This window comes from Sphingomonas sp. PP-CE-3G-477 (assembly GCF_003050745.1).
Lineage (GTDB): Bacteria > Pseudomonadota > Alphaproteobacteria > Sphingomonadales > Sphingomonadaceae > Sphingomonas.
Window position 1 is genome coordinate 112,501 of record NZ_QAOF01000006.1, and the last position, 110,714, is coordinate 223,214.

At 65.2% G+C, this 110,714-nt stretch carries 96 protein-coding genes and 2 tRNA genes (1 of these 98 running past the window's edge); 57 read left to right on the forward strand and 41 right to left on the reverse strand.

Annotation, left to right across the window (positions count from 1 at the left end; all coding sequences use genetic code 11):
• Window positions 1-431: the 5' portion of a sulfur carrier protein ThiS gene (gene thiS, locus C8J45_RS13240; protein WP_107963625.1), read on the reverse strand. 562 nt of this gene lie to the left of the window's left edge; the window shows 431 of its 993 coding nt (coding positions 1-431); it begins with the start codon at window positions 429-431; its stop codon lies off the left edge, out of view.
• Window positions 432-563: 132 nt separating this feature from the next.
• On the opposite strand from thiS, the gene aroQ reads away from it, so the two are divergent.
• The 7 genes from aroQ to C8J45_RS13275 all read left to right on the forward strand — a co-directional run bounded on the left by aroQ (window position 564) and on the right by C8J45_RS13275 (window position 7,243).
• Window positions 564-998, forward strand: coding sequence for a type II 3-dehydroquinate dehydratase (gene aroQ, locus C8J45_RS13245; protein ID WP_093399197.1), 435 nt, complete (start codon window positions 564-566; stop codon window positions 996-998).
• A 14-nt stretch (window positions 999-1,012) separates the two neighbouring features.
• On the forward strand, window positions 1,013-1,501 hold the full coding sequence (accB, locus tag C8J45_RS13250; protein WP_107955192.1) for an acetyl-CoA carboxylase biotin carboxyl carrier protein: 489 nt from the start codon (window positions 1,013-1,015) through the stop codon (window positions 1,499-1,501).
• A complete protein-coding gene (gene accC / locus C8J45_RS13255) occupies window positions 1,501-2,853 on the forward strand; it encodes an acetyl-CoA carboxylase biotin carboxylase subunit (RefSeq protein ID WP_107963626.1) in 1,353 nt (450 codons plus the stop codon). The genes accB and accC overlap by 1 nt, the downstream gene beginning before the upstream one ends.
• A gap of 130 nt (window positions 2,854-2,983) precedes the next feature.
• A complete protein-coding gene (locus C8J45_RS13260; protein WP_107963627.1) occupies window positions 2,984-3,319 on the forward strand; it encodes an arsenate reductase family protein in 336 nt (111 codons plus the stop codon).
• A gap of 184 nt (window positions 3,320-3,503) precedes the next feature.
• Window positions 3,504-3,842, forward strand: a complete 339-nt coding sequence (locus C8J45_RS13265) for a P-II family nitrogen regulator (RefSeq protein WP_055875939.1) — start codon at window positions 3,504-3,506, stop codon at window positions 3,840-3,842.
• 143 nt (window positions 3,843-3,985) lie between these two features.
• The gene (gene glnA / locus C8J45_RS13270) at window positions 3,986-5,398 is read left to right on the forward strand and encodes a type I glutamate--ammonia ligase (RefSeq protein WP_056062965.1); all 1,413 of its coding nucleotides are present in this window, start codon (window positions 3,986-3,988) and stop codon (window positions 5,396-5,398) included.
• Window positions 5,399-5,905: 507 nt separating this feature from the next.
• Window positions 5,906-7,243 (forward strand): AarF/ABC1/UbiB kinase family protein, encoded by a 1,338-nt coding sequence (locus C8J45_RS13275; RefSeq protein ID WP_107963628.1) that lies wholly within the window; start codon window positions 5,906-5,908, stop codon window positions 7,241-7,243.
• 3 nt (window positions 7,244-7,246) lie between these two features.
• Here C8J45_RS13275 and C8J45_RS13280 read toward each other — a convergent pair whose 3' ends face one another.
• Together C8J45_RS13280 and C8J45_RS13285 are read right to left on the reverse strand one after the other, a co-directional pair.
• Window positions 7,247-8,269 carry a phytase gene (locus C8J45_RS13280; protein ID WP_107963629.1) on the reverse strand — a complete coding sequence of 341 codons (1,023 nt, stop codon included), beginning with the start codon at window positions 8,267-8,269 and terminating at the stop codon, window positions 7,247-7,249.
• Window positions 8,269-11,331 (reverse strand): TonB-dependent receptor, encoded by a 3,063-nt coding sequence (locus tag C8J45_RS13285; RefSeq protein ID WP_181321217.1) that lies wholly within the window; start codon window positions 11,329-11,331, stop codon window positions 8,269-8,271. Before C8J45_RS13285 ends, C8J45_RS13280 begins: the two co-directional genes overlap by 1 nt.
• Before the next feature lie 264 nt (window positions 11,332-11,595).
• Between C8J45_RS13285 and C8J45_RS13290 the strand changes: the two genes are divergently transcribed.
• The gene (locus tag C8J45_RS13290; protein ID WP_107963725.1) at window positions 11,596-14,178 is read left to right on the forward strand and encodes a TonB-dependent receptor; all 2,583 of its coding nucleotides are present in this window, start codon (window positions 11,596-11,598) and stop codon (window positions 14,176-14,178) included.
• A gap of 63 nt (window positions 14,179-14,241) precedes the next feature.
• On the opposite strand, the gene C8J45_RS13295 is transcribed toward C8J45_RS13290, so the two are convergent.
• From C8J45_RS13295 to C8J45_RS13310, 4 genes are all read right to left on the reverse strand, one after another.
• Window positions 14,242-15,579 (reverse strand): ATP-binding protein, encoded by a 1,338-nt coding sequence (locus C8J45_RS13295; RefSeq protein ID WP_107963631.1) that lies wholly within the window; start codon window positions 15,577-15,579, stop codon window positions 14,242-14,244.
• Window positions 15,579-16,259 (reverse strand): response regulator transcription factor, encoded by a 681-nt coding sequence (locus C8J45_RS13300; RefSeq protein WP_107963632.1) that lies wholly within the window; start codon window positions 16,257-16,259, stop codon window positions 15,579-15,581. Before C8J45_RS13300 ends, C8J45_RS13295 begins: the two co-directional genes overlap by 1 nt.
• Window positions 16,259-17,284 (reverse strand): LacI family DNA-binding transcriptional regulator, encoded by a 1,026-nt coding sequence (locus C8J45_RS13305; protein WP_107963633.1) that lies wholly within the window; start codon window positions 17,282-17,284, stop codon window positions 16,259-16,261. The genes C8J45_RS13300 and C8J45_RS13305 overlap by 1 nt, the downstream gene beginning before the upstream one ends.
• Window positions 17,285-17,345: 61 nt before the next feature.
• On the reverse strand, window positions 17,346-18,320 hold the full coding sequence (locus tag C8J45_RS13310) for a quinone oxidoreductase (RefSeq protein ID WP_107963634.1): 975 nt from the start codon (window positions 18,318-18,320) through the stop codon (window positions 17,346-17,348).
• 106 nt (window positions 18,321-18,426) lie between these two features.
• Here C8J45_RS13310 and C8J45_RS13315 point away from each other — a divergent pair, with 106 nt between their 5' ends.
• On the forward strand, window positions 18,427-19,851 hold the full coding sequence (locus tag C8J45_RS13315) for an aldehyde dehydrogenase family protein (RefSeq protein WP_107963635.1): 1,425 nt from the start codon (window positions 18,427-18,429) through the stop codon (window positions 19,849-19,851).
• Between the two features lie 63 nt (window positions 19,852-19,914).
• Here the strand turns inward: C8J45_RS13315 and C8J45_RS13320 are convergent, their stop codons facing one another.
• The 5 genes from C8J45_RS13320 to C8J45_RS13340 all read right to left on the reverse strand — a co-directional run bounded on the left by C8J45_RS13320 (window position 19,915) and on the right by C8J45_RS13340 (window position 26,186).
• Window positions 19,915-20,199, reverse strand: coding sequence for a CsbD family protein (locus C8J45_RS13320; RefSeq protein ID WP_107963636.1), 285 nt, complete (start codon window positions 20,197-20,199; stop codon window positions 19,915-19,917).
• A gap of 83 nt (window positions 20,200-20,282) precedes the next feature.
• Complete coding sequence (gene metH, locus C8J45_RS13325; RefSeq protein WP_107963637.1) at window positions 20,283-22,991, reverse strand: methionine synthase; 2,709 nt, start codon at window positions 22,989-22,991, stop codon at window positions 20,283-20,285.
• Window positions 22,992-23,118: 127 nt separating this feature from the next.
• The gene (locus tag C8J45_RS13330) at window positions 23,119-24,177 is read right to left on the reverse strand and encodes a homocysteine S-methyltransferase family protein (protein WP_107955208.1); all 1,059 of its coding nucleotides are present in this window, start codon (window positions 24,175-24,177) and stop codon (window positions 23,119-23,121) included.
• Window positions 24,178-24,291: 114 nt separating this feature from the next.
• On the reverse strand, window positions 24,292-25,236 hold the full coding sequence (gene metF / locus C8J45_RS13335; RefSeq protein ID WP_107963638.1) for a methylenetetrahydrofolate reductase: 945 nt from the start codon (window positions 25,234-25,236) through the stop codon (window positions 24,292-24,294).
• Window positions 25,233-26,186, reverse strand: a complete 954-nt coding sequence (locus C8J45_RS13340) for a metalloregulator ArsR/SmtB family transcription factor (protein WP_107963639.1) — start codon at window positions 26,184-26,186, stop codon at window positions 25,233-25,235. The genes metF and C8J45_RS13340 overlap by 4 nt, the downstream gene beginning before the upstream one ends.
• Before the next feature lie 193 nt (window positions 26,187-26,379).
• Here C8J45_RS13340 and C8J45_RS13345 point away from each other — a divergent pair, with 193 nt between their 5' ends.
• The 3 genes from C8J45_RS13345 (at window position 26,380) to C8J45_RS13355 (ending at window position 28,010) form a co-directional block, all read left to right on the forward strand.
• Complete coding sequence (locus C8J45_RS13345; protein ID WP_107963640.1) at window positions 26,380-26,751, forward strand: hypothetical protein; 372 nt, start codon at window positions 26,380-26,382, stop codon at window positions 26,749-26,751.
• Between the two features lie 75 nt (window positions 26,752-26,826).
• Window positions 26,827-27,066, forward strand: coding sequence for a hypothetical protein (locus C8J45_RS13350; protein WP_258191447.1), 240 nt, complete (start codon window positions 26,827-26,829; stop codon window positions 27,064-27,066).
• Entirely contained in the window at window positions 27,063-28,010 is a 948-nt protein-coding gene (locus C8J45_RS13355; RefSeq protein ID WP_107963642.1) for an aldo/keto reductase, read from the forward strand. The genes C8J45_RS13350 and C8J45_RS13355 overlap by 4 nt, the downstream gene beginning before the upstream one ends.
• 150 nt (window positions 28,011-28,160) lie before the next feature.
• Here C8J45_RS13355 and C8J45_RS13360 read toward each other — a convergent pair whose 3' ends face one another.
• Complete coding sequence (locus tag C8J45_RS13360; protein WP_107963643.1) at window positions 28,161-29,543, reverse strand: short-chain fatty acyl-CoA regulator family protein; 1,383 nt, start codon at window positions 29,541-29,543, stop codon at window positions 28,161-28,163.
• A gap of 191 nt (window positions 29,544-29,734) precedes the next feature.
• Here C8J45_RS13360 and C8J45_RS19275 point away from each other — a divergent pair, with 191 nt between their 5' ends.
• The 3 genes from C8J45_RS19275 to C8J45_RS13370 all read left to right on the forward strand — a co-directional run bounded on the left by C8J45_RS19275 (window position 29,735) and on the right by C8J45_RS13370 (window position 31,892).
• Window positions 29,735-29,899, forward strand: coding sequence for a hypothetical protein (locus tag C8J45_RS19275; protein ID WP_164913371.1), 165 nt, complete (start codon window positions 29,735-29,737; stop codon window positions 29,897-29,899).
• A 302-nt stretch (window positions 29,900-30,201) separates the two neighbouring features.
• On the forward strand, window positions 30,202-31,188 hold the full coding sequence (locus C8J45_RS13365; RefSeq protein WP_107963644.1) for a cation diffusion facilitator family transporter: 987 nt from the start codon (window positions 30,202-30,204) through the stop codon (window positions 31,186-31,188).
• A 56-nt stretch (window positions 31,189-31,244) separates the two neighbouring features.
• The gene (locus C8J45_RS13370; protein ID WP_107963645.1) at window positions 31,245-31,892 is read left to right on the forward strand and encodes a hypothetical protein; all 648 of its coding nucleotides are present in this window, start codon (window positions 31,245-31,247) and stop codon (window positions 31,890-31,892) included.
• On the opposite strand, the gene C8J45_RS13375 is transcribed toward C8J45_RS13370, so the two are convergent.
• Both C8J45_RS13375 and C8J45_RS13380 read right to left on the reverse strand, forming a co-directional pair.
• A complete protein-coding gene (locus C8J45_RS13375) occupies window positions 31,889-32,533 on the reverse strand; it encodes a DUF4893 domain-containing protein (RefSeq protein ID WP_258191448.1) in 645 nt (214 codons plus the stop codon). The genes C8J45_RS13370 and C8J45_RS13375 overlap by 4 nt on opposite strands.
• Window positions 32,534-32,600: 67 nt before the next feature.
• The gene (locus C8J45_RS13380; protein ID WP_107963647.1) at window positions 32,601-33,386 is read right to left on the reverse strand and encodes a 3-hydroxybutyrate dehydrogenase; all 786 of its coding nucleotides are present in this window, start codon (window positions 33,384-33,386) and stop codon (window positions 32,601-32,603) included.
• A gap of 100 nt (window positions 33,387-33,486) precedes the next feature.
• Between C8J45_RS13380 and C8J45_RS13385 the strand changes: the two genes are divergently transcribed.
• Window positions 33,487-34,404: a neutral zinc metallopeptidase gene (locus tag C8J45_RS13385; RefSeq protein WP_107963648.1), complete on the forward strand. Its 918-nt coding sequence runs from the start codon at window positions 33,487-33,489 to the stop codon at window positions 34,402-34,404.
• A 164-nt stretch (window positions 34,405-34,568) separates the two neighbouring features.
• Here the strand turns inward: C8J45_RS13385 and C8J45_RS13390 are convergent, their stop codons facing one another.
• Genes C8J45_RS13390 through C8J45_RS13400 form a run of 3 tightly spaced genes read right to left on the reverse strand, consistent with a single transcriptional unit; the run spans window position 34,569 to window position 35,550 of the window.
• A complete protein-coding gene (locus C8J45_RS13390; protein WP_107963649.1) occupies window positions 34,569-34,850 on the reverse strand; it encodes a DUF427 domain-containing protein in 282 nt (93 codons plus the stop codon).
• Window positions 34,851-34,861: 11 nt separating this feature from the next.
• A complete protein-coding gene (locus C8J45_RS13395) occupies window positions 34,862-35,218 on the reverse strand; it encodes an ArsC family reductase (protein WP_107963650.1) in 357 nt (118 codons plus the stop codon).
• A gap of 47 nt (window positions 35,219-35,265) precedes the next feature.
• Window positions 35,266-35,550 (reverse strand): hypothetical protein, encoded by a 285-nt coding sequence (locus C8J45_RS13400; RefSeq protein ID WP_107963651.1) that lies wholly within the window; start codon window positions 35,548-35,550, stop codon window positions 35,266-35,268.
• A 188-nt stretch (window positions 35,551-35,738) separates the two neighbouring features.
• Here C8J45_RS13400 and C8J45_RS13405 point away from each other — a divergent pair, with 188 nt between their 5' ends.
• From C8J45_RS13405 to C8J45_RS13420, 4 genes are read left to right on the forward strand one after another with little or no spacing between them, the layout of a single operon-like run.
• The gene (locus C8J45_RS13405; RefSeq protein WP_107963652.1) at window positions 35,739-37,784 is read left to right on the forward strand and encodes an NAD(+) synthase; all 2,046 of its coding nucleotides are present in this window, start codon (window positions 35,739-35,741) and stop codon (window positions 37,782-37,784) included.
• 54 nt (window positions 37,785-37,838) lie between these two features.
• On the forward strand, window positions 37,839-38,696 hold the full coding sequence (locus C8J45_RS13410; protein ID WP_107963653.1) for a CDP-alcohol phosphatidyltransferase family protein: 858 nt from the start codon (window positions 37,839-37,841) through the stop codon (window positions 38,694-38,696).
• Window positions 38,697-38,711: 15 nt separating this feature from the next.
• Window positions 38,712-39,803: an inositol-3-phosphate synthase gene (locus C8J45_RS13415; RefSeq protein WP_056050788.1), complete on the forward strand. Its 1,092-nt coding sequence runs from the start codon at window positions 38,712-38,714 to the stop codon at window positions 39,801-39,803.
• Window position 39,804: 1 nt separating this feature from the next.
• A complete protein-coding gene (locus C8J45_RS13420; RefSeq protein ID WP_107963654.1) occupies window positions 39,805-40,521 on the forward strand; it encodes an NTP transferase domain-containing protein in 717 nt (238 codons plus the stop codon).
• Window positions 40,522-40,609: 88 nt separating this feature from the next.
• On the opposite strand, the gene C8J45_RS13425 is transcribed toward C8J45_RS13420, so the two are convergent.
• Genes C8J45_RS13425 through ettA form a run of 3 tightly spaced genes read right to left on the reverse strand, consistent with a single transcriptional unit; the run spans window position 40,610 to window position 44,032 of the window.
• Window positions 40,610-41,803: a sensor histidine kinase gene (locus C8J45_RS13425; protein ID WP_107963655.1), complete on the reverse strand. Its 1,194-nt coding sequence runs from the start codon at window positions 41,801-41,803 to the stop codon at window positions 40,610-40,612.
• 2 nt (window positions 41,804-41,805) lie between these two features.
• The gene (locus C8J45_RS13430) at window positions 41,806-42,348 is read right to left on the reverse strand and encodes a hypothetical protein (RefSeq protein ID WP_107963656.1); all 543 of its coding nucleotides are present in this window, start codon (window positions 42,346-42,348) and stop codon (window positions 41,806-41,808) included.
• 4 nt (window positions 42,349-42,352) lie between these two features.
• Window positions 42,353-44,032, reverse strand: coding sequence for an energy-dependent translational throttle protein EttA (gene ettA, locus C8J45_RS13435; RefSeq protein ID WP_107963657.1), 1,680 nt, complete (start codon window positions 44,030-44,032; stop codon window positions 42,353-42,355).
• Between the two features lie 121 nt (window positions 44,033-44,153).
• Here ettA and C8J45_RS13440 point away from each other — a divergent pair, with 121 nt between their 5' ends.
• The 3 genes from C8J45_RS13440 (at window position 44,154) to C8J45_RS13450 (ending at window position 46,175) form a co-directional block, all read left to right on the forward strand.
• Complete coding sequence (locus C8J45_RS13440) at window positions 44,154-45,557, forward strand: M20/M25/M40 family metallo-hydrolase (protein WP_107963658.1); 1,404 nt, start codon at window positions 44,154-44,156, stop codon at window positions 45,555-45,557.
• A 154-nt stretch (window positions 45,558-45,711) separates the two neighbouring features.
• Window positions 45,712-45,978, forward strand: coding sequence for a hypothetical protein (locus tag C8J45_RS13445; protein ID WP_107963659.1), 267 nt, complete (start codon window positions 45,712-45,714; stop codon window positions 45,976-45,978).
• 121 nt (window positions 45,979-46,099) lie between these two features.
• A tRNA-Ile gene (locus C8J45_RS13450) sits at window positions 46,100-46,175 on the forward strand.
• Window positions 46,176-46,378: 203 nt separating this feature from the next.
• On the opposite strand, the gene mutL is transcribed toward C8J45_RS13450, so the two are convergent.
• Entirely contained in the window at window positions 46,379-48,184 is a 1,806-nt protein-coding gene (mutL, locus tag C8J45_RS13455) for a DNA mismatch repair endonuclease MutL (RefSeq protein WP_107963660.1), read from the reverse strand.
• Between the two features lie 141 nt (window positions 48,185-48,325).
• Here mutL and C8J45_RS13460 point away from each other — a divergent pair, with 141 nt between their 5' ends.
• The 8 genes from C8J45_RS13460 to C8J45_RS13495 all read left to right on the forward strand — a co-directional run bounded on the left by C8J45_RS13460 (window position 48,326) and on the right by C8J45_RS13495 (window position 56,487).
• Complete coding sequence (locus C8J45_RS13460; RefSeq protein ID WP_055878614.1) at window positions 48,326-49,369, forward strand: rod shape-determining protein; 1,044 nt, start codon at window positions 48,326-48,328, stop codon at window positions 49,367-49,369.
• Window positions 49,370-49,475: 106 nt separating this feature from the next.
• A complete protein-coding gene (gene mreC / locus C8J45_RS13465) occupies window positions 49,476-50,348 on the forward strand; it encodes a rod shape-determining protein MreC (RefSeq protein ID WP_107963661.1) in 873 nt (290 codons plus the stop codon).
• Window positions 50,345-50,875: a rod shape-determining protein MreD gene (gene mreD, locus C8J45_RS13470; protein WP_308811351.1), complete on the forward strand. Its 531-nt coding sequence runs from the start codon at window positions 50,345-50,347 to the stop codon at window positions 50,873-50,875. The genes mreC and mreD overlap by 4 nt, the downstream gene beginning before the upstream one ends.
• A 26-nt stretch (window positions 50,876-50,901) precedes the next feature.
• Entirely contained in the window at window positions 50,902-52,944 is a 2,043-nt protein-coding gene (mrdA, locus tag C8J45_RS13475; protein WP_181321225.1) for a penicillin-binding protein 2, read from the forward strand.
• 19 nt (window positions 52,945-52,963) lie between these two features.
• Window positions 52,964-54,070, forward strand: a complete 1,107-nt coding sequence (gene rodA, locus C8J45_RS13480) for a rod shape-determining protein RodA (RefSeq protein ID WP_107963663.1) — start codon at window positions 52,964-52,966, stop codon at window positions 54,068-54,070.
• Window positions 54,071-54,227: 157 nt separating this feature from the next.
• Window positions 54,228-54,303, forward strand: a tRNA-Lys gene (locus C8J45_RS13485).
• A gap of 322 nt (window positions 54,304-54,625) precedes the next feature.
• Window positions 54,626-55,504, forward strand: coding sequence for a nucleoid-associated protein (locus C8J45_RS13490; RefSeq protein WP_219907374.1), 879 nt, complete (start codon window positions 54,626-54,628; stop codon window positions 55,502-55,504).
• On the forward strand, window positions 55,459-56,487 hold the full coding sequence (locus tag C8J45_RS13495; RefSeq protein ID WP_219907375.1) for a GTP pyrophosphokinase family protein: 1,029 nt from the start codon (window positions 55,459-55,461) through the stop codon (window positions 56,485-56,487). Before C8J45_RS13490 ends, C8J45_RS13495 begins: the two co-directional genes overlap by 46 nt.
• Before the next feature lie 15 nt (window positions 56,488-56,502).
• On the opposite strand, the gene C8J45_RS13500 is transcribed toward C8J45_RS13495, so the two are convergent.
• The gene (locus C8J45_RS13500) at window positions 56,503-57,249 is read right to left on the reverse strand and encodes a tyrosine-type recombinase/integrase (RefSeq protein WP_258191449.1); all 747 of its coding nucleotides are present in this window, start codon (window positions 57,247-57,249) and stop codon (window positions 56,503-56,505) included.
• Between the two features lie 94 nt (window positions 57,250-57,343).
• On the opposite strand from C8J45_RS13500, the gene C8J45_RS13505 reads away from it, so the two are divergent.
• The 13 genes from C8J45_RS13505 (at window position 57,344) to C8J45_RS13560 (ending at window position 73,762) form a co-directional block, all read left to right on the forward strand.
• Window positions 57,344-57,616 (forward strand): hypothetical protein, encoded by a 273-nt coding sequence (locus C8J45_RS13505; RefSeq protein WP_107963666.1) that lies wholly within the window; start codon window positions 57,344-57,346, stop codon window positions 57,614-57,616.
• On the forward strand, window positions 57,603-57,986 hold the full coding sequence (locus tag C8J45_RS13510; RefSeq protein WP_107963667.1) for a glycoside hydrolase family protein: 384 nt from the start codon (window positions 57,603-57,605) through the stop codon (window positions 57,984-57,986). Before C8J45_RS13505 ends, C8J45_RS13510 begins: the two co-directional genes overlap by 14 nt.
• 11 nt (window positions 57,987-57,997) lie before the next feature.
• Complete coding sequence (locus C8J45_RS13515) at window positions 57,998-59,587, forward strand: tannase/feruloyl esterase family alpha/beta hydrolase (protein ID WP_107963668.1); 1,590 nt, start codon at window positions 57,998-58,000, stop codon at window positions 59,585-59,587.
• Window positions 59,588-59,826: 239 nt separating this feature from the next.
• The gene (locus tag C8J45_RS13520) at window positions 59,827-60,072 is read left to right on the forward strand and encodes a hypothetical protein (RefSeq protein WP_107963669.1); all 246 of its coding nucleotides are present in this window, start codon (window positions 59,827-59,829) and stop codon (window positions 60,070-60,072) included.
• A gap of 141 nt (window positions 60,073-60,213) precedes the next feature.
• The gene (locus C8J45_RS19280; RefSeq protein ID WP_181321227.1) at window positions 60,214-60,360 is read left to right on the forward strand and encodes a hypothetical protein; all 147 of its coding nucleotides are present in this window, start codon (window positions 60,214-60,216) and stop codon (window positions 60,358-60,360) included.
• A 484-nt stretch (window positions 60,361-60,844) separates the two neighbouring features.
• The gene (gene katG / locus C8J45_RS13530; RefSeq protein ID WP_107963670.1) at window positions 60,845-63,070 is read left to right on the forward strand and encodes a catalase/peroxidase HPI; all 2,226 of its coding nucleotides are present in this window, start codon (window positions 60,845-60,847) and stop codon (window positions 63,068-63,070) included.
• Window positions 63,071-63,430: 360 nt separating this feature from the next.
• The gene (locus tag C8J45_RS13535; protein ID WP_107963671.1) at window positions 63,431-64,591 is read left to right on the forward strand and encodes a glycosyltransferase; all 1,161 of its coding nucleotides are present in this window, start codon (window positions 63,431-63,433) and stop codon (window positions 64,589-64,591) included.
• Window positions 64,592-64,789: 198 nt separating this feature from the next.
• The gene (gene glf / locus C8J45_RS13540) at window positions 64,790-66,988 is read left to right on the forward strand and encodes a UDP-galactopyranose mutase (protein ID WP_107963728.1); all 2,199 of its coding nucleotides are present in this window, start codon (window positions 64,790-64,792) and stop codon (window positions 66,986-66,988) included.
• Entirely contained in the window at window positions 66,985-69,048 is a 2,064-nt protein-coding gene (locus tag C8J45_RS13545) for a glycosyltransferase (protein ID WP_219907376.1), read from the forward strand. Before glf ends, C8J45_RS13545 begins: the two co-directional genes overlap by 4 nt.
• Window positions 69,041-70,141, forward strand: a complete 1,101-nt coding sequence (locus tag C8J45_RS19410; RefSeq protein WP_219907377.1) for a zinc-binding alcohol dehydrogenase — start codon at window positions 69,041-69,043, stop codon at window positions 70,139-70,141. The genes C8J45_RS13545 and C8J45_RS19410 overlap by 8 nt, the downstream gene beginning before the upstream one ends.
• The gene (locus C8J45_RS13550; RefSeq protein ID WP_107963672.1) at window positions 70,138-72,387 is read left to right on the forward strand and encodes a glycosyltransferase family 4 protein; all 2,250 of its coding nucleotides are present in this window, start codon (window positions 70,138-70,140) and stop codon (window positions 72,385-72,387) included. Before C8J45_RS19410 ends, C8J45_RS13550 begins: the two co-directional genes overlap by 4 nt.
• Window positions 72,388-72,640: 253 nt before the next feature.
• On the forward strand, window positions 72,641-72,841 hold the full coding sequence (gene rpsU, locus C8J45_RS13555; protein WP_031393196.1) for a 30S ribosomal protein S21: 201 nt from the start codon (window positions 72,641-72,643) through the stop codon (window positions 72,839-72,841).
• Between the two features lie 282 nt (window positions 72,842-73,123).
• A complete protein-coding gene (locus tag C8J45_RS13560; protein ID WP_107963673.1) occupies window positions 73,124-73,762 on the forward strand; it encodes a DsbA family protein in 639 nt (212 codons plus the stop codon).
• A 102-nt stretch (window positions 73,763-73,864) separates the two neighbouring features.
• Here the strand turns inward: C8J45_RS13560 and C8J45_RS13565 are convergent, their stop codons facing one another.
• A complete protein-coding gene (locus tag C8J45_RS13565; protein ID WP_107963674.1) occupies window positions 73,865-74,239 on the reverse strand; it encodes a helix-turn-helix domain-containing protein in 375 nt (124 codons plus the stop codon).
• 88 nt (window positions 74,240-74,327) lie between these two features.
• On the opposite strand from C8J45_RS13565, the gene C8J45_RS13570 reads away from it, so the two are divergent.
• A complete protein-coding gene (locus tag C8J45_RS13570; RefSeq protein ID WP_107963675.1) occupies window positions 74,328-74,888 on the forward strand; it encodes an FMN-dependent NADH-azoreductase in 561 nt (186 codons plus the stop codon).
• A gap of 162 nt (window positions 74,889-75,050) precedes the next feature.
• Here C8J45_RS13570 and C8J45_RS13575 read toward each other — a convergent pair whose 3' ends face one another.
• The 7 genes from C8J45_RS13575 to C8J45_RS13605 form a co-directional block, all read right to left on the reverse strand.
• Window positions 75,051-76,460 carry a PepSY-associated TM helix domain-containing protein gene (locus tag C8J45_RS13575; protein ID WP_107963676.1) on the reverse strand — a complete coding sequence of 470 codons (1,410 nt, stop codon included), beginning with the start codon at window positions 76,458-76,460 and terminating at the stop codon, window positions 75,051-75,053.
• Window positions 76,461-76,503: 43 nt separating this feature from the next.
• On the reverse strand, window positions 76,504-78,711 hold the full coding sequence (locus C8J45_RS13580; RefSeq protein ID WP_107963677.1) for a TonB-dependent siderophore receptor: 2,208 nt from the start codon (window positions 78,709-78,711) through the stop codon (window positions 76,504-76,506).
• Between the two features lie 62 nt (window positions 78,712-78,773).
• A complete protein-coding gene (locus tag C8J45_RS13585; RefSeq protein WP_107963678.1) occupies window positions 78,774-79,919 on the reverse strand; it encodes a GTP-binding protein in 1,146 nt (381 codons plus the stop codon).
• On the reverse strand, window positions 79,916-80,755 hold the full coding sequence (locus C8J45_RS13590; protein ID WP_107963679.1) for a nickel permease: 840 nt from the start codon (window positions 80,753-80,755) through the stop codon (window positions 79,916-79,918). The genes C8J45_RS13585 and C8J45_RS13590 overlap by 4 nt, the downstream gene beginning before the upstream one ends.
• Window positions 80,752-80,961 carry a DUF1289 domain-containing protein gene (locus C8J45_RS13595; protein ID WP_107963680.1) on the reverse strand — a complete coding sequence of 70 codons (210 nt, stop codon included), beginning with the start codon at window positions 80,959-80,961 and terminating at the stop codon, window positions 80,752-80,754. Before C8J45_RS13595 ends, C8J45_RS13590 begins: the two co-directional genes overlap by 4 nt.
• A complete protein-coding gene (locus C8J45_RS13600) occupies window positions 80,958-81,986 on the reverse strand; it encodes a WD40 repeat domain-containing protein (RefSeq protein WP_107963681.1) in 1,029 nt (342 codons plus the stop codon). Before C8J45_RS13600 ends, C8J45_RS13595 begins: the two co-directional genes overlap by 4 nt.
• The gene (locus tag C8J45_RS13605; protein WP_258191451.1) at window positions 81,983-82,957 is read right to left on the reverse strand and encodes a GTP-binding protein; all 975 of its coding nucleotides are present in this window, start codon (window positions 82,955-82,957) and stop codon (window positions 81,983-81,985) included. Before C8J45_RS13605 ends, C8J45_RS13600 begins: the two co-directional genes overlap by 4 nt.
• Window positions 82,958-83,654: 697 nt before the next feature.
• On the opposite strand from C8J45_RS13605, the gene C8J45_RS13610 reads away from it, so the two are divergent.
• Window positions 83,655-86,429 carry a TonB-dependent receptor gene (locus C8J45_RS13610; RefSeq protein WP_181321218.1) on the forward strand — a complete coding sequence of 925 codons (2,775 nt, stop codon included), beginning with the start codon at window positions 83,655-83,657 and terminating at the stop codon, window positions 86,427-86,429.
• A 289-nt stretch (window positions 86,430-86,718) separates the two neighbouring features.
• Here the strand turns inward: C8J45_RS13610 and C8J45_RS13615 are convergent, their stop codons facing one another.
• From C8J45_RS13615 to C8J45_RS13625, 3 genes are all read right to left on the reverse strand, one after another.
• A complete protein-coding gene (locus C8J45_RS13615) occupies window positions 86,719-88,125 on the reverse strand; it encodes an MFS transporter (protein ID WP_219907378.1) in 1,407 nt (468 codons plus the stop codon).
• A 65-nt stretch (window positions 88,126-88,190) separates the two neighbouring features.
• Window positions 88,191-88,682: a hypothetical protein gene (locus tag C8J45_RS13620; RefSeq protein WP_107963685.1), complete on the reverse strand. Its 492-nt coding sequence runs from the start codon at window positions 88,680-88,682 to the stop codon at window positions 88,191-88,193.
• A gap of 448 nt (window positions 88,683-89,130) precedes the next feature.
• Window positions 89,131-90,000, reverse strand: a complete 870-nt coding sequence (locus tag C8J45_RS13625; protein WP_107963686.1) for an SDR family oxidoreductase — start codon at window positions 89,998-90,000, stop codon at window positions 89,131-89,133.
• Window positions 90,001-90,100: 100 nt separating this feature from the next.
• Here C8J45_RS13625 and C8J45_RS13630 point away from each other — a divergent pair, with 100 nt between their 5' ends.
• On the forward strand, window positions 90,101-90,994 hold the full coding sequence (locus tag C8J45_RS13630; RefSeq protein ID WP_107963687.1) for a LysR family transcriptional regulator: 894 nt from the start codon (window positions 90,101-90,103) through the stop codon (window positions 90,992-90,994).
• A gap of 85 nt (window positions 90,995-91,079) precedes the next feature.
• Here C8J45_RS13630 and C8J45_RS13635 read toward each other — a convergent pair whose 3' ends face one another.
• The 3 genes from C8J45_RS13635 to C8J45_RS13645 all read right to left on the reverse strand — a co-directional run bounded on the left by C8J45_RS13635 (window position 91,080) and on the right by C8J45_RS13645 (window position 94,247).
• A complete protein-coding gene (locus C8J45_RS13635) occupies window positions 91,080-92,486 on the reverse strand; it encodes a hypothetical protein (protein WP_146168624.1) in 1,407 nt (468 codons plus the stop codon).
• Between the two features lie 8 nt (window positions 92,487-92,494).
• Complete coding sequence (locus C8J45_RS13640; RefSeq protein WP_107963689.1) at window positions 92,495-93,112, reverse strand: hypothetical protein; 618 nt, start codon at window positions 93,110-93,112, stop codon at window positions 92,495-92,497.
• A 247-nt stretch (window positions 93,113-93,359) separates the two neighbouring features.
• Complete coding sequence (locus C8J45_RS13645) at window positions 93,360-94,247, reverse strand: LysR family transcriptional regulator (protein WP_181321219.1); 888 nt, start codon at window positions 94,245-94,247, stop codon at window positions 93,360-93,362.
• A gap of 95 nt (window positions 94,248-94,342) precedes the next feature.
• Here C8J45_RS13645 and C8J45_RS13650 point away from each other — a divergent pair, with 95 nt between their 5' ends.
• Together C8J45_RS13650 and C8J45_RS13655 are read left to right on the forward strand one after the other, a co-directional pair.
• On the forward strand, window positions 94,343-95,446 hold the full coding sequence (locus tag C8J45_RS13650) for an aldo/keto reductase (RefSeq protein WP_107963691.1): 1,104 nt from the start codon (window positions 94,343-94,345) through the stop codon (window positions 95,444-95,446).
• A gap of 128 nt (window positions 95,447-95,574) precedes the next feature.
• Window positions 95,575-96,519, forward strand: a complete 945-nt coding sequence (locus tag C8J45_RS13655) for an NAD(P)/FAD-dependent oxidoreductase (RefSeq protein ID WP_107963692.1) — start codon at window positions 95,575-95,577, stop codon at window positions 96,517-96,519.
• A gap of 140 nt (window positions 96,520-96,659) precedes the next feature.
• Here the strand turns inward: C8J45_RS13655 and C8J45_RS13660 are convergent, their stop codons facing one another.
• On the reverse strand, window positions 96,660-97,676 hold the full coding sequence (locus tag C8J45_RS13660; RefSeq protein ID WP_107963693.1) for a GlxA family transcriptional regulator: 1,017 nt from the start codon (window positions 97,674-97,676) through the stop codon (window positions 96,660-96,662).
• Window positions 97,677-97,941: 265 nt separating this feature from the next.
• Here C8J45_RS13660 and C8J45_RS13665 point away from each other — a divergent pair, with 265 nt between their 5' ends.
• Window positions 97,942-98,769, forward strand: coding sequence for an alpha/beta fold hydrolase (locus tag C8J45_RS13665; RefSeq protein ID WP_219907379.1), 828 nt, complete (start codon window positions 97,942-97,944; stop codon window positions 98,767-98,769).
• A gap of 101 nt (window positions 98,770-98,870) precedes the next feature.
• Window positions 98,871-99,554, forward strand: coding sequence for a hypothetical protein (locus tag C8J45_RS13670; RefSeq protein WP_107963695.1), 684 nt, complete (start codon window positions 98,871-98,873; stop codon window positions 99,552-99,554).
• 230 nt (window positions 99,555-99,784) lie between these two features.
• Here the strand turns inward: C8J45_RS13670 and C8J45_RS13675 are convergent, their stop codons facing one another.
• Window positions 99,785-100,522 carry an energy transducer TonB gene (locus C8J45_RS13675; RefSeq protein WP_107963696.1) on the reverse strand — a complete coding sequence of 246 codons (738 nt, stop codon included), beginning with the start codon at window positions 100,520-100,522 and terminating at the stop codon, window positions 99,785-99,787.
• A 33-nt stretch (window positions 100,523-100,555) separates the two neighbouring features.
• Window positions 100,556-102,640: a TonB-dependent receptor domain-containing protein gene (locus C8J45_RS13680; protein ID WP_107963697.1), complete on the reverse strand. Its 2,085-nt coding sequence runs from the start codon at window positions 102,638-102,640 to the stop codon at window positions 100,556-100,558.
• A gap of 135 nt (window positions 102,641-102,775) precedes the next feature.
• Between C8J45_RS13680 and C8J45_RS13685 the strand changes: the two genes are divergently transcribed.
• On the forward strand, window positions 102,776-103,570 hold the full coding sequence (locus tag C8J45_RS13685; protein ID WP_107963698.1) for a DUF4198 domain-containing protein: 795 nt from the start codon (window positions 102,776-102,778) through the stop codon (window positions 103,568-103,570).
• 20 nt (window positions 103,571-103,590) lie between these two features.
• A complete protein-coding gene (locus C8J45_RS13690; protein WP_181321221.1) occupies window positions 103,591-104,076 on the forward strand; it encodes a hypothetical protein in 486 nt (161 codons plus the stop codon).
• Between the two features lie 207 nt (window positions 104,077-104,283).
• Here C8J45_RS13690 and C8J45_RS13695 read toward each other — a convergent pair whose 3' ends face one another.
• Window positions 104,284-104,604 (reverse strand): TetR/AcrR family transcriptional regulator, encoded by a 321-nt coding sequence (locus tag C8J45_RS13695; protein ID WP_107963700.1) that lies wholly within the window; start codon window positions 104,602-104,604, stop codon window positions 104,284-104,286.
• A 170-nt stretch (window positions 104,605-104,774) separates the two neighbouring features.
• On the opposite strand from C8J45_RS13695, the gene C8J45_RS13700 reads away from it, so the two are divergent.
• From C8J45_RS13700 to C8J45_RS19285, 4 genes are all read left to right on the forward strand, one after another.
• Window positions 104,775-105,545 (forward strand): LysR substrate-binding domain-containing protein, encoded by a 771-nt coding sequence (locus tag C8J45_RS13700; RefSeq protein WP_181321222.1) that lies wholly within the window; start codon window positions 104,775-104,777, stop codon window positions 105,543-105,545.
• Between the two features lie 287 nt (window positions 105,546-105,832).
• Window positions 105,833-108,352 carry a TonB-dependent receptor gene (locus C8J45_RS13705; protein ID WP_107963702.1) on the forward strand — a complete coding sequence of 840 codons (2,520 nt, stop codon included), beginning with the start codon at window positions 105,833-105,835 and terminating at the stop codon, window positions 108,350-108,352.
• Window positions 108,349-109,530, forward strand: a complete 1,182-nt coding sequence (locus tag C8J45_RS13710; RefSeq protein WP_258191452.1) for a YdcF family protein — start codon at window positions 108,349-108,351, stop codon at window positions 109,528-109,530. The genes C8J45_RS13705 and C8J45_RS13710 overlap by 4 nt, the downstream gene beginning before the upstream one ends.
• Before the next feature lie 17 nt (window positions 109,531-109,547).
• Window positions 109,548-110,537 carry a nuclease gene (locus tag C8J45_RS19285; RefSeq protein ID WP_181321223.1) on the forward strand — a complete coding sequence of 330 codons (990 nt, stop codon included), beginning with the start codon at window positions 109,548-109,550 and terminating at the stop codon, window positions 110,535-110,537.
• Window positions 110,538-110,714 lie beyond the last annotated feature (177 nt).

Here is a 110,714-nt window from a genome sequence, read left to right on the forward strand (position 1 = left end):
AGATAGGTGATCTTCTTCGGGTCGATGAAGTCGGTCAGCATCGGCGCATTGCGATCCGACACGTTGACGCGGCGGACGGCGACGGTGACGATTTCCGCGCCCGACGCCTCGACCGCGGCCGCGTTCTGGGCGAAGTCCTTGTACTTGCCGGTGCCGACGATTAGCCGCGACTTGAAGGTCTGGCCGGCGACGGTCCAGCTGTCCTCATGGTCGCCACCGCCGACGAAATGCACGATCTCGAGGTCGTCGCCGTCCTCGACCATAACGTCCGCCAGTGTCGAGCGCGGCACGACCTCCATGTTGCGTTCAACCGCGATCTTCTCGGGCACGAGCCCCAGTTCGGTCGCGAGATCGGCCAGCGACAGCCGGGCGGACACGCGCTTGTGTTCGCCGTTGACGGTGATCGAGACGGTGCCATCGGAATGGGGCATGGGTGTATGGTCCACTATATAGCGACGGCGCGGCTCGACTTGTCGCGAGACGGGCCTGTAAGGAATGGCGTGACGCGCATATAGAGACCGCTCCGCAGCACTCGCAACCGACCCGTAACCGAAAGGCCGCCCTTGCCCGATACGATATTCGTCCTGAACGGCCCCAACCTCAACCTGCTGGGAACGCGCGAGCCGGAAATCTATGGCGACGAGACGCTCGACGATATCGCCGGGATGCTGGAGGACCGCGCCCGCGAGCTCGACCTGGAGATCGACATGCGCCAGTCGAATCACGAGGGGCACCTCGTCGACTGGATCCAGGAAGCGCAGGCGCGCGGGGCCAAGGCTGTGATCCTCAATGCCGGCGCGTTTACGCATACCTCGGTCGCGGTGCACGACGCGATCAAGGGCGTGAAGACGCCGGTGATCGAAGTGCATCTTTCCAATCCCCATACGCGAGAATCGTTCAGGCATGTGAGCCTGGTCGGTCAGGCGGCGAAGGGCACGATCGCGGGTTTCGGTGCGCTTTCGTATCTGCTCGCGCTTGAAGCCGTCGCACGGTTCTGACAGGAGGCCCCGCCATGAACGATACAACCGAAAACACCGGTGCAATGCAGGTCGACGTGACACTGGTGCGCCAGCTCGCCGAACTGCTCGACACCACGCAGCTGACCGAGATCGAGGTCGAGGACGGCTCGCGCCGGATCCGCGTCGCGCGCAAGGCCGCCCAAGCGGCACCCGTCGCGCATTATGCGCCGGCACCCGCCCCGGCCCCCGTCTCCGCACCGCTGTCGATCCCGCAGGCCGAGGTCGGCGCATCCGCCCCCGCGATCAGCGCGAGCGCGGTCAAGTCGCCGATGGTCGGCACGGTCTATCTCGCCGCCAACCCCGAGGCGAAGCCGTTCTCGACGGTCGGCCAGAAGGTCAATGCCGGCGACACGTTGCTGATCATCGAGGCGATGAAGGTGATGAACACGATCGTCGCGCCGTCGGCCGGCACCGTGACCGCGATCCTGGTCGAGAACGGCCAGCCGGTCGAGTTCGACCAGCCCCTCGTTGTGGTCGAATAATGCCGCAAATCAAGAAACTGCTCATTGCGAATCGCGGCGAGATCGCCCTGCGGATTCACCGTGCCTGCCACGAGATGGGCATCAAGACGGTGGCCGTGCACTCGACTGCCGACGCCGACGCGATGCACGTCCGGCTGGCGGACGAGGCGATCTGCATCGGACCGCCGTCCGCCGCGGACAGCTATCTGAACATCCCGAACATCATCTCCGCCGCCGAAATCTCGGGCGCGGACGCGATCCATCCGGGCTACGGCTTCCTCAGCGAGAACGCGCAGTTCGCCGAAATCGTCGAGCTGCACAACATCCTGTTCGTCGGGCCAAAGCCCGAGCACATCCGGACGATGGGCGACAAGGTCCAGGCCAAGCGGACCGCGGGCGCTCTCGGGCTGCCGCTCGTCCCCGGTTCGGACGGCGCGATCAGCGACATCGCCGAGGCGAAGCGCATCGCCGAGGACATCGGCTATCCGGTGATCATCAAGGCCGCTAGCGGCGGCGGCGGTCGCGGGATGAAGGTCGTCAACGACGCCGAAGACCTCGAAACGCAGATGCAGCAGGCCGGCAGCGAGGCGAAGGCCGCGTTCGGCGACGCCACCGTCTACATGGAAAAATACCTCGGCAATCCGCGGCATATCGAGTTCCAGATCTTCGGCGATGGTGAGGGTAACGCGATCCACTTGGGCGAGCGCGACTGCTCGTTGCAGCGCCGCCACCAGAAGGTGCTCGAGGAAGCCCCCTCGCCGATCATCACCGCCGAAGAGCGCGAGCGGATGGGCAGGATCGTCGCCAAGGCGATGGCCGACATGGGCTATCGCGGCGCGGGGACGATCGAGTTCCTGTGGGAAGCGGGCGAGTTCTACTTCATCGAGATGAACACGCGCCTTCAAGTCGAGCATCCGGTGACCGAGATGATCACCGGGCTGGACCTGGTACGCGAGCAGATCCGCGTGGCCGAGGGTCATCCGCTGACGCTGCGGCAGGAAGACGTCCAGTTCCGCGGTCATGCGATCGAGTGCCGCATCAACGCCGAGGATCCGCGCATGTTCGCGCCGTCGCCGGGGCTGGTGAAGGTGTATCACGCGCCGGGCGGGATGCATGTGCGCGTCGATAGCGGGCTGTATGCCGGGTATCGCGTGCCGCCTTACTACGACTCGATGATCGCCAAGCTGATCGTTTATGGGACGACCCGGCAAGGTGCGCTGCGCCGGTTGCGGCGTGCGTTGGAGGAGATGGTGATCGAAGGCGTCACGACGACGATTCCGCTGCACCGTGCGCTGCTCGACGATCCTGAGTTCCAGGAAGGCGCGTACACGATCAAGTGGCTGGAAGAGTGGTTGGCCAAGCAGGGGGCTTAATCGCTCGATGGTACTAAAGCTTGTTCTCCCGCGAAGGCGGGAGCCCAGTCTGGGCTCCCGCCTTCGCGGGAGAACAAGAAGTGGTTGGGCCTGGTTCTGGCCAAAGTTAGTTCGACATGACGGAGTATTCGTGAAGGCGACGATCTACCACAACCCGCGTTGCTCGAAGTCCCGCGAGGCGCTTGCCCTGCTGCAAGAGGCAGGAGCGGACGTCATGATCGTCGAATACCTCAAGAACCCTCCCTCCCGCGCGGAACTCGTCCGCCTGTACGACCGCGCGGGCATGACGCCGCGCCAGGGGCTCCGCATGGCCGAGGATGGCGCCAAGGCGGTCAAGCATGGCGACGCCGAGGCGATCCTCGACGCGATGATGATCGATCCGCTGTTGATCGAGCGCCCGCTGGTCGAGACCGACAAGGGCGTCCGGCTCGGCCGCCCGATCGCGCGGCTGCACGAAATCCTGTGATCGGCTCCCCTGCCCTTGGATTGCGCACGCACCGCCCAGGTGCCGCAATTTCGGGCAGTGAAATCAACGATATTCCGCGGTTGCCCGAGGGCGCTGCGGCTGGCACGCTTGGTGCAAGGCGCCCTTCAGGGCGGACGGCTCGTCCGAAAGGGCGAGGGTTTCAACGACAATCGGGGGCGTACCTGTGAAAAAGATCGAAGCCATCATCAAGCCGTTCAAGCTGGATGAGGTGAAGGAAGCGCTGCACGAGATCGGCGTGAGCGGCATCACCGTGACCGAGGCCAAGGGCTTCGGCCGGCAGAAGGGCCACACCGAACTGTACCGCGGCGCGGAATATGTCGTCGACTTCCTGCCCAAGGTGAAGCTCGAGGTCGTCGTCGAGGACGGGCTCGCGCAACGCGTCGTCGAGGCGATCGCTGCGGCCGCGCAGACCGGCCGGATCGGCGACGGCAAGATCTTCGTCATCCCGGTCGAGAGCGCGCTCCGCATCCGCACGGGCGAACGCGACGACGACGCAATCTAGTTCCTAGCCATGCATATTGCGTTGACGACGAGTGACGACATCGTCATTTGACGCGACGCAACATTGTGTGGAAATTCCGTTCCATACCGCAATTAGATTCCCCGCCTGATACGGCGGAAATCTCAAAACGAAGGGCAAGCATCATGGCGAATTCGGCCTCCGACGTTCTCAATATGATCAAGGACCAGGAGATCGAGTGGGTCGATCTGCGGTTCACCGATCCCAAGGGCAAGTGGCAGCATCTGACGATGGTCGCGAGCCTGATCGGCGAAGACGAGCTGACCGACGGCCTGATGTTCGACGGCTCGTCGATCGAGGGCTGGAAGGCGATCAACGAGAGCGACATGACGCTCAAGCCCGATCTCGACGCGGTCTATGTCGATCCGTTCTCGGCGACGCCTATGATGATCCTGATCTGCGACATCAGCGATCCGTCGACCGGCGAGCTGTACGCCCGCGACCCGCGCTCGACCGCCAAGCGCGCCGAGGCGTATCTGCTGACCACCGGCGTCGGCGACACCGTGTATGTCGGCCCCGAAGCCGAATTCTTCATGTTCGACGACGTCCGCTTCGAAAACAGCTATTCGACCAGCTATTACAAGATCGACGACATCGAGCTGCCGGGCAATTCGGGTCGCGAATATGAGGGCGGCAACCTCGGCCACCGTCCGCGTGCCAAGGGCGGCTACTTCCCGGTCGCACCGGTCGACAGCGCAGTCGACATCCGCGGCGAGATGGTCTCGACGATGATCGAGATGGGCCTGCCCTGCGACAAGCATCACCACGAAGTCGCGGCCGCGCAGCATGAGCTGGGCCTGACCTTCGGCACGCTGACACAGACCGCGGATCGCATGCAGATCTACAAGTACGTCGTCCACCAGGTCGCACATGCGTACGGCAAGACGGCGACGTTCATGCCGAAGCCGATCAAGGAGGACAACGGTTCGGGGATGCACACGCATTTCTCGATCTGGGAAGGTAAGACCCCGCTGTTCGCCGGCAACGGCTATGCGGGCCTGAGCGACATGTGCCTGTATTTCATCGGCGGCATCATCAAGCACGCCAAGGCGGTCAACGCGTTCACCAACCCGTCGACCAACAGCTACAAGCGCCTCGTCCCCGGTTACGAAGCGCCGGTGTTGCTCGCCTATTCGGCGCGCAACCGCTCGGCATCGTGCCGCATTCCGTACGGCACCGGCCCCAAGGCGAAGCGCGTCGAAGTGCGCTTCCCGGACGCGCTGGCCAACCCGTATCTCGCTTATGCGGCGCTGATGATGGCGGGCATGGACGGCATCCTCAACAAGATCCATCCGGGCGAAGCGATGGACAAGAACCTGTACGACCTGCCGCCGGCAGAGTTGGCCCAGGTCCCGACCGTCGCGGGTTCGCTCCGCGAGGCGCTCGAATGCCTGCTCGCCGATCACGACTTCCTGCTGAAGGGCGACGTGTTCTCGAAGGACCAGATCGAGAGCTATGTCGAGATCAAGTACGCCGAGGTTGCGCGTTGGGAGATGACGCCTAGCCCCGTCGAGTATGACATGTACTACAGCGGGTAAGGCGCGACCACGCTCGCGCCGATCCGCGCAGCGGATATCCGCTGTCGGCCGGCGTCGTGTAGCGACGACCGACGGCGTGGCTTTGCCACGTCGCTGAATGAGAAGGGCGCCCGGGGCAATCCGGGCGCCCTCTTCTCATTCAGGCCAACGAGATCACTCCTCTTCCTCCCGGCGAGTTCGGATGGGCGGGGAGATCAGAACAGTGCCCCCTCCCGTCATTCCCGCGGAGGCGGGAACCCATACAGGCTGGCCGCGCGATCGACTCGCGAGCGGTCGAGTTTATGGATCCCCGCCTGCGCGGGGATGACGATGGAGGATGGGGTCGAATGCGTCCGCGCCAAGGTTGTTTCCCCGCGAAGGCGGGGACCCAGTCTGGGCTCCCGCCTCCGCGGGAGAACAAGGAGGGGTAGCTTCGGTTAACTTCGCGCCGGGAGGCCGATTGATCGACCGATAGAGCCACCCATATCCCGTCCGAGACGCACCGCACCCAAAACCCAAGGAACACCCGTGACCGAAGACAGCGGCAACAGTGCCGGACGCGCCATCCCCAGCGGCCGCCTCGCCCGCCTCGGCGTCTTCGGCAAGCTCGCTGGCGGTGTCGCTGGCGGAGTTGTGGCCGAAGGCGCTCGCCGTCTTGCCAACGGAGAACGCCCGAAGATCGGCGACCTCCTCCTCACCCCCGCCAACGCCACCCGCGTCGCAGACCAGCTCTCCCACCTCCGCGGCGCCGCGATGAAACTGGGGCAGATGATCTCGATGGACGCGGGCGACATGCTTCCGCCCGAGCTTGCGACCATCCTCGCGCGCCTGCGCAACAACGCGAACCACATGCCGCCGCAGCAGCTCGATCGCGTGCTTGCCGCCGAATGGGGCAAGGACTGGCGCCGCAAATTCGCACATTTCCAGGCGCACCCCGTTGCCGCCGCCTCGATCGGCCAGGTCCACCGTGCGCGCCTGCCCGACGGCACCGAACTGGCGATCAAGGTCCAGTATCCCGGCGTCAAGGAGAGCATCGACGCCGACGTCGACAACGTCGCGACGCTGCTGCGCGTATCGGGCATGCTTCCCAAGTCGCTCGATATCGCGCCGTTGCTCGACGAGGCGAAGAAGCAGCTTCACGAGGAGGCCGATTACCTCCGCGAGGCGCAGATGCTTGCGCGCTACGGCGACCTGCTGGCCGATCAGTCGCAGTTCGTCGTCCCGAAGCTTTACTCCGAACTGACCACGCCACGTGTGCTCGCGATGAGCTTCGTCACCGGCGTGCCCGTCGAGACGCTGGAAACCGCGCCGCAGGACGTTCGCGACCGCGTGATGCACGATCTGATCTCGCTCGTGCTGCGCGAGCTGTTCGACTGGCGGCTGATGCAGACCGATCCGAACTTCGCCAACTACCGCTGGCAGCCCGAGACCGAGAAGCTCGTCCTACTCGACTTCGGTGCCGCCCGTCCCCTGCCCGCCGAGACCGGCGACGGTTATCGCCGCCTGCTTACCGCAGCCCTCGCCGGCGACCGTGACGCGGTACGCGAAGCCGCAATCGCCGCCGGTTTCCTTGGCGAGGCAGCCGTGCTCCAGCACCGCGCGCTGGTCGACCGGATGATCGACGTCATCCTCATCGAACTCGCCAAACCCGGCCCGTTCGACTTCGGCGACCGCGCGTTCGTAGGCGTGCTGCGCGAACAGGGCACCGAGATCGCGCGCGACCGCGATACCTGGCACCTGCCGCCGATCGACATGCTGTTCGTCCAGCGCAAGATCAGCGGTACCGCCCTGCTTGCAGCGCGGTTGAAGGCGCAGGTCGATATTCGCACGATGGTCGCCGCCTATTGCGACGGCGCGCCATCGTGAGGATCAGCGCAGTTTCAGCGCACGCTTCACGCCGGCCCAGCTGACGTACTTGAAGTTCTGCGTGGCGGGGGCGTTGTCGCCGTCCTGTGCGACGAACAGGCCTTGGGGGTAGGCGGGGCCGAAGTTGCCGAGCATCAGGTCGATCCCGTCGGTATCGCTCGTCCCGTCGATCGCGCCGCCGCCGATACGGAAGCGACCGGCATAGGTGACGCCCGGCAGGCGGTAGAGCGTGTAGGCGTTGTCGCCCTGGCTCGACACGACGAGATAGCCGCCGTTCCTGCCCGACGGGGCGAGCGCCAGACCCTCCGCGTCGGCGACCAGCGTCTTGCCGTCGACCTTGGCGATCGCGGTTGCGGTGACCGGCGCGGTTGGGTCTGCGCCGAAGCGCCAGAGGCCGACATCTTCCTCGGCGACGTAGAGCTGCCCGGTGCGGTCGTCGACGACGCAGCCTTCGGACTGGGTGCCTAGCTTCATCGAGCGGACCGTCGTGACCTTGGGCGATGCGCCGGACAGGTCGATCGCGACCTGGTCGATGCGGCCGTCCTTCAGCACGACGAAGCCGAACAGCGCGTGATCGCGCGCGCGGGTCCAGAAGCACATGCCGTAAGCCTCGCCCGGACCGACCGGGAAGCGGCCGAGGGGCACGAGCTTTGCCGCCGCCGTGTCGAGCGTGAACAGCGAGACATGTGCGGTAGCGATGTCGGCCCGGTCGCTGGTAGCGGCGATCACGCGCGTCCCGAGATCGCGGAGGTCGACGTTGTTGAGCCGCGCGGCCGGGGTGAAGCTGAGGCGCTTGCCGGTCAGGCTGTAGACGTGGATGCCCGCTTTCTTGTCGGTGCCGATGACGAGGCTTCTCGCCGGATCGCCCGCATTGCGCCAGATCGCGGGATCGTCCGCGGCATCGGCGGCGGTGTCGACCGGGTCGGTCTCGGCGGTTGCCGCGACTGTCGGCGCCTCGACCGCCACCGGGACCGACGTCGTTGCACATCCCGCGAGCAGCAACGCGGCAAAGGGAAGCGCGCGCATCAGAACGTCACCCGCACGCCGCCGGTGTAGCGCCGGCCGAACGTCTCATGCTCGATCGTGTAGGCCGACGATCCGACATAGCGACGGCCCGGCCCGTTCAGCAGGTTGGCGAAATCGCCGTAGATCTCAACATTGCCGTTGATCGCATAGCGAACGGACGCGTCGAGTTCGTTGTCCTTGGCCCAGTAGAAGTCACCGCCGTCGACGCCGCGGACCGTGCCGCCTACGTCCGCCACCGCACCGATTGCATCGAGCCATGCGGAGCGGTTCTGGTACGAGACACGCGCCGAGAATCCGTATTTCTCGTAATAAGCGATCAGATTGTAGATTGCGTCCGAAGCACCCGGCAGGCGAACTTTCCGCGACGGGATCGCGCCGGTTGCCGGCGTATCGGCGCGGCTCTTGTTGATCGTGGCATTCAGCTGGACACCGAAGCCGCCCATCCAATCGGGCAGGCCGAGATCCGCGGTAAAGGGATCGAGCTGTTGCTGGATCGCGCCCTCGATCCCCATGATGTAGCCTTTGCCGCCGTTGATGATGGTCGAGTAGACATAGCCCGACCGATCGACGCCGGCGGCGTTCAGGTTGGTCTGGCCGTAGGTCCGGGTCGAGTCGAACAGGACATCGGTGACGTCCTTGTAATACGCGCCGATCGACAGGAAGCCGCGCGGCATCGTGTAGTATTCGACGTAGAGATCGACGCCCTTGGCTTTTTCGGGCTTCGCATCGGGGTTGCCCCCGGAGATCGTCGCATTCGCGTCGTTGATGCTCAGATTGGGACGCAACTGATCGTAATCCGGACGTGCGGCGCCGGTGTTGAACGACAGCCGCGCCTTCATCCGGTCGTTGACGTCCCAATTCACGTGCAGGCTCGGATAGACGAGAGTCTGGCTCGATTTCACGTCGATCAGGCCGAGCGACGAGAACGCACGGGCGTCGTTGCGGATGTGCTCGACGCGCGCCCCACCGATGACGCTGCCCCAGTTGGTCGTGGTCGTCGCCATCGCGTAGGCGGAATAGACCTTCTCGCCGACATCGTAGAAATTGGCGTCGGTGGACACGAACGGGTTGACCGCCTTGGCTTGCTCGACGAGCGCCAGGATCTTGTCCCGATCGAAATACTGGAACGTGTAGCCGAGCGGGATCTCGCCCTGGAAGCCGCCCGGCTTGGCGATGGCGGCGTACCCGGTCGGAATGCCCGCCGCGGCGAACTGGGCGGGGGTGCTCAGATCGATCAGATACTCGTTCGCGGTCTTGGTGCGATCGTCGTAGCGGAGACCGGCCGCGAACACCGTCTGCGCGCCGAACACCGAGGCCTCGCGGCTGATATCGAGCTTGGCGGTGTACGCCTCGGTCACATCTTTCGCCTTCAGCGAACGCAATCGCGTCAGCGTACGCGGGAAGTCCTCGATCGAGGTTACCTGGGCGCCGCGCGAGAAGGTGCCGTCGGCGTTGCGGATCGTCCGGAAGAGCTGGACCTTGGCGAGTTGCGGATCGGTCAGGTCGTAGCCGACGGTCAGGCGGTTGGCGGCGTTCGCGCCGTTGGTACCGAACGACGGGCTATCATAGTTCAGCTGCGCAGGCTGCGAGCGATCGTCGATCGACCGCGTGTAGTTGCCGCGCCATGCGACCTTCCACTCGCCGAGTTCATGATCGCCGCCGATCGTGTTGGTGAACACCGACTGCTTGTATTTGCGCACGGTGAAGTTCGAGTTGAGATCGATCCCGTAAACCGTGCCGAGCAGCGGCCTGTTGCCGGTGCAGACATCCGCATACCCCGTCGTCCCCGACGCGGGCCGCGTGTTGACGGTGCAGGCGGCAGTGCCGTTGGGGGTGCGCGACTGCTGGTCGTCGAGATCGAAGATGTAGTTGTTGCGCTGTTCGTCGTCCTCGAACGCGGAATAGATCGCCTCCGCGAACAGCTTGTGGCCGGGTGCAGGGCGCCAGTCGAGCCGGGTCGACAGCGAGTAGTTCTTCCGGGTCAGGCGATACAGCTTGTTCTCGGTCTCGCGCGCCCATTTGCGGTTTTCGAAGCCGGGCCGGAGATCGCGATCGACCGCCTCGAAATCGGTCTCGAAATTGTCGGTGACCATGCCGCGGCGATACAGGCTGGCGGACGAGACGATGCCGAACTCGCCGATGCCGGTGTCGATCCGGTCGGAGATGACGAGCGAGCCCTCATATTCGGTCTTCTTGCCGAGTTCGACATGGCCAACGCCGCCCTTGGCCTGCACCTTCATGCCCGGGTAATCGAACGCCGAGCGCGTGATGATGTCGACGTTGCCCGCGATCGTCTCGCCGGTCATGTCGGGGGTGACGGCCTTGCGCACGATGATCTGCGACGCGATCGCCGAGGGGATCGAGTCGAAGCGGGCGTCGCGACCTTCGGGGCTGACGACGTTGATGCCGTCGATCGACAACGTGGTCCAGTTGATCGGCGCGCCGCGCAGCGTGATGTAGCGCGCCTGGCCCTGATCGCGCTGAACGCCGACGCCGGGTAGACGACTGACCGCCTGAGCGACGTTCTGGTCGGGCAGGCGTCCGATCGAATCGGAGGCGATGACCGAGACGAGCGAGGGGCTGGTGCGCTGGATCTGAAGCGCCGCAGCTTCGGATTCCGCGATCGGCCGCGAACCGGATACGACAATCTCGTCGCCCTCGCCTGCTTTCTCACTGACTTCGATGGTCATCGCGACGTCGAGCGTCACGGCAGTATCGGCGACCGTCACCGTCCGGCGTGCGTCGGGGAAGCCGACATAACGGATCACGAGTTCGTGCAGGCCGGCGGGGACACCGAGCAGCGAGAACCGTCCGGTGCGATCAACCACGGTCGACAAGTCCAGCGCGGGAATCGAGACCGACGCGCCGTCGAGATATTCGCCGCTGCCGGCCTGCGACACGGTACCGACGACCGATCCCGCAGCGCGCGGCGCACCGACCGGGGTCGCGGCGTCGGGACGCGCATGCGCGCTGGCGATGGTCAACGGAGTCAGCGCACAGCCGGTGAGCAGTACGTGCGCGAGGACGCGACCGCGAACGCGGGTCGAGAGGTTCGATTTCATGGTATTCCCCCGGGTGGTCCCGGCTTCTTCAGCCGACTTGGGAGGCGCGGTAGCGGCCTCGCATGGCAACGCCGTTACGTCCGCATGACAAAGACATGACAGAGGGTTCATCTGAGACCGGCTCACGCTCGCGCGAGGGCAGTGTCACATTAAACGAGCATTAAAGTTGTCGGACACGGAATTCTTATATTCGTAACGGACATGCCACGACCGCCGCCTATCGCGCCCTTCAAGGCAAAGACTGCCGAAAAAGGGAAACTCTCGATGTTGAATTCAGCAAGCCTGCGCTTGCGGCTGCTGGCCGGCGCCGCCCTGACGGTCGCGATCGCGTCGCCAGTGTTCGCAGCCCCCACGCCGACCGCCGCCAAGGATACGGCGCCCGCGACGGCTGCCGCAGACCCCGCGATTGATCCGGCCCCCGCCGCTGCCGAACCCGCCGACCAGACCGGTCTTGGCGAAATCGTCGTCACTGCGACCAAGCGCGAGACCAATTTGCAGAAGACGCCGATCGCGATCAGCGTACTGACCGCCGCCGCGCTGACCGACCGCCACGTCCAGAGCCTGTACGATCTCGCCGACGGTACGGTGCCCAGCTTGCGCATCGCCACCTTCGAAGCGCGCCAGTCCGCGCTCACCATCGGCATCCGCGGGATCGTGCCGCTCGACGCCAACCAGCCCGCGCGCGAGCAGGGCGTCGGCATCTATATCGACGGCGTCTATCTCGGCCGCCAGCACGGCCTGAACGCCGCGCTGTTCGACATCGAGCGTGTCGAAGTTCTGAAGGGTCCGCAGGGAACGCTGTTCGGCCGCAACACCGAGGGCGGCGCGCTCAGCCTCGTCAGCCGTGCGCCCAGCGGCAAGCTCGAAGGACGCGCCGAGGGCGGCATCGCCAATTACGGCGGCTATAACGGCGACTTCCACCTCGACCTGCCCAAGTTCGCCGGCTTCAGCGTCAAGCTGGACGGCGTGTTGCAGCATCAGGACGCGACCACGAAGAACCCGTTCGAGGGTGCGGCCGGCTTCAACTATTTCGATCGCAAGGGCGGCCGCGCCGCGGTGCGCTGGCAGCCAACCAGCACCATCACCAACGATTTCGCGTACGATGTCGCCAAGGACAAGAACACCCCGTTCTACAGCCAGCTGCTGAACTACAATCCCAATGGCTGCGCGAACGGCGCGGTCACTGCGTCCACCACGTGCGTGCTGCCGAGCGTCAACTACACCTCGCTGACCGGCGGTCCGGTCAAGGCGCTGCTTCCGGGCGTGGTCGTCAACGGCGACAGCCGCATGAAGACCGCCGATATCGGCGTGCCGCAGCAGGTCAGCGTCGACAAGACGCACGGCTTCACCAATTCGCTGAAGTGGAACCTCGGATCCGAACTCGAGCTGCGTTCGATCACCGCATGGCGCGGCGTCGACGTCGAGCAGTATGACAATAGCGGCGGTGCGCATCGCCCGCCGCTGGTCAACCTGACCGCCAACTGCACCGCGGCCGCGCCGTGCGCCTTCAGCCGCTACAGCCTCGCCGACCTGCGCCAGCGCCAGTTCAGCCAGGAATTCCAGGCAGTCGGCACGATCGACTCCGTCGATTACGTCGCGGGTCTCTATTACTTCAACGAGCATGTCAGCGACGATGCCGCGACGCCGAGTTCGCTTGGTGCGGTGGCGACGACGACTAACGGTGTCGTGACCGGCGCGAACATCGTGTCGATCCCGTTCTGCACCGGAAACACGCCCGCCTTCGCCGGCAACGCGGTCAACGGCTGCTCGATCGATCGCGCCTCGGAAGTCTGGTCGAAGAGCTATGCGGCCTACGCCCAGGCGACGTGGAACGCGACCGACGTGCTACACCTCACCGTCGGCGGCCGCTATACCAAGGACAAGAAGCGCGGCGTCCTGCACTATTTCAACAACCTGAACTACGACACCGCCACCCCGGCACAGCTTGCGGCCAACGGCTACACCCCACTGGACAAGACCTGGAACCGGTTCAATCCGATGGTCACGCTGGCCTATGACCTGAACGACGACACGCATGTTTATGCTAAGTACTCGACCGGCTATCGCGCCGGTGGCGCCAGCTCGCGTACGCCCAACTATCTCGCGTTCGAGCCCGAGGATCTGAAGTCGTACGAAGTCGGCCTGAAGGCGGATTTCTGGCAGCATCGGGCACGCCTGAACCTGGCCGGCTACATCATGGACCGCAAGAACAGCCAGGAAGACGTCAGCTTCATCACCTTCGCGAACAGCGCCAACGTGAACGTCCTGCGCGTCGTCAATGCACCGGGTATCACCAAGATCCGCGGCATCGAGGCGGACCTGACGGTCGCACCGGTGGAGGGCCTGACGCTCAACGCATCCTATGCCTATACCTACACCAAGATACCGCCGGTTCCGGTCAGCTTCACGGTGGGCGCCAACACGTCGACGGTGCTGCAGCAGTTCTACATTCCGTTCACGCCGCGCAACGCGGCCAGCGGATCGATCGACTATGCGATCCCGGTCGGTGGCGGCGACACCAAGGTGAAGTTCCACATCGACGGTAACTATTCGCAGGCGACGCAGGCGTTCGACCAGTTCGCCACCAAGGCCGACGCGTCGTTCCTGGTCAACGGCCGGATCGCGCTGGCGAACGTACAGGTCGGATCGGCCTCCGACGTGACCTTCTCGGTGTGGGCCCGCAACGTGTTCGACAAGCAGTATGTCTTCCGTCGCGATCCCTCGAACAGCCTGCCGGGTGCACCCACCAGCAGCCTGACGGCGGGCCCGATCGGCAACGTGCTGGGCGATTACGGCAACTTCAACGCGCCACGCACCTACGGGATGGACGTGTCGGTCAAGTTCTGATCGATCCGACCATCGGCGACGACGAACCCGAGCAGGCGACACGCCTGTTCGGGTTTCTTCGTTTCAGCGCACGGGCAAGGTGATGACGACGCACAGCCCGGGTGCGGCATCTTCCAGTGCGATCGTGCCGCGATGAAGCCGGGCGATCGCCTCGATCAGCGCCAGACCCAGGCCATGCCCGCTGTCGTGACGACTTGCGTCAAGTCGGCCGAACCGGCGCAACGCCAGCTTGCGCTGATTCGCGGGGATGCCGGGGCCGGTATCGGTCACGACCAGCGTCGCGACGGCGGCGGTCGCGCCGACCTGTATCTCGATCTGCGTGCCGACCGGCGTATGGCGGATCCCGTTCTCGATCAGGTTCACGAGCATCTGACCGAGCAGGTGCCGATCACCCACGATCTCGGCCGAGGCGGCGGCATCGAAAACCAGCGTCCGGCCACTATCGGCGGCCACCGGCTGCATCATCGTCGTGATCTCGTCGGCCAGCGCCGCCAGATCGAGCGACACGAACGCCGCGCGACGGTCGCCCCCCTCGATTTCGGCGATCCGCAGCATCGCCGCGAACATCTTGAGCAGTTCGTCGCTCATCGCGATCGCTGCGTCGAGGTCGTCGCGTTGCGCCTCGCTCTCCGCCCGTCGCCGGGACAAGGCAAGCTGGCTTCGCAGACGTGCCAGCGGCGTGCGAAGATCATGCGCTATGTCGTTGGATACGTTGCTGATGCTCGCCATCAGATCGGAAATTCGATCGAGCATGCGGTTGAACGCGATCGCCTGTTGCGCGAACTCGCCGCCCGATCGGTCGACCGGCACGCGGCGCGTCATGTCGCCATCGATGATCGCATCGACGGTCCGCCGCGTCTCGCCGATCCGCCGGCTGATGGTGACGACGAAGACCGACAGCCCGCAGACGACGATCAGCAGGATCGACCCGAAACCGATCAGGTAGATGCCGATCCGCGCGGGACCGTAATCGTCGAACGGTTCGGTCTCGGCGACCGTAGTCAGCGTCATGCCGCCGCCGACGTCGCGGACCAGCGCACGCCCAGCGGAAAGGCCGATGATCCGATCGCGGCCGTGCAAGGTGGAAAAACCGAGCGGCAGGCGACGCGGCATCCTGATATTGCCGCCAAGGGCGTGGCCGTCGGCATCGAGCAGCAGGAAGCCGATGTCGCCGGTATCGCGCTGGCGGGTCGCTGCGTTTATTCGGCGAACGAGTTCCTCGGGGCTGCGATCGCCGAACGCTCCGGCGATCTCGTCAAAGACGGCCTGGATGCGGCGGTCGACCAGCCGCTCGATCGTCCTGAGCGTCACCGAATAGATCGCGAAACCAGTGCCGAGCGTCACCACGAGGAACGCCAGCAGAAATGCCAGCGTCAGCGTGCGCAGCGACCGTAAGCGCATCAGCCGCGCAACATGTAGCCGACGCCGCGCACCGTCAGGATCGGGTCCTCGCCGCCATCGGCGGTCAGCTTCACGCGCAGGTGGCGGACATAGACGTCGACGATGTTGGTGGTCGGCGCGAAGTCGTAGCCCCACACGCGTTCGACCAGCATCGCCCGCGTCAGCACCGTATCGGCGTTCGCCACGAACTCGTTGAGCAGCTTGAATTCGAGCTTGCCGAGGTCGATCGCGGTACCCGCACGCCATGCCCGGAACCGGGTCGGGCTGACGACGATATCGCCCGCGCGGATCGTGTCGGCGCTGCCCGCGGTCCACCCACGAGCGCGTACCAGCGCGAGCAGCCGGGCGTTCAGTTCGACCGAAGCGATCGGCTTGACCACGTAATCGTCGGCACCGGCCTCCAGCCCCTCGACCTTCTCGACCGAACGACCGAGCGCGCTGAGCATGATGACTGGCAGTGTCATGTTCCCGCTCCGCAACCGTTCGAGCACCGAAATGCCGTCGATCCGAGGGAGCATCCGATCGAGCACGACCGCGTCGAACGGCTGACTGTCCACCGCGGCGAGCGCCTCGCGACCGTCGGCCGCGACGGTCACGGTATGATCGAACCCGCGCAGTTCCTCGGCCATACCTTGCGCGAATACGCCATCGTCTTCGACCAGCAGAATGTTAAGGCTCATCACGCGGTATCGCGCGCTACGAGGACGGGCTGCATTTCCACGGAGGGAGCATCCTCGCCGGCGATGCGGGCGAACAGCGCCGTGACCATCGCGCGCGCGCCCGTCGCGATATCCTGCCGAACGGTGGTGAGCCGCGGCACGGTCTGCTCGGCGAACGGGAGATCGTCGAAGCCGGTCACGGGGATGTCGCCCGGCACCTGGATCGCGCGATCGGCGAGCGCCCGGACGGTGCGCATCGCGATCACGTCCGACGCCGCGGCGATACCGTCGATCCACCCCAGCACCGTATCGAGATGCGCGGCGATCTCGGCGGGCATCACGTCCGACGCCAGATGCGTGTCGAGTTGCAGCGGTATGGCCAGCCCCGCCGACGCCGCCGCATCGCACAGTCCGCTATAGCGTTCTTCGAGTTCGAGCGTGCGGACTTCGCCGAAAAAGGCGAGCCGCCGACACCCGCGCGCGATCAGTCGCTCGCCGGTGAGCCGTCCGCCGAGCCGGTTATCGACGCCCACCGCACAATGGACCTGTCCCGGTCGATGCCCACCCCAGACGACCATCGGCCGATACCGCGCCGCAACCCGCTCGATCGCCGCGAACTGGTCCGACTGGCCGATCAGCAGGACACCGTCGAGCATGCCCGAATCGACGATCCGCTCGAGCCAGTCGTCGGCGTCGGGGATGATCCGCGACAACAGCAGGTCATAGCCATGCTCGGTCAGCGCATCGGCGATATGGCCGAGGATCGTCATGAAGAACGGATCGGACAGATGTTGGCGACGCTCATGGCCGAGCGGCACGACGACGCCGATCAGGCCGGTGCGCTGGACGCGCAGACGGCGAGCCATCTGGTTCGGGCGAAAGCCGTGCGTGGCCGCCAGTGCCTGGATCCGCTCCCGCGTATCGCGCGCGACGAGCGGATTGTCTGCCAGTGCGCGGGATACGGTGCCGGCGTGCACCCCGGCGAGCCGCGCGAGTTCCGCGATGTTGCGGATACGCGCGGCGGGCGGAAGGATCGGTTCGCTCATCCGTCGACCCTAGCGCGTCATACCGGGCGTGGCGACACCGGCGGCAAGCAGCAGCGGATCGTCAGGTCAGCAGGATCGTGCTGCCGGACGTGTCGCCCGCTTCGACGGCACGATGCGCGTCCGCCGCCTGTTCGAGCGGGAAGCTCCGACCGATCTCCGGAGTGATCGCACCGCTTTTCACCATCGCGAAGACGCGGTCGAGGCCGGCTCGCTTCTCGTCCGGCGTCGCGTAATAGTCGAACAGCGTCGGCCGGGTGACGAACAGCGAGCCATTGCGCGCCAATATCCCCAGGTTGACGCCGTCGACCACCCCGCCCGCATTGCCGTAGCTGACGATCAGCCCGCGTCGCGCGGCGCTGGCGAGCGACGCGGCCCAGGTCGCGCCACCGACGCCATCGAGAACGACGGGCACGCCCTCGCCCCCGGTGATGTCGCGCACGCGCGCGGCGATGTCCTCGGATTTGTGGAGAATGACGTGGTCCGCGCCCGCCTTCGTCGTGCGCGCGGCCTTGTCGTCGCTGCCGACGCTGGCGATCACGGTGGCGCCGATATGCTTGAGCCAGCCGACCAGGATATGGCCGACGCCACCCGCCGCCGCATGAACCAGGACGGTCTGTCCCGCCTCGACCTTCGCACAGCGCTCGACGAGGAACTCTGCGGTGCAGCCTTTGAGCAGGATCGCCGCAGCGGTGCGATCGTCGAGCCAGTCGGGCAACGCGAACAGTTCGGCAGCCGGCACGTTGCGCTCGGTCGCGTAGGCGCCGCGGGTCGGGCCGAAGGTACCGACGCGGTCACCAGGCGCGAAATCGGCCACGCCTTCACCCACTGCCATCACCACGCCGACCGCCTCGCTGCCGAGGCCCGACGGCAGGTCGATCGGGTACACGCCGCTACGGTGATAGGTGTCGATATAGTTCAGCCCGACCACGGTGTTGCGCATCCACGCCTCGCCCTTGCCCGGTGCCGGCAAGGCGACATCGTGCCACTGGATGACGTCCGGACCGCCGGTCGTTTCGATTTTCGCCACTCGTGCCATCTCGGCCTCCCGTTGATTCAAGGCCGCACCCTATAGAACGCGTTTCGGGTTGCAACCGATCGGCGGCGAGCCCATTCCTTCGCCAGACAAGATGCGGAGAGGCACTATGAAGAGCTATCTGAACCAGTATATCGACGGCGCTTGGGTCGCGAGCGAAGGCGGCACCGTCTATCAGGTGATCGACCCGTCGACCGAGCAGCCCTGCACCGAGATCACGCTCGGCACCGCCGCCGACGTCGACAAGGCAGTCGCTGCGGCTCGATCCGCGTTCGAAAGCTGGAGTCAGACGAGCGTGCAGGAGCGGCTCGACGTGCTCGGCCGGATCATGACCGAATACAAGGCGCGGATGCCCGACCTGGCGAAGGCTATGTCGCAGGAGATGGGCGCGCCGATGGCGCTCGCCTCGATGGCGCAGGCGCCCACCGGCCTCGCGCATTTCTCGGCGACCGCAAAAGCATTGGCGGCATTCGAGTTCTCGGAAGTCATCGGCAAGGCGACCGTCGTGCACGAGCCGCTCGGCGTCGTCGCGATGATCACGCCGTGGAACTGGCCGCTGAACCAGATCTGCGCGAAGGTCGCCCCCGCGCTTGCCGCCGGCGACACAATGATCCTGAAGCCGTCCGAGGAAGCGCCGTCGTGCGCGGTAATCCTGGCGGAGATCATGGATGCGGCGGGCGTCCCCGCAGGCGTGTTCAACCTCGTCAACGGTGACGGTCCGGGCGTCGGTGCGGCGCTGTGTTCGCACCGCGACGTCGACATGGTGAGCTTCACCGGCTCGACCCGCGCGGGCATCGCAGTCGCGCTGGCCGCGGCGCCCACGGTCAAGCGTGTGCATCAGGAGCTTGGCGGCAAGGCGGCGAACCTCGTGCTGGAGGGCTCCGACCTCGCGGCCGTACTGCCGGCAACGGTGGCCGGTGTGCTTGCGAATTCCGGACAGAGCTGCATCGCGCCGACCCGCCTGCTGGTACATGCGAGCCAGATTGCCGAGGCCACTGCGATCGTGAAGTCGATGATGGAGCAGACCAAGGTCGGCGATCCCGCCGAGATGGGCCAGCACATCGGCCCGGTCGTCAACAAGGCACAGTTCGACAAGATCCAGGGGCTGATCCAGTCGGCGATCGACGAAGGCGCGACGCTGGTGACGGGCGGGGTCGGGCGTCCGGACGGGCGCAATGCGGGGTATTACATCCAGCCGACGCTGTTCACCGACGTACGCCCCGACATGCGGATCGCGCAGGAGGAGACGTTCGGTCCGGTCGCGACGATCACCGCGTACAACGACCGCGACGAGGGCATCCGCATCGCCAACGCGACGGAATACGGGCTATCCGCAACGATCTCGGGAGACGCGACGGAGGCGGCCAAAGTTTCGCCGAAACTTCGCGCGGGGCTGGTGACGATCAATTCGTGGAGCCCGGACATCGGCGCGCCGTTCGGCGGCTACAAGCAGTCGGGCAATGGGCGTGAGAATGGCCGTTATGGCCTGACCGATTTCATGGAAGTGAAGACGGTACTGGGTCTGCCGGCCTGATCTGACAGGCCGGGCGGGAAACGACGTTCCACTGGCACGCAGCGGAACGTCGTCGATCGCGGATTACTTGCCGCGGAGGGTGTTGATCAACGCGATACCGAGCACGCCGGCGACTGCCGCGGCGGTGAAGGGACGCTCGCGCGAGAACTGCTGTACGTAGTCGATCAGCGGACGGACGTTGCCCTCGACGACGTCCTTGGCCTGGCCAATGGTCTTCTGCACGGTGCCACCGAGCTGATCTGCAACGCCTTCGCTCTGCAGCGACTTGTCGCCGACTGCGCCGCCAACGGTTTCCTTGAGCTTGCCGCCGAGGTCGTTTGCCGTGCCGGTGAGGGTGTCGCTGTTCACAGATCGTCTCCTTGAGTGGAACCGGCGTTGTTGCCGATGAGCTTGCAGAAACAGGCGTCGCTCGATCTTGTTCCGCGACCGGATCAATCGAGGTTGGGGCGCAGCCAGCGTTCGGCGGTCTTGAGGTCCGCACCACGTCGTGCGGCGTAATCCTCGAGCTGGTCGCGGCCGACGCGGGCTACCCCAAAATACTCCGCCTGCGGGTGGCCGAAATAGAAGCCCGAGACGGCGGCGGTCGGGAACATCGCGAAGCTCTCGGTCAGTTCGAGCCCGGTCGCGGTCGGCGCGTCGAGCAGGTCGAACAGGATCGGCTTTAGGCTGTGGTCCGGGCAGGCGGGATAGCCCGGCGCCGGACGGATGCCGCGATACTGTTCCTTGATCATGGCTTCGTTGGTAAGCTGTTCGTCGGGTGCGTAGCCCCACAGATCGGTGCGGACGTGCTTGTGGAGGCGTTCGGCGAAGGCTTCGGCAAAGCGGTCGGCGAGCGCCTTCAAGAGGATGTCGTTATAGTCGTCATTGTCCGCCTTGAAGCGGGCGATGTGGTCGTCGATCCCGTGGATGCTCACTGCGAAGCCGCCGAACCAGTCGTTCTGCGTGTCGACGAAATCGGCGAGACACATGTTCGCGCGGCCTTCGCGCTTGGCGATCTGCTGGCGCAGCATGGGGAGGCGCACCTCCTTCTGCTCCCTCTCCCCTGCGGGTAGAGGGTCGGGGTGAGGGGCTGTTCCGGGCGGAGCACTGCTTGGCTGCCCCTCACCCCAACCCTCTCCCCGGAGGGGAGAGGGAGCAGTGACCACCACATCATCGCCCTCGCGGCGCGCGGGCCACAGTCCGGCAACACCCCGCGGAGTCAGCCACTTCTCCGCGACGATCGTGTCGAGCATCGCCTGCGCATCCGCATACAGCGAACTCGCGCTATCACCGACCACTTCATCCGTCAGGATCGCCGGGAAATTCCCCGCCAGTTCCCACGCGCGGAAGAACGGCGTCCAGTCGATATAGTCGCGCAGGTCGGTCAGGTCCCAGTCCGCAAACACATGGACGCCAGGCTTCACCGGCGCAGGCGGTTTCATCGCGAAGTCCGCCACGAACCCGCGCTCCCGCGCCGTCGCCAAGGGGAGCAACTCGCTCTGCCCCTTGTTCGCGCGCGAGATCCGCACCGCCTCATACTCATCCGCGGTCTTCGTCACGAACTCGTCGCGGATCGTGTCCGATACCAGGGTCGACGCGACACCAACCGCGCGGCTCGCATCGAGCACATGCACGACCGGGCCATCATAGGCCTGCGCGATTCGCAGCGCAGTATGCACCTTCGACGTCGTCGCACCGCCGATCAGCAGCGGCATTGTCATGCCCGCGCGCTTCATCTCCTCGGCGACCGTGACCATCTCGTCGAGCGACGGCGTGATCAGCCCCGACAGCCCGATCATGTCCGCGTCGTTCTCGTTCGCCGCGGCCAGAATCTTCGACCACGGCACCATCACGCCGAGATCGACCACATCGAAGCCATTGCACTGCAGCACCACGCCGACGATGTTCTTGCCGATGTCATGCACGTCACCCTTGACGGTCGCCATGATGATCTTGCCCTTGCCGCGCGCGCCGGGCTCCTTGGCTGCCTCGATATACGGCAGCAGATGCGCGACCGCCTTCTTCATCACGCGCGCCGACTTGACGACCTGCGGCAGGAACATCTTGCCCGATCCGAACAGGTCGCCGACGACGTTCATGCCGTCCATCAACGGGCCTTCGATCACCTCGATCGGGCGTCCGCCATTGCCGGCGCTGATCAGCCGCGCTTCCTCGGTATCCTCGACGACGTGGAGGTCGATACCCTTCACCAGCGCATATTCGAGCCGTTTGTTGACACCCAGCGAGCGCCATTCCGCCGCCGCCTTCTCCGCGACCACGTCGGTGCCGCGATAGCGTTCGGCGAGCGCGACCAGCCGGTCGCCAGCCTCGGGATCGGTGTTGAGCACGACATCCTCGACCGCCTTGCGCAGTTCGGGATCGATGTCGTCATAAATGTCGAGCTGGCCGGCGTTGACGATCGCCATGTCCATGCCGGCGGGGATCGCGTAGTACAGGAACACGCTGTGCATCGCGCGGCGCACGGGTTCGTTGCCGCGGAACGAGAAGCTGAAGTTCGAGAGCCCACCCGAGATATGGACGTGTGGGCAGCGCGCCTTGATCTCCTTGCACGCCTCGATGAAGTCGACGCCGTAGTTGTTGTGCTCCTCGATTCCGGTCGCGACCGCGAACACGTTGGGATCGAAGATGATGTCCTCGGGCGGGAAGCCGATCCCGACGAGCAGCTTGTAGGCGCGCTCGCAGATCTCGACTTTCCGCTCCTTGGTGTCCGCCTGCCCGACCTCGTCGAACGCCATCACGACCACCGCCGCACCGTACGCCATGCATTTCCGCGCCTGGCTCAGGAACTGCTCCTCGCCCTCCTTCATGCTGATCGAATTGACGATCGGCTTGCCGCTGACGCACTTCAGACCGGCCTCGATCACGCTCCATTTCGAGCTGTCGACCATGAACGGGATGCGCGCGATGTCGGGCTCGGCGGCGATCAGCTTCAGGAACGTCGTCATCGCGTGATGCGCGTCGAGCAGCCCCTCGTCCATGTTGACGTCGAGCACCTGCGCGCCGCTCTCGACCTGCTGACGCGCGACCTCGACCGCCGCGGGATAGTCGCCCGCCATAATCAGCTTCTTGAAGCGCGCCGAGCCGGTGACGTTGGTGCGCTCGCCGATGTTGACGAAAGAGGTGGAGGAGGAGGTGGTCATCGGTTCGCTTCTTCTAGCCCCCTCTCCCCTCCGGGGAGAGGGTTGGGGTGAGGGGTAGTTCCGGGCGGTAGCGCTCCTGGCGCCCCTTACCCCGGCCCTCTCCCCGACGGGGAGAGGGAGCGGTGGCCTAAGCCGCCATCGTGAACGGTTCGAGGCCAGCGAGCTTGGTACGAACTTCTGGCCGAGCAACCGCGCGCGGTTCGAGCCCGCGCACGCCATCGGCCATTGCCTTGATATGCGCCGGCGTCGAGCCGCAGCAGCCGCCGAGCACGTTGACCTGCTTGGCCACCGCCCACTCGCCGACCAGCCCGGCCGTCGTCTCGGGCTGCTCGTCATACTCGCCGAGTTCGTTGGGCAGTCCCGCATTCGGATAGACCATGATCAACGTGTCCGCGATCGCCGACAGCGTCTTCACATGCGGCCGCAACTGCTCCGCACCGAACGAGCAGTTGAGCCCGATCGTGATCGGCTTGGCATGCCGCACCGCATGCCAGAACGCCTCGACCGTATGCCCCGACAGGTTGCGCCCAGACAGATCGGTCAGCGTCATCGACATCATGATCGGCACGTCGCGCCCGAGCGCATCGCCCGCCTCGATCGCCGCCATGATCCCGGCCTTGGCGTTGAGCGTATCGAACACCGTCTCGATCAGGATGAAGTCGACGCCGACGCCCTCGCCGCCTTCGAGCAACGCGTCGATCTGCTCGCGGTACACGCCTTTCAGGTAATCGAAGTCGATCTCGCGGAAGCCGGGATCGTTGACGTCGGGCGACAGCGACAGCGTCTTGTTGGTCGGCCCGATCGCGCCGGCGACGAAGCGCGGCCGTCCGTCCTTCGCCTCGTATTCGGTGGCGAGCGCACGCGCGATCCGCGCGGACTCGACGTTGATCTCGCGCACCAGATGCTCGGCGCCGTAATCGGCCTGCGAGATGACGTTCGCGCTGAAGGTGTTGGTCGAGACGATGTCCGAGCCGGCCTCCAGATATTCGCGCGTAATCGTCTCGGGGACGTCCGGCTTGGTGATCGCCAGGATGTCGTTGTTGCCCTTCTGGTCGTGCGACAAGCCGAGCGACCCTGCGTAAGCCGCCTCGTCGAGCTTCCAGTTCTGGATCTCGGTGCCGAACGCGCCGTCGGTAATCAGGATGCGCTTGGCGGCTTCTGCGTTGAAACGTTCACGTGGTGTCATCGTCGATCTCCTCCCTCCCGCTGGCGGGAGGGGTCGGGGGAGGGAAGTGCCGCAAACGAGACGGTCGAGTTGGGCCAGCCCCTCCCCTAACCCCTCCCGCAGGCGGGAGGAGGATTACGCCGCGGCGACCTTGTCGACCGGCTTCGCGCGTACGCCGAGCATGTGGCAGATCGCATAAGCCAGTTCCGCGCGGTTGAGCGTGTAGAAGTGGAAATCCTTTACCCCGCCCGCGTAGAGCCGCCGGCACATCTCGGCCGCGATCGTCGCCGCGACGAGTTGCCGAGCCGAGGGATGATCGTCGAGCCCCTCGAATAGCCGGTCCATCCACGCCGGAATCTCCGCGCCACACAGTCCCGCGAACTTCCGCGTCTGCGCGACGTTCGACACCGGCAGAATTCCCGGAAGGATCTGCGCAGTGATCCCCGCTGCCGCTACCCGGTCGCGGAACCGGAAATACGCTTCTGGCGAGAAGAAGAACTGCGTGATCGCGCGGGTCGCACCGGCATCGATCTTGCGCTTCAGATTGTCGATGTCGGCGTCGTGACCGCCCGATTCCGGATGACACTCGGGATACGCCGCGATCGAGATCTCGAACGGATGCAGCTTCCGCAACCCAGCAACCAAAGCCGCCGCGTTCTCATACCCGCCCGGATGCGCCTGATAGGGCTGACCCAGCGTCGGCATGTCGCCACGAAGCGCGACGATGTGGCGCACGCCCGCCGCCCAATATTCCTCGGCGACCTGGTCGATCTCGGCCTTGGTCGCCTCGACGCAGGTCAGGTGCGCAGCGGCGTTCATCGACGTCTCGCGCTGGATCCGCGCCACTGTCGCGTGAGTCCGCTCGCGCGTCGAGCCACCCGCGCCATACGTCACCGACACGAAATCGGGACCGAGCGGCTCCAGCGTGCGGATCGCCTCCCAGAGCTGCGTCTCCATCTTCTCGCTCTTCGGCGGGAAGAACTCGAAGCTGATGCCCACGTCGCCCGCAAGATCCGCGAACAGCGGTTCCTCGAGCGCGCGGCGCGCTTCGGCCAGTTGGGGGATCGAAATGTTCGTCATGCCGCCTTCACCTCACGCAAGCTCGCGCCGATCTTCCGACCGAGCCATAATTTCACCGTCAACTCACCGCCCTCAAGCGTCTCGACGCGCGCCGTCTGCAAGCCCGCCGCCTCGAACCACGCCGTCATCTGCTCGTCCGCGAACCCCAGGCGCGTGTGCGCATCGCGCAACCGCAGTTCCTCGCGGTCGTGGCTGGCGAAATCGGCGATCAGCAGTCGCCCGCCGGGAGCCAGTACCCGCGCCGCTTCGCTCACCGCAGCGCCCGGCTGCTGCGCGAAGTGCAACACGTGATGCAGGATCGCGACATCCGCCGCGGCATCCGCCATCGGCAGCGCGTACAGGTCCGCCTGGCGCAGTTCGGCGTGTGTCATGTCATGCAGCTTGGCGCGTGCGAGCCGCAGCATCTCCGAACTGCGATCAATCCCGAGCGCGACCGTCGCGCGCCCGCCGAACAGTTCGAGCATCCGCCCCGTGCCCGTACCGATATCGATCAGCGTGCCAACCGGCGCATCGCCGAGCACGGCGGCCATCGCCGCCTCGACCTCGCTGTCGGCGACGTGCAGCGACCGGATCGCGTCCCACTCGTCGGCATGCCCCTCGAACCACGCCGCAGCACTCGCCGCCCGGTCCGCACGTACCGCTGCAAGCCGCGCCGCATCCGCGACCGCCCAGTGATCCGGCTCGGCCTTCGCCCAGACATCGAGTGCGCCCGCGACCGGCTCGACCACGTTCGCCGACCCGAGCGCGACGAACACCCAGCTGCCTTCCTTGCGACGTTCGGCAAGTCCGGCATCGCACAGTATCTTCACATGGCGCGAAACGCGTGGCTGGCTCTGGCCGAGCACCTGCGCGAGCTCGCCGACCGACAGCTCCATCCGCCGCAACAGCGCGAGGATCCGCAACCGGGTCGCGTCCGCCAAAGCACGGAAGATTTCGAGCGCCATCGTCATGCCAGGACATATAAAGAATTCTTTATATGAGGTCAACGCAGGCGTGCGCGTCTTCGACATTGGCCATATCCGCCCGCGACTTATCGCATCGGGCGAGATCGTGACGGATCGGAAACGCTTTATCCGCGTTCGATTGCGCTATGGGCCGGGCATTACCCGGTCCACAAGACGACATCCACGGGAGTAGATACCTATGAAGAAGTTCCTGATCCCCGCCCTCGCCCTGACCGCCGGCCTCGCAGCCTGCAGCAACAACGCGCAGGACCAGACCGCACAGGCCGCCAACGCGATCGCCGCCGATGCCAGCGCGACCACCGCCAATGCCGTCGACGACGTCAGCGCCGCCAGCGATCGCGCGCTGGGCTCGGCCGAGCGTTCGCTCGACAATGCCGGTGCGCGCATCGACAACTCGACCGATCACCTCGACGCCAAGGCCGACCGTGCCGGTGACCGGATCGAAGCCGGTGCGGACCGTGCTGGTGCTGCGATCAGCAACGGTGCAGACCGCGCCGCCGACGCCACCGGCAACGCGCTGACCCGCGCCGGCAACGCGATCAAGGACTAAGCCTTGCCAAGGCGCCCCCACTTCTCCGTCCCCCCAGCGAACGCTGGGGACTCCCTGCTCGGGTCAGGACGACCTGTGCAGAAGGACACGAGCTTTCGTTGGCATGACGGTATGATGGTGGGGGCGCTTTTTGCTGTATCAGCGCTCGCGGCTTGCTCGCCCGCGAGCGAACCCGGCGCCGTCAGCGCCGACGAAGCGCACCAGTTGAACGAAGCCGCCGCGATGCTCGATGCAAACAGCGTCGATCTGAATGCGGTCGCCGCCGCTCCTGAAGATACCGAACTTCCCTCGAATCAAAGCGATCAGACCCGATGACCCTCCGCCGCCTCGGCTCGACCGATCTCAAGATCGCCCCGCTCGTCCTCGGCGGCAACGTCTTCGGCTGGACTGCCGACCGCACCGCCAGCTTCGCCGTGCTCGACGCGTTCGTCGCGGGTGGTGGCACGATGATCGACACCGCCGACGTTTATTCGGCCTGGGTCGACGGTCATCAGGGTGGCGAATCCGAGAGCATGATCGGCGAATGGCTGAAGGCCAGCGGCAAGCGCGACGACGTCCTGATCGCGACCAAGGTCGGCATGCTCCCCGGCGAAGGCGGCGAGAAGCTCGCCCCCGCGCGTATCGCCGCCGCTGCCGAAGCCTCGCTCAAGCGCCTCGGCACCGACCGTATCGACCTGTATTACGCGCACCAGGACGACGACTCTCAGACGCAGGAGGCCGTCCTCGAAGCGTTCGGCAAGCTGGTCGATGCGGGGAAAGTCCGCGTGATCGGCGCCTCGAACTTCCACGCCGCTCGCCTGAAGTCGGCGGTCGAAGCTGCCAAGATGTCGGACCTGCCGCGCTATCATGTGCTCCAGCCCGAATATAATCTTGTCAGCCGCACCAAGTTCGAGGGCGAATTGCAGGATTACTGCGTCACCGAGAACATCGGTGTGCTGCCCTATTACGGGCTCGCCTCGGGTTTCCTCACCGGCAAGTACCGGACGAAGGACGATCTGGGCCAGAGCGTTCGCGGCGGTCGGATGGGCGAATTGCTCGAAGGTACCGGCAAGGCTGTCCTCGACGCGATGGACTCGGTCGTCGAAGCTACTGGCGCGACCCACGCGCAGGTCGCGCTGGCGTGGTTGATTGCGCAGCCGGGCGTTACGGCACCGATCGCGAGCGCCACGAGCGTGAAGCAGGTCGAAGACCTGTTGCCTGCGATGACGCTGGAACTGTCGAAGGACCAACTGGACGCGCTGATGGTCGCTGGCGCCTGACCCTTAATCCTCCCCCGCAAGGGGGAGGTGGCTGGCAGTTGCCAGACGGAGGGGGCGGCACGCGCGAACCTCTGTTCGGTGTCCTCCCCCTCCGTCACCTTCGGCGACACCTCCCCCTGGCGGGGTAGGATCGAGAGGGCGCCCCTCCCCTCAGTCCCCCGCAAACGTCAGCGCGGACGTCCGTCGTTCCCGCTCGTTGATCAGCAGCGCCCGCCCGGCCGGCGCGACAGACCGTTGCGGGCAATCGTTGCGAAAACAGGCGCGGCAGCCGAGGCCAATGGGCATCGCCCTCCCCGCCAGATCGAAGCCGCTCGCCGCCGCAAGCACGCCCGCCTGCGCCGCCGCGACGCCGAGACCGATCGCGAACTCGGCATGCACTGCGCCGAAGCGACTGCCCTGCGGCGTCACGGTGCGCGCCATCGTCAGCCATCGCGCGCCGTCCTCCAGCTCGACCAGCTGCACCATCAGGCTGCCCGGCCGGTCGAACGCATGATGCAGCCGCCACAATGGGCAGCGCCCGTCTGCTTCGACCAGCGCCGCACCGCTGGCGCCGGGATAGCGCTTCGACGCCTGCCCCGCGCGGTCGATCCGGATCATGAAGAAGGGCAAACCGCGCGCGCCGACGCGCTGCAACGTCGTCAGCCGGTGCGCCACCTGTTCGAAGCCCGCGCCGAACCGACGTTGCAACAGCTCGATGTCGTACCCCGTCGTCTCGCACCCACGGAGGAATCGCGCATAGGGCATCATCAGCGCCGCCGCGAAATAGCCTAGGAGGTGGCGGCGATAGAGCCGTTCCGCGGCGCGATCGGTGAACCCGGCGCCTTTCGCCAGCGCATCGATCTCCGCCTTCGCCTCGATCTGGCCGAGCTGGAACGCGACCGCGAACGTGCGCGAGGCCGGGTCGAGCATCTCGCTCAACTGCAACTGGCGCGCGTGCAGGTCGAGGCGGCGCAGCGTGTCGGGGAGCACGTCGGCAGGCAGTACGCGAATGGTCAGACCGTGCTTCGCACGCAACCGCTCGGCGATCGCGCCGTAGAGATCGCCTGCGCCGAGCCGCAATTCGTCGGCCAGCGCTTCGGCCGCGGCATCGAGATCGGCGAAATGATTGCGCCAACGCTCGATCTCGCGACGGACTAGCGTGACCGGATCGTCGCCTGCTTCGACCACCGCGCCGCCGCCGATCCGGTCGAACACGCGGGCAAACGCCGCCGCGCCGCCGGGGGCGCTGGCAAGCCATTCCTCGACTTCGTTGCGGTCGATCTCGAGGTCGGCGAACATCGGGTCGGCCAGCCGCCGCCGGATCGCATCCGCACCGCCGCCCGGTTCACCCGCCGCGAGCGACCGCGGATCGAAGTCGAAGCTCTCGGCGAGCTTGATCAGCAGCGTCGCGGAGATCGGCCTCTGGTTGCGCTCGACGAGGTTGAGATAGCTCGGGCTGATCGCGAGCATGTCGGCCATCGCCGCCTGTGTGAGCCCCGCCCCGCGCCGCAAGCGACGGATCGCATGCCCCGCCAGCAATTTCCGTTCCGCCATCGCAAACCCTCCTGTCACGATGTTTACAGAACGACACGTGTTCCACAAGCTGGGCGGACACCGCGACGTCGCGGCGGCGCGGAACGGCCTTCCAACGTGCCGGCTTCGAACGCTATTGCCTGTGCATCGCCTCTCTCGGCGCACGATCGGTGTAAAGAGAGAGACAAGACGATCATCGAAGGAGGCAAGCCATGCAGACGACCACCGAACAACCCCGCGCCCGCGCCGTCTTCTCGACCAACGATTTCGCGCTGATGAAGGAAGTGCTCGGCGAGATGATCAGCAAGACCTCGATCGACGACGAACGGCTGACGCGTATGAGTGCGCTGTACCACCGCCTCGGCCGGCTCGGCTAAACCGCTTCACACAGTTTCCTGGGGAGGAAAGGATCCCGCCGGTGGCTCGTCCACCGGCGGGTATTCCTGTTTAAAAGGACGGTGCGCTCCCGAAGCCCGTCATCCTGACGAAAGTCAGGATCCAGGGTTAACGGGCGCTGGAGCTTGTGGCTCTGGATCCTGACTTTCGTCAGGATGACGGAGCGGGGGTGGCGGGTGCGTCCGCCTACCAGGGCACCGTCGACCTCACGCCGGACTGAGCATCCTCAACCCGTTGCGAAGGCCGCCCTTTCCAACTGCACCCCCTCGTGTAGGACGACGGCATGGCCAAGACACTGACCGCTCGCATCAAGGACGACATCGTCCTCTACGGCGCCCTCGCCGCCAATCTCGGGATCGGCGTGGCAAAATTCGTCGCCGCCGGGATGACCGGATCGTCGTCGATGCTGACCGAGGGCTTCCACTCGGTGGTCGACAGCGGCAACCAGGTGCTGCTGCTCTACGGTCAGAAAAAGGCCAAGCGCCCGGCCGACGAGGCCCACCCGTTCGGCTATGGCCGCGAGCTGTATTTCTGGGCGTTCGTCGTCGCGATCCTGATCTTCGCGATCGGCGCGGGCGTGTCGATCTTCGAGGGCTGGCGGCATATCCGGCAGCCCGAACCGCTTACCAGCCCGACCATCAACTACGTCGTCCTCGCGATCTCGTTCGCGCTCGAGGGCAGCAGCTGGACGATCGCGGTGCGCGAATTCTCTAAGTCGAAGGGCGACATGGGCTGGTGGCAGGCGATTCACCGGTCGAAGGACCCCGCCGGTTTCATCGTGCTGTTCGAGGATTCCGCGGCGCTGGCAGGGCTCGTCATCGCCGGGATCGGGATCTGGGCGAGCCATGCGTTCAACGATCCGCGGATCGACGGCGCCGCCTCGATCGCGATCGGCCTGATCCTCGCGTTGGTCGCGGTGCTGCTCGCGCGCGAATCGAAGGGTTTGCTGATCGGCGAGCGCGCCGACCCGGCGGTGATCGCGACGATCCGCAAGATCGTGTCCGCGCATCCCGCGATCGTCTCGGTCAATCACGTCCGCACGATCCACACCGCGCCCGAAAGCATCTTCGCGGCGATCAGCGCGGACTTCGACGATTCGGTGACGATGGGCGACGGCGAGACGCTGATCGAGGCGCTGGAAACCGAATTGCGCGCCGCGGTGCCGACGCTCTCCTCGATCTATATCCGGCCTGAAAAACGCGAGAACGCGACGCTCGCTCAAGCCTCCGCAGCAGCCGGTGCGGATGACGGGACTACTAGGCCGAACTGATCAAAATCAGCCTCATCCCTCTGGCAAGGCTCAATATTCCTAAATAATATCGGGGGATGAGACCGCTATTTCGGCTGATAGCCTTGCTCGGCCTGTGCCTTGGATACACGCTTCCCACACAGGCCGCCGTCACGATCGCCTTCTGGAGCCATGAACTCGGCAACAGCTTTCCGCATGCGTTCGTCACCTTGCGCGGCGTACCCGATGCGGGCGGCGCGCCGGTCGATACGAATGTCGGCTTCACCGCGAAATCGCTGACGCCCGCGCTGTTGTTCGGCCCGGTCGCGGGCAGACTCGACATCGCCAGGCCGACCTACGTCGACAGCAGCGACGCGCAGTTCGCGGTGGTGATGACCGACGCGCAGTACGACGCGGTGTTGCGGCTGGTCGCGGCATGGAGCGAAGGCAAGCCCGACAGCGTCTATCGCCTATCGGATCACAACTGCGTGACGTTCGTGAAGGAGGCGGCGCGGATCGTCGGGTTGACCGGCCTCGATCAGCCGAAGCTGATGAAGAAGCCGCGATCCTATCTGAAGGCGGTCGTCGCTGCGAATGCCGGCCGGATGACCGTCCTCGATCTTCACGGCAAAGCGTATCTTGCGAGCTTGCAACCGATCGCGCCCGCGACTGCTATTACCGCAGCAGGTGCCCGGGGCATCGTCACGTCCACCGTCCCGCCGCCGGTCCCAGTCGCACCCCGCTAGGAGGCAGGGACCAGTTCGACCACGTCGAGCACCGATTCAAACCGAGGATAGGGCAGCACCACCCGCCAGCGGCGCGTGCCGATCCGCTCGATGAGGCCGGCCATGTCGCGACTGGCATCGCGGCCGTACCGCATCGGGCGCTTCTCGTCGCCCAGCTCCATCGTTCCCAGGAAGACGGCGCGCGAATCGGTGTCGGCGTAGATCGTCCCGACCGGCCGCTGCGAGCCATCGAGCTTGACGAGGCTGACGACATCGCCGTCGTCGTTCGCGTCGATCCGGCAGGCAAACGCCGTCGATGCCGCGAACGTCGGACCGATGCCGCCACGCGCACCGAGCTTGAACGTACGGCACCGATAGGCGCCCGACGGTGGCAGCGCATCGGCGAGCGAGCGGTCCGGATCGAACAACTGGGGCTCCTTCGCGATCTCGCGCGGATCGACCTCGGCGAGCGCATCGACCCAGGCGCCGCGCCATCCCCGCAATCGCCCGCGATCGGCAACGGTAGCGACCCGCCGCCAGTCCTTCTCGCGAGCATCCCTGTCGCCACCGTCATTCCGCAACGCCGGCGCCGCACAGGCCGTGCCGACGCCGCATCCGAGCATCGTCAGGCAGGCCGCTATTCTCGAAACACGCATCGCCATCGACCCAATCTGCATACCGAAGCTAAGCCTGTATCTCTGTGAACGGCAACGCTTTTCTCGCGCTCTATCAGGCCGCCGTCCAGCCGCCATCCATCGACAAATTGGCGCCGGTGATCGCCTTGGCCTCGTCGCGGCACAGGAACAGCGCGAACGCCGCGACCTGTTCGGGGGTGACGAACTCCTTGGTCGGTTGCGCGGCGAGCAGCACGTCGTTCATCACCTGGTCGCGCGTCAGCCCGCGTGCCGCCATCGTGTCGGGGATCTGGTTCTCGACCAGCGGCGTCCAGACATAGCCCGGCGAGATGCAGTTGACGGTGATGCCGTCGGTCGCGGTCTCCAGCGCGATCGTCTTGGTGAGCCCGGCGATCGCGTGCTTGGCCATCACGTAGGCGGACTTGTTCGGGCTCGCGACCAGCGAGTGCGCGGACGCGGTCGAGATGATCCGCCCCCAGCCCCTGGCGCGCATGTGCGGCACCGCGGCACGCATCATGTGCCAGGCCGAGGACAGGTTGATCGCGATGATCGCGTCGAACTTGTCGACCGGGAAGTCGGCGATCCCGGCGACATGCTGGATGCCGGCGTTGTTGACGACGATGTCGACGCTGCCGGTCTCCGCGGCGGCGCTGGCGACCATTGCGGCGATCTCGTCTGGCCTGGTCATGTCCGCCGGATCGTAGAGTGCGACCGCACCGCTGATTTGCGCCAACGCCGCCCGCTCCCGCTCGATCGCTTCCGCGTCGCCGAAGCCGTTGAGGACTACCGCGGCGCCCTCGCCGGCGAATGCCTTTGCGTAGGCGAGTCCGATTCCCGACGTGGATCCGGTGATGACCGCGGTCTTGCCCTTCAGGAACATGCACACTCCTCACGCTATCGCGCCGCAAGCAGCGCCGCCTTGCAACTCTACCGCCACCTTGCGCATTTCGTTCCCAACCAGAAACGAAAAGGGGCTTATCATGCGGCTCGACGATTACGATCCGAACATCAACGTCGAGGACCAGCGCGGGTCGGGCGGCGGAGGCGGCGGCTTTGGCGGCGGCGGTGGCGGCCTGTTGATGGGGTTGTTGCCGATGATCGGCAGCCGCTTCGGGTGCGGCGGGATCGTCGTGGTGCTGATCCTGATGGCGGTGTTCGGCGGCATGGGCGGGCTCGGCGGGCTGCTCGGTGGCGGGCAGTCGTCGGCACCGACGACGCAGAGCGGATCGCCGCGTGCCGGCACCGACACGACGTCGAGCTGCAACCTGACCCCGGAGAGCAAGGCCGCGTGCAACGCGTTCAGCTCGGCCGACAACACCTGGGAGGCGATCTTCCAGAAGAACGGCCAGCGTTTCGAGGCACCGAAGCTGGTGTTCTTCGACGGCAATGGCCGCTCGGGTTGCGGGGCCGCGCAGTCGGCGATGGGGCCGTTCTATTGCCCGACCGATCAGGGCATCTATCTCGACACGAGCTTCTTCAACGAGCTTTCGACGCGGTTCAAGGCGGAGGGCGACTTCGCGCAGGATTACGTGATCGCGCACGAGTTCGGCCATCACATCCAGAAGCTGCTCGGCACCAATGCGCAGGTTCAGCAGGCGCAGCGGCAGGCGAGCGAAACCGATGGCAACGCGCTGTCGGTGCGGCTCGAACTCCAGGCGGATTGCTATGCCGGCGTCTGGGCCGCTGCCAACCGGTCGCGGCTCGAACCCGGCGATATCCAGGAGGGCATGACGGCTGCACAGGCGATCGGCGACGATACGTTGCAGAAGCAGTCGCAGGGCCGCGTCGTGCCGGACAGCTTCACGCACGGCACATCGGCACAGCGCCAGTCGTGGTTGAAGCGCGGGCTGGAGAGCGGCGATCCGCAGCAGTGCGACACGTTCTCGGGCGCGATCTGAGCTGACACCGTCTCCACTACCCGTCATCCCCGCGCAGGCGGGGATCCATATCCTCTAGCGTCGATGATCCGTCGCTACGCTAGCCAGTATGGATCCCCGTCTGCGCGGGGATGACGGGATTGGCGGATGGTCAAGTTCAAGCGCTAGCTAACGAATGGATCGCATCAAGTGACCGTCACGCCCTTCCAGAACGCATAGCGATCCTTGATCTCGGCCGCCGCCGACTTGGGATCGGGATAATACCAGACCGCATCGACATTGCGTTTCCCGTCGACGACCAGAGTCTTGTAACTCGCCACACCCTTCCACGGGCAGCTCGAGTCAGTCGCGCTATCTTCCAGCAACGCCGGATCGACACTGTCGGCGGGAAAATACTGATTGCCCTCAACGACGACGGTGTCGTCCGATCGAGCGATCTCGTGACCATTCCAACTTGCAACCGGCATGCTGATCTCCTTCAGGCGCGCCCCAGCCCCGCCGCCTCATACGCCTCGGGCTTGAACCCGACCAGAAGCGTCTCGCCGGTATCGAGCACCGGCCGCTTGATCATCGACGGTTGCGCCAGCATCAGCGCGGTGGCCTTCGCCGCATCCAGGTCCGTGCGATCCGCTTCGGGCAGCTTCCGGAACGTCGTCCCCGCACGGTTGACCAACACCTCCCAGCCGACTCGACCGATCCAGTCGTCGAGGTGCGCCGCGTCGATACCTGCGGCCTTGTAGTCGTGGAACGCGTACGCGACGTCGTGCGCATCGAGCCAACTCCGCGCCTTCTTGATCGTGTCGCAATTCTTGATGCCGAACATCGTGGTCGTCAAAATCGTCTCCGTGTCGCTGGATGGCTAGTCGCGCTAGCGGCTCGATCTCATATCGGGCCATCCTGTTTCCTTCCACCGGCATTGCGCCGCGAAGTCGCTCGGAGGCGACCGAAGAGTGCGGACAGCATGACCGCAGGAACGGCCAGGATGGCGAGAAACGCGACGCCGACGATCAGCAGCCCGCCAAATCCCGTATTCACCCCCATCACGGGCAGCTGCGCGACCGTGACGATCGCTCCGGCCGACCATCCCCGCCTGCCAAACCCAAAGCCGCCGACGGCCGACAGAAGCAGCGAACCGGGGGTACCAGATCGACCAATAGCCAGCCGCATCCCAAGGTTCCTTCGCGCCGGAGACATGGCTTACGAACAGCCAGTACAGCACGCCGACGACCGCGAGGACGAACACCTGAACCATGCGGAGTTTCATGCTCGCAGCCTCTCACAGGATCGCGCGTCATGCCACCGCCGACGGGATCAAGCAGGTGGCGTGACGCAGCGCGGGCGTTTATCGGTGCGCCATGACGCATCCATTCTACGCGATCCATAGTCACGGGCTGATCCGGGTTGCCGCCGCGACGCCGCGGGCTTCGGTGGGGGATACCGGCGCCAATGCCGAGGCTACGATCGCCTTGGCGCGCGAGGCAGATGCGAAGGGCGTCGACCTCGTCGTCTTCCCGGAGCTGAACCTCACCTCCTACGCAATCGACGATCTGCATCTCCAGACCGCGCAGCAACGCGCGACGTTGGCGGCGATCGCGACGGTGGTCGAGGCGAGTGCGACCTTGCGGCCGGTGCTGCTGGTCGGCGCGGCGCTGGTGCGGAACGGGCGGCTGTATAATTGCGCGCTGGCGATCGCACGCGGGCGCGTGCTCGGCGTGGTCCCGAAGACGTTCCTGCCGAATTACCGAGAGTTCTACGAGAAGCGGTGGTTCGCGAGTGGCGTAGGGATGACCGGACTGACGATCGACCTAAACGGCGAGGACGTGCCGTTCGGGACCGATCTGATCTTCGCCGCGCGCGACCTGCCCGGCTTCGTGTTCCATGCCGAGATCTGCGAGGATTACTGGGCCCCTACCCCGCCCTCGACTGCGGGGGCACTCGCGGGTGCGCTGATCTGCTGCAATTTGTCCGCGTCGAACATCGTCATCGGCAAGGCGCGCGATCGGGCAATGCTGGCGGCGGCGCAGTCGGCGCGCGCGGTCTGCGCCTATGTCTATTCCGCCGCAGGGCCGGGCGAGAGCACGACCGAGGTCGCGTGGGACGGCCAGGGATTGGTCCACGAACTCGGCGAACAGATCGCGGAGTCGGCGCGGTTCTCGACCGAGCCCGAACTGGTCGTCGCCGACGTCGATTGTGAACGGATCACGCAGGAACGGCTGCGGACCGGCACGTTCAACGATGCGGCCGTGTTCGCCGGCAATCCCGAGACACGCTTTCGACGGATCGGATTCGATCACGCGGCGGTAGTTGAGGACACTGGCCTGGAACGCGCGATCCGCCGCTTCCCGTTCGTCCCCAACGACCCGACGCGGCGCGATGACGATTGCTACGAGGCGTTCAACATCCAGGTGGAGGCACTGTCGAAGCGCCTCGTCGCCGCGCATGCCGAGACGATCGTGATCGGCGTCTCCGGCGGGCTCGACTCGACGCACGCGCTGATCGTCGCGGCGAAGGCGATGGACCGCCTCGGCCGCCCTCGCAGCGCGATCCTCGGCTTCACCATGCCCGGCTTCGCGACCGGCGAAGGGACCAAGGCGAACGCGTGGGCGCTGATGCGCGCGCTCGGCATCACGGCCGAAGAAATCGACATCCGCCCCGCCGCCACGCGCATGCTCGAAGACATCGGCCACCCCTTCAGCGAAGGCGAACCGGCCTACGACATCACCTTCGAGAACGTGCAGGCAGGCCTGCGCACCGATTACCTCTTCCGCCTCGCCAATCAGCGGCGTGGGATCGTGCTCGGCACCGGCGATCTCAGCGAGATGGCGCTCGGCTGGTGCACCTACGGCGTCGGCGACCAGATGAGCCATTACGCGGTGAACTGCGGCGTGCCCAAGACGCTGATCCAGTTCCTGATCCGCTGGTGTATCCGCACCGACCAGTATGACGCGGCGACCGACGCGATCCTGTCGACGATCCTCGCGCAGGAGATCTCGCCGGAACTCGTGCCGGCGGGCGCGGACGGCGCGTTGCAGAGTACCGAGTCGATGATCGGGCCGTACGCGCTGAACGATTTCTTCGCGCACTACGTGATCCGCTACGGGCTCGCGCCATCGAAGATCGCGTTCCTCGCCTGGCATGCGTGGCGCGATGCGAGCGTCGGCGCGTGGCCGGAGGACCTGCCGGCGGACGCGCGCGTCGCCTACGACCTGCCGACGATCCGCCACTGGCTGGAGAAATTTCTCTTCCGCTTCTTCACGACCAGTCAGTTCAAGCGGTCGGCGATGCCCAATGGCCCCAAGGTCTCGGCTGGCGGTGCGCTGTCGCCGCGGGGCGACTGGCGGGCCCCGTCCGACGGTATCGCAACGGCTTGGATCGAAGAATTGCGGTCAAGCGTTCCGTAGGGTTAGTCGTGCCACCTTGCATAAATGGCCTGCGCGGCGCATTATGAAAATCCTATGACAGTGGCTCCACCGGATGGATCGCGCGATCGCCGGATCGAGATCCCATCCAATCTTTGGCTGATTCACCCGGCGGGCCGCGCGTTGCTTCCGCTTGCGCTGTCGCGCGGGATCTCAGCGAATTCGGTGTCGGTAGCAGGGCTTTGCCTCGGCGGCGCGGCCGCGCTCGCATACACGCAATGGGGAAACTGGGCGCTCGCGCTGGTCGGCCTAGTGCTGTCGATGGGGTGGCTGATCGCCGACGGACTCGATGGCATGGTGGCACGCGCGACCAAGACCGCGAGCCCGCTCGGCCGCATGCTCGACGGGTTGTGCGATCACGGCGTCTTCGCACTGATCTACGTCTCGCTCGCGCTGACGATCGACACGCCCGAGGCCTGGATACTCGCTTTTGCCGCCGGTGGCGCACACGCCGTCCAGTCGAACATGTACGAGGGCGAGCGTTCGCGCTTCCATCGTCGCATCAAGGGCGTGGCGCTCGAAGCGCCCCCCGTGCCGACCGGCAACGCGCTCGTCCGCTTCTACGACGGCATCGCCGGCAGTATCGACCGGATCGCCATGCCGTTCGAGCGCACGCTGGGCCAGTCGACCGATCCGGTCGCACTTGGCGCCCTGTACGGTGCCCGCGCCGTCGCGCCTTTGCGCTTCATGGCCTTGCTTACCGCGAATGTCCGGGTATGGGCGATCTTCGTCGCCTGCTTCGCGGGCAATCCACGCATCTTCTGGTGGTTCGAGATCGTCCCTCTGACGCTCGTGGCCATCGTCGGGCTCGTCTGGCACCGTCGTGTCGAACGCGCTTTCGTCCGTAGCACAATGTCGCGACCGAAGACCGCGTCGCGCATGCATCTTTCGTAAGGAACAGGGTCAGTAATGAATAGCATTCGGATCGCCGTGGTCGGCATCGGCAACTGCGCGAGCTCGCTCGTCCAGGGCCTCGAGCATTATCGCGAGGGGGCAAACGACCAGGTTGGCCTGATGCATTTCGACATGGGCGGCTACAAGCCGAGCGACATCAAGGTCGTCGCGGCCTGGGACGTCGATCGTCGCAAGGTCGGCAAGGACGTCGCCGAGGCGATCTTCGCCAAGCCCAACTGCACCGCGGTGTTCGCACCCAATGTCGGCAACACCGGCACGATCGTAAAGATGGGCAAGAAGCTGGACGGCGTCGCCGACCACATGGCCGACTTCAAGGACGACCGTACGTTCCTCGTCTCGGATGCCGCCGAGCCGACCCGTGAAGAGGTCATCGCCGAGCTGAAGGCATCGGGCGCCGACGTTCTCATGAACTACCTGCCGGTCGGTTCGCAGGAAGCGACCGAGTTCTACGCCGAATGCGCGATCGAAGCGGGCGTGGCGTTCGTCAACAACATCCCCGTCTTCATCGCTTCCAACCCGGTCTGGGCGAAGAAGTTCGAAGACGCGGGCGTCGCGATCATCGGTGACGACATCAAGGCGCAGCTCGGCGCGACGATCGTCCACCGCGTGCTGACCGACCTGTTCGCCAAGCGCGGCGTGAAGCTGGATCGCACCTACCAGCTCAACACCGGCGGCAACACCGACTTCCTCAATATGTCGAACCATCGCCGTCTCGAGTCGAAGAAGATCTCGAAGACCGAAGCGGTGCAGTCGGTTGCGGCCGAGCGCATGGACGACGACAACGTCCATATCGGCCCGTCGGACTATGTGCCCTGGCAGAACGACAACAAGGTTTGCTTCCTGCGCATGGAAGGCCAGCTGTTCGGCGGCGTGCCGATGAACATCGAGCTGCGTCTCTCGGTCGAGGACAGCCCCAACTCGGCGGGTGTCGCGATCGACATGATCCGTTGCGCCAAGATCGCCAAGGATCGCGGCATCGCCGGCGTGATCGACCCTGCATCGGCGTATTTCTGCAAGCACCCGCGCACGCAGATGACCGACGATCTCGCGCAGATCGAAGTCGAGCGGTTCATCAAGGCCGCCTGAGATGATCGACACGGCTGTCATCCTCGCCGCCGGGGAAGGCAGCCGCCTTCGCACCTCCGCCCCGTACAAGCCGCTCTGCGCGGTCGCGGGGCGGCCGTTGATTGCTCACGCGCTTGAGGGGCTGGCCGAGGCGGGCTTTGCGCGCGCGATCGTGACGGTCAGCTACGGGCGTGAGGCGATCGAAGCGTATCTCGCGAGCCGGCGCTGGCCGCTGGCGGTCGAGACAGTTCTTGCGGACCACCGCGAACCCAACGGCGTTTCGGTCCTGGCAGCGCGCGATGCGCTGGCGGGCAGCGACGCGATCCTCGCGATGTGCGACCACCTCGTCAGCCCCGAACTTTACGCCCGCATGGCTAAGGCTGGCGCTGGCGGAGGTTTGCGGCTCGGCATCGACCGGCGCATCGGCCATGACTGGGTCGACCCGGAGGACGTCACCTGCGTCGCGACCGAAGGCGACCGCATCGTTGCGATCGGCAAGGGCCTCGAACCGCATGACTGCTACGACACCGGCGTCTTCGCGATCGGCCCTGCGCTGTCGGACGCGCTGGCGACATTGGCGAGCCCGTCGCTCACCGAAGGCGTCCGGCTGCTGGCTGCGCAAGGTCTCGCCCGGATCGTGGATTGCAGCGACATCGACTGGATCGACGTCGACGACGCCCCCGCGCTGGCGAAGGCCGAGGCTTGGATGGCGATCAAGGCGGATGACGTAGCGGCGTAAGCCACCGTTCTCCTGCGAACGCAGGAGCCCAGAATACCAAACGAAACGCTCCCGACCCTGGACTCCTGCGTTCGCAGGAGAACAGTGGCTAGCCTGCGACCTCGACCCGCGGATCGGGCACGTCCAGCGTTGCGCACGTCCCGACCGAAGCGTTCTCGATCGTCACCGTTCCGCGCAACTGCCGCGCGAGGCTGCCGATCATCCGCATCCCGAGGCTTTTGCGCGACGCCGCCTTCAGGTCGAAGTCGGCCGGCAACCCGCCGCCCTCGTCCGACACCGTCAGCACGATCCGCCCGTCCGCGCTCCGCACCGTGACCAGGATCGCGCCGCCGTCGTCGCCATACGCGTATTTGATCGCGTTGGTGACCAGCTCGGTGACGAGCAACCCCATCGGGATCGCGACGTCCGCGCTGATCAGGATCGCCTCGATATCGCAGTCGATCCGGTGGTTGAGCGACTGCTCGCCCAGCCCCGATGCGATCCCGCAGACGAGATCGTTCAGCGCGACGATGCCGACCTGATCCCCACGCCATAGCTGGTCATGCGTCTGCGCGATCGCGGTGATCCGCGCCTGCGCGTCGCCGAGCAGCCGGCGGATCCGCGGATCGTCATCCTCCTGCATCTGGAGGTTGAGCATCGCCGAGACAAGCGCGAGGCTGTTCTTCACCCGGTGGCTCGCCTCCCGCGTGAGCAACTCCTGATGCTCCATCGCTTCGCTCAGCCGCTGCTCCGCCTGCTGCCGCTCGATCGCCACGCCGATGAGGTTCGCAAACCCCTGCATGAACGCGAAATCGGCGGGCTCAAACTGGCCCTCGTCGGGGCTGTCGACCTCCAGCACGCCAAAGCGCTTGCCCGACGTTTCGACCAGCACGTTGATCGCGCGCCGGATATTGTGCCGCGCCATAAACTCGGGCGTCCGGAAACGCTGTTCGTTCTCCAGATGGTTCGAGATCACCGGCTGCCCGGTCTCCAAAGCAAAACCTGCCGGCGACCCAAGATCGGTCCGCATCTCGGTCGACCCGACCACCCCCGGCTCCCAGCCGATGCCGGCACGCACCAGCAGCGTGTCCTGCTCGGGGCGATATTCGAGAAACTTGCAGTATTTCGACCGCATCCCCTCGCCGCACAGCTCGGTCGCGCGCTGCAACATCGGCTGCAGATCCCGCGCCCGCAAAGCCTCGATCCCGAAATCGGCGAGGATCGACTGCTGGCGAAGACGATATTCGAGTTCACCTGCGCCAGGGGGCTGATCGCCGCCGGGAGATTGTTCGATAACCGTCATACTCACTCGATGTTACTGGCAATAAGTCTCGTCACGCCTGCCGCATCCAGCAGGCTCAATCGCCCACCCTGAAATCGCGGATCATCCGTAACTTCCGCGATTGCCCATTCGGGGCTGACGATTGACGTCAACGCGGCCGCGTCGTCCTGCTCGATCTCGGCGAGTTCGAGCCCGGCGAGCGCTCCTTCGAACAGGTCAATGCCGAAGTCCGCACCCACCGGATACCGGCGTTTCCTCAACGATCGTGCCGGCAGTTTCGCCAGCAGGTGATACTCGTCCCGATCGAGATACGTCGTGACCGTCGGCCTGCTCAGTACATCGGCAACGTCGTATTTCTTGCCGATCTTCAGGACCACACGCCCCGACACGCTATCGGTCATGGCGCGCAGCCTCAGCCGCGTGCCCTCGATGTACCGGTCCTCGATCAGGATATACGGCGCGTCGGTCAGATCGGGCCGACGCGCAGGATCGACGAGAAACCGGCGCTCACGCTCGACATGCGCGTATTTGTGAGCGACCAGTTCCTCGTCGAGCCCCCGCAACATCAGGTCAGCGCGTCAGCTTCTTATAGGACAGCGCGGTAGGACGATCCGCCGCATCGCCCAGACGGCGGCGCTTGTCCTCTTCGTAGGATTCGAAATTGCCCTCGAACCATTCGACATGGCTGTTGCCCTCGAACGCCAGGATGTGCGTGGCGAGACGATCCAGGAAGAAGCGATCGTGGCTGATCACTACCGCGCACCCTGCGAAATTCTCGATCGCTTCCTCGAGCGCGCCCAAGGTCTCGACATCGAGATCGTTGGTGGGCTCGTCGAGCAGCAGCACGTTGCCGCCGCGCTTCAACATCTTGGCGATGTTGACGCGGTTGCGCTCGCCGCCCGACAGCTTGCCGACGTTCTTCTGCTGGTCCTGGCCCTTGAAGTTGAACGCCCCGACATAGGCGCGCGTCGACTGGTCGAACCCGTTGACCTTCATCGAGTCGAGGCCGTCGGAAATCTCCTCCCAGACGTTCTTCTTGTCGTCGAGATGATCGCGGCTCTGGTCGACATAGCCGAGCCGCACGGTCGAACCCTTGTCGATCGTGCCGCTGTCCGGCGTCTCCTGCCCAGTGATCAGCTTGAACAGCGTCGACTTGCCGGCGCCGTTGGGACCGATGACGCCAACGATACCGCCCGCGGGCAGCGTGAACGAGAGGTTCTCGAACAGCAGCTTGTCGCCGTAAGCCTTGGAGACGTTCTCGAGCTCGATGACCTTGCCGCCGAGACGCTCGGGCACCTGGATGACGATCTGCGCCTTGCCCGGCGAGCGGTTCTCCTGTGCGGAGACGAGGCGTTCGAAGTTGGCGATACGCGCCTTGGACTTGGTCTGGCGCGCCTTGGCACCCTGACGAATCCATTCGAGCTCGTTCTTGATCGCGGTCTGACGACCGGACTCCTCACGATCCTCCTGCTCAAGGCGCCTGGCCTTCTTCTCGAGATACGTCGAGTAATTGCCCTCATACGGGAAATACTTGCCGCGATCGAGTTCGAGCACCCAGCCAACGACGTTGTCGAGGAAATAGCGGTCATGGGTGATCATCAGCACCGCGCCCGCGTAATCCTTCAGATGATTCTCCAGCCACTGGACGCTCTCCGCATCGAGATGGTTGGTGGGCTCGTCAAGCAGAAGGATACCCGGCTTCTGGATCAGCAGGCGGGTCAGCGCGACGCGGCGTTTCTCACCACCCGACAGCTTGTCGACCGGCCAGTCGCCCGGCGGGCAGCGAAGCGCTTCCATCGCGACCTCGAGCTGGTTGTCGAGCGTCCAGCCGTCGACCGCGTCGATCTTTTCCTGGAGCGTGCCCATCTCTTCGAGCAGCGCGTCGAAGTCGGTGTCGTCCTGGGGATCGCCCATCTCGGCCGAAATCGCGTTGAAACGGTCGACCATGTCCGCAACGCCGCGCGCGCCGTCCTTGACGTTCTCCAGCACGGTCTTCGAGGCGTCGAGCTGCGGCTCCTGCTCCAGATAGCCGACCGTGACGTTCTCGCCCGGCCATGCCTCGCCGGTATAATCCTTGTCGATGCCGGCCATGATCTTGATCAGCGTCGACTTGCCCGCACCGTTGGGGCCGACGATGCCGATCTTGGCGCCATGATAGAATTGCAGGTTGATGTTCGACAGCACCGGCTTGGGCGCGCCGGGGAAGGTCTTCGTCATGTCCTTCATGACATAGGCATATTGGCCGGCCACGGGGGTCTCCGTTCGGGTGTTCGTGAGGGCGGGATTGATCTGCGCATGTAAGGGCAGGCGCGAAGGTTGGCAACGCGCGCGCTCGGACCTAACGGTGGGTCGACACCAAGGGGAATAGCCGATGACGCGTATCGCACCATTTCTGGCGGCCTGTGCCGTCATCACCGCCGTTCCCGTCGTGGCGCAGCGCGCCGCTGCGCCTGCGACCGCGGTCGACGCGAAGGTCGCCGCGCTGCGCGACAAGGCGCTGACCGACGACACCGCCTACAAGATCGTCGAGGGGATCACGACCGAGGTCGGCCCGCGGATGACCGGCACCGAGGCGGCGCCGCGGGCGCGCGCCTGGTCGGTCGCCAAGCTGAAGGCGCTCGGGTTCAAGAACGTGCGGATCGAGCCATACCGGCTGCCGGTCTGGTCGCGTGGCACGGAGAGTGGCGAGCTGATCGCCCCCTATGCGCAGAAACTGCATCTGGTCGGTCTCGGCAACTCGGGCGCGACGCCGCCGGGCGGGCTGACCCTGCCGATCGTGTACTTCCCGACGTATAACGACCTCGCGCTCGCCGCCGACGGCAGCTTGAGGGGCAAGATCGCCTTCGTGTCGAACGCGATGCAGCCGACGCAGGACGGGTCGAGCTATGGATCGCAGGGCACCGCGCGCTTCGTCGGACCGAACGTCGCCGCCAAGAAGGGCGCGGCGGCAATCGTGATCCGGTCGATCGGCACCGATCACGGCCGCGGGCCGCACGCGGGCAACACCAATTTCGAAGCGGGCGTGACGCCGATCCCTGCCGCCGCGCTGTCCGTCGCGGACGCGGAGCATGTCGAGCGGCTGGTGAAGCTCGGCAAGCCGGTGACGCTGAAGCTGGTGCTGGAAGACAAGCAGGTCGGTATCCGCGAATCGGGCAACGTCGTGGCCGAAGTCCCCGGCACCGACCCCAAGGCGGGCATCGTGCTGGTCGGTGGCCATCTCGACAGCTGGGATCTCGGCACCGGCGCGATCGACGACGGCGCGGGCATCGCGATCACCGCGGCGGCCGCCAAGATCGTCATGGACGGCGGCCAGCGCCCGCGCCGGACCATTCGCGTCGTCTGGTTCGGCGACGAGGAGAGCGGTGGCTTCGGTGGAGCCGCCTACGCCAAGGCGCACGCGGGCGAACGTCACGCCACCGCCGCCGAATCGGATTTCGGTGCCGATCGCGTCTGGCGGTTCGAAAGCAGCCTGCCCGCCGCCGCAAAATCTATCGAGGATCGCCTGGCGGTCGCACTCGCGCCGCTCGGGATCATTCGCGGGGCCGGTGCCCCGCACGGCGGCACCGATGTCGGTCCGACGATCGCCACGGGGGTTGCCGGAATCGACCTCAACCAGTCGGGGCTGCGCTACTTCGATTACCACCACACGCCCGAGGACACGCTGGATCTGATCGACCCCGAACAGCTTCGCCAGAACGTCGCGGCCTGGACCACGGTGATCGCCACGGTGGCCAATGCGCCTGAGGAAATCGGGTCAATTGTGCCCCAGAAGTGACGAATTGCATGAACCAATCTGTCATCGTTCTGCCGCAAACCTTGCGGACAGATGAATTTAGCGGATTGACCCCCCGCCGGGTGCCGCTATTTGACGTGACTTCGCGACGGCAATCGGGTCGGCCGCGAGTGAAACTATGCTTGGGAGCATTCGAATGAAGAAGATCGTTCTGATCGCTGCTGCCGCCGGCCTGATGTCCGTCGCAGCATGCAGCAAGTCGCCAGAAGCAGCCGCAGTCGAGAACAACGCGGACATGCTGGCTGACAACATGGAAATGCAGGCTGACAACATGGACGCGCTGGCGGACAACACCTCGAACGCAGTCGCTACCGACGTGCTCGAGAACGCTGCCGACAACATGAACGCAGCTGCCGACAACGTCCGTGACGCTGCCGACGAGAAGACCGACAACATGAACTAAGACCCTGTCGGGCGTTCGCGCTCGATAGAGTATTAGTGTCGGAAAGGGCGTTCCTTCGGGGGCGCCCTTTTTCTTTGTGTCTTTTGCTTTGCAGATGCTTGCGCTAACGCAGGCGCTGGTGGGGCCTGTAGCTCAACGGTTAGAGCTGGCCGCTCATAACGGCTAGGTTGCGGGTTCGATTCCTGCCGGGCCCACCAAACCTTCTCGCCGGCTGACATGGCTCTTTCGCTCGCTGCGACGTGTGGACGTGGCGATGAGCGTATCCTGCGTGAGACCCTCCGCGATCCGAGACGCGTCCCTCGCCGCATCGGCTGGATGTGACGCCAGAAGTTTCAGGATCGCGTGGCCCAACGACGCCCGCGACTCATGTCAGCAGGTGCGCGCCAGACTGGCTTGCCACCTATTTGCGGCCAAAGAGTTTTTCCACATCGGAGAGGCTGATCTTCACCCAGGTGGGGCGGCCGTGGTTGCATTGGCCCGAGTGCGGCGTGACTTCCATTTCGCGGAGGAGCGCGTTCATTTCGATGACCGACAGGATGCGACCGGCGCGGACGGAGCCGTGACAGGCCATCGTGCCGGCTACCGCGTCGAGGCGCTCCTTTAGGGAGAGCGCTTCGTCGAAGGCGGCGAGTTCGTCGGCCAGGTCTGTGACCAGGCCTTTGGGGTCGCTTTGGCCGAGCAAGGCTGGGGTGGCGCGGACGAGCATGGCGTGGGGGCCGAACCGTTCGAGGTCGAGGCCGAACTCGGACAGTTCCTCGGCACGGGATTCGAGGCGGTCGCAGGCGGATTCGTCGAGTTCGACAACTTCTGGGATAAGGAGCGCCTGGCTCGCGATGGTGCCGCCGATCAGGGCCGCGCGCATGCGTTCGAGGACGAGGCGTTCGTGGGCGGCGTGCTGGTCGACGAGGACGAGGCCGTCCTCGGCTTCGGCTACTATGTAGGTCTTCGCGACTTGGCCGCGCGCTACGCCCATCGGGAAGGCCGCGGTTTGGGGTGGGGGTGTCCAGGAGGGTTCTGCGCGCGCCTGCGGGGGTGACGCGAAGAAGGTTGGGCGAGAGTCGTTTACCGCGCCGTAGCTTCTGTTTTCGAGTGGGAGCCTTTGGGGCGTGCCCTCACCTTCCCATCCGCTTTGCGGACGGGCCCCTTCCTCTCCCCCGGAGGGAGAGGAGATGTTTTCCGGTTGCCACATCGAAAGGGCGGACTCGCTGGCGCGCTGGCTGCGGTGGCCTGCGGCGTCGAGGGCGCGGCGGAGGCCCGAGACTATGAGGCCTCTTACCATCGCCGGGTCGCGGAAGCGGACTTCGGTCTTGGCGGGGTGGACGTTGACGTCGACCTGATCGGTGGGGATGTCGAGGAACAGCGCGACGACGGCGTGGCGATCGCGCGGGAGCATCTCGGCGTAGGCGCCGCGGATCGCGCCCATCAACAGGCGGTCCTTCACGGGCCGTCCGTTGACGAAGAGATACTGGTGATCGGCGATGCCGCGATTGTAAGTGGGGAGGCTGGCGACGCCGCCCAGCACCAGACCTTCGCGCTCCAGGTCGATCGCGACCGAATTGTCGGCGAGCGCACGATCGGTGAGCGTCGCCACCCTGCCCGGCCGGTCCTCGACCTGCATCGCCGACAGCGCGCGCCGCCCGTCATGCTCCAGCGTGAAGCCGATGTCGGGCCGCGCCATCGCGAGCCGGCGGACGACGTCGAGGCACGCGGCGTATTCGGCGCGCGGGGAGCGGAGGAACTTGCGGCGGGCGGGGACGCGCGCGAACAGGTCCTCGACGACGACGCGCGTGCCGGGCGGGAGGGCTGCGGGGCCTTCGCGCTCGACGCGGCCATTGTCGACGGTCCGCGCCCAGCCTTCGGCGCCGCGGATCCGGCTTTCGATCGTCAGCCTTGCGACGCTCGCGATCGAGGGCAACGCCTCGCCGCGAAAACCGAGCGTCACGACCGATTCGATAAACTCGTCGGGCAGCTTCGAGGTCGCGTGCCGTTCGAGCGCTAAGGCCATGTCGGCGGGAGTCATCCCGCAGCCATCGTCGGCCACCTCGATCCGCGAAGTCCCGCCCTCAACGAGGAGAATCGCTATGCGTCCTGCCCCCGCGTCGATGGCGTTTTCGACTAACTCCTTCAACGCGCTGGCGGGTCTTTCCACCACTTCACCGGCGGCGATACGATTGACCAGATGCTCGGGGAGACGCCGTATTGACATGGGTTTGCGTCTAGACCAAGCGACGGCATCCCGCGACCCGCAAACGCAAGCACCCGGTGAGTTAAACACCGGCGGGCCACGCGAGATTTTTGTGCGATGGGCTGCCCGTCCGGCGGCCAAGGATTACGGGACCCTGATTGAATGGCCTTCTACTCGCGTTTCTTCAAGTTCATGTCGCACGACATGGCGATCGACCTCGGCACCGCGAACACCGTCGTCTACGTCCGTGGCCGCGGCATCGTCCTGAACGAGCCGTCGGTGGTCGCGGTCGAGACGATCAACGGCATCAAGCGCGTCAAGGCGGTCGGCGACGACGCCAAGATGATGATGGGCAAGACGCCGGGCAACATCGAGGCGATCCGGCCTTTGCGCGACGGCGTGATCGCGGACATCGACGTCGCCGAGCAGATGATCAAGTATTTCATCCAGAAGGTCCACGGTCCGCGCAAGTTCGCGCGCTGGCCCGAGATCGTGATCTGCGTGCCGTCGGGCTCCACCAAGGTCGAGCGCCGCGCGATCCGCGATGCCGCGTCGAACGCGGGCGCGTCGCAGGTGTGGCTGATCGAGGAGCCGATGGCGGCGGCGATCGGCGCGGACATGCCGGTGACCGAGCCGATCGGTTCGATGGTCGTCGACATTGGCGGCGGCACGACCGAAGTCGCGGTGCTGTCGCTGCGTGGCCTCGCCTACACCACCTCGGTACGCGTCGGCGGCGACAAGATGGACGAGGCGATCGTCTCGTATGTGCGCCGCAACCATAACCTGTTGATCGGCGAAGCGACCGCGGAGCGGATCAAGAAGGAAGTCGGGATCGCCAAGCCGCCGGTCGACGGCATCGGCATGATCATCCAGATCAAGGGCCGCGATCTCGTCAACGGCGTGCCCAAGGAGATCCAGATCAACCAAGGCCAGATCGCCGAAGCGCTGAGCGAGCCGGTCGCGACGATCGTCGAGGGCGTCCGCGTCGCGCTCGAGAACACCGCGCCGGAACTGGCCGCAGATATCGTCGACCAGGGCATCGTGCTGACCGGCGGCGGCGCGCTGCTCCAGGGGCTGGACGAGGTGTTGCGCGACGAGACCGGGCTGCCGGTGACGGTCGCCGAGGACCCGCTGACCTGCGTCGCGCTCGGCACCGGCCGCGCGCTCGAGGATCCGTTGTTCCGCGGCGTGCTGATGAGCGGCTAAGAGATTGTTTTTGCTTTAAGACACGCGGACGCGAAATCGCGTCGTCCGAGTCGCGGGGGTAGGTCCCCCTGCGCTTCGGCGGCGCCCGAGACAGGGGGACAGGCGCATGGCGCCAGCCCGCGACCGGCGCACGGGGTTTTCCCGGCGTCGGCAATATAGTGTGTTCATGGGCTATGTGCTCGCCGTCGCTGGAGCGGTGGTGGGCTTGGTGCTGCTCGTCGCGTCGATGTTCAATCCGCCCGCCTTTTCCGCGCTGCGGATGGGCGTCGCGGGGGTGACGACGCCGGTGTCGACGGGGCTCGCCACGGTCGGCTCTTCGATCTCGGGGATCCCCGATGCGATCGGCAATTACTTCTTCGTGAAGCAGGAGAACGTCGCACTCCGCGCCGATCGCGAGCGGACGCGGGCGCTGCTGATGCGCGCGCGGACGATCGCGTATGACAATCGCCGGTTGCGCAGTCTGCTCGCGATCCGCGAACGCTCGACCGCGCCGGTCGTCACCGCACGGCTGGTGAGTTCGAGTGCGTCGAGCGGGCGGCGCTATGCGCTGCTCAATGCGGGTCGCTGGAACGGCGTGCTGCCCGGCATGCCGGTGCGCGGTCCCGACGGCCTGATCGGTCGCGTGGTCGAGACCGGCCCCAACGCGGCGCGCATCCTTTTGCTGAGCGACGGCGACAGCATCGTCCCCGTGCGCCGCACACGCGACGGCATGCCTGCGATCGCGGCGGGGCGCGGCGACGGGATGATCGACATCCGCTCGGTCAACGCCACCAACGTGCGCTTCAATGCGGGCGACCTGTTCGTGACGACCGGTACCGGCGGGATCTACGCGCCGGGCGTGCCTGTCGCCCGCGTGACCAAGGCGGGGTCGGACTCGGTGATGGCGCGCGCCTTCGCCGATCCCGACACGCTCGACTTCGCGCTGGTCGAGCGGATGTTCATGCCCGTGCCCCCGCCTCGCCCGGTGACGCAGCAATGATGCCGCCCCGCCTGATGGACAGCGTCGACTACAAGCCGTTCGAGACCAAGATCCCCGCGGGTCGGTCGCGCGCGATCCCCTGGGCGACGGTCATGGCCGGGTCGCTGGTCACGATCATCCCGGTCGTCGCGACGATCCCCCTCCTCCCCCCGTTCGGGTTCGTCATGCTGCTCGCGTGGCGGCTGCTCGCGCGGTTCGCGTTCAAGCCCTGGGCCGCCGCGCCGCTCGGCTTCTTCGACGACCTAGTCAGCGGCCAGCCGCTTGGCAGCGCCGTGCTGATGTGGTCGCTCGCGTTCGTCGCGATCGACATGATCGAGCAGCGTTTAGCGTTTCGCGATTATTGGCAGGACTGGCTGATCGCCGGCGGGCTGATCGCGGCGTGCATCCTGGTCGGGCGCTTCATCGCGGTGCCGGTCGGCGCGCATGTCGACACCATCCTGATCGCGCAGATCGCGGTCACGATCCTCATGTTCCCGCTGGCGGCCCGCATCGTCGCCGCGATTCAGAACAAGCGCGGTGCCGAGTGAGGAATACACCGCGGATCGTCACCGAGATGTCGCAGGCCTACAGCTTCTCGCGCCGCGCCTGGATGCTGGGCGCGGCGCAGGGCGGCGTGGGATTGCTGCTCGCCGGGCGGATGGCATGGCTGTCGATCGCGCAGAACGAACGCTACACGCAAATGTCGGAGAGCAACCGCGTCAACATGACGCTGTTGCCGCCGCGCCGGGGCTGGATCGTCGACCGCCACGGCGTGCCGATCGCCAACAACCGCACCGATTTCCGCGTCGACATCATCCCCGACCGCCTCCGCGACAAGGACCGCGTGCTGCCGCTGCTCGGCCGCATTCTCCAGTTGCCGCCCGAGGAAGTCGAGCGGATCGCGATCGATCTCGAACATGCCGCCGGGTTCCAGCCCGTCCAGGTCGCGGAGAATCTCGACTGGGAGCGGTTCGCCGCGGTCAGCGTCCGCCTGCCCGAACTGCCCGGCGTCGCGCCCACTCGCGGCTTTGCACGCAGCTATCCGGCAGGCGCCGCGGTCGCGCATCTGACCGGCTATGTCGGCGTACCCAACGCCGAGCAGTACAAGAAGACGCGCGACCCGCTGCTCGTCACGCCCGGCTTCAAGCTCGGCAAGGACGGGCTCGAGAAGATGCTGGAGGCCGAACTGCGCGGCGTCGCCGGCGCCAAGCGCGTGGAAGTCACCGCACGCGGCAAGCTGGTCGCCGAGCTCGCCACCAAGCCCGACGTCCCCGGCAAGACCGCACGGCTGACGATCGACGCGGGGCTTCAGGAATACGCCGCGCGGCGCCTCGGCACCAACTCCGGCTCGGTGGTCGTGCTCGACACCCGCACCGGCGAGATGCTCGCGATGGTGTCGATGCCGGCCTATGATCCGAACAGCTTTTCGGATGGGATCAGCCATCTCGAATGGCAGATGCTGAGCGACGACGATCACGTGCCGCTGATGAACAAGGTCACGCAGGGGCTGTATCCGCCGGGCTCGACGGTCAAGCCGATGAACGGCCTTGCGCTGATGAATGCGGGCGTCGATCCGTCGACGCGCGTCAATTGCTCGGGAGCGATGCGGCTCGGGACCAGCGTGTTCCATTGCCACAAGAAAAGCGGCCACGGTCCGCTCGATCTCAAGAACGCGATCATGCAGAGCTGCGACATCTATTTCTACGAGATGGCGCGGCGGGTCGGCTACAATGCGATCGCGCCGATCGCGCGCACGCTCGGGCTCGGCCAGAAGTTCGACCTGCCCTTCTCGACGCAGCGCTACGGCACGGTGCCCGATCCGGCGTGGAAGCTGAAGAAGTACAAGCATGACTGGACCGTCGCGGATTCGCTGAATGCGTCGATCGGCCAGGGCTATGTGCTGGCCAACCCGTTGCAGCTCGCGGTGATGGCCGCGCGGCTCGCCTCGGGGCGCGCGTTGCAGCCGAGCATCCTTGCCAGCCATGTCCACCGCGACTCCCCTGCCCTCGCGATCGATTCCGAGCATCTCGCGCGAGTCCGCGACGCGATGTTCGGCGTGATCAACCAGGGCGGCACCGGCGGCGCGGCGAAACTGCTGATCCCCGGCGTCGCGATCGCGGGCAAGACCGGCACCGCGCAGGTCCGCCGCATCACGATGGCGGAACGGCGCTCGGGCGTGCTCAAGAACGGGCAGCTGCCGTTCAAGATGCGCGACCATGCGCTCTTCATCGGTTTCGCTCCCGCGGATAATCCGCGGTACGCACTCGCGGTCGTGCTCGAGCATAACGGCCACACGGTGCGCAATCTCGACACGCCGATGATCGGCCGTGACATCATGACCTACATGCTCGACCGCGAGCGTGCGCTGAAGTCGCTCGCCGAAGTCGAACCGACCTGGGGCGGCGATATCCGCACGCGCATGGCGGCGACCGCGGAAGCCTACCGCAAGGCACAGTCCGCGCCGCCCGCTGCGATCGCCACCAAGACCGACGCGATCGTGCCCAGCGACGCACCTGCGGTCGCCAACGCCACCGACATGGCCAACGCCACGCAGGAAGCGCTGACGGCACCGGGCGCTACGGTCGCCGAAGATGATTCAAGGGACCGCCAGCCGTGAACCGTACCGAGCGTCAGCGATGAACCGTATCGTCCCCGAACCGCTCGCCAAGCTGCCGTGGCGCGTCCTCCTGCTGGTGGTCGCGATCGGCTGTTTCGGCCAGGTCGTGCTGTATTCCGCGGCCGGCGGCTCGCTCAAGCCCTGGGCGCTGTCGCAGGGCATCCGCTTCTTCGTCCTGCTCGCCGGTGCGATCGCCTTGTCCTACGTCCCCGAGCGGACGTGGAAGGCGGGCTCGCTGCCGACCTATGCGCTGATCGTCGTATCGCTGATCGCGGTCGAGATCCTCGGCAAGGTCTCGGGCGGGTCGCAGCGCTGGCTCGACCTCGGTTTCATCCGCCTGCAGCCGTCCGAGTTCATGAAGCCCGCGATCGTGCTCGCCTGCGCCAAATTCTACGACATGCTCCCGCCCGGCGAGACGCGACGGTTCAGCGCGGTCTGGCCCGCGGCGCTGCTGATCGGCGTCCCCGCCGCGATCGTCATGAAGCAGCCTGATCTCGGCACCGCGCTGATGATCTGCGCGGGTGGCGCGACGGTGATGTTCCTCGCAGGCATACCGCTGCGCCTGTTCGTCGGCGGCGCGATCACCGCTGCGGTGGCGATCCCGCTCGCGATCAACTTCGCGTTGCACGATTACCAGCGCAACCGCATCCTGATCTTCCTCGATCCCGAAAGCGACCCGCTCGGCACCGGCTATCACATCAGCCAGTCGAAGATCGCGATCGGCTCGGGCGGGATCTGGGGCAAGGGCTTCCTCCAGGGCACGCAGAGCCATCTCGACTACCTCCCCGAGGGGCATACCGATTTCGTCTTCGCGACGATGGCGGAGGAATGGGGCCTGGTCGGCGGCTGCCTGCTGATCCTCGCGTTCCTGCTGGTGATCCGCTGGGGGATCGAGGTCGGCCAGCGCGCGCAGACCCGCTTCGGCCGGCTGACCGCCGCCGGGCTGTCGACAACGATCTTCTTCTACGTCGCGATCAACCTGATGATGGTGATGGGCCTCGCCCCCGTCGTCGGCATCCCGCTGCCGCTGGTGAGCTTCGGCAGCTCGGCGCAGATGACGGTGCTGCTGTGCCTCGGCATTTTGATGTCGATCGACCGCCAGAACCGCAAGACGGTCGGCTGGTAGGGCGAAAAACCGACTTATTTCGCGAAAAAGCGGCGCGATCGACGAAAACGGACTCCGATCGACGAAAAGGGGGTTGCGGCCCCCGATGAGTCTGCTAACAGCGCGCCTCCAGCAGCGGGGCGCCACACCAGGGCGCCACTCAAAACCGCCCCGGAATGGACGCATAGCTCAGTTGGTAGAGCAGCTGACTCTTAATCAGCGGGTCCTTGGTTCGAGCCCAAGTGCGTCCACCATCCTCCACCTTGAAAACAAACGATTTTCTCGGTGGCGGAGCTTTGTTCTCCCGACATGTTCCGACAGGGCATTCCGACAAAATTGGACCGATCTCCGCTCGACACGCGATAGGAATTGATGCCCTTTGCCCGCTGGGGAGAGCATATGATTCTTGAGAATTTGGTGATCCGTCGCGTTTGTCTACATGAGGTATATAAGCGCACGGAGGAACGTACGGTCGCCGTGCCATCGTACGGGGCCGGTCTTCTAGAGTTGGATGACCGCGGGCGTGCAGCTTTCACTAGCCGCGTATTGGCTGCATTCAGGGCAGATGCGCAGTGTATGGAGATGACCATAGCGCGAGCAGCGCCAGGCAGTGTCAGCGCTGTGGGCGCCGAATTAGTAGCAATGGAAGCTCCCGAATTTGTTGCCCAATCCCGTGCGGTGGCCGATCTTCTGGCCGCTGCTCAGGTATCGCGTCAGATCCCTGGAGGCTTGGTTGTCGTGTTTGACGGCACAGTAGGACATCCAGCAACGCGATTCTTCGGTATCATGAAAGCCGAGTTGCACGAGGGGTTTCTCCGGGGCGCCAATCTCCAAGCCACGTTCGTCGACAGCCTTTTCCTCAGCCCCAAGACGAAGTTGTATAAAATTGGCCTGTTTGTTGCTGAGGCTGCGGGGATCCCCCCGATGCCCGAGGGATGGGCCGCAACGGTCTATGATAGCCAGTTGACCAGTGCTCAACGTGATGGCGCCGCTACGTACTTTCACAGCGTTTTTCTGGGCCTCGACATCCCCGAGAACAACGCGCAGCGCGTCAAGCAGTTCTGGCAGAAAACTCGGGACTACATCAACAGTGCTCCCGTTGATCAAGAACGCCGAGTAGACCTTTACAACAGCCTGTACAGCTATCTGAAAGTCGATCAAACTCCGACTATCCAGGTAGGCCAGTTCGCGGATCGTTTCCTAGAGCCGGAACTTCGAGATGAGTATCGCGAACATATGGCGCGCGAGCGGTTTCCCATACGCGCGATTGGAAAGGATCTCAGCGAGATTGCGGGATCCCTTCGGCTGCGCCGGTTTCGATTTCCCAACAGCATTCAACTGTCTGGTCCGCCTGAAGCCATTCGCGAACTCGTGGATGTAAGCGAGGTCGAAGGTGACGATGGAGCACGATGGACGCAGATCACTGTTCGCGGCATGATCCAGAGCCAAGATTGAGCCGCGACGAGCAATTTCTTGCCCGCTGGGACGCTGAGCGTTCCTCGTATGAGGCATGGGGGAACTGCATCACCGATACGGTGAAGGCAGCGCTGGAGCCTCGAGTTGCGCCAGATGCCGTCGATTATTTTCTGAAGGCTCATTCTGCCCCTCGCGCAAAGGCAGATCAAAAACTGCTGGAGAAGGCCTTCTATCGCAATAAGGGCTATCACGACCCCTACACGGACATCACGGATAAAGTCGGTACCCGATTCGTCGTGTTGTTGGGCAGCGACATCGCAAAAGTAGTCGATGCTCTAGAAAGCGTCCCGGGCTGGACAAAGTCCAAGGATCGTGACTATGAGGCGGAACAAAAAAGGAACCCTATCGCCTTTGACTATGCAGCCGTACATTTCGTCGTCCGGCCTAGTTCATCGATTGAATACCAGGGCGTCAAAATTCTAGCGGACACGCCATGCGAGGTGCAGATTAAGACGATTCTGCAGCACGCCTATAGCGAGTTGACCCATGACACTATCTACAAGCCGCAGATCCAAGCCACCCCAACGATGCAGCGCGACGCAGCCAAAGCTATGGCACTCCTCGAGGCGACCAACGACTATTTCGAGAAGGTTTCAAACCAAGTGGCGGCGGCCGTGAATGCGGTTCGTGAGATAACAAATTCGCTATCAGCGATTTACAGGTCGTCGACCGGCCTAGAACCCAGCCCCAGCTTGCTGGAGGGGCTGCTCCTTGAGGCTTATGAGAAATCAGCAGGGGACGACTATCTCGACCGCGCCGCAAGAATGCTCGACGAAAAACCGTTCTTAGTGGACCGAATCAAAGAACGCGTTGCTAGGCGGAACCCACTCTTTTCTCAACCTTCGGTACTTCTGGCGTATTTAGACATAATGCGCAGGGGGCGTCGGGCAATACCGGCATGGCCGCTTACCGAAGATGAGATGGAGCCACTGTTGAACGATCTCGGGGAAAGCCGGCACTAAAACGGCGCGAAGCGCTCAGCGGTCTAAGGCGCCCAGCGCCGTGATATGCTCACGCCGCGCCGCTCCAATTCGGCGGGCTTTCTCGGCGCTAGCCTTATTGTAAATGCGGGTGATGGCTAAGGTTTTGTGCCCAGACACCGCTCGGACGTCGTCTTCGCCTGCGTCACCTATCTCCGTAATACCGCCATGCCGAAACCCGGTGAACGTCATCGTCTTCGGAAGGCCAGCCTCCTCGCAAATCTTGCGGTTGATCGTCGACATACGACGCTCAGTGTATTTCTTGCCGTTACGCTCTTCGATAACGATTACGGTGGCAGCAGCGCCGACCATTGCGCGCGATCGAGAGAGCTCTTCCTCCAACTCGGGGTAGAGTAAAACTGTCTCAGGTTTGCCGTCCTCGCCGGTCACAACGATCGACAGCGGCAATGTGACCGGGTTGCCAGTCTTGGACTGTACCAGGCTGATTTCTTCGCCCGGCCGATACCCTGCCCATTCAATGCCGCGGTGCTCCTTACCGTCCGGATCCTCGAAGCCGAACGCGTCCCAGACGCGCTGGCAGCATTCGAAGCACAGGGCGGCGGCGGTGGCCATCGACTGGAAGCCCATCTTACGCGCTGTCTCGCGATAGAGGTTGTACTCTGCACGGCTGGTCTCGCGATTGCCCTTAGCGGCCGTGCTGGACAGCCCCATGCCCTTGAACGGGTTCTCCTTCACGCCGGTCAACCCCCTTATCAGCGCCGAGGCCTCAGTCGACAGCGCCAAGTTGCGCCGCGCTCAAAGCCGTCGCGCCTTCCGATTGCGCCGGAAGAGTTAACCCCGCTGGCGACCGGCTGTCGCCTACCCAAGGAGTACATCGATGAAACTGATCGACGGTTGGCGCCAAGCCTGGCGCCTCTGGTCCGTTCGGCTGTCCGCGTTCGGCGTGGTGCTGATGGGCTGGGCAGCGCTGACGCCCGACGCGCTGTTGCAGGCGTGGAATGCAATGCCAGTAGAGGTGCAGGCGATGGTGCCCGAGAACATCGGCAAGGCCGTTCCGGTCCTGCTGTTCCTCGGCACGCTGATCGCGCGCTTCGTCCCGCAGCCCAAGGCCGCAGCAAAGATCGAGGAGGCAGCCAATGGCCCCGCCTAACGCCAAGACACAGACGACGACCGTGCGACCCGGCAAGAAGACCCTCGCCGGTGTGATCGGGTCGGTCGCCGCAGCCGCGGCGCTGTTCGTCCTCGTGCCAAAGGAAGAGAGCGGCCGGCAGGTGAAGGCTACGGTCAACGCCGACCAGACCGTTACCGTCCAGCACGTCGCGGGCAAGCAGTACCTCGATGCGTATCTCGACATCGTGAAGGTGCCGACGGCGTGCGACGGCATCACCAAGGGCGTGAAGATGGGGATGCGGTTCACGCCGGCGCGGTGCAACGACCTTCTCGAGGAAGAGCTCGTCGCCCACGCTGAGCCAATCATCCGGTGCGTGCCCAACGCAGCTGCGTATCGCTGGCCAATTTGAATGTGTCGACCATGGATACGGGCAAGGTAACGATTGCCGCCGCAACCGTTACCACGACCACCGCCGGACAATTCTGCGAAGTCCGCGGCACGATCGCCCCCGCGCCCAGCTCGGCGATCAATTTCCAGGTTCATTTGCCGCTGACCAAATGGACGCAGCGCTATGTACAGGTCGGCTGCGGCGGCCTTTGCGGGAACGTCAACGTCGCGATCGACAACGCCAGCGGCTGCGCGCCTGCGCTGAACGGCGAATTCGTCGTTGCCGCCAACGACATGGGCGCAAAAGTACTAGAGGGCGGCCCAATGGGCAGCTTCGCCACCGATCCTGAAAAACGTATCGATTTCGCCTATCGCGGCAACCACGTCACGGCGCTCGTCGCCAAGTCGCTGATCCGCGTCTTCTACGGCCGACAGCAACGCTACGCCTACTTCACCGGTTGCTCGGACGGCGGGCGCGAAGGACTGATGGAAGCGCAACGCTACCCCGACGATTTCGACGGCGTGTCCGCAGGCGCGCCTGCAATGAACTTCCAGGTACAAAACAGCTTCTACCATGCATGGATGGCGTCGGCGAACCTCGACGCAGCGGGCAAACCAATCCTGCTCGCCGCCAAGATACCGGTGCTTCATGCTGCGGTGCTGGCGCATTGCGATACGATGGATGGGCTGAAGGACGGGCTGCTGTCGGATCCCCGCGCCTGCCGGGTGGATACCGATTGGGTTGCGTGCAAACCCGGCGCCACTGCTACCGATGCCTGCCTGACCGCGGGCGAAGCGGCGATCGTCCGTCGCATCTATGACGGCCCACGCGCGCCGGATGGTCGCAGCTTTCTTGTTGGCGGTCCGCAGCCCGGATCCGAGCTGCAATGGGACTTTATTCCTGCCAGCGCGACCGATCGGTCGATGAGCGCGATGCTCGGCGCAGCGATGCGGCGCTACATGATCTTCCCGCAATCGCCTGCCCCCAGTGCAATGGTCGACGACTTCTCGTTCGATGCCAGGACCTTTGCCGAGGTGACGAAGCTGCACGGACTGAACGATGCCACCAATCCAGATCTGCGTCCCTTCGCGCAGCACGGTGGGCGGATGATCTTGTGGCATGGCTGGTCGGACACCTCGATTTCCCCGATGACATCGATCGCGTATTACAAAGCGGTGCAGCAGTTGATGGGCGCGCGATCCGCAGATGCCACGCTGCGATTGTTCATGCTTCCCGGCACGGGCCATTGCGGCGGTGGCGATGGCTTTGCGCAGGTCGATACGCTGACTCCGCTGATGGCATGGGTCGAAGCTGGTCATGCGCCGGCGCAGCTGACCGCCGACAAAGTGGCCGACCTTGCCAAAGGTCCCCGGGGCGGGTTGCCGGGGGCCGACCAGTCGGGGAAGCAGTTACCGCTCCCCAGCCCTGCGGCCACCGTCCGGGCCAGACGCACGATCTACCCCTTCCCCGCCATCCCGCGCCTGGGACGCAGCGGTAACGTTGCGGGGAAAAGCGTCGTCATCGAACAGCCCGTGATCGACTGGTACGGTGCCGACCTGTTTCGACCGGGGTTTCAGCGCGCTTACAGCGTTCGCGATAATGCGCTCGTCGCCGACCGCTGAGTTCGCAAAACCGATACGCGAGACGCTTCGTGGACGGCGTTGAGGTCGCATCGAGCATCAAGATATCGATGCATCTGCTCCTCATCATATATACCGAGCCGTCCATCGGCATGCAGAATGCCACATGTGCCTGACGATCGGAGCTCAAAACAATGCAGCGCAACGTTCTTGTCGCCCTGTCGATCGTAGCGCTGGTTGGCTCTACCTCGGCTTGGGCCGTTGGAGATGTTCCCGTCCGAATGAAGCCCAAGCAGGTGGCAAGCTTCTATCGGTCGATCCGGCCCCTGCTCGTTTCCGATGGCGTACCGTGTCCGCTGAACCAGCACCCCGTGTCGGGCATCATTACCGGAGGCGCGTCCCCGCAAGGCGGCAGCCAGCAAACCGTCCTGACGTTCGACAAGGGCGCGAAGGTTACCGTGTCACGCACGTGGAACCGCTCGGTAACGGGCACCCCTGCGACGATAGAAATCGTCTGTTCGCTGTGAAGGCCGACCGAATGGCCACCGAGACGCGCCGCATTGAGATCCGGCGTATGATATGCGGCCGTCACCTTCTTGGGAACGGCTCGCATCTACTCTAGCAGGACGCGTCGGACACATGATCGTGCCTGCAGGGGTTGCTCGCCCATGCCGAAGACCAGTGCCAGGGACCTCGACGCGATCGCGCGCGAGGGCAGCGGGTCCTACACGACGCGCCGGATGAGTTCGGCCACCGGGCTTGCATTGTCGATCCGCGACACGCCGCAATCGGTCAGCGTCGTTACCCGCCAGTAGATCATGATCTCGCCAATAGCTGGCATTTCCAGGCGGCGTACAACCGCTCGTCCAAGACCCGCGGCGGCTATGACGTCGCCGCCTATTACAGTGCGCCCGATCGCGACGGCATCGGCGTCTACATCAACCCGAGCTATTCGCACGCCGACACCACGCAAGATCGAGAGGCCGTTTCGCTTCCGAAGCGCGCCCAGCCCCTACCCAAACCGCCACCGGAAAAGGCGGGCGCAACGCTGACACTGGTCGTGCCCGTCGAATTCTTCTTTCGCTCATATCGAGCAGCTTACGCGCACGCGTCAGTCCGTTCTTCGCTTGGGCGATCCAGAACAGTCTGCCGCACGACAACGACCGATAAGCTCGCCATCAGCCGATCGGTGATCGACTGTCGTGATCTATCCTGCCCGAATAATCGATTGGACAAATGTCCATCAAATCCTGCATCTTAGGTCCAAGCACGGGATACTCATCGAGAGAGGACGCCAAGATGGCCGATTACGAACAGCCCAAGAGCAGCGGTTGCCCAATGGGCCCCAACGGCGGCGGCGAGGTCAAGGCCCGCTCGCTGCTCGGTCGCACGAACAAGGATTGGTGGCCGGATGCGCTGCCGATCGACATGCTGCACCAGCACGGCGTCTCCCCCGACCCGATGGGCGAAGAGTTCGACTATGCCGAGTCGTTCCAGCAGCTCGACTATGCCGCGCTCAAGGCTGACCTGACCGCGCTGATGACCGACAGCAAGTCCTGGTGGCCTGCCGATTATGGTCACTACGGCCCGTTCATGATCCGCATGGCGTGGCACGCCGCCGGCACCTACCGCGTAACCGATGGCCGTGGTGGGTCGTCGTCGGGTCAGCAGCGCTTCGAGCCGCTCAACTCGTGGCCGGACAACGGCAACCTCGACAAGGCCCGTCGCCTGTTGTGGCCGCTGAAGCAGAAGTACGGCAAGAACATCAGCTGGGCCGATCTGTTCATCCTCGCCGGCAACGTCGCGATCCAAAGCATGGGCGGACCGATCTTCGGTTTCGCAGGCGGCCGCAAGGACGTCTTCGCCTCCGAGGGCGACACGTTCTGGGGCGCCGAAGAGCTGTGGGTCAACGAGGGTGCGCAGACGCGCATCAGCGAGGACATGCCCGAGCTCGAGGGGCCGCTGGCCGCGATCCAGATGGGTCTGATCTACGTCAATCCGGAAGGTCCGGGCGGTGATCCGAACCCGCTCCTGTCGGCACGCGACATGAAGGCGACGTTCCTGCGGATGGCGATGAACTCCGAGGAAACCGTCGCGCTGACCGCTGGCGGCCACGCGTTCGGCAAATCGCATGGCGCCAAGCCTGCCCCGCATTTCAAGGCTCCGTCTTCGGAATCCGTGCACATGCAAGGTCTCGGCTGGCTGACCGACAGCGAGGAGATCGGCCAGGGCCACATCACGACCTCGGGCATCGAGGGCGCATGGTCGAACAACCCGACCAAGTGGACCGGCGATTACCTGCGCCTGCTGTTCAAGTACGACTATGAGTTGACCGAGAGCCCGGCCGGCGCAAAGCAGTGGCAGCCGGTCAACCCGGCACCGGAGGACATGGCACCCGACGCACGCGACCCCAACAAGCGCGTGCCGACGATGATGACCACCGCCGACATGGCGCTAAAGATGGACCCCGAGTTCCGCGAGATCGCGCTGCGTTTCCGCGATGATCAGTCGGCGCTCGACGACGCGTTCGCGCGCGCCTGGTTCAAGCTGACGCACCGCGACATGGGTCCGCGGGTTCGGTATCTCGGGCCTGAGGTTCCGGAAGAGACGCTGATCTGGCAGGATCCGGTTCCTGAGGGCACCGCGCCGTCGGACGCCGACGTTGCAGCGTTCAAGGATGCCGTGCTGTCGAGCGGGCTGACGATCGGCCAGCTGGTCAAGACCGCCTGGGCATCGGCATCGAGCTATCGCCGGTCGGACCACCGCGGTGGTGCGAACGGTGCGCGCATCGCGCTCGCGCCGCAGAAGGACTGGCCGGTCAACGAGCCCGAGCAGCTGAGCAAGGTCCTGGCCAAGCTCAACGAGCTGCGCGGCGACATGTCGCTGGCCGACGCGATCGTGCTGGCCGGTTCGGCAGCGGTCGAGAAGGCGGCGCGCGATGCCGGCCACGACGTATCGGTGCCGTTCCTTGGCGGCCGCGGCGATGCGACGCAGGAGTGGACCGATGTCGAGAGCTTCGTGTGGATGGAGCCGCAGGCCGATGGCTTCCGCAACTACCTGAAGACGCGTCACCCGGTGAAGACCGAGGAGTTGTTGCTCGACAAGGCTTCGCTGCTCGGCCTGTCCGCGCCGGAAATGACCGTGCTGGTCGGTGGCCTGCGCGTACTCGGTGCGAACTTCGGCGGTGCGCCTGAGGGCGTACTCACCACGCGTCCGGGGCAGCTGACCAACGACTTCTTCGTCAACCTGCTCGACAACGACACGTTCTGGGATCTGGTCGACACGTCGAGCGACGAGAAGTTCATCGGCTACGATCGTGGCGGTCGCGAGAAGAAGTGGCAGGCGACCCGTACCGATCTCGTCTTCGGCTCGAACTCGCAGCTGCGCGCGACGGCCGAAGTCTATGCCGAGAACGGTCACGAGCAGAAGTTCGTTCGCGACTTCGTCAAGGCATGGGTCAAGGTAATGAACGCCGATCGTTTCGACGTGACGGCCAAGCCTGTGTCGTCCAACCAGGCGACCTGAGCTTCGGTGACAGGTGGACAAGCCGTGCTGGTCTGGGCGACGTTCCAGGCGAGCACGGCTTGTCCGCCATTACCCGTTATGATTGCCGTGAACGATGGCATGAACTCCGATCGTTACACGGTCTCGAGCCACCGCCCTCGACGGCGGTACTTGTCGTGTCGGCTGACAAAGGTCCAAGGCGTGCTCGCCGAACGGCGTCGGAAGATGGCCAACCCCGGCAGCGCCAGGAACTGATTGTCACGTCGCCAGAGGGCCTTGCGACGTTCGGTGCGTTCCCAGCCCTGATCCAACCCGCTATGATCGCGTACTCGGATCAAGCGAACGACGGTGCGGATACCGTCGGCGAAGGGGAGGTCACAGATGGCGGCACCGTTGACGGCTCGGCGATCGGTCGTCGTCATCAGCGATTGGGTCGATGGCCAACATCCTGGACACGATCGCCCGCCATCTGCCCTGCTGCCAGCACACGCGACCAATCCGGAAAGCCAGCCGTGGATCGGCGATCTCGTCCCCATTGACGTGACGGGCGGGTATCTGGAGCGGTTACCCCTCGCGCTGGTCGCTGCCGGCATCGTCGATCAAGCCGAGATCTGGCATCATTGGCGCGGCGAGGACGAGCCTCCATTCCGCAGGGACAACGCGGTTCTGGCGCGCCGCGCCTTCCGGGTCGAAAACGAGCATGCCCCCTTTGCCTCGTCGCAGATGCATGCGTTCGTCGAGGTGTTCGGCGCACCGCATATCCTCGTCGTGTTCGGTTTGGGCGTCGCGCCCGACCTGCTCGAACTCTGCGCGAACAGCATCATCCTCTACAATTCGATCGACGCGCCGTCGCTGCGCGTGCCGCCCGAGGTTAGCGAGCATTTCGATCTCGTCATCATCGGCGCGCAGTGGCGGTCGGACGAAGTCGAGGCGCGCCACCCCGGTATGCGCACCGCGATCCTGCCGGTTGGTCCCGAGTTCGCGGCGGTCGACCAGTTCCGTCCGCTCGGCACGCCCAAGGACGTCGACCTGATCTACGTCGCCGCCGCGCAACCGTACAAGCGCCACGACATCCTGTTCGAGGCGCTCGCGCAACTCCCGCGCGACATCCGCGCGCTCTGCGTGTTCGGATACGGCGAGGATGCCGCCGCACTCCGCCGCCGCGCCTGCGACCAGAACCTGTCGATTGAATTCGTCGGACCGCCGGGCGTACCGATCGTAGAGGTCAACCGCCTGATGAACCGCGCCAGGTTCGGCGTCGTCTGCGGTATCGACGACGGCGCGCCTGCGATCCTAACCGAATACATGCTCGCGGGCCTGCCCGTGCTCGCCAACGCCGAATTACGCTGCGGATTGCAGTTCATCCTGCCCGAGACCGGCATGACGGCTTCGACGAACGGGTTTGCCGATGCAATTCTTACAATGCGCGAAACCTACGAGGAATTCCGGCCCCGCCAGGCCGTGTTGGAACGTTGGACGTGGCAGCTTAGCATCGTGCGTTTGAGGGCAATTATCCAGCAAATACATGATGCAAAGCAATGACATTTACATAGTCAGGTTTGAGGTGTGGGCTTAGGTTCGATCGACAACGCGGATAACCGCGGATTTGCGGATTGGAAGACCGTGCACGGTATCGGACCTATTCTAACACCCTCGAAGTCCGACGATGCCGCCCCGCCGCCGCTGATCTGCTTCTCGCACCTGCGCTGGGATTTCGTCACGCAGCGCCCGCAACATCTGATGAAGCGGTTCGCGCAGAGTCACAGCGTGTACGTTTGGGAAGAACACATCCCCTGCGACCACCCGCTGCCGTTCCTCGAACACCACCCCTTCCCCGCCGATAACGTCATCGCGCTACGGCCACGCCTCCCGCATTGGTGGAACGCCGACCAAGTCGAGGCGGGCTTGCGGCAACTCCTCGACATGCTGGTCGCGACGAGCGTTCGCGAGAAGCCGGTGCTCTGGTTCTCCACTCCAATGATGCTCCCGTTCGCCGAGCATCTGGACGCCGCCGCGGTCGTCTACGACTGCATGGACGAACTGTCCGCGTTCCGCTTCGCCGACCCCGCCTTGCTCGACCGCGAAGCCAGGCTGCTCACGCGCGCCGACCTTGTCTTCACTGGCGGCTACAGCCTCTATGAGGCCAAGCGCGGCCGTCACCGCGACGTCCACGCCTTTCCCTCCGCCGTCGACGTCGCGCACTTCGCCCAAGCGCGCACTGGCAACATTGAACCCGAAGACCAGCGCCATATCTCTGGCCCGAAACTCGGCTTCTTCGGCGTCATCGACGAACGCATCGATCTCGCATTGCTCGACGCGGTCGCCGCTGAACGGCCCGACTGGTCGTTCGTGATGATCGGCCCGGTCGTGAAGATCGACCCCGCGCACCTGCCACGCCGCGCCAACATCCACTGGCTCGGCGGACGCGACTACGATGAACTCCCCGCCTATCTCTCCGGCTGGGACGTCGCGCTGATGCCCTTCGCGATCAACGCCGCGACCCGCTTCATCAGCCCGACCAAGACCCCCGAATATCTCGCCGGCGGCCTGCCCGTCGTCTCGACGCCGATCGTCGACGTGATCCGCCACTATGGCGACGCAGCGGCGGTCGCGATCGCCGCCGACGCGCCCGCGTTCGTCACCGCCTGCGAGGCCGCCCTTGCCCTCCCCCGCCAAGGCGAATGGCGCGACGAAGCCGACCGCCTGCTCGCCACACAATCCTGGGACCGGACCCAAACCGCCATGGCAACCGAGATTGACCGCATTCTAAGCGAGGACAAATACGCTCCCGCCTCGAAGCGCGAACGCTACGACACGCTGATCGTAGGCGCAGGCTTTGCCGGTTCAGTCCTCGCCGAACGCCTGGCCAGCGACAGCGGCCAGCGGGTCCTCGTCGTCGACCGCCGCCCGCACATCGGCGGCAACGCGTATGACGAGCATGACGCGGCTGGCGTGCTGATTCACCGCTACGGCCCGCACATCTTCCACACCAATTCCGCCGACGTGTTCGACTATCTGTCGCGCTTCACCGCGTGGCGCCCGTACGAACACCGCGTCCTCGCCAGCGTCGATGACAAGCTCGTCCCGATGCCGATCAACCGCACCACCTTGAACGCACTCTACGGCCTGTCGCTCAAGGACGACGCGGAAGCGGCTGCCTTCCTTGCCAGCCGCGCGGAATCGGTTGAGGACATCCGCACCTCCGAGGACGTCGTCGTCGCCGCGGTCGGCCGCGATCTCTACGAGACGTTCTTCCGCGGCTACACGCGGAAGCAATGGGGCCTCGACCCGTCCGAACTCGACCGCGCCGTCACCGCGCGCGTGCCGACCCGCACCTCGACCGACGACCGCTATTTCACCGATAAATTCCAGGCGATGCCTGCGAACGGCTACACCCGGATGTTCGAGGCTATGCTCGATCACCCCGGCATCACGCTCGATCTCGGCGTCGAATATCGCGACGTGATCGACCGCATCGACGTCGACCACATCGTCTTCACCGGCCCGATCGACGAGTATTTCGACTTCCGCTTCGGCAAGCTCCCCTATCGCAGCCTCCAGTTCCGGCACGAGACGCACGACGTCGCGCAGTTCCAGCCAGTCGCGGTCGTCAACTATCCCGACGAGGCCGTGCCGCAGACGCGCATCACCGAATACAAGCACCTGACCGGCCAGCTCCACGCGAAGACCAGCATCAGCTACGAATTCCCGAGCGCGGAAGGCGACCCCTATTACCCGATCCCCCGCCCCGAGAACCAGGCGCTATTCAAACGTTACGAGGCGCTCGCCGATGCAGAGGAAGGCGTGACCTTCGTCGGCCGGCTCGCGACGTATCGCTACTACAATATGGACCAGGTCGTCGGGCAGGCACTCGCCACCTATCGCCGCATGGTCGCGAAGTCCGCGGTCCTCGAAACCCCCGTGATGGCCGCCGAATGACCCGCATCTGCCTGCTGACCGACAGCCTCGCCCCGTCCGGCGTCGGCGCGCACATGATGACCCTCGCCGAGGGATTGGGCGGAGACGAGATCGTCGTCGCCGCGCGTCCCGGCACAGGCCTGCTCGAACACGCCGCCGCCAGGGGTTATGCGGTGAAAGCGCTCGACGACGATGCCAACCTCGCGCGCTGGCTCGACCGCGCGGCACCCGACATCGTCCACGTCCACGCCGGTATCGGCTGGGAAGGTCACGCCGCCGTCCGCGCCGCACACGCCGCCGGCGTTCCGGTTATCCGCACCGAACACCTCCCCTATCTCCTCACCGACCCCGCCCAGCGCGACGAGCACCGCGACACCTCCGCAACACTCGCGCGCCTGATCTGCGTCTCGGACGCAGTCGGCGACAGCCACCGCGCAGCCGGCGTCGATCCGGCACTCGTCGCAACGATCCACAACGGCGTCGGCGCGCACAAACCCTCGCGCTCCCGCGAAGCCCTCCGCAGCGAATGGGGCGTCGGCAATGCCCCCGTCCTGCTCATGGTAGCACGCTTCGCCGAGCAAAAGGGCCACGCGCTCCTGCTCGATGCGCTGCCAGCAATCCGCGCCGCACAACCGGACGTGATCGTGCTGCTCGCCGGCGAAGGCCCCCTCCTCACCCAGACCGCACGCGCCATCGCCGCCAAAGGGCTGGCCGGTACCGTCCGCATGCTCGGCACCCGCAGCGACGTCGCCGACTTGATGACGCTGGCCGACCTGCTCGTCCTTCCGTCGGCGTTCGAAGGCCTGCCGCTGGTCGCGCTCGAAGCGATGGCCGCCGGCCTGCCCGTCGTCGCCACCGTCGCGCCCGGCAATGCCGAAGCGATCGAGGACGGCGTCACCGGTCGCCTGACCGCCGCGGACCCGGCCAGTTTCGCCGATGCGATCGTCACGTTGCTCGCCGACCGCGACGGCCTCAAGACAATGGCCAGCGCCGCGATCGAGCGCCAGCAAGACCTATTCTCGGCCGATCGCATGATCGCCGACACGCGCGCGGTCTACGCCGCGGTGCAAGACCAAAATACAAAGGGAGACGGCGTGGAGCGGACACGGATCGGGTTCATCGGCGCAGGCGGCATCGCCAATCGCCATTTCGGCGTGCTGGAGCAATTCGACGACGTCGCGATCGTCGCCGTCGCCGACGTCGACATGGCCCGCGCCACCGAGGCCGCCGGCCGCTTCGGCGCGCGCGCGTTCGACGATGCCTCCGCAATGTTGGCCACAGTCGAACTCGACGCGCTCTACATCTGTGTGCCCCCCTTTGCGCACGGTGAACCCGAACGCCTTGCGATCGAGCACAAGCTCCCGTTCTTCGTCGAGAAGCCTGTCGCGCTAGACCTCGGCACCGCGGAAGATGTCGCGGCGGCAGTCGACCGGCTCGGCCTGGTGACCGCGGTCGGCTATCACTGGCGCTATCTCGACACGGTGGACGAAGTGAAGGCGCTGCTCTCCGCGACCCCCGCCCGCCTTCTCTCCGGCTATTGGTTAGACTCCACGCCGCCGCCGCGCTGGTGGTGGAAGAAAGACGCGTCGGGCGGCCAGATGCTCGAACAGACGACGCATCTCGTCGATCTCGCGCGCTATCTCGTCGGCGACGTCGTCCGCGTCTACGGCCAGTCGGGCCACATCGACCGCGCCGCCTTCCCCGGCCTAGACGTCGCCACCACCAGCACCGCGATGCTCACCTTCGCCAGCGGCGCGATCGCCAACTTCGCGTCGACCTGCCTGCTCAACTGGAACCACCGCGTCTGCCTCCACCTCTTCGGCGAAGGCCTTGCGATCGAACTCACCGACCGCGACGTGATGATCGACATCGGCCGCGGCCGCCCGGTCCGCGGCACCGGCAGCGATCCGGTCGTGCTGGAGGATCGCGACCTCATCGACGCGGTCCGCGGCGGAGAAAACCGGATCCGCTGTCCCTACCCCGCCGCGCTCGAAACGCTCCGCCTCGCGTTGGCGATCGAACGCTCCGCCGTCGAAGGTCGCGCGATCGACGTCCGCGAACGGGAGGTGGCGCATGTCTGAGTGGCGCCACGTCCGCTCGCTCGGCGTCGAACGCCCCGGCCAGGCCTATTTCTTCGGCTATGACGAAGCACCCCCAGGCGACGGCCAGGTCCGCCTCGACCTGCTCTACACCGGGTTCTCCGCCGGGACCGAACTCACCTTCGTCAAGAACAGCAACCCGTATCTCCACTCACGCTGGGACGCAGGGCGCGGCGTGTTCGTCCCCGGCGAGCCGAGCGCGCACTATCCGGTGCCGTTCCTTGGCTACATGGAATGCGCGCGCGTCAGCGACAGCCGGGTCGATGATTTCGCCAACGGTGACATCGTCGGCACCGTCTTCGGACACAAGACCGGCCACACCGCGGATCCGTTCAACGACCTGCTGACCAAGCTCCCGCCCGAACTCGATCCGATCCTCGGCATCTATATCGGCCAGATGGGTCCGATCGCCGCCAACGGCATTCTCCACGCGGACGCCGAACTACTCGGCCCCAATGTCGTCAACCTTGGCGACGGCATCCGCGGCCGCCCCGCCTTGGTGATAGGCGCAGGCATCGTCGGCATGCTGACCGCCCTGTTCGCGCAAGCCGCCGGCGCCAGCGAAGTCGTGATCGCCGACCCGTCCCCCTTCCGCCGCCTGCGCGCCGAATGCCTCGGCATCACCGCGATGACCGAGGACCAGGCCTGGGCCTACGCCAAGGCACGCTGGATCCACGGCGGCGACGATCGCGGCGCGGACGTCGTGTTCCAGACTCGCGCCGACGCCGCCAGCCTCCACGCCGCGATGCGCGCGCTGAGGCCACAAGGCACGGTGATCGATCTCGCTTTCTACCAGGGCGGCGCCGACCGGCTCCGGCTCGGCGAGGAATTCCACCACAACGGCCTCAACCTCCGCTGCGCCCAGATCAACCGCGTCCCGCGCGGGCTAGGCTTCCAATGGGATCGCCGCCGCCTTGCGAACGAGACGGTAAAGCTGCTCCTCGCCCGCGGCCCCGAGATCCGCGCGCAACTCATCACGCATGTCGTGCCCTATGACGACGCCCCAGCCTTCATCGCGCGGCTGGTCGGCGAGCGGCCCGAATTCCTCCAGATCGTCTTCAAGGTCGGCGATTGAGTACCGCACTCACTGCCGACACCCGACCGATCCGCATCCTGTTCGTCTTCGCCTGGCTCGTCGTCGGCGGCGAAGAGACGGAGGTGCGCCTGCTCGCCCAGGCGCTGGACCCGACGCGCTACCGGATCGAGGTTGTCGCCTGCTTCCGGACAGACGGCATGCCCGAGCAGACTCACGCGCAATTGGAAGCGATCGGCGTCCCCGTCGATCGCACGCCCTACGCGCTCGGCTTCGACGAGACCGTCGCCTACCTCGCTAGCAAGCTGCCCGCGTACGACATCGTCATCTCGTGCCAGAACGTCGCGGACATCTATCCCGCGTTCGAACGCATGCACCTCCGGCCGCCGTTGATCGAGCATGGTGGCCTCGTCTCCGAAGCGCTCGCCGGCCCCAAGCATTTCACCGCGCGCTATGTCGGCGTCTGCGCCTCGATCCGCGACGCCGCCGCCGGCCGCATGCCCGGCCGCGAACACCACGCGATCGAGATCCCGTCGATGGTCGACACGCGCGCCTTCGACCCTGCGCGTCGCGCTCCCGTGCGCGCGACACTCGGCATAGCCGAAAACGTACCGCTGATCGGCTGGCTAGGCCGGCTCGACCCGAAAAAGCGCGTCGAAGACTTCGTCGAAGCCGCCGCGATCGTCCACGCCCGCCACCCCCGCGCGCGCTTCGTCGTCATCGGCGGACCGGACGCCTTCATCCCCGAATATGCCGCCGCGCTCCGCAACCGTGCGCACGCGCTCGGCCTGGACACCGCGCTCACCTTCCTCGGCGACCGCGACGACGTGCCCGACCTGCTCGCCGCACTCGACATCTTCGTCTGGCTCTCGCGCGGCGAAGGCATGCCGCATGTCATCGCCGAAGCCGGCGCCGCACGCCTCCCCGTCATAGCAACGCGCGACAATGGCTCCGAACAACAGATCGTCGACGGGATCAGCGGCCTGTTCGTCCCCCATGAAGATCCACCCGCAGTCGCCGCCGCGATCACCAATCTGCTCGAAAACCCGGCACTCCGAACCCGCCTCGGCACCGCCCTCCGCGCCAAGGTCGACGGCGAGTACGCCGTCGCCGCCGTCGTCCCCCGCTGGGAAGCCCTGTTCGCCGAAGTCCTGTCCGACCGGCCGCCCCTTCCCCGCCCGACCAGACTCTTCCGAAGCTTCCTGCAAGGCGGTTTCGAATCCTCCACGCACCGCCGCGCGCACGACCGCAAGCGCGTCGACGTCATCGCCGCCAGCCATCACGACACCCTCGCCGCGCATGACTATGCCGAACTCGCCAAGCTTGGCATCCTGACGGTCCGCGACGGCCTGCGCTGGCATCTGATCGAGCTCGAACCCGGCCGCTACGACTGGTCCAGCCTCGATCGCCAGCTAGAAGCTTCCAAGGCGATTGGCACCGAAGTCATCTGGGACCTGCTGCATTACGGCTGGCCCGACGACATAGACATCTGGACGCCTGCGTTCGTCACGCGCTTTGCGGCCTTCGCCGCCGCCGCCGCGCGCCACATCGGCCCGGCCGCACCTGGCGAGACCCGCTTCTACGCCCCCGTCAACGAGATCTCGTTTTTCGCCTGGGGCGGCGGCGACGCAGCCTATCTCAACCCGTTCGCCCGAGACCGCGGCTACGAACTCAAGGTGCAACTCGCCCGCGCATCGATCGCCGCGATGGAGGCGATCCTCGCGGTCGACCCCGCCGCAAGGTTCGTCCACGCCGACCCGGTCATCAACGTCATCACCGAGCCCGCCCGCCCGCACGACGCCCCCGCCGCCGAAGGCCACCGCCTCGCGCAATACCAGGCCTGGGACATGATCGCCGGCAAGGCTTGGCCACAGATCGGCGGCCGCGCGCCATTGCTCGATATCGTCGGCGTCAATTTCTACCACAACAACCAGTGGATCCACGGCGGCCCGCCGCTAGCCTACGATCACCCCCTCAGCCGCCCGCTCCACGCGATCCTCGCCGACGCCTACGCCCGCTACGGCCGCCCGATCTTCATCGCCGAAACCGGCATCGAAGGCAGCGCCCGCCCCGCCTGGCTCCGCATGATCCTGCGCGAAGTGAAGATCGCCCAGTCGCTCGGCGTGCCCGTCGAGGGCGTGTGCCTCTACCCGATCCTCGACCATCCGGGCTGGGACGACGATCGCTACTGCCCCAACGGCCTGCTCGCCTGCTCGCCGGTGCTCGCAGACCGCGTACCGGACGCCTTACTCGCCGACGTCATCCGGACTGCGACGCTCGGAGTATGATCTCCGCAACCCATTTCCGTATCGGCGGCCGACCAAAGCCTCCGGTAATGGCTATCGCCTGATCGTATCGAACGCCGTTTCCATTCCGTCGCAAATGGCATTTTGGTCGCTTACGTCCCGTGTGATCGGGAGTTCCCGTCGCCCACCCTCCTTCAAAAGGAGTCGGTCGGCACTACGCGAGCACTTGGCAATGTCCGTTCCCGATCATAAAGCGTCTGAGATTCGACCAACCCCCCGCCACGAGTTAACCACCATGCAGATCATCGTCCGCGACAACAACGTCGACCAAGCCCTCCGCGCCCTGAAAAAGAAGCTGCAGCGTGAGGGTGTATATCGCGAAATGAAGCTGCGCCGGCATTACGAGAAGCCGTCCGAGAAGCGGGCGCGTGAACATGCCGCGGCCGTCAGCCGTGCGCGCAAGGCGGATCGCAAGCGCGCCGAACGCGATAATTGAACGGTGACGCCGTCGTACCGGTGATAAGTCGCGGATAGCTGAGACCGCTCTGCTGATCCCTGACAAAGGTGCCTTTACCTTCGTCGGGACCTCGGCGGTCGCTGAGAACTGGAATTGCATCGCCCGCCGGTGGACCTCGTGGATACATGGAGTCGACTCGCGGGCACGCTGGTCGGCCCGGCTCTCGTCGACGTCGAGGGCACGGCACTCGTGCGTCCATCGTGTGCCTGCGACATACGGCACGCCTGGGTTTCTCGCCTACACGTTCCGGAGGCGCTGACGATGACGGCTCACTTCCTCTATCTGTTCGATCCGCTGTGTGGCTGGTGCTACGGCGCATCCGCCGGAATCGCTGCGCTGGCGAAGCATCCGGGCGTCACCGTCGAGACCCTGCCGACCGGCCTGTTCGCCGGCGATGGCGTCCGGACGCTCGGCAGCGAGATGCGCGACCATATCCTTGCCAGCGATCGCCGCATCGCGGCGCTGACCGGCGCCGTGTTCGGCGATCCCTATCGCGAGCGCATCGTCGGTGGCGCTGGCCTGACGCTCGACAGCAGTCACGCGACCCTTGCCCTTACCACCGTCGCCCAGACCGTGCCGGACCGTGAACTGGACGCCCTCCACACAATCCAGCGTGCACGCTACATCGAGGGGCGCGATATCGCCGACGTCTTCGTGCTGATCGACCTGCTGGTCGGCGCCGGGTTCGACGCTGCTGCGGTCATGCTCGCCAATCCCGATCCGGGGGTGCGCAAGGCGAACGCGCAACGACTGGAGCGCACGCGATCGGTGATGCAGCATTTCGGGATCGGCGGCGTCCCCGCACTGCTCCGAGTCGATGGCACCGCATTGACGCCCGTCGATGCGTCGACCCTGTACCGGGATCCGCTATCGCTGGCTTCGTCCCACCGCCTTGCGTGATCGGCCTCACGGAAACGCACCGTCTTTGCGTCAAGACGCCGCGGTTGGTCGAATCCGTAGCGGCACGTCCATCGAAAGACCAAAGGCGGTGGCCAAGTCCGTTCAATAGTCTTGCGCCTCGTCATATCGAGCACGTTTTTCGGCAATCTGGGACAGGTTGGCCCGGGCCCACAGGCCCAGTGCGACCACTGGCTTCGATAGGGAACGTCCGAGATCGGTCAGCGCATATTCGACCTGGGGTGGCACGGTCGGATGCACCGTCCTGCTGATCATCCCGTCGCGAGTGAGGTTTTTCAGCGTCCGCGTCAGCATTTGCTGGGAGATACCTTCGACAGCGCGCTTGATGTCGTTGAATCGATGCGGCCGCTCCTGGAGCGCCATGATGATTTGCACCGTCCATTTGTCGCCGATCCGCGAAAGTACGCCACTGATGCGCTGGCATTCGTCCTGATTCACAGGCCGCATAGTCTCACTCATCTGACCTGGTCCTCAAAATATGCGTTCTTGGCGAAGGCATGCGGGTCACATAGCTGGTGCAGGTCATTAATCCAGACCTGAGGTCAGCATGAAGATCCTTCATCTCGATACGAGCATCAACGGCGCAAACTCGGCGAGCCGGCGGATCGCCGCCGAAGTCGTCCGCAGTCTTGTCGCAAAAGCCCAGGATGCCACTACGGTCTACCGTGATCTCGCCGCGACACCGTTGCCGCATCTGACGCTGGCCGAGTTCGCTACCGATGCATCGCAAGAGGCGCTGGCCGAATTCAAGACGGCGGACGTGGTGGTTATCGGCACCGGCATGTACAATTTCACCGTACCGACCCAGTTGAAAGCCTGGATCGACCGCATTCTCGTCGCCGGCCAGACGTTCCACTATACTGAAGCAGGGCCGCAAGGACTCGTCGGGGGCAAGCGCGTGATCATCGTGCTTGCGCGCGGCGGCTTCTACGCGCCGGACTCACCCGCTGCTGCACTGGAACATGCGGAGACTTATCTGCGGGGCGTCTTCGCGTTCATCGGGGTCGACCACGTCCAGATCATCAACGCCGATGGCACCGCGATCCCCACGATGCGCGACGCTTCGATCCAACAGGCCGAGCAGCAGGCCGGTGCGATCGCCGCCTGATCTCTCCACTAGAATCGACAGAACTCGCCCGGTTCGAAGATCGATACGGCATATCGCAGACGCTTCGTGCCCCTTTCATGCGCGGTCGGTGGCTTTTTCAGCTGCCGGCCCCGCGCGTTGCCGCATTCGGATATCGCCACGGTCACCATCCGAGCGCGGCGCTCAGTTGATCCTGCGAAGTCGCTGGACGCTCAAGACCATGCCCGTGAGACTGAACAGGAAGCCGAACAGCAACAGGATCGACACCACCACCCGGCGGAGAAGCGGGTGCGTAGCGAAGCCTGGAAAGTTGAAGGTGTGGAGCGCGTAATACATCCAGGCGTAACGCGCGCGGCTGTCGTCCATCACCGTCAGCAAGCGACCGTCGACCCCGTCCGCATAGGCGTCGGGATATTTCCCACCCGTCAGAGTGACGCGCACTGCCGTCTCGGGCCACCCTTCCGCCATGGCATAGGTTGTGGTCGGATCGATCGGAGCAAGCCCGAAACCCGAGGCTGGAGGAAACGCATCGAGCAAGGCATTGCCGATCCTTTGACGGACGGCGGCGGGCGCCATCGGGGCATAATCGCGATCGTAGGTCCGCGCCGTACCGTCCGGTTGCCAGGCGACCAGCAGACTCCGACCGCCCACCGCCGTCAGGTCGATCTGCCTGGTGTCTGCCGGGACTCCAGCCGGAACCTCCGTGGGCAATGCATCGCGAAGTGCGACGCCGGCATAGCGGCTCGCCTGCGCGGCGATCGGCTGCCCGCGCGAGAACAGACGGCCATGGTCCATCGACAGCCAGCCGCTCAGCGTCCAGCTCAGGACGAATCCGCTTGCGAACAAACCGAGCAGATGATGCCACCGCATCCACCGTCTGCGGTACGGGGTCAGCGACGGCCTGTGCCGACGTCGTGCCGCCAGCATCCGCACGATTCCCAGGATCGTACCGGCGATCGCCACCAGCAGCGCCACGAATGACACGATCCAGACCGTCCGGTCCCACGCCGTGAAGCTCGACCGTAGCGGCGTGAAATACGCCCAGTGCAGTACCGCGCCGACCCAGTTCCACCCGCGATCGGCGGCATTGGTGCGTTGCACCAGTTCGCCGGTCTTCGCGGATAGATAGACGTTCGTGCGTCGCCCGTCGGCAACCGCAAGTCGGTAGAACGGACGAAGCGGATCGAACCGATCGTGAACGACCCACTGGTCGTAGGCGATCGCTACGCGCGAGGTCAGGCCGAAGGGGGCAGGCCAGTTCGCCGCAACCTGATCGGGCCCAAGATCGCGCAGCCGCCGCCCCGATCGCGCATCGATCGCGATCGTCCCTTCCGGCGTCGTAGCGATGTACGCCGGCGCCTCGCCGCGCTGGACGAGCCGCAACGCCGTCGGCCGTCCTGCCGCTATCGCTGCCGCACGCGGTGATATCGTCACTGCGCGAAGGTCGATCGGTGGCTCCAGCCGCAGTTGGTCGGCATGCGACAATGACGGGAACGGCTTGAACAGCAAGACCGCCCCGCTCGCGAACCAGAGTGCGAAGACCAGACAGGTGGCGACGCCGAGCCAGCGGTGGAACCAGACGAGCTTTCGCATCGCCTCGCGCCGCAATGTCTTCTCGCCCCGCCACGCCTTCGCCCTAGAACCGGGCAAGCACGCTCACCTCGAACCGGCGCGGCTCGCCCAGCATGACCTGCGCGGGATAATAGATGTCCGCCCACTGTACGAAGGTCGTGTTCCAGACATTGTTGACGCGCCCGGTCAGCGACCAGCGCGGCGTCAAGGCATAGGTCGCGTAGACGATGCCCGTCGCATAGGGCTTCAGCACGAGATCGTTGGCGGTATTGCCATAGCGCTTGCCGACATATTTGACTCCCCCGCCCGCCTCCAGCGGCAGTCCGGCGATGTGCTGCACCGTCGTCCAGATGTTGCCGACCCACCGCGGCACGTTGGGCGGGGTGTTGCCCGACGCCGCGATCCCGTAGTTCGGATCGACGAAGTTGCCGTAGGCCGCATCGACATAGGTGCCATTGGCGATCACCGCCCACGCGGGTGTCACACGCATCTCGCCCGACACCTCGATCCCGCGCGACGTCTGGCGGCCGACGTTGCCGACGGTGTCGATCGCGACCTGGGTGAGGATATTCTCGCGCTTGATGTCGTACACCGCGAGCGTGAGCGATCCCCTGCCCTTCATCAGATCGGCTTTCAGCCCGGCCTCGATCTGGCGCGACGCGCTCAGCTGGAAATTCTGGCCGGCGTTGACCAGGAAGATGTTGGCGCCGACCGGGTCCTTGCCGGTGCTGTACGAGGCGTAGGCGGTGACGCTCGGCGCAACGTCGTAGACGAGGCCCGCGCGCCAGTTGAACAGCCGGTAGGTCCGGTCGAAGCTCGACGCGGCGCTGAAGCTGCCATCGACGCTGAAATTCTCGCGCGTGAAATACAGGCGTTCGGCGCGCACGCCGGTCACCAGCTTGAGCGACGGCGTGAGGTCGAGCGCATCCTCGCCGAACAGCGCGATCTGATCCCAGCGGGTCGGCGACACGCGCTTGTCGATCGCACCGAAAAGACCGGGGCTGGGGTTCAGCGGATCGACGCTGTCGCCGTCGGGAAAGCCACGGCTGCGGACGAAATCGAGATGGCTGTAGTCGATGCCGACGACCAGCGTGTTCGCAAGTCCGAACACCGTGTCCTTGTGTGTCAGGCTGAACCGATCGCCGAACAGGTCCTGATTGTGGAACACGAAGAAGCGGTCGCGGTCGATCAGCTTGGTGGTGGTGTCGAAGACATAGTTCTCGGCGTTGATCCATTGCCGGTCCGCGTGGAAATAATATGCCGTATTCGACAGGCTGAGATGGTCGGAAGGCGACCAGTCGATCACGAGCCGCGGCCACACCTGCCAGCTCTTCGCGCGGTTGTCCGACACGTTGTAATTGATGAAGCGTGTCCGGCGATCGACGACATCGCCATTGGCCGCCGACAGGATTCCACCGATCGGATCCGCGGCAAACGATGCCGGGACCAGCGGCGTGCCGAAATAGGTGGACAGGTTGTCCTCGAGATAATCGACGCTGAACGCGATCGACAGCGTGTCGCGCGGCTTGAACAGCACCGCACCGGTGGCGTTGAACGAGGTGGAACCGGCGCGATCGACGAAGCCGTCGGTGCGATGATAGCTGACGTCGGCGCGAGCGGCGAGCGTATCGCCGATCCGGTGATTGCCGCCGAGGCCGACGCTGGCGGTATCGAACGACGCATAGGAGGCGAGCGCCTGGAGGCTGTCGGCGGTGAAATCCGGGCTCTTGTTGACGATGTTGACGGCGCCGCCGATCGCGCCCTGCCCGTACAACACCGAGGCGGGCCCCTTGAGCACCTCGATGCCGGCGATGTTGAAGGTATTGCCCGGCCGGTTGATCATGTTCGCGGGCCCCAGATACAACCCGTTGTGCAGCACCGTGATCTGCTCGCCGGTAAAGCCGCGCATCGAGAACAGCGAGGGATCGCCCGGCGAGCCGCCCGAGGTGACGCCCGGCAGGCTGACCGTCGCCTCCTCGACGGTCCGAAACCCGCGGGTCAGGATCTCGTCAGCGCCGATCCGGTCGATCGTTGCAGGCGTCTTGCGGTTCGACAACCCGAGGCGGCTTCCCGTCGGCGCTGCGACGTCGAGCTGCCGCAGCCGCCAGCCGGTGACGGTGATGTCCTCGCCCGCACCCGTCACGGGTCGCGGTGTCGCCGGCTCGCGGTCCTGGGCGAGTCCGGTCGTCGCCCAGCACAACGCCGTGGCGGCCGCGGCGCCGCGTGCCCATGAGTATCCAATCGTCGCGCGCACCGTTGTTCCCCGTTTCATGTCGTCTTCCCGCCCCTGTGGTCGTCGCCAGCGTCGCAGCGATCGTGATGTGCGTCGGTCGCTTACGCGATCAGTCCATCGCCTGCCCCGGGGGTCGTGCCGTCCCGTCCGACCAGACCGAAATGCTCCAGCCCGAGCGTCATCAGGGTCAGGGTGCCGCGCAGATCGGCTTCGTCGAGATCGCGCGTGATGAACACGATCCGGCTCCGGCGATCGTCGCTCGGCCATGCGTCGAGCCGGACCGGCGGGTGGAAGATATGCTGGACGCCGTGGATCACCATCGGTCGATCGACGCCCTCGACGTTGACGATGCCCTTGACGCGCAGGATATCGGCGCCCTTGAACATCGTCAGGATGCCCAGCCAGCGCTCGAACGCGAGCGCCGGCAGCGGGGCGTCGAACGTCAGGCAGACGGCCCGGATCCGGTCGCCGTGGCGATCGACGTCGTGATGGTGCCCGTGATGATGGCCGTGGCCGTGGCCCGGCCCATGTCCATGGCCATGATCGGCGCCCGCATAGGCTTCGGCATTGAGCCAGCGGCGGACGTCGTGGCTCTTGGTCGTCGGATCGTACAGCCCGGCTTCGAACAGCAGCGCCGGATCGACCGCGCCATCGACCGATATCGTGATCGGCGCCGCGGGGTTGAGCGCATGCAGGCGCGCTTCCAGCGTCGCCCGCTCCGCCGCACCGACGAGATCGGTCTTGGTCAGCAGCAGCCGGTCCGCGACCGCGGCTTGCTTGATCGACTCCTCCTGCGAATCGAGCGTCGCCATTCCCGTCGCCGCATCGACCGTGGTGATGACCCCGTCGAGCCGGTACAGCGTCTGCAGCCGTTCGTCGGTCATCAGCGTGTGCAGGATCGGTGCGGGATCGGCGAGCCCCGTCGTCTCGATCACCACGCGATCGAACCAGCACTTGCCGTCGCGCGCGAACCGCCAGGGGGCCTCGCGCAGCGTCCGCAACAGGTCGCCGCGGATGGTGCAGCACAAACAGCCGCCCATCATCTCGACTACCATGTCGTCCTGGCTGCGGACGATCAGGTCGTGGTCGAGGCCGATCGACCCGAATTCATTGATGATGACCAGCGCCCGCGCCATCCGCGGATCGCGCACCAGCCGATTGAGCACCGTCGTCTTGCCGCTGCCGAGGAAGCCCGTCAGGACCGAGACGGGGATCAGCGCCCCCGGTCCGCTCAGCAGGCGCGTCATACCGAACCTCCGGACACGGGCCGAAGGTCGATGCTGCGCGCGATCCATGCGCCCCGTGCGAGCGATAGCGCGACGAGCGTCGCTGCACCGACACCGATCGCGGTAAAGGTCCGATCGTCGATGGCTACGGCATAGCCCGCCGCCTCGAACGCCGCGAACATTGCCATGCCGTACGACAGGCCGACGATCAGCCAGCCGACCCCGCGGCGATACCGCATCACCGAACTGCCCGCGCCCCGGCCTGCCCCCTGGCTCGATCGCAGCAGGCGGCTGACGATCTGGCTGTCGAGCGTATCGGCGAGCACCATGCCGACCGTGAACGCCAGCGCGATGCCGGCGGCGGCGGCCGGCCCGCCCCGGGTCGTCGCCGCCGCGCCCCAGGCCGCAGCCTGCGTCGCGGTATCGAACACCAGCCCGAACACCATGCCGATGGCGACGACCGCGGCGGGGTGCGTGCTGGACCGGAGCGATCGCGGTACCAGGCCCGCGCGCCACCCGACCGGCGCATAGTCACGATGCCGCAACAGCGCGGCAAGATTGAGCGTGCCGACGAGGATCAGCAACGCGATCACCATCGTATCGACCAGCAGCGCGGCCCAGCTCGGGACCACGATCCAGTGCGCGAACAGCGAAACGCCGATCGCCACGCTCGCCACCGCCAGACTGTGGCCGAGCGCGAACAGCGTGCCGGTCCAGGGCGACAGCCGCGGCCGCTCCTCGACCATGCGGAAGACGATATTGTCGATCACCGCGACATGATCGGGATCGAGCCCGTGGCGCAGCCCGAGGACGAACATCAGGCCCAGCGTGGGCACCGCAAACGTGGAGTCTATCATGATGGGTCTTCCAGATCCGGGTGGGCGGCAACGATGCCCCGCGCCGCCAGCTTGGCGAGGCGCCGGGGCAGGTCGGCCTGGATACCCAGCAAGGTCGGTCGCGCCGCCTTGCGCCAGCCGCGACATTCGACCTGAGTCCGACCGCAGGCGACGCACCAGCCGGTCCGGCCGTCGAAGCGGCAGATATCGATGCACGGGCTCTTCACGCGCGTACGGCCATGTCGAGGATGCCGATCCTGCCGTCCCGGTCGCCCCAGCCGAGCCGGGTGCCCGCGTCGTTCCAGCACAGCGCGGTGATCGCCGAACCGTCATCATCGACCAGCAGCGGGCGATCGTCGCCGGTCTGGGTCAGGACGACGACGCCATCGTCGTAACCGACCGCCAGCAAATCGCCACGAGGATGGAAGGCGACGCGCGTGACGATCGTGCCTCGCCGCTCGGCCAGCAGCAACGCCGGCTTGTCCATCGGGCCGTCCTCGCCGTCGAACGGCCACAGGATCGCGCACGCGTCGCCGCTCGTCGCCAGCCACGCGCCACGCCGATCCCACGAGAAGCTGCGCGTCTTGGCGGCATAGCCCGACATCCGCATGTCGCGCAGATCGGGCAGCCGCCAGCCATGCAGTCCGGTCTCCTGCAACGCGGTGACGACATGGCGACCGTCCGCGCTCATCGTGCAGGCGAGGTGCGCGCCGGCCCAATCGAGCGCAACCCGTCCGCTGCCCGCGGTCGAGGCATGGAACAGCGTCGCACCGTTGTAATGCGCGACGGCCAGCCGCTTGCCCTTGCCGTCGAGCGCGAGCCCGCCGATCGTCGAGCCGGTCGCATAGCGATGCGACGGTGCGGTCGCGCCGCGCTTCCAGACGACCGCCTCGCGGCCGACGCCGGCGACGATCAGGCCCGATGCCGGGCTCGCCACCAGATGCTCGACCCAGCGCCGTTCGAACCGTCCCAGCTCCAGAGTATCGCCACCCTTCATGACGCGGCACACCCGGCCATCGTCGCCACCGGTGACGATGGCGCGTCCGTCGGGATGACGGCACACCGCCAGAGTCGCGCCGCCGTGCACCGGATATGTGGCGACCTCGCCCGCATCGGTCATGTGCCGCACGCTGCCGTCGCCAAGAGTCAGCAGCGCGTCGTCGCCGAGCCAGAGGATCGCGGTTGCCTCCGCGCCGACCGCGACACGCCGGCCATGGCTTCTCACCAAGGGTGCATTCATCGCGTCGATCATGCGCTGGCAGGAACCGCACAGGCCTCGAACCCGGCCCGCAACGCGACGGGATCGAGGTTGCGACCGATAAACACCATCCGGCTGGTGCGGACCTCGTCCGGCTTCCAGTCGTGCTGATGGTCGCCGTCGAGCAGCATGTGAACGCCCTGCACGACGTAGCGCTGATCCTCGTCGGGGAAGGACAGCACGCCCTTCAATCGCAGGATGTCCTGCCCCTGCACGGCCGTCAGTTGACGCAGCCAAGGCATGAACAATTCCGGCCGGATCGCCATTGCCGAACGCAGCGATACCGAGGTGATCGAATCGTCATGCTCGTGATCGTTCTCCGACAGGAAATCGGGTTCGATCTGGAGTATGCGATCGAGGTCGAACGCGCCGCGTTCCAGCACCTCCTCGAGCGAGACGACACAGTTCCGGGTCTCGTGCACCCGGGCCTGCCCGTTGATCGCGCGGATGCGATGCCGCACCGTCTCGAGTTCCTGCGTCGTGACCAGATCGATCTTGTTGAGCAGGATCACGTCGGCAAAGGCGATCTGCTCCTCGGCCTCATGGCTGTCGTCGAGCCGTGCGAGGACGTGGCGCGCGTCGACGACCGTGACGATCGCGTCGAGGCTCGCGCGCGCACGAACGTCATCGTCCATGAAAAACGTCTGCGCGACGGGGGCGGGATCGGCGAGACCGGTGGTTTCGATGATGATCGCGTCGAAGCCGTCCTTGCGCTTCATCAGCCCTTCGATGATGCGGATCAGATCGCCGCGGACGGTACAGCAGATGCACCCGTTGTTCATCTCGAACACCTCTTCGTCGGCATCGACGATCAGGTCGTTGTCGATGCCGATCTCGCCGAACTCGTTGACGATGACGGCGTATTTCCGGCCATGATTCTCGCTGAGGATGCGGTTCAGCAGCGTCGTCTTGCCCGCCCCCAGATAGCCGGTGAGAACGGTGACGGGAATGAGAGGTGATGGCACGGCAGGTCCAATGCAATGGTATATCATCTCTCGATAGGCGAAATTGCGGATGGCTGCAATGGCCCGAGAGCGGAGTTTTTTGGCGCTGACCGACACTCGGCGCCTTGTGGAACCATGCAGGATCTGGGCCCCGCGCAGGGCTTCCAGACACGGCAGAGACATCCGGGGGCATGATCGACCGCTTTCGTGTCTCCGCCGTTTTGACCGTGCCCCACAACATATTGGTATTGCCTCGGTCGGTGCACCAGAGGTTCGGCAGGGCGCGGCCGCATATTCGATCGCAAGGCTACATCTCGCTCGGCCGAATCGGCCCCTTCATTCGCCAGCCAAGTGATGCACCGTCCAACTGAACAGTAGCATGACTCTACTGCCCTCCCTGTGCGACCCGGCAAGACAAACGGTAATCAAGGTTGCCCTAAACCATGAATATAAACTTCGTTTTTTATGAAACATCAGTTCTATAGAATTTTCCTTAAATAATAAGGTCGTTATTTCGCTGCAAAACATGACTCTTCCGTTCAGCAGATGGCAGATAGAGAATATATCGCCGGCGTCACGAAACAGTCATTCGCTACAACTAGGGCGACGATCGCGAGCGGCTCCAGACCAGCCGCGCTCCGTCAGGGAATCCCAATGTATGACCAGTTTTGCGAGAGCATTATACTGCCCCTTGCCGTCAGCCTGCGTCATGGTCGCTATGCTGTCCCCTGTATCGGCGCTGGCACAGGCCGGTGCGAGGACCAACACCGATACAGCCGTCGCGACGGCTCCGAACCCCGCAACACGCGCGCGCGCTGCTGACGGGCAGACCCTTTCGGCTTCGACGGCCGGTTCGGCCGCGCCGGCGCAGGCCGATACGAAACCCGAGGATCGCGACATCGTCGTGACCGGCCTGCGCGGCAGCCTGGAGAGCGCGATCAATGCGCGGCGCGCCGCCAACGGGCTGACCGACAGCATCTTCGCCAAGGACATCGCGGCGTTCCCGGACACCAACCTTGCCGAGAGCATCCAGCGCATCCCCGGCGTGCAGATCACGCGCGACGCAGGCGAAGGGCGGCAGATCGCAGTGCGCGGCCTGAACGGCGATTTCACGCGCGTCAGGCTGAACGGCATGGAAGCGCTCGCGACCACGGGATCGAGCGATCAGCGCGGTGGCGTCAACCGGTCGCGGTCGTTCGATCTCAACATCTTCGCTTCCGAACTGTTCAGCCGCGTCGATGTCGTCAAGGCGCGTTCCGCCTCGCTGGACGAGGGCGGTATCGCCGCGACCGTCGACCTGCATACGCTACGCCCGTTCGACAATCCTGGCGTGCATGTCGTCACCTCGGCGCAGGCGTTCTACGCGACCCGCGCGGACAAGGTCGCGCCGCGCGCGGCGCTGGTGATATCGGATACGACCGAGGACGGTGTGTGGGGCGCGCTGATCTCCGCCGCCTATTCGCGTCGCCAGGTGATCGAGGACGGCCATCAGACGCTGCGCTGGCAAACCGGCGGCTGGAATCTCGCCAACGTCTCGTCGTCGATCGACCCCGCCCTGCGCGCGCGGCTGAACGGGACGGGCAGCGACGCGCTGTTCTATCCCCGCACGCCACGGTATTTCATTTTCGACAACGACCAGAAGCGGCTCGGCCTGACCGGCGCGTTCCAGTTCCGGCCGAGCGACGCGTTCCATATCGATCTCGACCTCCTCTACGCCAAGCTCCATTCGACGCGGATCGAACATTCGCTCGACGCGCAGTCGTTCAGCCGCACCGATGCGACCGGGCTCCGCCAGACCACGATCCGCCGCATGACCGTCGAGGGCAACGACATCGTCGCCGCCGATTTCGGCAATGTCGACAATCGATCCGACAACCGGCTGGACACCAACGACACCAAATTCCACCAGATCGCGCTGACCACCATCTGGAAACCAGCCGACCGGCTGACGATCGACGCGCTCGTCGGCGTCGAGGGCTCGAACTACACCGTCGATACGCGGACGTTCCAGTTGCTGACCGACAATCACGACTTTTCATATGATTACCGGGACAACGACCGCGTGCCGACGATGGGCTATGGCGTGTCACTCACCGATCCGACGGCGTGGCGGCTCGACGTCTATCGCCCGCGCGTCAATATCGTGAAGAACGACTACCGGATCGGCAAGCTGAACATCGCCTATGACGCGACCGACTGGGCGATCCTGAAGGCGGGCGCGACGTACACGCGCTATGTCTTCGACACCATCGATTTCGGGCAGGACAGCACCGCGTTGCGCGGTCGCGCGGTTGGCGATCTCGTCTACACCGACTCGCCGTACAGTTTCGGCAAGGCGCTCGGCGTTTCCGCGGCGACGCCGCGACAGTGGCTGTTCGTCGATTTCGACAAGGCGCTACCGCTGATCGATCCGAACGGCACGCCGCTGACGCAGAACCGCGAGAATGATCGACGCGTCAAGGAAGAGGTTGTCGCCGGCTATGCGCAGGTCGATCTGAAGAGCGAGATCGCAGGGATGCCGCTCAGGGGCGACGTCGGCGTTCGCGTGGCCCGCACGCAGACGACCGCGACGGGCGCGGTGATCGTCGGCGGCGTGGCTCAGCCGGTGACGTTCGAGCGCCGCTATACCGACTGGCTGCCATCGGCCAATTTCGTGCTCGAGATGGCGCCCAAGGTGCAGCTGCGGTTCAGCGCCAACCGCAACATCACCCGGCCGACGCTGACCTCGCTGACGCCCGGCGGGCAGGTTCAGGTCAACACTCGGACCGTGTCGGTCGGCAATCCCGAACTCGATCCGTTCCGCGCGGACTCGGTCGATCTGTCGCTCGAATGGTATCCGACGCGCGATGGGTTCTTCGCGATCGGGCCGTTCTTCAAACGCATCAAGAGCTTCATCACCAGCCGGACGGTCGAGCAGAGCTATGCCGCCTCGGGCTATCCGCTCGCGTTCCTCGGCGACCAGCGGATCGCGCGACCGGAGGACATCTTCTTCTTCACGCAGCCGGTGAACGGCCCTGGCACGTCATTGAAGGGGATCGAGGTGATCGCGCAGCAGGCGTTCACCTTCCTGCCCGGCCCGCTTCGAAATTTCGGCGGGATCGTCAATTACACGCGGACCAGTTCGGACACGGATTACGCGCTGACCGCGACGACCAGCGTGCGAAAACCGCTGATCGGCCTGTCGAAGCAATCCGCCAACGCGACGCTGTATTACGAGACGAAACACTATGGCGGCCGCGTGTCGGCGAATTATCGCGGACGATATCTGACCGCGGTGCCGGGCGCGAACGGCAACGACGTCGCCGGGGTGAACGCCGCGACCTATGTCGACGCGTCGCTGTTCTGGAACGTCACCGATCGCCTCACGATGACGCTCGAGGGGGTCAATCTGACCAATCAGGCGGAGGACCAGTTCGTCGACAGCGCCAACCGCGTCAACAGCTACTCGAAGAGCGGCCGGCAGCTGATGGCCGGCGTGCGGTGGCGGATGTGATCATCCGATCCGCCGCGCCGACCGCCTCCCGTTGCCGGATGGCGCGGTCGCCCAAGCGGCACTGGCAATAGCCCCGCCCGGTTAGCGGCGATTATCAGGGACCGAACCCGGACAGTCGGAGGCGGGAGGTTTCCAAACTCACGACACTATTTCCTGGGAAATGACCTTTATACGCAACCGTTCGAACGGGTAGGGTTGCAGGAGGGGCAGAGCGGGATTCATCGACGTCACGTTGATGACCGTGGTTGGCGGGGAAGGATCGGACGGTTCCTGTACGCTCGGCGATCGATCATGCGATCGATTCCAGAGCCCGGTTGCGGGTGCGGGGGCCGAATGCGCCGATCACGACGATGACGACCGCGTAGGCGGCGCAGATAAATGCGAACACACCCGTCACGCCGCCCTGACGGAGCAGGAACGCGATCGCGAACGCGTTGAGCATCGCCGTGACGCGACTGAACGAATAGACGAACCCGACGGCCTTCGCCCGGATCCGGGTGGGAAATATCTCCGCCTGATAGGCGTGATACGCGAACGAGATGACGTTGCCCGCGACCGTCAGCACGATGCCGATCAGCACCAGCAAGAGCGGCACGGTAGCGACCGCGAACAGCCCGCCCGCCAGCACGATCGTGACCGCGCCCGATACGATGATCCACTTGCGCTCGAACCGGTCGCCGATCACCAGCCCTAGCATCGGCCCGATCGGCGCTGCCAGCGCGATGATCGTGGTGTATGCCATGCTCTTCGTCACGGTGATGCCGTGTTCGATCAGCAACGTCGGGACCCAGTTCGTGAACCCGAAATAGCCGATCGTCTGGGCGATGTTGAACACCACCATCATGATTGTCCGACTGCGATACGGCGGCCGGAACAGCTCGGCGAAACGCCCCGCGCCGGCCACCGGCTCGATCATGGCGGGTATGGGAAGCGGCATGCCCTGCCCTTGCTCGCTGCCACGTTCGAGCCGCTCGACGATCGCGCGGGCTTCGCTCAAGCGTCCCCGCTGGACGAGCCAGCGCGGGCTTTCGGGCAGACGCAGGCGGATATACCATGCCGCGAGCGCGCTGCTTGCGCCGATCAGCACCACCCAGCGCCAGCCTTCGAGGCCCAACGGAGCTATCGGTACCAATAGCCACGACAGGCCGGCGACGATCGGGCCCGCGCAGAAACCGATCGTCTGGCACAAGGCGTTCGCGCGACCGCGCAACGATCTCGGTACGAACTCGCAGATATAGGTATCGATCGTGACCATCTCGATCCCCAGTCCGATGCCGGCGGCGAACCGGTGCAGGCTGATCGCGGCCGCGCTGTGTTGAAACGCCATCGATACGGAGGCGGCGGTGTATCCGAGCAGGGCCCAGGTGAAGATCGCACGCCGCCCGAACCTGTCGTTCAGGGCGCCTGCAACCAAGGTGCCGACCGTCAACCCGGCGAAGAGTGCGGCGATGAACGCGGCAATGCCGGTCATGCCGAAGGCACCGGCGGTGGTCGTGGTGAACAGACCGCTGCGCACCAGTCCCGGCGCGATATAGGCGGACAGCAGCATGTCGTAGAGCTCGAAGAAGAACGCGAGGCTCAGCAGGCCGACGATGGTCCAGACGCCGCGCGTCGCCGGGAGGCGATCGAGCCGCGCGATGATGCTGGCGCCATCGTTCGGGTCTGGCGTCTCCGTCGCGATCGGTGGACTATGCACGCCGTCGTCCGGACGCCCCCGTGGACGTGTAGGAGGAAGATCTCGACCGGGCACGACCACGCGCTTCATTTGACCACCGGCAGGCTGATATGGCTTCGATCCGGGCCGGCAACAGCAATCCCCTGCATCGCCTTCACGAAATACTCCGGCTCGACGAAGACGATGTTCGGGACGAAGGTGTGCGGATTGCGATCGTGGAGCGGGAACCTGCTCGATTGCACCTTTATCATGATCTTGTGCCCCGGCAGAAAGACATGATGGGTCGTCGGCGGCGCGAAACCGTACTTCAGCGGCACGTTCCAGCGCCACCATTTCGCCGTATCGGCATCCCATCCGATCGCACCCACTGCGCTGCCGTCGAATATCCCCTGCCCGTCATACCAGGGAGCCATTGTCCGATAGACCATGTCGTTGCCGTCATCCTTCGCCTCGAGCGCCCGATAGACCGCAGGCGCGCCGCAGCTATCCTCCTGGTCCCACAGGCCGCTGACGATCATCGTGCGAACCTTGAGCGGCGGACCGGCGAGCGTCCGGTCCATTGCAGCACCGACCAGCACGACTCATAGAGCGGGTGTGTGACAAGCTTGCGATAAATGCCGGATGCCCGATCGACGCCTACGGCACGGCGCGACGACAAAACGGCGAGACGACACAATAGCGAGGCGGAAACGCATCATTGTCGCCCTTTCACGATCAAGGACCCGCGGTGCATTAACGGCACCATTTTTCAGATACAATATCTCATTACATTAAGAACGTGCCATGTTGGGCGTGCGCGCCGCACGGACCAGGGACGGTCGGTTACCGCCTCGCCAGGGGCTGGTACTTGCCGAACCATTCGACGAGGATGTCTATCAACCCCGCCTCGATCATCGGACATGCCTCGCGGGAACTCCGTGCAAAATGAGCACGCAACGCTCCTTGCTCGGGATACCTCTTCTCGACGCAACGCGACCCGCCGATGCTGACGTGCATCGACAGGTCGCTGATCGGCGGTGCAGTGGATCAGACCGAAGCGGCGATCTCGGTCGCGAAATCGCGATACGACCGCAGCGGGCGGCCCAGCATCGCGATCAGGCGATCGACGTCGCCGGCTTCGGGCACCATGCCGTCGGTGAGGAAGCGCTCACACATCAGGCGCATATCAAGGGCCATCCAGGCCGGGGCATAGTTCCGCATGTTCTGCTCGAACGCGGCGGTATCGTTGCCGGCATAGTGGATCGTCCGGCCCAAGGCGTCGGACCAGATGCCGGCGACATCGGTGCCGGTCAGCGTATCGGGGCCGACGACGTTGATCCGCTCGAGCGGCAGCGGCGAGGCGGACTGCTCCCGGCGGACGAGTTCGATCGCGGCGATCTCGCCGAGGTCGCGCGCGTCGATCATCGCCAGGCCCTTGTCGCCGATCGGCATCGGGTACACGCCGTGACCGAGCACCACGTCCTTGATCGCGCGATCATTGTCGATGAAATAGGCCGGGCGCAGGATGGTCGCGTTGAAGCCCATCTGCTCCAGCATGCGCTCGACACCGAACTTGCCGGCGAAGTGCGGCACGTTCACGTAGATATCGCTGTGGATCACCGAGAGATAGACGATCCGCTCGATCCCGGCATCGCGCGCCAGATTGAGCGCGAGGAGCGCTTGGGTGAATTCGTCGGGAACCACGGCGTTCAGCAGGAACAGCGTGGAGACGCCGGAAAAGGCGGCGCGCATCGCATCGACGTCGAGCAGGTCGCCCTTGACGACGGCAACGCCCGCCGGAAGATCAGCCTTCGCCGGATCGCGGACGAGCGCACGGACGTCGGCGCCGCGCGCGAGAAGCTGATCGACGACGTTGCGGCCGACGGTGCCGGTTGCACCGGTAACGAGAATGGTCATGGGAAACGCTCCTGAGTGGCTTGGGACACCTGATATTTAGTGATCCACATTCGCGCCGATAGCTGCCAATACTAGACACCCCGTCTCACTGGTGGATCATATGGACCTTCTCGCTCTCGCCGATTTCAACCTGGTCGCCCGCCATGGCGGCGTCGGCAAGGCCGCACGGGCGACGGGCCGGCCGAAGGCGACACTCTCGCGGCGGGTCACCGAGCTCGAGGCCGCACTAGGCCTGCGCCTGTTCGAGCGCGGCGCGCGGACGCTGAAGCTCACACAAGAGGGCAAAACCCTCCACGCGCGCTCCGCCGCGCTGCTGACAGAGCTTGAGGAAACGACCGCGGCGATCGCCTCGGGCGGCGGCGAGCCGCGCGGAAAGCTGCGGATCAGCGCGCCGCTGCTGTTCTCGCAGATCGCGATGGGTAAGCTGGCAGCGGGATTCTCGCTCCAATATCCCGACATGGTCCTGGAGGTCACGAGTGAAGACCGCTCGGTCGACATGGTCGAGGAAGGCTATGACCTGGCGATCCGCGTCAACCCGCATGCCGACGAAAGCCTCATTGGGCGCGCCTTCCTGCACGACCGGCTTGTCGTCGTAGCAGGGCCTGGTGTGGCAAGACCGCAGGACGGCGATGCGGCGCCTGCTGTCGGGCACGGATTGGACAAGGGACGCTCGTCGTGGATCGTAAAGTCGGAGGCTGGCCCGAAGACGATCGCGTTCGCCCCGGTGCTCAACCTGTCGTCGCTCGTGATGGTCCGCGATGCCGTCCTCATGGGTGCCGGCGCCGCGCGCCTGCCGGTATCGCTGGTCAGCCGCGATCTGGCGGCGGGCAGACTGGTGCATTGGGGCGACGTGGACGCGCCGGACACGGCGTTGTGGGCGCTCTACCCTTCACGGCGTCTGCTGAACGCTCGCGTTTCAGCGTTTCTCGATCATCTGAAACGAGCCTTTCCCAAAGGGACGCCAGACGAGCTTGCCGCGTTCATCGAGCTATGAAACGGCTGCTCCAGTCGGAAACCCCAGCCCTCTAATAGATGGCGCCCCCCCGTGCACCCGCCCTGAATGGACGCTCTCGCCGTAGCTATGGCTGCCGCTCGTATCTCCCGTTGTCGAAGGTATCCGGAACCAGCGCGCCGCCGACGATGCGCAGACGCAGCGTATCGAATGGTCGCGCCATCAACTGTCGCATGTCCATGCCGACGCGGATGATCCCGCTGCGCACGGGTGCGAAGCTGACCGCGGCGGCGCCCGCCTTCGTCTTGGCGTGGATCATCGCACCGACCGCGTTTGCAGGCAGTTCGCCGGGAACGAGGGCCAAGCCATTCCTATCGGTAACCAGCCGTTGCTCGGTACCATCGGCGAACTGCAGCGCCACGGTGATGCCGCGAGCCGGCGTATCGGACTCCGGGTCGAGGATCTGGATACCAAGCCCGGGGGGCAAGCCGGGCGTGTTTTCGGCGGGCTCGTCAGGTGGCATCGTGCACACCGCCGGCAGTGTGGGATCGGCGAGCGCGGGCTCCGGCAAGCCAGCGGCGTGCGCCGCGTCCAGCGCCGCCTGCCGGGCATTCAGCCAGTCGTGCACAGCCTGTCGCACGCGGTCCGCACCCGGCCGATCGGTACCCGCGCCCGTGGCCGCGGGCTTCGCCATCAAGCTCGCCGCAAGCGTTTCGACGGTCGACCTCGCAGCGATCGCCGTGCGCAGAACCGTGGCGGCGCGCTCCCGGCGAACGCGCAAAGCCGGGACGCCGGCCTCCCCGGATGTCGCCATGACTTCCGGTGCGGGAAAGATAGGGCAGCGCGCGCGGATGGCGGCCTCGATCGCGCTGCGCTCGCGTGTGCGGCGTTCCTGCTCGGCTTCGTCCGTCCATGGCCCGGTCGAGAGATAGGAAAACAGCGGCTTTCGCACGATCGGCGCGGCCGTGACGAGCACGACGTCGTCATGCTCGACGTGCCACGCGCCCTGCGCATCCTGGTCCAGCGCACCGTAGCTCAACGACCAGACGAACATTCCGTCAGGTCGCAACAGAAGCTCCGATCCGGTTTCCATCACGCCCATGAGATAATAATGCCCGACCAGCGAGCCCTGCGTCGCCGTGCTTCCCTCGATCCGTCGATGGGTGGACGCATCCTTCGGCTTGGGCGCCTCGGGCTGACTTGGCGCGTCCAGCGCGTCGAGAAGATGGCAGCTCTTGCCGGGCGTGAGATCAGCAAAGCCGGTCACCGTGAGAACGTTGCGGCTGCCCTCTTCGCTGAAGCGGGCGATGACGTCCGCATAGGCTGGCGTACCGTCCTTACGATAGCGCGCCACCGCCGTCGCGCCCGCCGCGTCGCGGAGCAGATAGCGCGAGCTGCCTAGATCGCAACGCGTGAGGATGACCTCATCCTTCTCGATCGACAGCGTCCCTGTGAAGCTGTCCAGCCCGGTGTCCTGCGCGACCGTGACCGACGGCGCGACGACCATCAGCAGCGCGGCGGCAATGCGATGCACGCGCAGGCTCAAAGTGGCGCCCCGTCCTTGTCGAGCATCTCGAACCGGTAGGTACAGCCGTAGAAGGTCTTGCCGGGATGCGTCGTCGCGTTGGAGACGGTTCGCGCGACGACAAAATGGCTGCCGTAGCTTTCTCCCCGTCCCGCGTGCTCGGTGACGTCCTTCAGAATGCGCTCGCCCATGAACTTGCGGAACGGGACCGAGGCCTTCGCCTGCGCGGGGAGCATCCTGCCGGCTTCACCCAGTGCGCCGATCATCGGTTCGGCGGGCATGGCGTTTTCGACGTGCTCGGAACGCGCAAGCGGCGTCGGGTCGGGAAGATCGAGGATGGCGACGACCGCGTTGCTCGTGAAGGCAATCCGGCGTGTGCTGTACGTGCCGACGACGGTGATCGCGTGTGGCAGTTCATATTCCGCCATGAACGCATTGCGCGAGGCGACCCGCTTCCAGCGGCGTTTTTGCGCGACGTTCTCTTCGCCGTCGATTGCCATGGCGAACTGCGTGTAGCTGGGCACGTCGAGGCGGCAGTCTATCGCGTCGACTTCCGAAGTCTCAGCAGGCCAGATATTCGGAGTATCGGCGAGTTGAAGCAGTGACGCCAGCGCCAGGGCGTAGAAAATGACCATCCGCGCATCATAAACTTGCAGAAAGCATTTACCAGCGGCGGCCCCGCGCGAGATCTTGGAACGGTCAAGACGAGGGTTCGAACTGCGCTACAACCGTGATCAGGCCCCCTGCCGGTCCGGTTCACACCCCCGATATCGTAGCCGTCGGATCGCACATTAATATGCGAAATCTCGGCGAATGCGGCAAGTCAGCCGTGCCTGGAACCTGGGCTAAGCCGTCCCTACGCCGGCGAACGCTCCCGTGCGATCAGACGCGCATCGCCGCCACGAAGGCCTGGAAAGCGGCAGTCGGTTGACGTCGGCTGGGATAATAGAGGTGGTTCGGGGCCAGTATGGGGGCCCAGCCGGCGAGCACTTCGACCAGCGTGCCGTCAGCAAGCTGTAGCGCGGCGTGCGGCAGCGGCAGGCAAGTGACGCCGAGCCCTGCCACCGCGGCGTCGCGCATCACGTCGATGTCGTTGGTGATGAAGTCGCCGCGGACCGACCGTTCCATCGTCCGGCCATCGCGCTCGAATTCCCATCGGTGAACGACTCCGGACGACGTGTACCGGTAACACAGGCAACGATGTGCCACGAGATCGTCGGGATCGACGGGAGCCGGATGATCGGCGAGGTAGGCCGGGGCGGCAACGAAGACGAGCGGCACCGGCGCGCTGATCCGGACCGATATCATGTCGGCTTGCAGCGTCTGCGCATGCCGGACCCCGCAATCGAAGCGGTCCGCGACGATGTCGACGAACCCGTCGTCGACCACCAGTTCGACGGCGATGTCGGGATAGGCGCGCGCAAAGTCGGCCAGGCGCGGCAGGATGGCGTAGATCGCCGCGACCCGGTGCGCGCTGACCCGGATACGCCCCGCCGGTCGTTCGCGGGCGTTGTCGAGATCGGCCAGCGCGCCGGCGACCGAAGCGATCGCCGGTCTCAACCGCGCCAGCAGCTCCTCGCCAGCAGGCGTCGGCGCCAGCGACCGGGTGGTACGGTCGAGCAGCCGGACGGCCAGTTTCGTCTCCAGCGACCGCATCGCATGGCTCAAAGCGGAGGCGGACAATCCAAGCCGCGTCGCCGCTCGCGCGAAGCTGCCAGCCTCGACGATCGTCTCGAACACCGCGAGACCGGACCAGAGATCACGATCCATTCCTGAACATCCTTCAGCAACCCATGCGCCGCACATGATCTAATCCTCGGGCGGTCCGGCGTCCATCTGGAGGCGACACAACGCAGGACGCCACCATGAACCTCGACACCTATCGCCCGCTCGGCCGCTCCGGCCTTCTCGTCAGCCCGCTGGCACTCGGTACGATGACCTTCGGCACGCCGCGATGGGGACTGGACGAGAGCGGCAGCCGCGCGGTGTTCGATCGCTACACCGATCTTGGCGGCAATTTCATCGACACCGCCGACGTCTATGCAGGCGGGCGATCGGAAGAGATGGTCGGCAGTTTCGTCGCTGCGCAATCATCGCGCGATCGGCTGGTGATCGCGACGAAATCGGGGTTTGCGACCGGCCGCGGCTATCACGCGGGCGGCAATGGCGCGCGCCACATCCTGGCGTCCGTCGAAGGATCGCTCCGCCGCCTCCGGACGGACTTCATCGACCTGTACTGGGTGCATGTCTGGGACGGCATCACGCCGCCCGAGGAACTGCTACGGACGATGACCGCGCTCGTCGCAGCGGGCAAGATCCGCTATTGGGGCATATCCAATACCCCGGCATGGTACGTCGCCGAACTCGCGACACTGGCGCGGGTACAGGGCGATCCGGCGCCGATCGGCCTACAATATTTCTATTCGCTCGTCGAACGCGGGGTTGAAGCCGAGCATCTGCCGCTCGCGCGATCGGCGGGCATGGGGCTCGTGCCCTGGAGCCCCCTCGCCTATGGCCTGCTCACCGGCAAATACGACCGCGCGACCGTCGAGGCAGGTCCGAAGCGCGCGGGTGGCGTCCCCAACCAGGCCGGGCAGGACGACGCCGCGCGGCCCGTCGACGACAAGCGGCTCGATGGCGACAATCCGTTCGGCGACACGCTGTTCACCGAGCGCAACTGGCAGATCCTCGACGAACTGAAGCGCGTTGCCGCGGAAATCGACGAGACGCCGGCGCGCGTCGCGCTGTCCTGGGTGGTCGGGCAGCCCGGCGTTGCATCGACGCTGATGGGCGTGAGCCGGGCGAAGCAGGTAACCGACAATGTCGCCGCGCTCAGCCTCACCCTGTCGGCGGAGCACCGTGCTGCGCTCGATGCGGTGAGCGGTGGCCACCTGCCGTTTCTCTACGGCCTGTTCGCCCCTGCCGTGCGCAACCAGGTCGTCTTCGGCGGCGGAGACGTTCGAAGCTGAACCGTCATCCTGGAGCCGCCCGCCTGAGACGAAATCTACGCGTGGTCGGCTCCAATCGACAAACTCCGCGTTTGAAGCTGTCCGGTCGGCAGCAAGTTCGTTTGCTGCACGCCGGCACGGGGGTAGTCATGCGGATCGGAATCATCGGGGCGGGAATGGCGGGCCTGTCCTGCGCGCAGGCGCTTCGCCACCAGGGTCACGATGTCATCGTGTTCGACAAGGGCCGCGGGCCGGGTGGCCGCATGTCGACCCGCCGCATCGACACCCCGCTGGGTGAAGCCGCGTTCGATCACGGCGCGCAATATCTGACGGCACGCGACCCCGCGTTCGTCGCGCAGGTCGAGCATTGGGCGCAAGACGGCCACGTCGCATGCTGGTCGCCCGCCGGCGCGGATGCGTGGGTCGGGACGCCGGCGATGAACGCGCCGATCCGCGCGATGGCGAGCGACGGCGACGTCCGCTGGAACACGGCCATCGACACCCTGACTCATGACGGCGAATGGCGGATGGGCAACGAACGGTTCGACGCGGCGATCGTCGCGGTGCCCGCCGAACAGGTCGCGCCCCTGGTTGCCGCCCACGATGTCGCGCTGGCCGATGCAGCCCGCTCTGCCGTCTCCGATCCGTGCTGGACCGTCATGGCAGCATTCGACGGCCCCGTACCGATCGATCGCGATCGGCTCACGGATCTCGGCATCATCGGATCCGCCGTCCGCAACTCGGCCAAGCCAGCGCGGACTGGACCGGAGGCCTGGGTCCTTCAGGCCAGCGCCGATTGGTCGCGCGCGCATCTTGAGAACGCTCCGGACGCGGTGCAACGCGCGCTTCTCGCGGCGTTCGCGGAGCATATCGGCGCCGGGTCGCCTGCCGTCATCGCGACCAGCGTCCATCGCTGGCGGTATGCGAAAGTCGACGCGTTGAACCACGGCGCGATCTGGAACGCGGATATCCGACTAGGCGCCTGCGGCGACTGGCTTCTCGGACCACGGATCGAGGCTGCCTGGCTGTCGGGGCAGCATCTCGCGGAACTCGCAAGTCGCACACTATCGGCGGATGCCGAAGAACCTCGCTGATGCCTAGATCCGTTGCGCCGCCGCCGCGATGCCGAGGACCAGGATACGACCATGCGTCGGCCCCCGAACGGGTGTACCCAATCCCGAGCGTTAAAACGGATGCGCGACGTGCCGGCGCACCGTAACCGCCGCTTCGCGTATCAGTCCGTCGAAACCAGGTGATGCCCGAACCTCTTTCTGTAGTCGCTGGGACTGAGCCCTGTTATTTTGAAAAAGATCAGCCTGAAGGAGGCAGGGTCGCCATAGCCGACATCCTGTCCAACCTGGCTTATCGACGTTTTCGAGGTTTCGAGAAGCTCGCGCGCTTTTTCGATGCGTAGATGTTGATGATATTCGCTGGGCCGTAATCCTGTAGCGCCACGAAAGCGACGCGCGAACGTCCGCATTTCCAGTCCCGACCAATTGGCCATTTCGGTGACGCTTGCCTTGGTCGGTCCGCACGCGTGAAGCTGATTTTGCGCCTTCAGGATCGCCGCATCGCCGTGATCCATCTGTGGCGAAAAGGTCTTGTAGAAGCGTTGCTCGCGTCCCGGCGGATCGATCATCATGAAGCGCGCGGTCTCCATCATCGCGACGGCGCCTAACAATCGCCGAACCACGACGAGCCCGAGATCGGTCCAGGCCATGACGCCGCCGACCGTGATCAGATCGTCCTCCTCGGTCAGCAACGCGTCGAAATCGACGTGAACGGCGGGAAACATCGTCGCCAGATCGGGGGCGCAAATCAGATGGGTCGTCGCCCGACGCCCATCGAGCAGTCCGGTTTGCGCAAGCAGGAACGTACCGCCGCAGATCGATCCCAGTACCGCGCCTTCCGCGTGGCGCACGGTCAGCCAGTCCGACCATTTGCTGTCGTGCTCGATGCCCAGCGCCGCGGTTTCGCAGGGTGGAATGATGATGACATCCGGGCCGGCATGCCCATCCATCGGTGTCGCATCCGGAACCGTGTCGAACGTCCGCACGATTCCGGAGCCGCCGGTATCGGAAAAATGGCTGAGCCGGATCACGGGCATGTCGCTGGCAAGACGTATCCGGCTCAAGTCGTCGGTAATGCGAAACAGGTCGGTCAGACCGTGCACGATCCCGAGCATCACCTTTTCACGCAGGACGATGGCGATCTCGATGGGTGGGGGAGCGTGAGTGGGGGTCGCCACCATTTGTCGTTTATCCCTCGCATTTTGTCGGATCGGCCGATCACGGCATCACTAGATGCAAGTTAATACATCGTTGGAGGCAACAAGGCCGACACTATTCGGGGATCACACCATGCGAACGCCCAGTAATTGCGAAATACAACCACTAATCAGTGGCTCACGGCGCGACATGATCTTGGGAACCGCGATCATATCCGCACTCGCGCTTAGTGGCGAAAGCTTGGCTGGCCCACCGAAAAACGTCCAACACGACTCAGGAGTCAAGACCATGAGCACGATAACCGTCAAGGATGGCACCGAAATCTTCTACAAGGAGTGGGGCGTCGGTCAGCCTATCGTGTTCCATCACGGCTGGCCGCTGAGTGGTGACGATTGGGATGCACAGATGATGTATTTCGCCGAGCGCGGCTACCGAGTCGTGGCGCATGATCGTCGCGGACACGGCCGGTCGAGCCCCGCCTCAAAGGGCAACGACATGGACACCTATGCTGCCGACGTCGCCGCGGTCACCTCGCATCTCGGACTTCGCAATGCGATCCATATCGGCCACTCGACCGGCGGTGGCGAAGCGATCCGCTATGTCGCGAAATACGGCAGCAACGGTCGCGTCGCCAAGGCGGTGCTGATCGGCGCGATCCCACCACGGCTGGGGCGTTCGCCGACCAATCCCAACGGCGTGCCGCCCGAAGCGATCGACGGCATCCGCGCCGGTGTCGCCGCCAATCGCGCGGACTTCTACAACGGCTTTGCGACCGGGCCGTTCTACGGCTTCAACCGCCCCGACGCCAAGGTGATGCCCGCGGTCTCGGCCAACTGGATGCGGCAGGCGATGGTCGGCGACATCAAGGCGCAATATGACTGCATCACCGCATTCGCGGATACCGATTTCACCGCCGACCTGCAATCGATCGACCAGCCCGTGCTGATCCTGCACGGCGAGGACGACCAGGTCTGTCCGATCGACACGACCGGGCGGCTCGCAGTCAAGCTGCTCAAGAACGGCTCGATCAAGACCTATCCGGGCTATCCGCACGGGATGGCGACGATCCACGGCGACGTGCTGAATCCCGATATCCTGGCATTCATCCGCAGCTGAACCGAATCCCGGACGAGTATGGCGGGCGGCGATCGTCCGCCCGCCATCTCCGCCCCTTTCCGTCACGCCGCCGCGACACGCGAGCGCGCGGGAGAACCGCCATGTCCATCGCAGACGTCACCGCGCCCGGATCCGTCACCCTGTCCCACGGGCAGTTGCGCGATCGCTTCGCCGACCTTGCCGAAACGCCGGCAATCCTGAAAGCGTTTGAGTTCGCCCGCACGCGGATGTCGCCCGTCCTGTTCAACCACGTGACGCGATCGTGGATATTCGCCGCCAAGATCGGCGCGCGGCGTGCCGAGCCGTTCGATGCGGAGATCGTCGCGGTGACGACGTTGCTGCACGACATGGGCTTCACGGAGCACGGCGAAGGACCGCACCGGTTCGAGGTCAACGGCGCCAACGTCGCGCGCGCATTCGTCCGCGATCTCGGCTTCGACGATCGCCGCGCGCAACTCGTGTGGGACGGTATCGCGCTGCCCGTCACGCACTCGATCAGCCTGTTCAAGGAAACCGAGGTCGCGTTGTCCTCGCGCGGGATCGGCGTGGATTTCGGGGTCGGCGGCTATGCGATGCTCGACCCGGCCGAGATCGCCGCGGTGATCGACGCGGTTCCCCGGCTCGATTTCAAGCGCGAATTCGCCGGTTGCGCGATCGCGATGGCCACGCGCCAACCCGAATCCACCTACGACACCTTCATCCGCGATTTCGGCGAGCGCTACGTCCCCGACTACCGCGCCCCGTCCTGGGTCGACGCGATTGCCGCCGGCCCATTCGCGGAATGACTGGCTCCTTGGAAACAGGATCTCGTCGATCAGCTACGAAGCACGGAATAAGGGCCGATAGCGAACGGCATCCGGAGCATTTTCGGACCGACCCATGTTCCAGCGTAACAGGGAAAGCGTGACAGCGTGCTGGCGCGCCGGATTACCCCGATCTCGCTACCGAAAACCGCGAGACGTACGCTGGAGAATGCTGGGCACGACCATGATTCACCAATTTGCGCATCGGTCGGTCAACCCGGCAGGACGAAGTCGACCGGCGCGGTGATTTCGAACCGCTCGCCGGGCAGGTCGTTCGGCGCAGGAGGATAGGGCGACGCGCGGCGCAACATCGCCGCCGCCTCATCGTCTAGCGCCGCCCGCCCGCAGGCGGCAAGCACCCTGCCCTCGATCAGCCGTCCTGTACGATCGATCACGAAGAACACGCGCACCACCCCCTCCTCGCGCCGCATCCGCGCGTGTTTGGGATAGGTTTTGTGCGCGAGCAGCCATGATCGCACCTTGGCCGCATAGGAACGGCTGGTGCCCGGCGGCGCGTTCGCATCGAGCCCGTCGCGCGCGCCGCGACGGGCAGGCGCAGAGGCGGGAGCAGCGGCGGCATTTGCGACCGAGTTCGCGGGGGCTGCCGCGCGATCGGCCGGCGAAGCCACCGGCGCGGTCGAGGGCGCGGTCGACGGCACCGATACCGACGGCGGTGTTACCGGCGCCGGGATCGCCGCGGGTGCCGATACCGGCGGCGGCGCGACGACCGCAGGCGCCGGGACGTGTGGCGCAGGCGTCACCGCGCTTGCCGCGGCCGGCGGATCGACTGCTTCGGCCTCGTCCGCGCCGTCTTCCGCCCCCTGCAGCACCGCAAGGTCCATCACGGTGAGCGTCGCCCGTTCCTTGCGTGGTGCGCGTTGCCCCACGCCGAGCGTCAGCAGCGCGGCGAGCAATGCTCCGTTGACGAGCAACGCCGCAAGCGCAGGCATACCGATACGGAACGACGCGCGCACCTCCGTCGCCTAGAAGGTATTGGCGACGGAGAATTTGAACGTCCGCCCTTCGGCCGGCAGTGACGACAAATGCCGCTGGAAATATTTGTCGAACACGTTGTCGATGCCGATGCGGAACTCGAAGTCTTTCGCGTCGCCGATGCGCGGCTTGAACGCGAGAAACAGGTTCTGCACCGCATAACCCGGTGTCGCGAGCGCCACGCTAGAAACCTTGGTCTGCTTCTCCGCGAACTCCCCGGTCCAGCCGCCCGACAGGCCCGAGACGGGATCGGCATAACCGAGCGTCAGGCGATATTCGTTCGCCGGCACGGTGTTCAGATACACATCGTTGAGCCGGTCCTTGCCGTCGATGATCGCCAGGTTGCCGCGCGCGAAGAAGCCGCCCGCACCATATTCGGCCTCGACCTCGACACCCTTGAAACGCGATCGTCCGACATTGACGAAATAGGCGGAATTGGCCGTCCCGCGCGTGATCAGGTTCTTGATGTCGTTCTGGAACGCGGTGGTCTTGATACGGAGCTTGTCGCGCTCGCCGAGCACGCCGTTGAACGACAACGTGAAGCCGCCCTCGTAATTGTTCGATTCCTCGGGGCGCAGGTTGAGGCTGGTATTGGTCGCGGTGGCACTGGTGCGGCTGTAGAGTTCGTCGAGCACGGGCATGCGCACGGTATGCGCGACCGAGCCGAACAGCGAGAACCAGTCGGTCAGCGCATAGATCCCCGCGAGTTTCGGTGAGACGCCGCTGTCCTTCACGCGGGCAGCGCCCGGGATCGGCACGAGCACCCCGCCGGTCAGCGTCTGGCCGGGCTTCAGATCGGTCCAGTCGACGCGCACGCCGGGGATGATCGTCAGCTTGTCGGACCACAAGACCTCGAGTTGGCCGAACACTCCATATTTGCTCATGTCCCCTTCGGGATGCGTCGGGCCACCTGGGGTGATGATCCCCGTCACCGAGCTTTTCCGTGGGTTGCGGCGTTTCTGCTCGCTCCACTGGCCGCCGAGGAACAGGAACGCGTTCCAGTCGCCGCCGAGATCGAAGCTCGACCGGTTCTGCAGCTTGGCCTGCTTGGTCGCGTAGGAGAATTCGGAATAATCGAGCGCGCCGAGGAAAGTCGTCTCGGTCTGGTGGATGTTGGAATCCGCATAGGACGCCTGCGCCTCGACGTTGAACAAGGTGCTGCCGTTGAAGTCGTTTTCATAACCGACCACCGCGGTCTTGTCGTGGACGTCGCGGCGCACCGGTGTGGTGGCGAGCGCTTCGGACTGGTCGTAGATCTGCGTGCTGTCGCTCACCCAGTCTTGGTACGATGCCCAAAAGGCGTGCTTGCGATTGCCGCCGATCGCCACGCGTGCCTTGACCAGCCACGAGTCCGATGTCGCGTTTGACGGAATCACCAGATTGCCATTGCCGTCCTCGTAATTGCCGGCGCGCCGACGGTTGTAGGTGCCGAGCAGTTCGACCGCCTCGACCGGCTGGAACGCGACGATCCCCGACAGTACGGTGGCTTCGGCGTTGGTTTCGGTGCCGGCCTTGAGGCGGACCGCGACCTTGTCACCGTTGCTCAGAAAATCCGACGCGTCCTTGGTCGTGAAGTTGACGACGCCGGCCAGTGCGCCCGCGCCGTACAGCGTCGATGATGCGGGTCCACGGAGCACCTCGACGCGCTTGTAGAGTTCGGGCTCGCTGAAGAACGCGCCCATCCGGTATTGCTCGAAGAATTTGGTCACGCCGTCGACCGTCATCAGGATGCGGCTGTCGGAATCGGCGAGCCCGGTGCCAAGGCCACGGATGTTGAACCCCTGGCCGAGTGCGCTCGCCCCCCCCTGCACGCTGACGCCCGGAATGCCCTCGAGCATGTCGCCGATCGTGGTGGCCTGAAGCTGGTCGATATCGTCCTGGTCGAGCACCGTCACCGCCTGCGGGGTGTCGATCGCGACCTTCTCCGCACCGGCCGAGATCACAAGGCGATCGAGCGACAGCTGCGTGGTTTCGTCCGCAGGCGTGCCCTCGGCCTGCGTGGTCTGCGCGGTGGCAGATAATGGCAGCGTGAGCAGGGTCGCGCTGGCGAGCAGCAGGCTGGTGAGACGACGCATGGTGATAACCCCCGGTGGTGGCGGCCAGCGAATGCGCTGCCCCCGTAACGATGGCGGCTTCAATAGCGGCCGAAATTGATATTGCAACAGATTCTCATTAGCGATATTGGAGCGGCAGAACAGAGGGGCGATCACATGAAAACCATCAGAAACCGCGTCGCAGCGTTGGGCGCCGTCATGCTGCTTGGCAGCACGACCGGTGCGGGCGCGCACATGCCGCAGGTGCTGCCGAGCGCGTTCGATACGGGCCAGCGCGATCACGTCACGGTGCAGGCGACGTTCGGCGAAGATGCGTTCGTTCCCGAAATCGCCATGCGCGATGCGCCGTTCGCGCTCGTGCTCCCCGATGGCAGCGCAGGCCCGGTCGGCCCGATCACCTACATGCGTGATCTCGCGATTTTCGAGGCCGATCTGAAGACGCCCGGCACCTATCGGATCACCAGCGGCCAGCGACTTGGCCGCAAGGGCACGATGTTTCGGGTGGACGGCAAGTGGGTCATGGGCGGCGAAGACGGCAAGCCACCCGCCGGCGCCACGCCCGTCGCGGTTCAGAGCACGACACTGGCCGATGCCTATGTCACGCGCGGCCAACCCAGCAACGCCGCGCTGAAACCACGCAACCAAGGCCTCGAGATACAGCCGATCACGCATCCCAGCAGCATTGCCGCGGGGTCGGACGCGGCGTTCGTGCTGCTGTTCGACGGCAAGCCGCTCGGCGGCACCGACGTCACGCTGTTCCGCGCCGCGGGCAACCACGACGGCCGCAAGGTCGCGGCGCAACTGAAGTCCGACGCCGCGGGCAAGTTCACGCTGAAACCCGACGACGCCGGCGATTACCTCATCCTCGTCCGCCACCGGACGACCGCGCCGACGGGTGCCGAGACGCCATACCGCAGCTACACCTACACGCTCGCGTTCGACGCGGCGTGAGCCTTTCCACGGAGACCATGATGACCTTACGCCTTCTCGCCGTCGCCTGCGCCGTCACGCTTGCCGCCCCCGTCCTCGCCGCGTCCCACGACCCCAAGACGTTCCTGCAGGAGCACGATACCAACCATGACGGACAGGTGCCCCGCGCGGAATTCGACGCCGCACGCGACGCGCGGTTCAAGGCGACCGACGGGAACGGCGACGGCTGGGTCTCCGATGCCGAATATCTCTCCGAATATCAGGCGCGGCTCGAAGCCGATCTCGCGCATTCCGACATGACCGACGAGAAGAAGACGGAGGAACGCCAACGCCAGGTGCGCCAGACGCACGTCCGCTTCGGGGTACTCGACACGAACAAGAACCTGCGCATGGAAAAGGCGGAATACGACGTATCGGGCGCGCGCGCCTTTGCGATGAACGATGCCGACAAGAATGGCGTGATCACCGCAAGCGATACAGCCGCGACCGAAGCACGCCGCAAGGCGCGCAACGCCGAAGGGAGTTGAGCGCGAGCGCAATATCCTCAACCAGCATCGATAAGCGGGCGGGATAGCGCTTCGGCACGACGAAGCGCTCCCATCTGCTGCGCCGAAGCGTACGCGACGCGGCTCGATCACCGTTTCCAGCTACGCAGCCCTGGTTCATGGTTGGCCCACGCCAGTTGGAGATTCCGTCATAAGGCCAAGCCGGAAGGACGAGCGGGATCGCGTCGGTTACAGGGGAGCGACGATATCGGCGACCAGCTCATACAGGCTCTGAAAATAGGCGGCGATCGTGGCGTGGACTTCGAGCGAGTCCGCATCCGGACCGAACTCGGCGAGCCCTTTCACGAACGGACATCCGCGGAACGGTGGCTTCTGGAACGATACGTCCAGCACGTTGAAGATCGCCAGTATGCGCTCGACCGGGGACAGGCCGGGGCGTTCCGTCACAGTCGCGAGCATCTCCGACCAGACGACGGTCTTGTGCCGTAGATACTCGGCGATCAGTCGCGCCTTGGACGGGAAGTGCTTGTAAAAAATCATCTTCGCCACGCCGCTTTCGGCGATGCACGCCGGTCAGACTGGTCTGCACCGCGTTGTTGTCGCGGTTCGCCAACAGCAGGTTCGATCCCTCGATAAAGACCTACCGACCGACGCGGGCGCCGACGTCGACTTGCCCGACCTGCCACGTGCCATCGACGAAGGCCTGCTGGACCAGCAACGTGTTCGAAAGCGTGCCCGACGGCGAACCGACGTTCCAGGTCTCGGTACGCGACCTGTATCGGGCACGTGCCGCAGCGCTGGAGGCCGTGGATCAAGCGGCGTCGGTCCTCACGGTCGCCGCGACCCACGCACTATCGTTCACGTTCTTCCCGCATTGGATCGTCGAGCACGCGCCGCACGAGCCGATCAACCTGAAGTCCGACAGCATGCAGGCATGCGAGCGGATGATGCAGCGCGGGGAAGCCTCCTTCCTGCTCTCGCATCATCATCCACTCCTGTCGACGTCGCTCGACACGCAGGATTTCCTGCGCGTCGAAGTGGGCGAGGATCTGCTCGTGCCGCTGTGCCAGCCGGATGAGGCCGGCGCGCCAAGATGGACACTGGACGCCCCCGTGGTGCCATACCTGGCCTACAGTTCGGAATCTGGCCTGGGGGGAATCCTGAAAGCCGATTGGGCGTCCCGCGGCCTAGCGCCCCCTCTCGAAATGGTGCTGCAGTCGAGGCTTGCGGCCGCGCTGCTATCGATGGCGATCGACGGGCGCGGTGTCGCGTGGGTGCCGCTCTCGCTGGCGCAGTCGGCGCTTGTAGTTGGCAAGGTCATACTGGCAACCGATGTTACATATTCGACCAAGATTGCAATCGCCCTCGTCCGGCCGGCGATAGCGTTGTCGAAGGTGTCCGAGGCGCTGTGGGCATCCGCCTGCGGAGCCGGTGGTACGAAGGGAAGCTCCGCCGTCCCCCTCCCCCTCATCATCACTGCGCCGCAGTGACCTCTCGCTCCCGAGCGTCGCGGGTGCAGCACCGGCCAAGCAGCGAACGCACTCTCCATCCCATCACCGGTTGAAGCGGTTTGGTGGCTGTTACCGGCATAGCAATGCGGAGCCACAACCAATATTTCCGCGGCGGGACCGAGCACCGATAACGAGAGGACCGGCTGCCCGAGTGCCGAACGTAGTAGAATTGGTCTTTTTTTGGTCATTTAATTCAAGATGTAACAATTCCCCCCCAACGGAACCGGGTCGGCATTTTGCCAAATCAGAGTTCCTGTGGGGGGTTCATGCTCAAATCCGTTCTCGCATGTGGTGCCGCGTTCATCGCGATGAGCACCGCGATCGCCACGCCGGCATGTGCTCAGACCGCTGCCCCTGTCGCAGCGACCGAAGCCAATCCAGTCGACGCAAATGGCCCCGCCTTGGCACCCGAGGACGCCAAGAGCGACATTATCGTCACCGGTTCGACGCGCGCGCAACGCCGCTTCGACGCGTCCTATGCGATCAACGTCGTCTCGCAGGCTGACATCGAGAAGATCGCACCCGTAAACTTCGCAGACCTGATCGGACAGTTGCCGGGCTTCCAGACCGAGATCACCGGCGGCGAAGTCCAGAACATCTACCGTATCCGCGGCCTGCCGAACGACGGTGGCTTCGTCAGTTTCCAGCAGGACGGCTTGCCGCTGTTCCATGAGAATGACGGCGTGTTCTTCCGCGGCGACGCGATCCTGAAGCCCGATCTGATGACCGAGCGAGTCGAAGTCGTCCGCGGCGGTCCCGCCCCCGTCTACGCCAGCTATTCGGGTGCGATCGTCAACGCGATCGAGGTGACGGGGCGCGACGAGGTGCGCGGCAAGGCGCAGGTCACGGTCGGCGATACCGGGCTCTACCGTGCAGATATCGTCCAGTCGGGCCCTCTCGGCGGAAAGACCTATTACGCGGTCGGCGGGTTCGTTCGCTATCACGACGGTTACCGCGACAATGGCTTTCCCAACGATAAGGGAGGGCAGTTCCGCGCCAACATTAAGCATGACCTCGACAACGGCTCGCTCCGGCTCAGCGTCAACTACGTCAACGATCACAACGTGTTCTATCTACCCATCCCGACCGCCGACCCGCGCAATCCGGCGGTCTCGCTCGATCGATATATCGACTATTTCTCCGGCACGATGAACTCGCCGGCGTTGCGCAGCGTCAATTTGCGCTACCGCGACGGGGCGGGCGTGGTCCAGAACGAGTCGAGCGACCTCGCCGACGGTCGCCATATGCGAATGATCAACATCGGTACGCAATATGATGCCGATCTCGATGGCTGGCTGGTCTCCGCCAAGGCAGGCTTCACGATGGGCAAGCTCGATTTCAACGCGTTCTACTCGACCACCAACCCGGTCGATGCGAACAGCTTTGCAAGCGGCTATCGCGAACGCACGACGACCGCGTTCGGTCCGGTTGCGTCGCTCGGTTATGTGCTGGCCGGCACCAGCACGGTCTACGATCCCTACGCCGCCTCCGGTCTGGTCGTGCAGGGCCAGTACCGAGACATCCATTCGAAATTCTACTCCAACCAGATCAACCTGTCGGTCGCCAAGAAGTTCGAGACCGGCTTCGGCAGCCACGATCTGAAGCTCGGCGTGTATGGCAGCCTCTACGGCGAGGACAGCCGGACGATCTATCAGAATTACCTCATCGAGGTGGCGGGCAAGCCACGCACGCTCGATTTGATAGCTTATAATGCCGCCGGAACGCGCATTGGCTCTGTCACCGACAATGGCGTGCTCAACTATGCCGCGACGCTGACCGGCGGGAATTCCGATGCGAAGATGATCGCGGTGTTCGCCAACGATACGTGGGAAATCCTCCCCGGCCTGCGGTTCGACGCGGGCGTCCGCCACGAGCGCTACAGCTACAAGGGCTATGCCGCGCTGACGGGCCCCGCCAACCTGGGCAACGCCGGCACGCTGGCCGATGACACGACGCGTGCGTTCACCGGCAACATCATCAACCAGACCGGCAAGCCGCACGTCACCAACTGGACCGCGGGCGCCAATTACGACTTCAACCGGCATATCGGCGTATATGGTCGCGCCTCGCATCTCGAGACACCACCGAGCGTGCAGACGGTAATGAGCATCAACCCGACCATCCTCACCACGATCGCCGATCAGTACGAAGCCGGATTGAAGCTCGCGGCGGGGCGTTCGTATCTGTACGTCACCGGTTTCTATACCAATTTCGATCCGCTCAATGCGTCGTTCCTGGCGTTCGACCCGAGCACGGGGCGCAACGACGTCAACATCCCCTTCATCGGCGAGGCGCAGGTCAAGGGCATCGAGTTCGACGGATCGCTCGCGCTGACGTCATGGTTCTCGCTCAACGGCGCGCTGACGATCAGCGACCCCAAATACAAGAACTTCCAGAGTTCGACCGGCGCAGATCCCGTCCAGGCCGAGGGCAAGCAGATCGTCCGCCAGCCGAAGATCTACGGCAACATCCGCCCGAGCTTCGACTTCGATCTCGGCGACAACGCGGTGTCGATCTATGGTCGCTACACCTATATGGGGAAGCGCTTCGTCGACCTGTACAACAACACCGCACTGCCAGCCTATGGCACGACCGGCGCGGGCGTGACGGTGCGGCATGGCACGTGGCAGGTGCAGGTGGTCGGCGACAATCTGTTCAACGCGCACGGGCTGACCGAAGGGAACACGCGTACCGATCAGTTGAGCGGCCAGGGTAGTTCGGAAGCGATTTACGGCCGTCCGATCTTCGGTCGCAACGTCCGGCTCGTCGTCGGCAAATCCTGGTGAGATACGGCTTGGCGCTTGCCGCGGCGATCGTCGGCATTGCGTGCGTACCGGCTGACGCCGAGCCGGTGGTCGCGCGGATAGTGGCCAAGCCGGTCGGCGACCGCTTGATCGGCGCATTGTCGCGCCGGCTGTTCCCGCTGTTCGACGCGATCGGCGCAGATCCGGCGGCGCTCGACAGGCTGAAAGCGAACCCTGCCGTCGCGGCAATGCTGGCGACGCGCGCCGGGCGGCGGACCGCCTGTGCCGACGACCTGACCTGCATCACGCAGGCACTGGTCTGGACGCCGTCCGAGTCCGCAACTCTCGCCGCGGGAATGCCGGAGCACATGTCGTCCGCCGATGACGGCGCTGCGGCGCAGGCCAAGCGCGAGATCGAGGGGATCAACGTCGTCCTCCGCACTTTCGGTCTTGGCCAGCTACCACGTTACCCACAGATCGATGGGGCCGGCCCGATCGATCCGTCGGAAACGCGCGCGCGATTGCAGGCCGCCGACTGGCTGTCGCGCACGTCCCGTGCGCGATCGGCACAGGCACTCGACCCAAGTATGGACTTCGCATTGTCCTTGCTCGACGTCAGCGACCGAACCGATGCGATCGGCTTCGATCCACTGACCGGAGGCTTGAACGCCGCCGCCGTAAAGCGCGCGCGGTCGCTCGACTGGAAGCGGTGGCATTACACAGCAATGATCGTCACCGGTGTCGGCCCCGAGACGCCCGACACCGCGCTGAGCCCGTTCGGCAAATACCATGTCCGCCTTGCCGCGGATCGCTTCGCCCGGGGCGACATCGCGCTGATCATCGTGACCGGCGGACGCGCCCATCCCCGCGCCACCCGGTTCACCGAGGCCGAGCAGATGCGCGCCGCGCTGATCGAACGCTACGGCATACCGGCGGACGCGATCGTCCTCGAACCCTATGCGCGGCACACCACGACCAACCTGCGCAACGCGACCCGTTTGCTTGCCACTCTCGGCGCGCCGTTCGACAAGGACGCGCTGATCGTCTGCAATCCGGGCCAGAGCGAGACGATCGCCGGCGCCGCGTTCGCGCAGCGAAACCTTACAGAACTCGGCTACGTTCCCGGGCAGGTCGGAGAGCGACTGTCGCCTAATGAACTGGAGTTCCGGCCTTCGCCGCTATCCCTGCGGGTCGATCCGCGCGATCCCCTCGATCCCTGACCCGTCTGGAACCTGTGATGCGCCCTGCCCTGTTGACCACGATCGCCGCACTTGTCGTGTCATGGATACCCTCTTCGGCGCAGGCTTGGGGCGGCGCCGCGCACGCCGTCATCGACCGCGCGGCGATCGACGCAATCCCTAATGACGGCCCGGTCTTCCTGCGACGGCATGTCGACTACATCGCAGCATCGGCGTCGCTGCCGGACGCGTGGCGTGGGTCGTCCGAAAACTTCTCGAAGATCGAGGAGGATCCGAACCATGGGTGGTTCCGGGAGCAGTTCACCTTCCTGAAGCCGATCCCCCGATCGCGCTACGAATTCGTCATCGCGGTGTTCAAACAGCACGAGAAGATCGAGCGTACCGATCCTGCCACCGCGGCGCGCACCAACGTACGCTGGACTGGAACCCTCCCTTATGCGGCGATCGAGGCCTATGAGCGGATCATCGTCTGCATGCGCGACGTTCGTGCCGCGCAGGCGGTGGGCCGGGACGCCGCATTCGCCGAGCAGCACTGCGCCTTCGACGTCATCCGCCTCGGTCACTATATCGGCGACGGCGCGCAACCTTTGCATGACTCGGTCAACAGCGACGGCTGGCGCGGGGCCAATCCGAACGGCTACACGACCGACAAGTCGATCCACGGCCGGTTCGAAAGCCGCTTCGTCGATGGAATGAAGCTGACCGCGTCGGACATTGCACCACGGATAGGCATGCCCGGTCATCGCAAAGGCGACATGTTCGATGGAATACTCGCCTTTCTCAACGACTCCGGCGACAAGATGGAGCGCGTCTATAAATTGGAAAAGCGGGACGGCTTTTCCAATTTCGCCGATGGGGACGTACGTGCGCTCGTTTACGATCAAACGGCTGCGGGGGCGGCAATGCTTCGTGACATGCTCTGCCGTGCATGGTCCGAGAGTGCCACAGCGCCCGCCGAAACACGTCCCTCACCGATCGATTTCGAAAACCCTCGCTTCAACACCGAAACGGGCTCGGCACCTGACTGACTGCAGCAAGCGAAGATGATCGACCTGCCAACGTCCGCTATCCGGGGTGGGTTCAACGGGTGGTCGCAACACTTCATTCTTTGAGGAGGAGGAGTGTGGGGATGAAGCAGCGTCAGCGGATTTACTACTCGGCGGCACAGCGATCCGAGATTTGGGACCGGTGGCAGCGCGGGGAGT

What these genes read in the sequence shown, in the direction of transcription:
- C8J45_RS13610 (WP_181321218.1), top strand. Translation starts at nt 83,655, where the DNA reads ATGCTGTCCCCTGTATCGGCGCTGGCACAGGCCGGTGCGAGGACCAAC.
- C8J45_RS13420 (WP_107963654.1), top strand. Translation starts at nt 39,805, where the DNA reads ATGATCGACACGGCTGTCATCCTCGCCGCCGGGGAAGGCAGCCGCCTT.
- C8J45_RS13355 (WP_107963642.1), top strand. Translation starts at nt 27,063, where the DNA reads ATGACCCTCCGCCGCCTCGGCTCGACCGATCTCAAGATCGCCCCGCTC.
- C8J45_RS13400 (WP_107963651.1), bottom strand. Translation starts at nt 35,550, where the DNA reads ATGCGGCTGGCTATTGGTCGATCTGGTACCCCCGGTTCGCTGCTTCTG.
- C8J45_RS13315 (WP_107963635.1), top strand. Translation starts at nt 18,427, where the DNA reads ATGAAGAGCTATCTGAACCAGTATATCGACGGCGCTTGGGTCGCGAGC.
- mutL (WP_107963660.1), bottom strand. Translation starts at nt 48,184, where the DNA reads ATGTCAATACGGCGTCTCCCCGAGCATCTGGTCAATCGTATCGCCGCC.
- C8J45_RS13375 (WP_258191448.1), bottom strand. Translation starts at nt 32,533, where the DNA reads ATGGCGATGCGTGTTTCGAGAATAGCGGCCTGCCTGACGATGCTCGGA.
- C8J45_RS19275 (WP_164913371.1), top strand. Translation starts at nt 29,735, where the DNA reads ATGCAGACGACCACCGAACAACCCCGCGCCCGCGCCGTCTTCTCGACC.
- C8J45_RS13580 (WP_107963677.1), bottom strand. Translation starts at nt 78,711, where the DNA reads ATGAAACGGGGAACAACGGTGCGCGCGACGATTGGATACTCATGGGCA.
- C8J45_RS13305 (WP_107963633.1), bottom strand. Translation starts at nt 17,284, where the DNA reads ATGAGCGAACCGATCCTTCCGCCCGCCGCGCGTATCCGCAACATCGCG.
- C8J45_RS13490 (WP_219907374.1), top strand. Translation starts at nt 54,626, where the DNA reads ATGGAGATGACCATAGCGCGAGCAGCGCCAGGCAGTGTCAGCGCTGTG.
- C8J45_RS13690 (WP_181321221.1), top strand. Translation starts at nt 103,591, where the DNA reads ATGACCTTACGCCTTCTCGCCGTCGCCTGCGCCGTCACGCTTGCCGCC.
- C8J45_RS13340 (WP_107963639.1), bottom strand. Translation starts at nt 26,186, where the DNA reads ATGACGATGGCGCTCGAAATCTTCCGTGCTTTGGCGGACGCGACCCGG.
- C8J45_RS13565 (WP_107963674.1), bottom strand. Translation starts at nt 74,239, where the DNA reads ATGAGTGAGACTATGCGGCCTGTGAATCAGGACGAATGCCAGCGCATC.
- katG (WP_107963670.1), top strand. Translation starts at nt 60,845, where the DNA reads ATGGCCGATTACGAACAGCCCAAGAGCAGCGGTTGCCCAATGGGCCCC.
- C8J45_RS13640 (WP_107963689.1), bottom strand. Translation starts at nt 93,112, where the DNA reads ATGGTCATTTTCTACGCCCTGGCGCTGGCGTCACTGCTTCAACTCGCC.
- C8J45_RS13670 (WP_107963695.1), top strand. Translation starts at nt 98,871, where the DNA reads ATGTCCATCGCAGACGTCACCGCGCCCGGATCCGTCACCCTGTCCCAC.
- C8J45_RS13570 (WP_107963675.1), top strand. Translation starts at nt 74,328, where the DNA reads ATGAAGATCCTTCATCTCGATACGAGCATCAACGGCGCAAACTCGGCG.
- C8J45_RS13645 (WP_181321219.1), bottom strand. Translation starts at nt 94,247, where the DNA reads ATGGATCGTGATCTCTGGTCCGGTCTCGCGGTGTTCGAGACGATCGTC.
- C8J45_RS13460 (WP_055878614.1), top strand. Translation starts at nt 48,326, where the DNA reads ATGGCCTTCTACTCGCGTTTCTTCAAGTTCATGTCGCACGACATGGCG.
- C8J45_RS13440 (WP_107963658.1), top strand. Translation starts at nt 44,154, where the DNA reads ATGACGCGTATCGCACCATTTCTGGCGGCCTGTGCCGTCATCACCGCC.
- C8J45_RS13680 (WP_107963697.1), bottom strand. Translation starts at nt 102,640, where the DNA reads ATGCGTCGTCTCACCAGCCTGCTGCTCGCCAGCGCGACCCTGCTCACG.
- C8J45_RS13445 (WP_107963659.1), top strand. Translation starts at nt 45,712, where the DNA reads ATGAAGAAGATCGTTCTGATCGCTGCTGCCGCCGGCCTGATGTCCGTC.
- C8J45_RS13380 (WP_107963647.1), bottom strand. Translation starts at nt 33,386, where the DNA reads ATGTTCCTGAAGGGCAAGACCGCGGTCATCACCGGATCCACGTCGGGA.
- C8J45_RS13405 (WP_107963652.1), top strand. Translation starts at nt 35,739, where the DNA reads ATGACGCATCCATTCTACGCGATCCATAGTCACGGGCTGATCCGGGTT.
- C8J45_RS13705 (WP_107963702.1), top strand. Translation starts at nt 105,833, where the DNA reads ATGCTCAAATCCGTTCTCGCATGTGGTGCCGCGTTCATCGCGATGAGC.
- C8J45_RS13505 (WP_107963666.1), top strand. Translation starts at nt 57,344, where the DNA reads ATGAAACTGATCGACGGTTGGCGCCAAGCCTGGCGCCTCTGGTCCGTT.
- C8J45_RS13590 (WP_107963679.1), bottom strand. Translation starts at nt 80,755, where the DNA reads ATGATAGACTCCACGTTTGCGGTGCCCACGCTGGGCCTGATGTTCGTC.
- C8J45_RS13655 (WP_107963692.1), top strand. Translation starts at nt 95,575, where the DNA reads ATGCGGATCGGAATCATCGGGGCGGGAATGGCGGGCCTGTCCTGCGCG.
- C8J45_RS13425 (WP_107963655.1), bottom strand. Translation starts at nt 41,803, where the DNA reads ATGACGGTTATCGAACAATCTCCCGGCGGCGATCAGCCCCCTGGCGCA.
- C8J45_RS13345 (WP_107963640.1), top strand. Translation starts at nt 26,380, where the DNA reads ATGAAGAAGTTCCTGATCCCCGCCCTCGCCCTGACCGCCGGCCTCGCA.
- C8J45_RS13600 (WP_107963681.1), bottom strand. Translation starts at nt 81,986, where the DNA reads ATGATCGACGCGATGAATGCACCCTTGGTGAGAAGCCATGGCCGGCGT.
- C8J45_RS19280 (WP_181321227.1), top strand. Translation starts at nt 60,214, where the DNA reads ATGCCGAAGACCAGTGCCAGGGACCTCGACGCGATCGCGCGCGAGGGC.
- C8J45_RS13415 (WP_056050788.1), top strand. Translation starts at nt 38,712, where the DNA reads ATGAATAGCATTCGGATCGCCGTGGTCGGCATCGGCAACTGCGCGAGC.
- C8J45_RS13310 (WP_107963634.1), bottom strand. Translation starts at nt 18,320, where the DNA reads ATGGCACGAGTGGCGAAAATCGAAACGACCGGCGGTCCGGACGTCATC.
- accB (WP_107955192.1), top strand. Translation starts at nt 1,013, where the DNA reads ATGAACGATACAACCGAAAACACCGGTGCAATGCAGGTCGACGTGACA.
- C8J45_RS13625 (WP_107963686.1), bottom strand. Translation starts at nt 90,000, where the DNA reads ATGACCATTCTCGTTACCGGTGCAACCGGCACCGTCGGCCGCAACGTC.
- C8J45_RS13330 (WP_107955208.1), bottom strand. Translation starts at nt 24,177, where the DNA reads ATGACACCACGTGAACGTTTCAACGCAGAAGCCGCCAAGCGCATCCTG.
- mreD (WP_308811351.1), top strand. Translation starts at nt 50,345, where the DNA reads ATGATGCCGCCCCGCCTGATGGACAGCGTCGACTACAAGCCGTTCGAG.
- C8J45_RS13410 (WP_107963653.1), top strand. Translation starts at nt 37,839, where the DNA reads ATGACAGTGGCTCCACCGGATGGATCGCGCGATCGCCGGATCGAGATC.
- C8J45_RS13520 (WP_107963669.1), top strand. Translation starts at nt 59,827, where the DNA reads ATGAAGCCCAAGCAGGTGGCAAGCTTCTATCGGTCGATCCGGCCCCTG.
- C8J45_RS13285 (WP_181321217.1), bottom strand. Translation starts at nt 11,331, where the DNA reads ATGAAATCGAACCTCTCGACCCGCGTTCGCGGTCGCGTCCTCGCGCAC.
- mrdA (WP_181321225.1), top strand. Translation starts at nt 50,902, where the DNA reads ATGTCGCAGGCCTACAGCTTCTCGCGCCGCGCCTGGATGCTGGGCGCG.
- C8J45_RS13300 (WP_107963632.1), bottom strand. Translation starts at nt 16,259, where the DNA reads ATGAGCCTTAACATTCTGCTGGTCGAAGACGATGGCGTATTCGCGCAA.
- C8J45_RS13385 (WP_107963648.1), top strand. Translation starts at nt 33,487, where the DNA reads ATGCGGCTCGACGATTACGATCCGAACATCAACGTCGAGGACCAGCGC.
- C8J45_RS13665 (WP_219907379.1), top strand. Translation starts at nt 97,942, where the DNA reads ATGAGCACGATAACCGTCAAGGATGGCACCGAAATCTTCTACAAGGAG.
- C8J45_RS13535 (WP_107963671.1), top strand. Translation starts at nt 63,431, where the DNA reads ATGGCGGCACCGTTGACGGCTCGGCGATCGGTCGTCGTCATCAGCGAT.
- C8J45_RS13575 (WP_107963676.1), bottom strand. Translation starts at nt 76,460, where the DNA reads ATGCGAAAGCTCGTCTGGTTCCACCGCTGGCTCGGCGTCGCCACCTGT.
- C8J45_RS13290 (WP_107963725.1), top strand. Translation starts at nt 11,596, where the DNA reads ATGTTGAATTCAGCAAGCCTGCGCTTGCGGCTGCTGGCCGGCGCCGCC.
- C8J45_RS13545 (WP_219907376.1), top strand. Translation starts at nt 66,985, where the DNA reads ATGACCCGCATCTGCCTGCTGACCGACAGCCTCGCCCCGTCCGGCGTC.
- metH (WP_107963637.1), bottom strand. Translation starts at nt 22,991, where the DNA reads ATGACCACCTCCTCCTCCACCTCTTTCGTCAACATCGGCGAGCGCACC.
- C8J45_RS13280 (WP_107963629.1), bottom strand. Translation starts at nt 8,269, where the DNA reads ATGCGCGCGCTTCCCTTTGCCGCGTTGCTGCTCGCGGGATGTGCAACG.
- C8J45_RS13685 (WP_107963698.1), top strand. Translation starts at nt 102,776, where the DNA reads ATGAAAACCATCAGAAACCGCGTCGCAGCGTTGGGCGCCGTCATGCTG.
- mreC (WP_107963661.1), top strand. Translation starts at nt 49,476, where the DNA reads ATGGCGCCAGCCCGCGACCGGCGCACGGGGTTTTCCCGGCGTCGGCAA.
- C8J45_RS13515 (WP_107963668.1), top strand. Translation starts at nt 57,998, where the DNA reads ATGGATACGGGCAAGGTAACGATTGCCGCCGCAACCGTTACCACGACC.
- rodA (WP_107963663.1), top strand. Translation starts at nt 52,964, where the DNA reads ATGAACCGTATCGTCCCCGAACCGCTCGCCAAGCTGCCGTGGCGCGTC.
- C8J45_RS19410 (WP_219907377.1), top strand. Translation starts at nt 69,041, where the DNA reads ATGTCTGAGTGGCGCCACGTCCGCTCGCTCGGCGTCGAACGCCCCGGC.
- C8J45_RS13510 (WP_107963667.1), top strand. Translation starts at nt 57,603, where the DNA reads ATGGCCCCGCCTAACGCCAAGACACAGACGACGACCGTGCGACCCGGC.
- metF (WP_107963638.1), bottom strand. Translation starts at nt 25,236, where the DNA reads ATGACGAACATTTCGATCCCCCAACTGGCCGAAGCGCGCCGCGCGCTC.
- C8J45_RS13495 (WP_219907375.1), top strand. Translation starts at nt 55,459, where the DNA reads ATGGACGCAGATCACTGTTCGCGGCATGATCCAGAGCCAAGATTGAGC.
- C8J45_RS19285 (WP_181321223.1), top strand. Translation starts at nt 109,548, where the DNA reads ATGCGCCCTGCCCTGTTGACCACGATCGCCGCACTTGTCGTGTCATGG.
- C8J45_RS13370 (WP_107963645.1), top strand. Translation starts at nt 31,245, where the DNA reads ATGAGACCGCTATTTCGGCTGATAGCCTTGCTCGGCCTGTGCCTTGGA.
- C8J45_RS13365 (WP_107963644.1), top strand. Translation starts at nt 30,202, where the DNA reads ATGGCCAAGACACTGACCGCTCGCATCAAGGACGACATCGTCCTCTAC.
- glnA (WP_056062965.1), top strand. Translation starts at nt 3,986, where the DNA reads ATGGCGAATTCGGCCTCCGACGTTCTCAATATGATCAAGGACCAGGAG.
- C8J45_RS13390 (WP_107963649.1), bottom strand. Translation starts at nt 34,850, where the DNA reads ATGCCGGTTGCAAGTTGGAATGGTCACGAGATCGCTCGATCGGACGAC.
- C8J45_RS13295 (WP_107963631.1), bottom strand. Translation starts at nt 15,579, where the DNA reads ATGCGCTTACGGTCGCTGCGCACGCTGACGCTGGCATTTCTGCTGGCG.
- glf (WP_107963728.1), top strand. Translation starts at nt 64,790, where the DNA reads ATGAAGCGGTTCGCGCAGAGTCACAGCGTGTACGTTTGGGAAGAACAC.
- C8J45_RS13430 (WP_107963656.1), bottom strand. Translation starts at nt 42,348, where the DNA reads ATGTTGCGGGGGCTCGACGAGGAACTGGTCGCTCACAAATACGCGCAT.
- C8J45_RS13660 (WP_107963693.1), bottom strand. Translation starts at nt 97,676, where the DNA reads ATGGTGGCGACCCCCACTCACGCTCCCCCACCCATCGAGATCGCCATC.
- rpsU (WP_031393196.1), top strand. Translation starts at nt 72,641, where the DNA reads ATGCAGATCATCGTCCGCGACAACAACGTCGACCAAGCCCTCCGCGCC.
- C8J45_RS13560 (WP_107963673.1), top strand. Translation starts at nt 73,124, where the DNA reads ATGACGGCTCACTTCCTCTATCTGTTCGATCCGCTGTGTGGCTGGTGC.
- C8J45_RS13650 (WP_107963691.1), top strand. Translation starts at nt 94,343, where the DNA reads ATGAACCTCGACACCTATCGCCCGCTCGGCCGCTCCGGCCTTCTCGTC.
- C8J45_RS13360 (WP_107963643.1), bottom strand. Translation starts at nt 29,543, where the DNA reads ATGGCGGAACGGAAATTGCTGGCGGGGCATGCGATCCGTCGCTTGCGG.
- C8J45_RS13585 (WP_107963678.1), bottom strand. Translation starts at nt 79,919, where the DNA reads ATGACGCGCCTGCTGAGCGGACCGGGGGCGCTGATCCCCGTCTCGGTC.
- C8J45_RS13675 (WP_107963696.1), bottom strand. Translation starts at nt 100,522, where the DNA reads ATGCCTGCGCTTGCGGCGTTGCTCGTCAACGGAGCATTGCTCGCCGCG.
- accC (WP_107963626.1), top strand. Translation starts at nt 1,501, where the DNA reads ATGCCGCAAATCAAGAAACTGCTCATTGCGAATCGCGGCGAGATCGCC.
- C8J45_RS13630 (WP_107963687.1), top strand. Translation starts at nt 90,101, where the DNA reads ATGGACCTTCTCGCTCTCGCCGATTTCAACCTGGTCGCCCGCCATGGC.